General features: G+C 71.7%; 107 protein-coding genes and 4 pseudogenes (2 of these 111 running past the window's edge). 39 read left to right on the top strand and 72 right to left on the bottom strand.

Going from position 1 to position 111,411, the window contains the following annotated elements:
- From Q3Y56_RS20455 to Q3Y56_RS20430, 6 genes are all read left to right on the top strand, one after another.
- On the top strand, positions 1 to 85 hold the 3' end of the coding sequence (locus tag Q3Y56_RS20455; RefSeq protein WP_304463324.1) for a response regulator transcription factor. It extends 617 nt beyond the left edge of the window; only the last 85 of its 702 coding nucleotides appear in the window; its start codon lies off the left edge, out of view; its stop codon occupies positions 83 to 85.
- Positions 86 to 246: 161 nt separating this feature from the next.
- A complete protein-coding gene (locus Q3Y56_RS20450; RefSeq protein WP_304465704.1) occupies positions 247 to 906 on the top strand; it encodes a response regulator transcription factor in 660 nt (219 codons plus the stop codon).
- A gap of 270 nt (positions 907 to 1,176) precedes the next feature.
- Complete coding sequence (locus tag Q3Y56_RS20445; protein WP_304463323.1) at positions 1,177 to 3,129, top strand: 2-oxoacid:acceptor oxidoreductase subunit alpha; 1,953 nt, start codon at positions 1,177 to 1,179, stop codon at positions 3,127 to 3,129.
- Positions 3,122 to 4,171 (top strand): 2-oxoacid:ferredoxin oxidoreductase subunit beta, encoded by a 1,050-nt coding sequence (locus Q3Y56_RS20440; protein WP_304463322.1) that lies wholly within the window; start codon positions 3,122 to 3,124, stop codon positions 4,169 to 4,171. The genes Q3Y56_RS20445 and Q3Y56_RS20440 overlap by 8 nt, the downstream gene beginning before the upstream one ends.
- Before the next feature lie 119 nt (positions 4,172 to 4,290).
- Entirely contained in the window at positions 4,291 to 5,274 is a 984-nt protein-coding gene (rarD, locus tag Q3Y56_RS20435; RefSeq protein ID WP_304463321.1) for an EamA family transporter RarD, read from the top strand.
- A 184-nt stretch (positions 5,275 to 5,458) separates the two neighbouring features.
- Complete coding sequence (locus Q3Y56_RS20430) at positions 5,459 to 6,802, top strand: M28 family metallopeptidase (RefSeq protein ID WP_304463320.1); 1,344 nt, start codon at positions 5,459 to 5,461, stop codon at positions 6,800 to 6,802.
- 78 nt (positions 6,803 to 6,880) lie between these two features.
- Here the strand turns inward: Q3Y56_RS20430 and Q3Y56_RS20425 are convergent, their stop codons facing one another.
- From Q3Y56_RS20425 to Q3Y56_RS20410, 4 genes are all read right to left on the bottom strand, one after another.
- A complete protein-coding gene (locus Q3Y56_RS20425; RefSeq protein WP_304465703.1) occupies positions 6,881 to 7,762 on the bottom strand; it encodes an ABC transporter permease in 882 nt (293 codons plus the stop codon).
- 46 nt (positions 7,763 to 7,808) lie between these two features.
- The gene (locus tag Q3Y56_RS20420) at positions 7,809 to 8,774 is read right to left on the bottom strand and encodes an ABC transporter ATP-binding protein (RefSeq protein WP_304465702.1); all 966 of its coding nucleotides are present in this window, start codon (positions 8,772 to 8,774) and stop codon (positions 7,809 to 7,811) included.
- A gap of 242 nt (positions 8,775 to 9,016) precedes the next feature.
- Complete coding sequence (locus tag Q3Y56_RS20415; protein WP_304463319.1) at positions 9,017 to 10,282, bottom strand: DUF2092 domain-containing protein; 1,266 nt, start codon at positions 10,280 to 10,282, stop codon at positions 9,017 to 9,019.
- 248 nt (positions 10,283 to 10,530) lie between these two features.
- A complete protein-coding gene (locus Q3Y56_RS20410) occupies positions 10,531 to 11,541 on the bottom strand; it encodes a polyprenyl synthetase family protein (RefSeq protein ID WP_304463318.1) in 1,011 nt (336 codons plus the stop codon).
- A 389-nt stretch (positions 11,542 to 11,930) separates the two neighbouring features.
- Between Q3Y56_RS20410 and fahA the strand changes: the two genes are divergently transcribed.
- Together fahA and Q3Y56_RS20400 are read left to right on the top strand one after the other, a co-directional pair.
- Entirely contained in the window at positions 11,931 to 13,154 is a 1,224-nt protein-coding gene (fahA, locus tag Q3Y56_RS20405) for a fumarylacetoacetase (protein WP_304463317.1), read from the top strand.
- An 80-nt stretch (positions 13,155 to 13,234) separates the two neighbouring features.
- On the top strand, positions 13,235 to 13,717 hold the full coding sequence (locus Q3Y56_RS20400) for a hypothetical protein (RefSeq protein WP_304463316.1): 483 nt from the start codon (positions 13,235 to 13,237) through the stop codon (positions 13,715 to 13,717).
- Between the two features lie 65 nt (positions 13,718 to 13,782).
- Here the strand turns inward: Q3Y56_RS20400 and nuoN are convergent, their stop codons facing one another.
- From nuoN to Q3Y56_RS20330, 14 genes are all read right to left on the bottom strand, one after another.
- A complete protein-coding gene (gene nuoN / locus Q3Y56_RS20395) occupies positions 13,783 to 15,435 on the bottom strand; it encodes an NADH-quinone oxidoreductase subunit NuoN (protein ID WP_304463315.1) in 1,653 nt (550 codons plus the stop codon).
- Positions 15,432 to 17,093, bottom strand: coding sequence for an NADH-quinone oxidoreductase subunit M (locus Q3Y56_RS20390; protein ID WP_304463314.1), 1,662 nt, complete (start codon positions 17,091 to 17,093; stop codon positions 15,432 to 15,434). Before Q3Y56_RS20390 ends, nuoN begins: the two co-directional genes overlap by 4 nt.
- A gap of 3 nt (positions 17,094 to 17,096) precedes the next feature.
- Complete coding sequence (nuoL, locus tag Q3Y56_RS20385) at positions 17,097 to 19,037, bottom strand: NADH-quinone oxidoreductase subunit L (protein ID WP_304463313.1); 1,941 nt, start codon at positions 19,035 to 19,037, stop codon at positions 17,097 to 17,099.
- A gap of 16 nt (positions 19,038 to 19,053) precedes the next feature.
- Positions 19,054 to 19,353, bottom strand: a complete 300-nt coding sequence (nuoK, locus tag Q3Y56_RS20380; RefSeq protein ID WP_304463312.1) for an NADH-quinone oxidoreductase subunit NuoK — start codon at positions 19,351 to 19,353, stop codon at positions 19,054 to 19,056.
- Entirely contained in the window at positions 19,350 to 20,273 is a 924-nt protein-coding gene (locus tag Q3Y56_RS20375) for an NADH-quinone oxidoreductase subunit J (protein WP_304463311.1), read from the bottom strand. Before Q3Y56_RS20375 ends, nuoK begins: the two co-directional genes overlap by 4 nt.
- The gene (nuoI, locus tag Q3Y56_RS20370; RefSeq protein ID WP_304463310.1) at positions 20,270 to 20,911 is read right to left on the bottom strand and encodes an NADH-quinone oxidoreductase subunit NuoI; all 642 of its coding nucleotides are present in this window, start codon (positions 20,909 to 20,911) and stop codon (positions 20,270 to 20,272) included. The genes Q3Y56_RS20375 and nuoI overlap by 4 nt, the downstream gene beginning before the upstream one ends.
- On the bottom strand, positions 20,904 to 22,280 hold the full coding sequence (gene nuoH / locus Q3Y56_RS20365) for an NADH-quinone oxidoreductase subunit NuoH (RefSeq protein ID WP_304465701.1): 1,377 nt from the start codon (positions 22,278 to 22,280) through the stop codon (positions 20,904 to 20,906). Before nuoH ends, nuoI begins: the two co-directional genes overlap by 8 nt.
- Positions 22,281 to 22,318: 38 nt before the next feature.
- Positions 22,319 to 24,871, bottom strand: a complete 2,553-nt coding sequence (locus Q3Y56_RS20360; protein ID WP_304463309.1) for an NADH-quinone oxidoreductase subunit G — start codon at positions 24,869 to 24,871, stop codon at positions 22,319 to 22,321.
- Complete coding sequence (gene nuoF / locus Q3Y56_RS20355) at positions 24,868 to 26,277, bottom strand: NADH-quinone oxidoreductase subunit NuoF (protein ID WP_304463308.1); 1,410 nt, start codon at positions 26,275 to 26,277, stop codon at positions 24,868 to 24,870. Before nuoF ends, Q3Y56_RS20360 begins: the two co-directional genes overlap by 4 nt.
- A complete protein-coding gene (gene nuoE / locus Q3Y56_RS20350) occupies positions 26,277 to 27,086 on the bottom strand; it encodes an NADH-quinone oxidoreductase subunit NuoE (protein WP_304463307.1) in 810 nt (269 codons plus the stop codon). Before nuoE ends, nuoF begins: the two co-directional genes overlap by 1 nt.
- Before the next feature lie 17 nt (positions 27,087 to 27,103).
- Complete coding sequence (locus tag Q3Y56_RS20345; protein WP_304463306.1) at positions 27,104 to 28,441, bottom strand: NADH-quinone oxidoreductase subunit D; 1,338 nt, start codon at positions 28,439 to 28,441, stop codon at positions 27,104 to 27,106.
- Complete coding sequence (locus Q3Y56_RS20340; RefSeq protein ID WP_304463305.1) at positions 28,441 to 29,196, bottom strand: NADH-quinone oxidoreductase subunit C; 756 nt, start codon at positions 29,194 to 29,196, stop codon at positions 28,441 to 28,443. The genes Q3Y56_RS20345 and Q3Y56_RS20340 overlap by 1 nt, the downstream gene beginning before the upstream one ends.
- Positions 29,193 to 29,747, bottom strand: a complete 555-nt coding sequence (locus Q3Y56_RS20335; protein WP_304463304.1) for an NADH-quinone oxidoreductase subunit B family protein — start codon at positions 29,745 to 29,747, stop codon at positions 29,193 to 29,195. The genes Q3Y56_RS20340 and Q3Y56_RS20335 overlap by 4 nt, the downstream gene beginning before the upstream one ends.
- A 66-nt stretch (positions 29,748 to 29,813) precedes the next feature.
- The gene (locus tag Q3Y56_RS20330) at positions 29,814 to 30,173 is read right to left on the bottom strand and encodes an NADH-quinone oxidoreductase subunit A (RefSeq protein ID WP_304463303.1); all 360 of its coding nucleotides are present in this window, start codon (positions 30,171 to 30,173) and stop codon (positions 29,814 to 29,816) included.
- Between the two features lie 771 nt (positions 30,174 to 30,944).
- Between Q3Y56_RS20330 and Q3Y56_RS20325 the strand changes: the two genes are divergently transcribed.
- Positions 30,945 to 31,769: a C40 family peptidase gene (locus tag Q3Y56_RS20325; RefSeq protein ID WP_304463302.1), complete on the top strand. Its 825-nt coding sequence runs from the start codon at positions 30,945 to 30,947 to the stop codon at positions 31,767 to 31,769.
- Between the two features lie 100 nt (positions 31,770 to 31,869).
- Here Q3Y56_RS20325 and Q3Y56_RS20320 read toward each other — a convergent pair whose 3' ends face one another.
- Positions 31,870 to 32,289: a CBS domain-containing protein gene (locus Q3Y56_RS20320; RefSeq protein WP_304463301.1), complete on the bottom strand. Its 420-nt coding sequence runs from the start codon at positions 32,287 to 32,289 to the stop codon at positions 31,870 to 31,872.
- Between the two features lie 344 nt (positions 32,290 to 32,633).
- Here Q3Y56_RS20320 and Q3Y56_RS20315 point away from each other — a divergent pair, with 344 nt between their 5' ends.
- A complete protein-coding gene (locus Q3Y56_RS20315; protein WP_369696769.1) occupies positions 32,634 to 32,948 on the top strand; it encodes a hypothetical protein in 315 nt (104 codons plus the stop codon).
- Here Q3Y56_RS20315 and Q3Y56_RS20310 read toward each other — a convergent pair.
- The 6 genes and pseudogenes from Q3Y56_RS20310 to Q3Y56_RS20285 form a co-directional block, all read right to left on the bottom strand.
- Positions 32,914 to 34,245: a geranylgeranyl reductase family protein gene (locus Q3Y56_RS20310; protein ID WP_304463300.1), complete on the bottom strand. Its 1,332-nt coding sequence runs from the start codon at positions 34,243 to 34,245 to the stop codon at positions 32,914 to 32,916. The genes Q3Y56_RS20315 and Q3Y56_RS20310 overlap by 35 nt on opposite strands.
- 180 nt (positions 34,246 to 34,425) lie before the next feature.
- Positions 34,426 to 35,121 carry a demethylmenaquinone methyltransferase gene (locus Q3Y56_RS20305; protein WP_304463299.1) on the bottom strand — a complete coding sequence of 232 codons (696 nt, stop codon included), beginning with the start codon at positions 35,119 to 35,121 and terminating at the stop codon, positions 34,426 to 34,428.
- 141 nt (positions 35,122 to 35,262) lie between these two features.
- Positions 35,263 to 35,901 (bottom strand): hypothetical protein, encoded by a 639-nt coding sequence (locus tag Q3Y56_RS20300; protein ID WP_304463298.1) that lies wholly within the window; start codon positions 35,899 to 35,901, stop codon positions 35,263 to 35,265.
- Positions 35,902 to 35,931: 30 nt separating this feature from the next.
- On the bottom strand, positions 35,932 to 37,131 hold the full coding sequence (gene mqnC, locus Q3Y56_RS20295) for a cyclic dehypoxanthinyl futalosine synthase (RefSeq protein ID WP_304463297.1): 1,200 nt from the start codon (positions 37,129 to 37,131) through the stop codon (positions 35,932 to 35,934).
- A gap of 1,581 nt (positions 37,132 to 38,712) precedes the next feature.
- Positions 38,713 to 39,642 (bottom strand): annotated as a pseudogene (locus tag Q3Y56_RS20290) (serine/threonine-protein kinase); the annotation flags it as partial.
- A 160-nt stretch (positions 39,643 to 39,802) separates the two neighbouring features.
- A complete protein-coding gene (locus Q3Y56_RS20285) occupies positions 39,803 to 40,714 on the bottom strand; it encodes a menaquinone biosynthetic enzyme MqnA/MqnD family protein (protein WP_304463296.1) in 912 nt (303 codons plus the stop codon).
- 293 nt (positions 40,715 to 41,007) lie between these two features.
- On the opposite strand from Q3Y56_RS20285, the gene Q3Y56_RS20280 reads away from it, so the two are divergent.
- A complete protein-coding gene (locus tag Q3Y56_RS20280) occupies positions 41,008 to 41,211 on the top strand; it encodes a cold-shock protein (protein WP_003984261.1) in 204 nt (67 codons plus the stop codon).
- 132 nt (positions 41,212 to 41,343) lie between these two features.
- Here Q3Y56_RS20280 and Q3Y56_RS20275 read toward each other — a convergent pair whose 3' ends face one another.
- From Q3Y56_RS20275 to Q3Y56_RS20265, 3 genes are all read right to left on the bottom strand, one after another.
- Positions 41,344 to 41,643 carry a hypothetical protein gene (locus Q3Y56_RS20275; RefSeq protein ID WP_304463295.1) on the bottom strand — a complete coding sequence of 100 codons (300 nt, stop codon included), beginning with the start codon at positions 41,641 to 41,643 and terminating at the stop codon, positions 41,344 to 41,346.
- A gap of 108 nt (positions 41,644 to 41,751) precedes the next feature.
- Positions 41,752 to 43,743, bottom strand: a complete 1,992-nt coding sequence (locus Q3Y56_RS20270; RefSeq protein WP_304463294.1) for a long-chain fatty acid--CoA ligase — start codon at positions 43,741 to 43,743, stop codon at positions 41,752 to 41,754.
- A 190-nt stretch (positions 43,744 to 43,933) separates the two neighbouring features.
- Positions 43,934 to 44,545: a TetR/AcrR family transcriptional regulator gene (locus Q3Y56_RS20265; protein WP_304465700.1), complete on the bottom strand. Its 612-nt coding sequence runs from the start codon at positions 44,543 to 44,545 to the stop codon at positions 43,934 to 43,936.
- 262 nt (positions 44,546 to 44,807) lie between these two features.
- On the opposite strand from Q3Y56_RS20265, the gene asnB reads away from it, so the two are divergent.
- Positions 44,808 to 46,829 (top strand): asparagine synthase (glutamine-hydrolyzing), encoded by a 2,022-nt coding sequence (asnB, locus tag Q3Y56_RS20260; RefSeq protein ID WP_304463293.1) that lies wholly within the window; start codon positions 44,808 to 44,810, stop codon positions 46,827 to 46,829.
- Positions 46,830 to 46,863: 34 nt separating this feature from the next.
- Here the strand turns inward: asnB and Q3Y56_RS20255 are convergent, their stop codons facing one another.
- Positions 46,864 to 47,913: an aldo/keto reductase gene (locus Q3Y56_RS20255; RefSeq protein WP_304463292.1), complete on the bottom strand. Its 1,050-nt coding sequence runs from the start codon at positions 47,911 to 47,913 to the stop codon at positions 46,864 to 46,866.
- A gap of 100 nt (positions 47,914 to 48,013) precedes the next feature.
- Here Q3Y56_RS20255 and Q3Y56_RS20250 point away from each other — a divergent pair, with 100 nt between their 5' ends.
- Complete coding sequence (locus Q3Y56_RS20250; RefSeq protein WP_304463291.1) at positions 48,014 to 48,700, top strand: TetR/AcrR family transcriptional regulator; 687 nt, start codon at positions 48,014 to 48,016, stop codon at positions 48,698 to 48,700.
- Here Q3Y56_RS20250 and Q3Y56_RS20245 read toward each other — a convergent pair.
- Positions 48,688 to 49,779, bottom strand: a pseudogene (locus tag Q3Y56_RS20245) (alkene reductase); the annotation flags it as partial. The gene Q3Y56_RS20250 and the pseudogene Q3Y56_RS20245 sit on opposite strands and share 13 nt — an antisense overlap.
- Before the next feature lie 66 nt (positions 49,780 to 49,845).
- Here Q3Y56_RS20245 and Q3Y56_RS20240 point away from each other — a divergent pair.
- Positions 49,846 to 50,202, top strand: a complete 357-nt coding sequence (locus Q3Y56_RS20240; RefSeq protein ID WP_304463290.1) for a MerR family transcriptional regulator — start codon at positions 49,846 to 49,848, stop codon at positions 50,200 to 50,202.
- Positions 50,203 to 50,337: 135 nt separating this feature from the next.
- Here the strand turns inward: Q3Y56_RS20240 and Q3Y56_RS20235 are convergent, their stop codons facing one another.
- Genes Q3Y56_RS20235 through Q3Y56_RS20215 form a run of 5 tightly spaced genes read right to left on the bottom strand, consistent with a single transcriptional unit; the run spans position 50,338 to position 52,583 of the window.
- Positions 50,338 to 51,462, bottom strand: coding sequence for a methyltransferase domain-containing protein (locus tag Q3Y56_RS20235; RefSeq protein WP_304463289.1), 1,125 nt, complete (start codon positions 51,460 to 51,462; stop codon positions 50,338 to 50,340).
- A gap of 3 nt (positions 51,463 to 51,465) precedes the next feature.
- A complete protein-coding gene (locus tag Q3Y56_RS20230) occupies positions 51,466 to 51,603 on the bottom strand; it encodes a hypothetical protein (protein ID WP_304463288.1) in 138 nt (45 codons plus the stop codon).
- A gap of 49 nt (positions 51,604 to 51,652) precedes the next feature.
- Entirely contained in the window at positions 51,653 to 52,180 is a 528-nt protein-coding gene (locus Q3Y56_RS20225) for a hypothetical protein (protein WP_304463287.1), read from the bottom strand.
- The gene (locus Q3Y56_RS20220) at positions 52,177 to 52,416 is read right to left on the bottom strand and encodes a hypothetical protein (protein ID WP_304463286.1); all 240 of its coding nucleotides are present in this window, start codon (positions 52,414 to 52,416) and stop codon (positions 52,177 to 52,179) included. The genes Q3Y56_RS20225 and Q3Y56_RS20220 overlap by 4 nt, the downstream gene beginning before the upstream one ends.
- Complete coding sequence (locus Q3Y56_RS20215) at positions 52,413 to 52,583, bottom strand: hypothetical protein (protein WP_304463285.1); 171 nt, start codon at positions 52,581 to 52,583, stop codon at positions 52,413 to 52,415. Before Q3Y56_RS20215 ends, Q3Y56_RS20220 begins: the two co-directional genes overlap by 4 nt.
- Before the next feature lie 233 nt (positions 52,584 to 52,816).
- On the opposite strand from Q3Y56_RS20215, the gene Q3Y56_RS20210 reads away from it, so the two are divergent.
- The 5 genes from Q3Y56_RS20210 to Q3Y56_RS20190 all read left to right on the top strand — a co-directional run bounded on the left by Q3Y56_RS20210 (position 52,817) and on the right by Q3Y56_RS20190 (position 55,465).
- A complete protein-coding gene (locus Q3Y56_RS20210; RefSeq protein WP_304463284.1) occupies positions 52,817 to 53,620 on the top strand; it encodes a helix-turn-helix transcriptional regulator in 804 nt (267 codons plus the stop codon).
- A complete protein-coding gene (locus tag Q3Y56_RS20205; RefSeq protein ID WP_304463283.1) occupies positions 53,602 to 53,814 on the top strand; it encodes a DUF397 domain-containing protein in 213 nt (70 codons plus the stop codon). The genes Q3Y56_RS20210 and Q3Y56_RS20205 overlap by 19 nt, the downstream gene beginning before the upstream one ends.
- Positions 53,811 to 54,014 (top strand): DUF397 domain-containing protein, encoded by a 204-nt coding sequence (locus Q3Y56_RS20200; RefSeq protein WP_304463282.1) that lies wholly within the window; start codon positions 53,811 to 53,813, stop codon positions 54,012 to 54,014. The genes Q3Y56_RS20205 and Q3Y56_RS20200 overlap by 4 nt, the downstream gene beginning before the upstream one ends.
- A gap of 165 nt (positions 54,015 to 54,179) precedes the next feature.
- Positions 54,180 to 54,737: a hypothetical protein gene (locus tag Q3Y56_RS20195; RefSeq protein ID WP_304463281.1), complete on the top strand. Its 558-nt coding sequence runs from the start codon at positions 54,180 to 54,182 to the stop codon at positions 54,735 to 54,737.
- A gap of 185 nt (positions 54,738 to 54,922) precedes the next feature.
- Positions 54,923 to 55,465, top strand: a complete 543-nt coding sequence (locus Q3Y56_RS20190; protein WP_304463280.1) for a hypothetical protein — start codon at positions 54,923 to 54,925, stop codon at positions 55,463 to 55,465.
- Positions 55,466 to 55,564: 99 nt separating this feature from the next.
- On the opposite strand, the gene Q3Y56_RS20185 is transcribed toward Q3Y56_RS20190, so the two are convergent.
- The gene (locus Q3Y56_RS20185; RefSeq protein WP_304463279.1) at positions 55,565 to 56,494 is read right to left on the bottom strand and encodes a LysR family transcriptional regulator; all 930 of its coding nucleotides are present in this window, start codon (positions 56,492 to 56,494) and stop codon (positions 55,565 to 55,567) included.
- An 89-nt stretch (positions 56,495 to 56,583) separates the two neighbouring features.
- Here Q3Y56_RS20185 and Q3Y56_RS20180 point away from each other — a divergent pair, with 89 nt between their 5' ends.
- Positions 56,584 to 56,934: a DoxX family protein gene (locus Q3Y56_RS20180; RefSeq protein WP_304463278.1), complete on the top strand. Its 351-nt coding sequence runs from the start codon at positions 56,584 to 56,586 to the stop codon at positions 56,932 to 56,934.
- 61 nt (positions 56,935 to 56,995) lie between these two features.
- Here the strand turns inward: Q3Y56_RS20180 and Q3Y56_RS20175 are convergent, their stop codons facing one another.
- The 3 genes from Q3Y56_RS20175 to Q3Y56_RS20165 form a co-directional block, all read right to left on the bottom strand.
- Positions 56,996 to 58,783: a caspase family protein gene (locus Q3Y56_RS20175; RefSeq protein WP_304463277.1), complete on the bottom strand. Its 1,788-nt coding sequence runs from the start codon at positions 58,781 to 58,783 to the stop codon at positions 56,996 to 56,998.
- 2 nt (positions 58,784 to 58,785) lie between these two features.
- Positions 58,786 to 59,196: a hypothetical protein gene (locus Q3Y56_RS20170; protein ID WP_304463276.1), complete on the bottom strand. Its 411-nt coding sequence runs from the start codon at positions 59,194 to 59,196 to the stop codon at positions 58,786 to 58,788.
- An 83-nt stretch (positions 59,197 to 59,279) separates the two neighbouring features.
- A complete protein-coding gene (locus Q3Y56_RS20165; protein WP_304465699.1) occupies positions 59,280 to 59,672 on the bottom strand; it encodes a helix-turn-helix domain-containing protein in 393 nt (130 codons plus the stop codon).
- Positions 59,673 to 59,838: 166 nt separating this feature from the next.
- Here Q3Y56_RS20165 and Q3Y56_RS20160 point away from each other — a divergent pair, with 166 nt between their 5' ends.
- Positions 59,839 to 60,555 carry an NAD(P)-binding domain-containing protein gene (locus Q3Y56_RS20160; protein ID WP_304463275.1) on the top strand — a complete coding sequence of 239 codons (717 nt, stop codon included), beginning with the start codon at positions 59,839 to 59,841 and terminating at the stop codon, positions 60,553 to 60,555.
- A gap of 113 nt (positions 60,556 to 60,668) precedes the next feature.
- Positions 60,669 to 60,902, top strand: a complete 234-nt coding sequence (locus tag Q3Y56_RS20155) for a hypothetical protein (protein ID WP_304463274.1) — start codon at positions 60,669 to 60,671, stop codon at positions 60,900 to 60,902.
- A gap of 98 nt (positions 60,903 to 61,000) precedes the next feature.
- Here the strand turns inward: Q3Y56_RS20155 and Q3Y56_RS20150 are convergent, their stop codons facing one another.
- The 5 genes and pseudogenes from Q3Y56_RS20150 to Q3Y56_RS20130 form a co-directional block, all read right to left on the bottom strand.
- On the bottom strand, positions 61,001 to 62,353 hold the full coding sequence (locus tag Q3Y56_RS20150) for a dicarboxylate/amino acid:cation symporter (RefSeq protein WP_304463273.1): 1,353 nt from the start codon (positions 62,351 to 62,353) through the stop codon (positions 61,001 to 61,003).
- A 337-nt stretch (positions 62,354 to 62,690) separates the two neighbouring features.
- Entirely contained in the window at positions 62,691 to 62,990 is a 300-nt protein-coding gene (locus tag Q3Y56_RS20145; protein WP_304463272.1) for a DUF4229 domain-containing protein, read from the bottom strand.
- 68 nt (positions 62,991 to 63,058) lie between these two features.
- A pseudogene (locus Q3Y56_RS20140) lies at positions 63,059 to 63,312 on the bottom strand (hypothetical protein); the annotation flags it as partial.
- A gap of 75 nt (positions 63,313 to 63,387) precedes the next feature.
- Positions 63,388 to 64,551, bottom strand: a complete 1,164-nt coding sequence (gene mqnE / locus Q3Y56_RS20135) for an aminofutalosine synthase MqnE (RefSeq protein WP_304465698.1) — start codon at positions 64,549 to 64,551, stop codon at positions 63,388 to 63,390.
- Positions 64,552 to 64,620: 69 nt separating this feature from the next.
- Positions 64,621 to 65,076, bottom strand: a complete 456-nt coding sequence (locus Q3Y56_RS20130; RefSeq protein WP_304463271.1) for an Lrp/AsnC family transcriptional regulator — start codon at positions 65,074 to 65,076, stop codon at positions 64,621 to 64,623.
- 113 nt (positions 65,077 to 65,189) lie between these two features.
- On the opposite strand from Q3Y56_RS20130, the gene Q3Y56_RS20125 reads away from it, so the two are divergent.
- The gene (locus Q3Y56_RS20125) at positions 65,190 to 65,339 is read left to right on the top strand and encodes a hypothetical protein (RefSeq protein ID WP_304463270.1); all 150 of its coding nucleotides are present in this window, start codon (positions 65,190 to 65,192) and stop codon (positions 65,337 to 65,339) included.
- Here Q3Y56_RS20125 and Q3Y56_RS20120 read toward each other — a convergent pair.
- The 3 genes from Q3Y56_RS20120 to Q3Y56_RS20110 are packed head-to-tail and all read right to left on the bottom strand — an operon-like array spanning position 65,336 to position 68,426.
- The gene (locus Q3Y56_RS20120) at positions 65,336 to 66,052 is read right to left on the bottom strand and encodes a UbiX family flavin prenyltransferase (protein ID WP_304463269.1); all 717 of its coding nucleotides are present in this window, start codon (positions 66,050 to 66,052) and stop codon (positions 65,336 to 65,338) included. The genes Q3Y56_RS20125 and Q3Y56_RS20120 overlap by 4 nt on opposite strands.
- Positions 66,053 to 66,075: 23 nt before the next feature.
- Positions 66,076 to 66,978: a menaquinone biosynthesis prenyltransferase MqnP gene (gene mqnP / locus Q3Y56_RS20115; protein ID WP_304463268.1), complete on the bottom strand. Its 903-nt coding sequence runs from the start codon at positions 66,976 to 66,978 to the stop codon at positions 66,076 to 66,078.
- Positions 66,975 to 68,426: a menaquinone biosynthesis decarboxylase gene (locus Q3Y56_RS20110; protein ID WP_304463267.1), complete on the bottom strand. Its 1,452-nt coding sequence runs from the start codon at positions 68,424 to 68,426 to the stop codon at positions 66,975 to 66,977. The genes mqnP and Q3Y56_RS20110 overlap by 4 nt, the downstream gene beginning before the upstream one ends.
- Before the next feature lie 115 nt (positions 68,427 to 68,541).
- On the opposite strand from Q3Y56_RS20110, the gene Q3Y56_RS20105 reads away from it, so the two are divergent.
- Positions 68,542 to 68,910, top strand: a complete 369-nt coding sequence (locus Q3Y56_RS20105; protein ID WP_304463266.1) for a PLD nuclease N-terminal domain-containing protein — start codon at positions 68,542 to 68,544, stop codon at positions 68,908 to 68,910.
- A gap of 50 nt (positions 68,911 to 68,960) precedes the next feature.
- Here Q3Y56_RS20105 and Q3Y56_RS20100 read toward each other — a convergent pair whose 3' ends face one another.
- The 9 genes from Q3Y56_RS20100 to hemL all read right to left on the bottom strand — a co-directional run bounded on the left by Q3Y56_RS20100 (position 68,961) and on the right by hemL (position 78,619).
- Positions 68,961 to 69,998: a CU044_5270 family protein gene (locus Q3Y56_RS20100; protein ID WP_304463265.1), complete on the bottom strand. Its 1,038-nt coding sequence runs from the start codon at positions 69,996 to 69,998 to the stop codon at positions 68,961 to 68,963.
- Positions 69,995 to 70,669 carry an RNA polymerase sigma factor gene (locus Q3Y56_RS20095; RefSeq protein WP_304463264.1) on the bottom strand — a complete coding sequence of 225 codons (675 nt, stop codon included), beginning with the start codon at positions 70,667 to 70,669 and terminating at the stop codon, positions 69,995 to 69,997. The genes Q3Y56_RS20100 and Q3Y56_RS20095 overlap by 4 nt, the downstream gene beginning before the upstream one ends.
- A gap of 55 nt (positions 70,670 to 70,724) precedes the next feature.
- Complete coding sequence (gene ccsB / locus Q3Y56_RS20090; protein ID WP_304463263.1) at positions 70,725 to 71,819, bottom strand: c-type cytochrome biogenesis protein CcsB; 1,095 nt, start codon at positions 71,817 to 71,819, stop codon at positions 70,725 to 70,727.
- A complete protein-coding gene (locus tag Q3Y56_RS20085; protein ID WP_304463262.1) occupies positions 71,816 to 73,711 on the bottom strand; it encodes a cytochrome c biogenesis protein ResB in 1,896 nt (631 codons plus the stop codon). Before Q3Y56_RS20085 ends, ccsB begins: the two co-directional genes overlap by 4 nt.
- A gap of 3 nt (positions 73,712 to 73,714) precedes the next feature.
- Complete coding sequence (locus Q3Y56_RS20080; protein WP_304463261.1) at positions 73,715 to 74,473, bottom strand: cytochrome c biogenesis CcdA family protein; 759 nt, start codon at positions 74,471 to 74,473, stop codon at positions 73,715 to 73,717.
- A 5-nt stretch (positions 74,474 to 74,478) separates the two neighbouring features.
- Positions 74,479 to 75,090: a TlpA disulfide reductase family protein gene (locus Q3Y56_RS20075; RefSeq protein WP_304463260.1), complete on the bottom strand. Its 612-nt coding sequence runs from the start codon at positions 75,088 to 75,090 to the stop codon at positions 74,479 to 74,481.
- A 55-nt stretch (positions 75,091 to 75,145) separates the two neighbouring features.
- The gene (locus Q3Y56_RS20070) at positions 75,146 to 76,348 is read right to left on the bottom strand and encodes a hypothetical protein (protein WP_304463259.1); all 1,203 of its coding nucleotides are present in this window, start codon (positions 76,346 to 76,348) and stop codon (positions 75,146 to 75,148) included.
- Positions 76,349 to 76,562: 214 nt separating this feature from the next.
- A complete protein-coding gene (locus Q3Y56_RS20065; RefSeq protein WP_304463258.1) occupies positions 76,563 to 77,288 on the bottom strand; it encodes a histidine phosphatase family protein in 726 nt (241 codons plus the stop codon).
- An 8-nt stretch (positions 77,289 to 77,296) separates the two neighbouring features.
- Positions 77,297 to 78,619: a glutamate-1-semialdehyde 2,1-aminomutase gene (gene hemL / locus Q3Y56_RS20060; protein WP_304463257.1), complete on the bottom strand. Its 1,323-nt coding sequence runs from the start codon at positions 78,617 to 78,619 to the stop codon at positions 77,297 to 77,299.
- A gap of 266 nt (positions 78,620 to 78,885) precedes the next feature.
- Between hemL and Q3Y56_RS20055 the strand changes: the two genes are divergently transcribed.
- On the top strand, positions 78,886 to 79,323 hold the full coding sequence (locus tag Q3Y56_RS20055) for a hypothetical protein (protein ID WP_304463256.1): 438 nt from the start codon (positions 78,886 to 78,888) through the stop codon (positions 79,321 to 79,323).
- 177 nt (positions 79,324 to 79,500) lie between these two features.
- On the opposite strand, the gene Q3Y56_RS20050 is transcribed toward Q3Y56_RS20055, so the two are convergent.
- From Q3Y56_RS20050 to Q3Y56_RS20040, 3 genes are all read right to left on the bottom strand, one after another.
- Positions 79,501 to 80,724, bottom strand: coding sequence for an NAD(P)/FAD-dependent oxidoreductase (locus tag Q3Y56_RS20050; protein ID WP_304463255.1), 1,224 nt, complete (start codon positions 80,722 to 80,724; stop codon positions 79,501 to 79,503).
- A 168-nt stretch (positions 80,725 to 80,892) separates the two neighbouring features.
- Positions 80,893 to 81,945 (bottom strand): RNA polymerase sigma factor SigJ, encoded by a 1,053-nt coding sequence (sigJ, locus tag Q3Y56_RS20045; RefSeq protein ID WP_304463254.1) that lies wholly within the window; start codon positions 81,943 to 81,945, stop codon positions 80,893 to 80,895.
- Between the two features lie 88 nt (positions 81,946 to 82,033).
- Positions 82,034 to 82,561 carry a cupin domain-containing protein gene (locus Q3Y56_RS20040; RefSeq protein ID WP_304465697.1) on the bottom strand — a complete coding sequence of 176 codons (528 nt, stop codon included), beginning with the start codon at positions 82,559 to 82,561 and terminating at the stop codon, positions 82,034 to 82,036.
- Positions 82,562 to 82,662: 101 nt separating this feature from the next.
- Between Q3Y56_RS20040 and Q3Y56_RS20035 the strand changes: the two genes are divergently transcribed.
- Positions 82,663 to 82,995, top strand: a complete 333-nt coding sequence (locus tag Q3Y56_RS20035; protein WP_304463253.1) for a YnfA family protein — start codon at positions 82,663 to 82,665, stop codon at positions 82,993 to 82,995.
- 85 nt (positions 82,996 to 83,080) lie between these two features.
- Here the strand turns inward: Q3Y56_RS20035 and Q3Y56_RS20030 are convergent, their stop codons facing one another.
- Positions 83,081 to 83,689, bottom strand: a complete 609-nt coding sequence (locus Q3Y56_RS20030; RefSeq protein WP_304463252.1) for a PepSY domain-containing protein — start codon at positions 83,687 to 83,689, stop codon at positions 83,081 to 83,083.
- Positions 83,690 to 83,969: 280 nt separating this feature from the next.
- Here Q3Y56_RS20030 and Q3Y56_RS20025 point away from each other — a divergent pair, with 280 nt between their 5' ends.
- Positions 83,970 to 84,734 carry an SDR family oxidoreductase gene (locus tag Q3Y56_RS20025; protein ID WP_304463251.1) on the top strand — a complete coding sequence of 255 codons (765 nt, stop codon included), beginning with the start codon at positions 83,970 to 83,972 and terminating at the stop codon, positions 84,732 to 84,734.
- Between the two features lie 126 nt (positions 84,735 to 84,860).
- On the opposite strand, the pseudogene Q3Y56_RS20020 reads toward Q3Y56_RS20025, so the two are convergent.
- A pseudogene (locus Q3Y56_RS20020) lies at positions 84,861 to 86,053 on the bottom strand (RtcB family protein).
- Between the two features lie 162 nt (positions 86,054 to 86,215).
- On the opposite strand from Q3Y56_RS20020, the gene Q3Y56_RS20015 reads away from it, so the two are divergent.
- The 3 genes from Q3Y56_RS20015 to Q3Y56_RS20005 all read left to right on the top strand — a co-directional run bounded on the left by Q3Y56_RS20015 (position 86,216) and on the right by Q3Y56_RS20005 (position 89,505).
- Positions 86,216 to 87,271, top strand: coding sequence for a DUF3558 domain-containing protein (locus tag Q3Y56_RS20015; RefSeq protein ID WP_304463250.1), 1,056 nt, complete (start codon positions 86,216 to 86,218; stop codon positions 87,269 to 87,271).
- 112 nt (positions 87,272 to 87,383) lie between these two features.
- On the top strand, positions 87,384 to 88,067 hold the full coding sequence (locus Q3Y56_RS20010; protein ID WP_304463249.1) for a hypothetical protein: 684 nt from the start codon (positions 87,384 to 87,386) through the stop codon (positions 88,065 to 88,067).
- 136 nt (positions 88,068 to 88,203) lie between these two features.
- Positions 88,204 to 89,505 (top strand): DUF2637 domain-containing protein, encoded by a 1,302-nt coding sequence (locus Q3Y56_RS20005; protein ID WP_304465696.1) that lies wholly within the window; start codon positions 88,204 to 88,206, stop codon positions 89,503 to 89,505.
- Positions 89,506 to 89,600: 95 nt separating this feature from the next.
- On the opposite strand, the gene lysS is transcribed toward Q3Y56_RS20005, so the two are convergent.
- The gene (lysS, locus tag Q3Y56_RS20000) at positions 89,601 to 91,370 is read right to left on the bottom strand and encodes a lysine--tRNA ligase (protein ID WP_304463248.1); all 1,770 of its coding nucleotides are present in this window, start codon (positions 91,368 to 91,370) and stop codon (positions 89,601 to 89,603) included.
- A 126-nt stretch (positions 91,371 to 91,496) separates the two neighbouring features.
- Between lysS and argS the strand changes: the two genes are divergently transcribed.
- Positions 91,497 to 93,263, top strand: coding sequence for an arginine--tRNA ligase (gene argS, locus Q3Y56_RS19995; protein WP_304463247.1), 1,767 nt, complete (start codon positions 91,497 to 91,499; stop codon positions 93,261 to 93,263).
- Positions 93,264 to 93,401: 138 nt separating this feature from the next.
- Here argS and Q3Y56_RS19990 read toward each other — a convergent pair whose 3' ends face one another.
- Entirely contained in the window at positions 93,402 to 95,030 is a 1,629-nt protein-coding gene (locus Q3Y56_RS19990; protein WP_304463246.1) for an alpha/beta hydrolase, read from the bottom strand.
- Positions 95,031 to 95,282: 252 nt separating this feature from the next.
- Here Q3Y56_RS19990 and Q3Y56_RS19985 point away from each other — a divergent pair, with 252 nt between their 5' ends.
- Positions 95,283 to 96,431 (top strand): alanine--glyoxylate aminotransferase family protein, encoded by a 1,149-nt coding sequence (locus Q3Y56_RS19985; RefSeq protein ID WP_304463245.1) that lies wholly within the window; start codon positions 95,283 to 95,285, stop codon positions 96,429 to 96,431.
- Positions 96,432 to 96,515: 84 nt separating this feature from the next.
- On the opposite strand, the gene Q3Y56_RS19980 is transcribed toward Q3Y56_RS19985, so the two are convergent.
- On the bottom strand, positions 96,516 to 96,935 hold the full coding sequence (locus tag Q3Y56_RS19980; RefSeq protein WP_304463244.1) for an ATP-binding protein: 420 nt from the start codon (positions 96,933 to 96,935) through the stop codon (positions 96,516 to 96,518).
- A 185-nt stretch (positions 96,936 to 97,120) separates the two neighbouring features.
- On the opposite strand from Q3Y56_RS19980, the gene Q3Y56_RS19975 reads away from it, so the two are divergent.
- From Q3Y56_RS19975 to Q3Y56_RS19960, 4 genes are read left to right on the top strand one after another with little or no spacing between them, the layout of a single operon-like run.
- Positions 97,121 to 97,966: a helix-turn-helix transcriptional regulator gene (locus tag Q3Y56_RS19975; RefSeq protein ID WP_304463243.1), complete on the top strand. Its 846-nt coding sequence runs from the start codon at positions 97,121 to 97,123 to the stop codon at positions 97,964 to 97,966.
- An 11-nt stretch (positions 97,967 to 97,977) separates the two neighbouring features.
- Positions 97,978 to 98,181 (top strand): DUF397 domain-containing protein, encoded by a 204-nt coding sequence (locus Q3Y56_RS19970; RefSeq protein ID WP_304463242.1) that lies wholly within the window; start codon positions 97,978 to 97,980, stop codon positions 98,179 to 98,181.
- A complete protein-coding gene (locus Q3Y56_RS19965) occupies positions 98,178 to 98,402 on the top strand; it encodes a hypothetical protein (RefSeq protein WP_304463241.1) in 225 nt (74 codons plus the stop codon). Before Q3Y56_RS19970 ends, Q3Y56_RS19965 begins: the two co-directional genes overlap by 4 nt.
- 50 nt (positions 98,403 to 98,452) lie before the next feature.
- Positions 98,453 to 99,004: a S41 family peptidase gene (locus Q3Y56_RS19960; RefSeq protein WP_304463240.1), complete on the top strand. Its 552-nt coding sequence runs from the start codon at positions 98,453 to 98,455 to the stop codon at positions 99,002 to 99,004.
- Positions 99,005 to 99,067: 63 nt separating this feature from the next.
- Here Q3Y56_RS19960 and Q3Y56_RS19955 read toward each other — a convergent pair whose 3' ends face one another.
- Positions 99,068 to 101,758 carry an NACHT domain-containing NTPase gene (locus Q3Y56_RS19955; RefSeq protein ID WP_304463239.1) on the bottom strand — a complete coding sequence of 897 codons (2,691 nt, stop codon included), beginning with the start codon at positions 101,756 to 101,758 and terminating at the stop codon, positions 99,068 to 99,070.
- 233 nt (positions 101,759 to 101,991) lie between these two features.
- Between Q3Y56_RS19955 and Q3Y56_RS19950 the strand changes: the two genes are divergently transcribed.
- Entirely contained in the window at positions 101,992 to 102,564 is a 573-nt protein-coding gene (locus Q3Y56_RS19950; protein WP_304463238.1) for a hypothetical protein, read from the top strand.
- Between the two features lie 72 nt (positions 102,565 to 102,636).
- On the opposite strand, the gene Q3Y56_RS19945 is transcribed toward Q3Y56_RS19950, so the two are convergent.
- On the bottom strand, positions 102,637 to 103,182 hold the full coding sequence (locus Q3Y56_RS19945; RefSeq protein ID WP_304463237.1) for a hypothetical protein: 546 nt from the start codon (positions 103,180 to 103,182) through the stop codon (positions 102,637 to 102,639).
- A 96-nt stretch (positions 103,183 to 103,278) separates the two neighbouring features.
- On the opposite strand from Q3Y56_RS19945, the gene Q3Y56_RS19940 reads away from it, so the two are divergent.
- The gene (locus tag Q3Y56_RS19940) at positions 103,279 to 103,620 is read left to right on the top strand and encodes a PadR family transcriptional regulator (RefSeq protein ID WP_304463236.1); all 342 of its coding nucleotides are present in this window, start codon (positions 103,279 to 103,281) and stop codon (positions 103,618 to 103,620) included.
- Complete coding sequence (locus tag Q3Y56_RS19935) at positions 103,617 to 104,408, top strand: permease prefix domain 1-containing protein (protein ID WP_304463235.1); 792 nt, start codon at positions 103,617 to 103,619, stop codon at positions 104,406 to 104,408. The genes Q3Y56_RS19940 and Q3Y56_RS19935 overlap by 4 nt, the downstream gene beginning before the upstream one ends.
- 65 nt (positions 104,409 to 104,473) lie before the next feature.
- On the opposite strand, the gene Q3Y56_RS19930 is transcribed toward Q3Y56_RS19935, so the two are convergent.
- The 6 genes from Q3Y56_RS19930 to Q3Y56_RS19905 form a co-directional block, all read right to left on the bottom strand.
- Positions 104,474 to 105,457 (bottom strand): hypothetical protein, encoded by a 984-nt coding sequence (locus Q3Y56_RS19930; RefSeq protein ID WP_304463234.1) that lies wholly within the window; start codon positions 105,455 to 105,457, stop codon positions 104,474 to 104,476.
- 134 nt (positions 105,458 to 105,591) lie between these two features.
- Positions 105,592 to 106,602 (bottom strand): porphobilinogen synthase, encoded by a 1,011-nt coding sequence (hemB, locus tag Q3Y56_RS19925; RefSeq protein WP_304465695.1) that lies wholly within the window; start codon positions 106,600 to 106,602, stop codon positions 105,592 to 105,594.
- A 23-nt stretch (positions 106,603 to 106,625) separates the two neighbouring features.
- Positions 106,626 to 108,290, bottom strand: a complete 1,665-nt coding sequence (locus Q3Y56_RS19920; protein ID WP_304463233.1) for a bifunctional uroporphyrinogen-III C-methyltransferase/uroporphyrinogen-III synthase — start codon at positions 108,288 to 108,290, stop codon at positions 106,626 to 106,628.
- Positions 108,287 to 109,348 (bottom strand): hydroxymethylbilane synthase, encoded by a 1,062-nt coding sequence (gene hemC / locus Q3Y56_RS19915; RefSeq protein WP_304463232.1) that lies wholly within the window; start codon positions 109,346 to 109,348, stop codon positions 108,287 to 108,289. Before hemC ends, Q3Y56_RS19920 begins: the two co-directional genes overlap by 4 nt.
- Positions 109,345 to 110,949 (bottom strand): glutamyl-tRNA reductase, encoded by a 1,605-nt coding sequence (gene hemA / locus Q3Y56_RS19910; RefSeq protein ID WP_304463231.1) that lies wholly within the window; start codon positions 110,947 to 110,949, stop codon positions 109,345 to 109,347. The genes hemC and hemA overlap by 4 nt, the downstream gene beginning before the upstream one ends.
- Positions 110,946 to 111,411, bottom strand: the 3' portion of a protein-coding gene (locus Q3Y56_RS19905) for a redox-sensing transcriptional repressor Rex (RefSeq protein WP_304463230.1). It continues 326 nt past the right edge of the window; the window shows 466 of its 792 coding nt (coding positions 327-792); its start codon lies off the right edge, out of view; its stop codon occupies positions 110,946 to 110,948. The genes hemA and Q3Y56_RS19905 overlap by 4 nt, the downstream gene beginning before the upstream one ends.

Here is a 111,411-nt window from a genome sequence, read left to right as displayed (position 1 = left end):
CAAGCTCGGCACCGGCAACCGGGTGCGTGCCGCCATGATCGCTTGGCGGGCCGGTCTCGCCCGGGAGCCGCTGGCGGCGGCGTAGCGGGACACCGCGAAGCAGGGGGCGGCGCGACTGGAGGGCCGGGGGCTGAGCCGGTTGTCCACAAGCCTGCCGTTGTCCACAGGCGCGCCGCCCGCGTCCGAATCCTGGAATGCTGGTCCTCACGAACCGGAAAATGGGGGCCAGAAATCGTGGAGGACAGGGTGCGGGTGGTCATCGCCGAGGACTCGGTGCTGCTTCGGGAGGGCCTGACCCGGCTGCTGACCGACCGGGGTCATGACGTCGTGGCGGGTGTGGGGGACGCGGAAGCGCTGCTGAAGTCGGTGCGGGAGCTGGCGGACGAGGGCGCGCTGCCGGATGTGGTGGTGGCCGACGTGCGGATGCCGCCGACCCATACGGACGAGGGGGTGCGGGCGGCGGTGCGGCTGCGGCAGGACCACCCGGGGCTGGGGGTGCTCGTGCTGTCTCAGTACGTGGAGGAGCAGTACGCCACGGAGCTGCTGGCCGGCAGCAGCACGGGGGTCGGCTATCTGCTCAAGGACCGGGTGGCCGAGGTGCGGGAGTTCGTGGACGCGGTGGTGCGCGTCGCCGAGGGCGGTACGGCGCTGGACCCGGAGGTCGTCGCCCAGTTGCTGGGGCGCAGCCGGAAGCAGGACGTCCTGGCGGCGCTCACCCCGCGGGAGCGGGAGGTCCTGGGCCTGATGGCCGAGGGCCGCACGAACTCCGCGATCGCCAAGCAGTTGGTGATCAGCCCCGGGGCCGTCGAGAAGCACGTCAGCAACATCTTCCTCAAGCTCGGGCTGTCGCCGAGCGACGGTGATCACCGGCGGGTGCTGGCGGTGCTGACGTACCTCAGGTCCTGACCGGCGCTCGCGGAGCCATACGGGTGGTCGGGGCGCGGAAGCGCGCGGTGGAGGCCGGGTCGTAAGTCCAAAGACTGAGACGCGAGCTCCGCTCGACTGGCCGCGCCACAGGGGCGCAGATCACCCCGAAACAGGACGTAAGGGTGCCCAATGGGGGCGTCCGCGATGCGATCTTGCCAGGGAAGGACACCCTTACCGACGTACGATGGCCATGGGACAACCGGTAGGTGCCGATATCAGGAACCGCCGCCTCTAGGGAGGTCCGAAGCAGTGACCAGCCAGGTCAGTACATCGGCCGAACAGGCCGAGCCCACCGAGCCGACGGACGGGGCCGCGCTCGTCGGCGGACAGCGGCAACCGGACGGCACCAAGGAGGTCCGCCGCCTGGACCGGGTGATCATCCGGTTCGCGGGCGACTCGGGTGACGGTATGCAGCTCACCGGCGACCGGTTCACCTCGGAGACGGCGTCCTTCGGAAACGATCTGTCGACGCTCCCGAACTTCCCGGCGGAGATCCGCGCCCCTGCCGGGACCCTGCCGGGTGTCTCATCGTTCCAGCTGCACTTCGCCGACCACGACATCCTCACCCCGGGTGACGCCCCCAACGTGCTGGTGGCGATGAATCCGGCGGCGCTCAAGGCGAACATCGGCGATGTGCCGCGGGGCGCGGAGATCATCGTGAACACCGACGAGTTCACCAAGCGCCCGATGGCGAAGGTCGGGTACGACACCAGTCCGCTGGAGGACGGGTCGCTGGACGGCTACAACGTCCACCCGGTGCCGCTGACCACGCTGACCGTCGAGGCGCTCAAGGACTTCGGGCTCTCCCGGAAGGAGGCGGAGCGCAGCAAGAACATGTTCGCGCTCGGCCTGCTGTCGTGGATGTACCACCGGCCCACCGAGGGCACCGAGAGCTTCCTGCGCAAGAAGTTCGCCAGGAAGCCGGAGATCGCCGAGGCGAACGTCGCGGCGTTCCGCGCGGGCTGGAACTTCGGCGAGACCACCGAGGACTTCGCCGTCTCCTTCGAGGTGGCCCCGGCGACCAAGGCGTTCCCGCCCGGCACGTACCGCAACATCTCCGGGAACCTGGCCCTGTCCTACGGGCTGGTCGCCGCCTCCCGGCAGGCGGATCTGCCGCTCTACCTGGGCTCGTACCCGATCACCCCGGCCTCGGACATCCTGCACGAGCTGTCCAAGCACAAGAACTTCGGTGTGCGCACCTTCCAGGCGGAGGACGAGATCGCCGGGATCGGCGCGGCGCTGGGCGCGGCGTTCGGCGGGTCGCTGGCGGTCACCACGACCTCCGGCCCGGGTGTGGCGCTGAAGTCGGAGACCATCGGCCTGGCGGTCTCGCTGGAGCTGCCGCTGCTGGTGGTGGACATCCAGCGCGGCGGCCCGTCGACGGGGCTGCCGACCAAGACCGAGCAGGCGGACCTCCTCCAGGCGATGTACGGGCGCAACGGCGAGGCTCCGGTGCCCGTGGTGGCGCCGCGCACTCCGGCGGACTGCTTCGACGCGGCGCTGGAGGCCGCCCGGATCGCGCTGACGTACCGCACCCCGGTGTTCCTGCTGTCGGACGGATACCTGGCCAACGGTTCGGAGCCATGGCGGGTCCCGGACATCGACGAACTGCCCGACCTGCGGGTGCGGTTCGCCACCGGACCGAACCATGTGCTGGACGACGGCACCGAGGTGTTCTGGCCGTACAAGCGCGACCCGCAGACCCTGGCCCGGCCCTGGGCGGTGCCGGGCACTCCCGGTCTCGAGCACCGCATCGGCGGGATCGAGAAGCAGGACGGCACGGGCAACATCTCCTACGACCCGGCCAACCACGACCACATGGTCCGGACCCGCCAGGCCAAGATCGACGGTATCGACGTCCCCGACGTCGCGGTGGACGACCCGGAGGGCCAGGCCAAGGTGCTGGTGCTGGGCTGGGGCTCGACGTACGGGCCCATCACCGCGGCCGTCCGCCGCATCCGGGCCGCGGGGGGCGCCATCGCGCAGGCGCACCTGCGCCACCTCAACCCGTTCCCGCGGAATCTCGGTGAGGTGCTGGGACGTTACGAGAAGGTGGTCGTCCCCGAGATGAACCTCGGCCAGCTCGCGACCCTGCTCCGGGCGACGTACCTGGTCGACACCCGCTCCATCACCCAGGTCCGGGGTCTGCCGTTCAAGGCCGAGCAGCTCGCACAGGCCCTTAAGGAGGCCATCGATGACTGAGGCGCTCTCACTGGTGCCGAAGGCCGAAGCCAAGCAGTCCATGAAGGACTTCAAGTCCGATCAGGAAGTGCGCTGGTGCCCCGGCTGCGGCGACTACGCCATCCTGGCCGCGGTCCAGGGCTTCATGCCCGAACTCGGCCTGGCGAAGGAGAACATCGTCTTCGTCTCCGGCATCGGCTGCTCCTCCCGCTTCCCGTACTACATGAACACCTACGGGATGCACTCCATCCACGGCCGCGCCCCCGCGATCGCCACCGGGCTGGCCTCCTCCCGCCGCGACCTGTCCGTCTGGGTCGTCACGGGCGACGGTGACGCCCTGTCCATCGGCGGCAACCACCTCATCCACGCCCTGCGCCGCAACGTCAACCTCAAGATCCTGCTGTTCAACAACCGGATCTACGGTCTGACCAAGGGCCAGTACAGCCCCACCTCCGAGGTCGGCAAGGTCACCAAGTCCACGCCGATGGGCTCGCTCGACGCGCCCTTCAACCCGGTGTCGCTGGCGCTCGGCGCCGAGGCGTCCTTCGTCGCCCGTACGGTCGACTCCGACCGCAAGCACCTGACCGAGGTGCTGCGGCAGGCCGCCGACCACCCCGGCACCGCCCTGGTGGAGATCTACCAGAACTGCAACATCTTCAACGACGGCGCCTTCGAGGCCTTGAAGGACAAGGACCAGGCGCAGGACGCGGTCATCCGACTCGAACACGGCCGGCCGATCCGCTTCGGGGCGGACGGCGGCAAGGGCGTGGTGCGCGACCAGGCCACCGGCGACCTCAAGGTGGTGCCGGTGACCGCCGAGAACGAACAGCAGATCCTGGTCCACGACGCCCACGCGGCCTCGCCGACCACCGCGTTCGCGCTGTCCCGCCTGGCGGACCCCGACACGCTGCACCGCACGCCCATCGGGGTCTTCCGCAGCGTCGACCGCCCCGTCTACGACACCCAGATGTCCGACCAGTTGGAGGCCGCGATAGAGCAGAAGGGCAAGGGCGACCTGGCCGCGCTGCTCGCGGGCGGCGACACCTGGACGGTCGTCGGCTGAAACCACCCTCAAACGGACCCCAGCGGGACTGCCATGACCATATGGCGGTACGGGCATGACACCCGCGCCCCCTCGGCGCTACCTTCAGCAGGTTGCCGTCGTCCGAGGGGGAGGTCCGTATGAAGCAGCGGAACGAGCAGCGTTCAGGCCTCGTCTACGCCTTCGGCGCCTATGGCCTGTGGGGGCTCTTCCCCTTGTACTGGCCGCTCCTGGAGCCCGCCGGAGCCGGCGAGATCCTCGCCTTTCGCATGGTCTGGTCCCTGGTCGCGGCCCTTGTCATCCTGCTGGTCCTGCGCCGCTGGTCCTGGATCCGCACGCTGCTGCGGCAGCCGCGGCGGCTGGCGGCCATCGGCCTCGCCTCCGCCGTCATCTCGGTCAACTGGGGCCTGTACATCTGGGCGGTCAACTCGGGGTACGTGGTCGAGGCGGCCCTGGGCTACTTCATCAATCCGCTGGTCAGCATCGCCTTCGGCGTCGTCCTGCTGCGTGAGCGGCTGCGGCGCGTGCAGTGGGCGGCGGTGGGCGTCGGCACGGCCGCCGTGGTCGTCCTGGCCATCGGCTACGGCCGGCTGCCCTGGATCGCCCTCTCCCTCGCGTTCACGTTCGGCACCTACAGCCTGGTCAAGAAGCGGGTCGGGCTCGACGGCCCGGAGTCCTTCGCCGCCGAGACCGCCGTCCAGTTCCTGCCCGCCCTGGGCTATCTGCTCTTCGCGGGCGCGGACGGCGACCTCACCTTCGCCTCCGAGGGCCTCGGCCACGCGCTGCTGCTCACCACCACCGGAGTCGTCACGGCGCTGCCGCTGGTCTGCTTCGGGGCCTCGGCCGTGCGGCTGCCGCTGTCCACGCTCGGGCTGATGCAGTACCTGGCACCGACCTTCCAGTTCCTGCTCGGGGTGCTGGTCTTCCACGAGTCCATGCCGTCCGAAAGGTGGGCGGGATTCTCCCTCGTGTGGCTCGCCCTGGCCATGCTGACCTGGGACGCGCTGCACACCGCCCACCGCGGGCGGCTGGCCGCTCAGGCAGCCGCCGGGGCGGCGGCGACGGCCGCGCGCACGGCGGACACGGCCGATATCCGGCAACCGTCGTCCGACAGTCGCTCTTGACACGAGGTCAGCACCAGCCCGACTATCACCCTCATATCGCACAGTTGTCGGGTACAACGCGTGTGACACCTCGTCGCGACGCCACCCTTCGTTCGGTACAGCTCCACCGCCCCACGGGTACGTGCACCACCCCCACGTTTCACGTTCGTTCCGTCCTGTCCTCGTTCGGAATCCGGAGCCCCCCATGCCTTCTGCCAGATCCTGGAGACGCCGGGCCGCCGGCGCGACTGTCGCGGCCGGAGCGGTCGCCGCGCTGATAGCCGGCGCCGCGGCCCCCGCGGGCGCGCAGCCCATGCCGGCCTCCACCGCCCAGGCCGCGACCGCCCTGGCCGCCCCGGACATCTCCGTGGCCAACGTCAAGGCGCACCTGTCCCAGCTCCAGTCCATAGCCACCGCCAACGGCGGCAACCGGGCGCACGGACGCCCGGGCTACAAGGCGTCGATCGACTACATCAAGGCCAAGCTGGACGCCGCCGGATTCACCACCACGGTGCAGCAGTTCACCACCAGCGGCAGCACCGGCTACAACCTCATAGCCGACTGGCCCGGCGGCGACACCGGCAACGTGCTGTTCGCGGGCGCCCACCTCGACTCCGTCGGCAGCGGCCCCGGCATCAACGACAACGGTTCGGGCTCCGCGGCGGTCCTGGAGACCGCGCTCACGGTCGCCCGCGAAGGCCACCACCCCGCGAAGCACCTGCGGTTCGGCTGGTGGGGCGCGGAGGAGCTCGGCCTCGTCGGCTCCAAGTACTACGTCAACAACCTGCCCAGCACAGAGCGCGCCAAGATCGACGGCTACCTGAACTTCGACATGATCGGCTCGCCCAACCCCGGCTACTTCGTCTACGACGACGACCCGCGGCTGGAAGGGGTGTTCAAGGACTGGTTCGCGGCCAAGGGCGTTCCGACCGAGATCGAGACCGAGGGCGACGGCCGCTCGGACCACGCGTCGTTCAAGAACGTCGGCATCCCGGTCGGCGGGCTGTTCACCGGCGCGAGCAACACCAAGACCAGCGCGCAGGCGCAGAAGTGGGGCGGCACGGCGGGCCAGCCGTTCGACCGCTGCTACCACTCCTCCTGCGACACCACCAGCAACATCAACGACACCGCTCTGGACCGCAACAGCGACGCCATCGCCCACGCGGTCTGGACGCTGAGCGCGGACGACTCGACGAACCCGGGCACGGTCTTCGAGAGCACCGCGGACGTCGCCATCCCGGACAACGGCGCGGCGGTGACGTCCTCGGTCGCGGTCACCGGCCGGACCGGCAACGCCCCCGCGACGCTCAAGGTGGGCGTGGACATCAAGCACACCTGGCGCGGCGACCTGGTCATCGACCTGCTGGCGCCCGACGGCACGGCGTACCGGCTCAAGAACTCCAGCAGCTCCGACTCGGCGGACAACGTGGTCACCACCTACACGGTGGACGCGAGCAGCGAGGCCGCGAACGGCACGTGGCGGCTGCGGGTGCAGGACGTGGCCGCGCAGGACACCGGCTACATCGACAGCTGGAAGCTGACCTTCTGAGCCCGACCTGACCTGACCGCGGCCTTGCCCGCGCCCCTCACCGTGCCCCTGACCGCGGCCGCCGCTGTGCGGCCGCGGTCAGGCCGTGATGTCGCGGGCCGTGAACCGCGCCCAGGCCGCTGAGCCGAAGACCGCCACGTACAGGCCCTGCAGGCCGAGGTTCTTGACCAGGTCGTCCCAGTACACGGGGTCGCGCAGGAGGTCCGCGAAGCTCAGCCAGTAGTGGGGGAAGAGGTAGGGGTGGACGGCGTGCAGCTGGGGGATGGTGTCGATGATCTGCACGGTGATCAGCAGCCCCACCGTCGCCGCCATGGCCGCGATGCCGCTGCCGCTGAGGGTGGAGACGAACAGTCCGATCGCGGCGACGCTCGCGAGCGAGACGGTGACCACGGCGACGATGGCCAGGGCCCGTATCAGCGCGTCGGTGAACGACACGGTGGTGCCGGAGATCAGGGTGACGTCGCCGAGCGGGAAGAGTATGGTCCCCACCGCCAGCGCGGTGGCGGCCACGACCATGGTGGCGGCCAGGCAGAAGGCCAGGACGGCGACGAACTTGGCGAGCAGCAGCCGGGTCCGGCCCGCCGGGGCGACCAGCAGATAGCGCAGTGTCCCGGAGCCCGCCTCACCGGCGATGGAGTCGCCCGCGACGACGCCTATCGCCATGGGAAGGAAGACGGGAAGGGTCGCGGCGAGCGCGGCGAAGACCAGGAAGACGCCGTTGTTGGTCACCTGGTTGATGAAGGCGGGGCCATCTCCCTCGGCTCCTCCCCCGCCGCCGAACGAACCGCCGTCGCTGGTCTCGATCTTCACGGCGATGCCGATGAGGATCGGGATCACCGCGAGCACCGCGAACAGGGCGACGGTCCGCCCGCGCCGGAAGGTGATGCCCAGCTCGTTGCGGAACAGGGCCAGCGACCACAGCAGGCGGGCCCCCGGCCCAGCTGCCGACGCCGTGGCCATGGCCGTGCCCGTGCCAGTGCCCCTGGCCGTGGCCGCACGGTCCAGCTCAGCCTGCGACATCGAAGCCCTCCCCGGTCAGTGCCACGAAGGCGTCCTCCAGCGAACCCCGTTCGGTGCCGAAGGCCCGCACCCGCACCCCTTCGCGCACCAGCGCCGCGTTGAGGTCGGCCAGGTCGAGGGCGGGCTCCTCGCCTGCGGTGGAAGCGGTCTGCGGGGTCTGCGTCACGGGCAGTTCGCCGGTGACCTGGTCGTCCCGTATGACGAGGTCCGTCACACCGTGCTCCTTGAGTACGCGGGCCGCGTCGGCCGGGTCCGGGGTGGTGACGGACAACCGCCCGCGGGTGGCCGCGACCAGCTCGGCGACCGTGCCCTGGGTGACCAGCCTGCCCTGCGTCATCACCGCCGCGTGGGTGCAGACCTGCTCGATCTCGTCCAGAAGATGGGAGGAGAGGAAGACGGTGGTGCCCTCGTCGGCCAACTCGCCCACCAGCGTGCGGATCTCGCGCATGCCCTGCGGGTCGAGGCCGTTGGTCGGCTCGTCGAGGACCAGCAGCTCCCGTGGCTGGAGGAGGGCGGCGGCGAGTCCGAGGCGCTGCTTCATCCCCAGCGAGTAGGCGCGGGCCTTCTTGCCCGCAGCGGCCTCCAGGCCCACCCGGTGCAGCGCCGCCGCGACACGGGCGGCGCGGGTGCGAGGGTCGGCGGTGGGGTCGGCCGAGTCGTACCGGATCAGGTTGTCCCGGCCGCTCAGGAAGCCGTAGAGCGCGGGGCCCTCGATGAGCGCCCCGACCCGGGGCAGCACGCTCCGGGCCGCGCGGGGCATCGGCTCGCCGAGCAGCCGGGCCCTGCCGGAGCTCGGCTCGATGAGGCCCATCAGCATGCGGATGGTCGTCGTCTTGCCCGAGCCATTGGGGCCGAGGAACCCGAAGACGCTGCCACGCGGCACGGTCAGATCGAGCGAGTCGACCGCGACCTGACCGCCCCGGTAGCGCTTGGTGAGCCCGCGGGTCTCAATGGCCGCGGCCTCGCGGGGCGCTGTGGGCTCGCGCGTCCCCGCGGCCGCGGCCTCGCGGGAGGCGGCAGCCGCCGGTGCCACGGGCACCTCGTCGGCGGACGGCTTGTCCACGGGCTCCCTTTCCTGTCGGGCGTTCGGGCCATGCGTCAGAGACACAGCGCAGGCGCGAGGCACGGCAGGCGCGAGAGGGCGGCGGTCCGCACGGCCGCCGCCCACTGCGCGCTACCTCATCGCGCTTCGCGCTACTTCGCCGCGTTCGCGGCGTCGACCAGGGCGTCCTTGTCGACGGCGCCGACGAACACCTTGCCGTCGTCCGTCAGCAGGGCGTTGACCACGCGGGTGCTGAACACCGTGCCGGAGCCGAAGTCGCCCTTGACCCTGTCGCCCAGGCCCTCGATCAGGCCGGCGGCGGCGTCCTCGGCCTTGGACGACGCGTTCCCGTCGGACAGGTCCAGGCCGGACGCGGCTTCCTTGGGCAGGTCGAGCCGGGCGATCGAGCCCCAGCCCTCACCGATCAGGTTCAGCCCGGAGAGGTCCGCGGGCCGGTCCGTCTCCGCGCGCTTCGTGAGACCCTGCCCGTCCGCGAACTCCTCGGCCTCGCGCTCCACGTCGCGCTGCTCGGTGACCTTGGCACCCTTCGGCGGGGTGAAGGCGAAGCGGTCCGCGGCCGGCTTGCCGAAGTCCACCTTGGTGAAGCCGATCTCGACGGCGGCCTTGCCGCCGCCCTTGGGGCTGAGGGTGAACTTCAGCGGCACACCGGTGTCCGCATCCACCGCGATCCGGACGGAGCCGATCGTCGAGCCGCCCTGCTTGGGCTTGATCAGCAGCTGGTACGCGTCCTGCCCCGCGACCTTCGCGGTGCCGTCGACCGTCACCTCCGTGGAGTCGTCCACCGCGGCGAGGGCCTGCTTGGCGAGCTCCTGCGGAGTGGCGTCCCGCAGGTCCTTGGGCAGCTCCGGCGCCGGCTTGCCCTTGGCCCCCTTGTCCGCGCCCTTCGGGGCCTGCGCGTGGTACACGGCGTTGGCCGCGCTGTCGTACGCCCAGACCTCGTCGCCGTTGTGGATCAGGCTGTACTCGGCGGCGTCCTCGATGATGGACACCCGCTGCCGGTCCGGGCCGTCCACCGCGAAGCGCAGGGTGTGCGTGCCGGAGGCGAGTTCGGTGAGCTTGGACTCGGGAGAGGCGCTCGCGCCGTCCCCGCCGTCCTCGCCGCCGAGGGACAGGCCCGACGGCAGCGACGGCAGCCCCAGGTCGGTGCTGATCTTCACCGTGCCGGACAACTGCTCGGTGTCCGATGCGGCGATCTTGCCGATGAGCTCCTCGGCGGAGATCTTCGGGAGATCGGGGTCGCCGGAGTCGGCGAGTGCCGGGACGAGCCCGATCGTCGCCGCCGCCACCCCCGCCACCGCGACGGGAACGGCGTACCGGACGGCCTTGCGGCGCCGGGCCGGCGGTTCGTCGTCCCAGTGGTCGTCTTCGGCGACCTGTGTCGGTCGGATTCGTGCCATGTGTGCTCTACCTCCGTCTTCGGCGGCGGTCGTCAGCCTCGCACTCGTCCACCTCTCGGGTCATTGTCGCCCGATCCGCCGTGTGGTGGTGTGTCAATCACACCAAACCGGCACGTCCGCCGCGTCACCCCGCGGGATCAACTTCCCGTACATCTGCGGTATGACATCAGTGCGACCAGAGGCGGAACGGCCCCCGCCCCACGGCGAGTTCCCGGTGACCAGCGGCGACGACTTCCCCTAGGGGAGCGTCAGCCGGCGCGGTGCACCACGGCGTCGCAGAGACCTTCCAGCGCGGACTTCGCGGCACCTTCGGGCAGCGGCGCCAGCATCGCCCGCGCGTCCGCCGCGTACCGGAGGGTGTCCCGGCGGGCCTGCTCCAGGGCCGGGTGGGCACGCAGCCTGCGCAGCACCTCCGCGTGCCGCCCGTCGTCGGTGAGGTCGCCGTCCAGCAGCCGGCACAGCTCGAGGTCCTCCGGCGAACCGCTCGCCTCGGCCTGGGCGCGCAGCCGCAGCACGGGCATCGTGGGGACGCCCTCGCGCAGGTCGGTGCCGGGCGTCTTGCCCGACTCGTGGCTGTCGCTGGCGATGTCGAGGACGTCGTCGGCGAGCTGGAAGGCGATGCCGAGCCGCTCGCCGTACTGGGTAAGGATGTTGACGACCGCCTCGTCGGCGCCGGACATCAGCGCCCCGAACCGGCCGGAGACCGCGACCAGCGAGCCCGTCTTGCCCGAGAGGACGTCGAGGTAGTGCTCGACCGGGTCGCGCCCCTCCCGCGGCCCCGCGGTCTCCAGGATCTGCCCGGTCACCAGGCGTTCGAACGCCTCGGCCTGGATACGGACCGCCTCCGGGCCCAGGTCCGCCAGGATGTGCGAGGCCCGCGCGAAGAGGAAGTCGCCGGTCAGGACGGCCACCGAGTTGCCCCAGCGGGCGTTCGCGCTGGGCACCCCGCGGCGCACGTCGGCCTCGTCCATGACGTCGTCGTGGTACAGCGTCGCCAGGTGCGTCAGCTCGACGACGACCGCCGAGGGGACGACGCCCGGCGCGTGCGGGTCACCGAACTGCGCGGCCAGCATCACCAGGAGCGGCCGGAACCGCTTGCCGCCCGCCCGCAACAGGTGCTGCGCGGCTCCCGTTATGAATGGCACGTCACTCTTCGTGGCCTCGATGAGGCCCTCTTCCACAGCTGCCAAACCGGCCTGGATGTCGGCTTCCAGAGTCAGGTCCCGCACGCTCAGCCCAATAGGCCCGACGACGGTCACGAGGGATACTCCTGTCTGCCTACGATCACGCGGAATGTCGATGTGTCGCTGTCTCCACTGAAAGGCAGAGTATCCGGTCGGGTATCGATCACCGTGGGCGCCTTCCCGGCTTGCGCGGCCCGTCGCGCACGGCGCCGCGCCCGCGGCTTCCTGCGGCGACGCCCCGGGCCACACGAAGCAGGGATCCCGTACGCGCAACCTTACGCAGCGCGTACGTCGCACTACGCACCGCACCGTCAGCCGCGTGCGCTGCGACCGTACGGCGCTACGCAGCGTGGTCACGAGCCCCTACGCGCGACGGCGGCGCACGCTCGGCCCCGCGTCGTAGTCTGTGCCCCGGCCACCGAGTTCGGCCACCACGGTGACGAGGAGAAGGCGAGGCAGCATCCATGCCGCAGCAGAGCCCGCTCGACCTGTCCGAAGGCGACCCCTTCGGCGCGCACAACCTCCCCTACGGCGTCTTCAGCACGGCGGACGCCCCGCATCACCGGCGCATCGGCGTCCGCTACGGAGACCACGTCCTGGACCTGGCCGCCGCCGCGGCCGCGCACGGCTCTCCGCACGCGGAGCTGCTCGCCCACCCCACCCTCAACCCGCTGCTGGCCGCGGGCCGCCCCGTCTGGCAGGCGGTCCGTGCCGCGCTGCGCGGCTGGCTGACCGACCCGGCCCACCGCGCCGCGACCGAGCCGCTGCTGCTCCCGCTGTCCGACGTCGCCCTCCACCTCCCCTTCGAGGTGGCCGACTACGTGGACTTCTACGCCAGCGAGCACCACGCCGCCAACGTCGGCCAGATGTTCCGCCCGGACGGCGACCCGCTCACCCCGAACTGGAAGCACATGCCGATCGGTTACCACGGCCGGGCGGGTACGGTCGTCGTCTCCGGCACGCCCGTGATCCGCCCGCTCGGCCAGCGGATGCCTCCCGGCGAGTCCGCACCCGCCTTCGGGCCCACCCAGCGCCTGGACATCGAGGCCGAGGTGGGCTTCGTCGTCGGCACGCCGACCGCGCTCGGCGAGCGCGTGCCGCTGGAGTCCTTCCGCGACCACGTCTTCGGCGTCACCCTGCTCAACGACTGGTCCGCACGGGACATCCAGGCCTGGGAGTACCGCCCGCTCGGCCCGTTCCTGGGCAAGTCCTTCGCCACCTCCGTGTCGGCGTGGATCACCCCGCTGGAGGCGTTCGACGCGGCCCGGACCAGCCCCCCGGCCCGCGACGTCCCGCCGCTGCCCTACCTCGACGACTCGGCCGCCGAGCCCGGCGGGCTCGACCTGCGGATCGAGGTCGCGATCAACGGGCACCCGGTCGCCCACCCGCCCTTCTCGGCCATGTACTGGACCGCCGCCCAGCAGTTGGCGCACATGACCGTCAACGGCGCCTCGCTGCGCACCGGCGACCTCTTCGCCTCGGGTACGGTCAGCGGCCCGCTGCCCGAGGAGCGCGGCTGCCTGCTCGAACTCACCTGGGCGGGCCGCGATCCGATCGAGCTGCCGGACGGCAAGCGGACGTTCCTGGAGGACGGCGACGAGGTGACGCTGACGGCCTGGGCACCCGGCCCGGATGGCGTCCGCGTAAACCTGGGCGAGGTGAGGGGACAGATCGTCCCAGCTGTGTGACAAGCGGACCGGCGCCGCGCTGGATTCAGCCAGCGCTGCTAACTTGGCGTGCTCCTGCTCAGCGAAGGACGGAGAGACACGTGCGCAAGGCAGCACAGATCACGGGGGCGGCGCTTTTCGCCGCTGTGCTGGTCACCGGTTGTTCCAGCAGCGACGACGACGGCAAGGGCGACAAGAACTCCCCCACCACGGGCGGGCAGTCCAACGCCCCGGCGGGCGGCGGCGACACCGGCGGCACGGCGTCCGGCCTCTACACCGCGAAGTCGGGCGGCCAGCCGGTCAACCTGATGATCAACGACGGCAAGGCCGTGCTCAGCAGCCCGCACGCGTGCACCGGCACCTACGCCAACAACATGCTGACGCTCAAGTGCGTCGGCGGCAACACGGACCGCACCGTGGGCAAGGTGACGGTGAGCGACGGCGGCAAGACGCTCAAGGTCCACTGGAACGGGCTGAGCGAGGACGACACCTTCACCCAGGTCGGCCCCGTGCCCAGCGACATGCCGACCATCCCGACGGGCATGCCGACCGGCATCCCGGACTCCGCGGGCGGCATCGGCTGAACCCGGCCCCACCACGTACGAGCCCCCCGGCGACCGCGCCGGGGGCTCGTCGCGTCGTACGACCCTCAGCGTACGAACACCCCGGCGTCACCGGCCAGGTCCAGGAAGGGCTGCGGGGCCACGCCCAGCACCAGGGTCACCACGACGCCGACCGCGATGGCCACGGAGGTCAGCGGACTCGGCACCGCCACGGACGGGCCCTCCGGGCGCGGCTCGCTGAAGAACATGAGCACGATGACGCGGACGTAGAAGAAGGCCGCGATGGCGGAGGCGATCACGCCGACCACCACCAGGCCGCCCGCGCCGCCGTCCGCCGCCGCCTTGAACACCGCGAACTTCCCCGCGAAGCCCGAGGTGAGCGGGATGCCCGCGAACGCCAGCAGGAAGACCGCGAAGACCGCCGCCACCAGCGGCGAGCGGCGGCCCAGGCCCGCCCACTTGGACAGGTGCGTGGCCTCGCCGCCCGCGTCGCGGACCAGCGTGACCACGGCGAACGCGCCGAGCGTCACGAAGGAGTAGGCCGCCAGATAGAACAGCACGGACGAGATGCCGTCCTCCGTCGTGGCGATGACACCGGCCAGCATGAAGCCCGCGTGAGCGATCGAGGAGTAGGCCAGCAGCCGCTTCACGTCGGTCTGGGTCACCGCCACGATCGCGCCGCCCAGCATGGTGACGATCGCGACGCCCCACATCACCGGACGCCAGTCCCAGCGCAGGCCGGGCAGCACCACGTACAGCAGCCGCAGCAGCGCGCCGAACCCCGCGACCTTGGTGGCCGCCGCCATGAAGCCGGTGACCGGGGTCGGCGCGCCCTGGTAGACGTCCGGGGTCCACATGTGGAACGGCACCGCGCCCACCTTGAACAGCAGCCCCACCAGTACCATCGCCCCGCCGATGAGCAGCAGTGCGTCGTTCCCCATGGTCTGGGCGAGCGCCGGGGTGATCCGCGCGACCTCGCCGTCGACGACATCGGCGATCCCGGCGTACGTGAGCGTCCCCGCGTAGCCGTACAGCAGCGCGATGCCGAACAGCAGGAAGGCGGAGGAGAAGGCGCCCAGCAGGAAGTACTTGACCGCGGCCTCCTGGGACAGCAGCCGCTGGCGGCGGGCGAGCCCGCACAGGATGTACAGCGGGAGGGAGAAGACCTCCAGCGCCACGAAGAGGGTCAGCAGGTCGTTCGCCGCGGGGAAGATCAGCATGCCGCCGACGGCGAAGAGCAGCAGCGGGAAGACCTCGGTGGTGGTGAACCCGGCCTTGACCGCGGCCTGTTCGGCCTTGCCACCAGGGACGGCGGAGCCCTGCGCCGCGAAGGAGTCGACGTGCTTGCCGTGCACCGCCGGGTCGAGGTGCCGCTCCCCGAAGGTGAACACGGCCACCAGGGAGACCAGCAGGATCGTGCCCTGGAGGAAGAGCGCCGGGCCGTCGACGGCGATGGCGCCCATGGCGGCGATCCGCGCCTTGGTGGTGCCGTAGTCGCCGGCTGCCAGCGCGACCACGGCGGCGAACGCCGCGGCCAGGGAGACGACGGCGACGAAGAGCTGCGCGGTGTAGCGGTTGCGGCGCGGCACGGCCGCCTCGATGAGGATGCCGACGATCGCGGCGCCGAGGACGATCAGCGTCGGGGAGAGCTGGCCGTACTCGATGTGCGGCGTCGGGATCTTGTCGGGCTCCTGGGCCGACGTCGTCCACAGGCTGTGGACAGCCGAAGCGCTGGTCACTTGGCACCTCCGGGAGCATGGTCGCTCTGCGGGCTGTAGCGGAACCAGCCCGCGTCCGTGACGGGGTGATCCGGTTCGGGGTCCTTCTTGTCGACCACCGACAGCGTGTGGTCGACCGCCGGATCGAGGATCTCGGTGACCGGCTTCGGATAGACACCGAGGAAGAGCAGCAGCGCGATCAGCGGCGTCACCACGACGAGTTCACGGACCCGCAGGTCCGGCATGCCGCGCACCTCGTCCTTGACCGGCCCGGTCATGGTCCGCTGGTACAGCACCAGCACGTACAGCGCGGCCAGGACGATGCCCGCGGTGGCGATGATCCCGAGCACCGGATAGCGGCTGAACGTGCCGACCAGCACCAGGAACTCGCTGATGAACGGGGCCAGTCCGGGCAGGGACAGCGTGGCGAGACCGCCGATGAGGAAGGTGCCGGCGAGCACCGGCGCCACCTTCTGCACCCCGCCGTAGTCGGCGATGAGCCGCGAGCCGCGCCGGGTGATCAGGAATCCGGCCACCAGCATCAGCGCCGCCGTCGAGATCCCGTGGTTGACCATGTACAGCGTGGCGCCGCTCTGGCCCTGGGAGGTCATCGCGAAGATGCCGAGGATGATGAAGCCGAAGTGGGAGATCGAGGCGTAGGCGATCAGCCGCTTGATGTCGCGCTGGCCCACCGCCAGCAGCGCGCCGTAGACGATGCTGACCACGGCCAGCACCAGGATCACCGGCGTGGCCCACCGGCTGGCCTCCGGGAAGAGCTGGAGGCAGAAGCGGAGCATCGCGAAGGTGCCGACCTTGTCGACCACGGCGGTGATCAGGACGGCGACGGGGGCGGTGGACTCCCCCATGGCGTTCGGCAGCCAGGTGTGCAGCGGCCACAGCGGCGCCTTGACGGCGAAGGCGAAGAAGAAGCCGAGGAACAGCAGCCGCTCCATCCCCGTACCGAAGTCCAGTTGCCCGGCGGCGCGGGCCTCGGTGATCTGCTGGAGCGAGAAGGTGCCGGTGCCCAGGTCGTCGGCGGTCGCCACGAACAGCCCGACCACCGCGGCCAGCATGATCAGGCCGCCGGCCAGGTTGTAGAGCAGGAACTTCACGGCCGCGTACGAACGCTGGGTGGCGGTCTCCTCCTCGGTCCGGCCGCCGGCCCGGTCCCCGAAGCCGCCGATGAGGAAGTACATCGGGATCAGCATGGCTTCGAAGAAGATGTAGAAGAGGAAGACGTCGGTGGCCTCGAAGGAGAGCACCACCATCGCCTCGACCATGAGGATCAGCGCGAAGAAGCCCTGGGTGGGCCGCCAGCGCCGGTCGGGCCGCCCCTCGGCGCCGTCGGTTTCGAGGGGGTCGGCGTCATGCCAGCCGGCCAGGATGACGAAGGGGATCAGGACGGCGGTGAGCGCGACGAGCACCACCGCGATGCCGTCCACGCCCAGTTCGTAGCGGACCCCGAAGTCCCTGATCCAGGTGTGTGATTCGGTGAGCTGGTAGTGCGCGCCGTCCGGGTCGAAGCGGACCAGCGCGACCGCCGCCAGGACGAGCGTGGCGAGCGAGAAGCCCAGCGCCGTCCACTTCGCCGCGGTACGCCGCCCGGCGGGCGTGGCGGCGGTGGCGATCGCGCCGACCGCCGGCACCACGGCCGTGGCCGTCAGCAGAGGAAATGACATGACTCAGACCGCCCTCATCAGCAGGGTCGCGGCGATGAGCACCGCCGCACCGCCGAACATCGAGACCGCGTACGTACGGGCGTAGCCGTTCTGCAGCTTCCGCAGCCGCGCGGACAGCCCGCCGACGGAGGCCGCGGTGCCGTTGACCACCCCGTCGACGAGCGTGTGGTCGACGTAGACCAGCCCCCGGGTCAGGTACTCGCCGGGCTTGACGAACACGGCGTGGTTGAAGTCGTCCTGGAGCAGGTCGCGGCGGGCGGCCCGGGTGAGCAGGCTGCCGCGTGGCGCGGTGCGGGGCACCGGCCTTCGGCCGTACTGCGCCCAGGCGAGCGCGACGCCGACCAGCAGCACGGCGACGGTGCCGCCGGTCACGGCCGCGGCGCTGAGCGGCGAGTCGCCGTGGCTGTGCCCGGTGACCGGCTCCAGCCAGTGCAGGAACGCGTCGTTGAGGCTGAACAGGCCGCCCGCGAAGACCGATCCGAAGGCGAGGACGATCATCGGGATCGTCATGGACTTCGGCGCCTCGTGCGGATGCGGCATCTCGCCCGGATGGACCTCGATGCCCGGTTCGACGCTGGGCACCGTGTCCGGGTCGGGGGCCGGCTCCCAGCGCTTCTCGCCGAAGAACGTCAGCAGCATCACGCGGGTCATGTAGTACGCGGTGATGGCCGCGCCCAGCAGCGCCGCGCCGCCGAGGATCCAGCCCTCCGTGCCGCCCTTGGCGAAGGCCGCCTCGATGATCTTGTCCTTGGACCAGAACCCGGACAGGCCGGGGAAGCCGATGATCGCGAGATAGCCGAGGCCGAAGGTGACGAAGGTGACCGGCATGTACCTCCGCAGCCCGCCGTACTTGCGCATGTCGACCTCGTCGTTCATGGCGTGCATGACCGATCCGGCGCCGAGGAACAGCCCGGCCTTGAAGAAGCCGTGGGTGACCAGGTGCATGATCGCGAAGACATAGCCGATCGGGCCCAGGCCGGCGGCCAGGATCATGTACCCGATCTGCGACATCGTGGAGCCGGCCAGCGCCTTCTTGATGTCGTCCTTCGCGCAACCGACGATGGCACCGAAGAGGAGCGTGACCGCGCCGACCGTCACCACCGCCGTCTGCGCGTCCGGCGCCGCGTTGAAGATCGCGCCGGAGCGGGTGATGAGGTAGACGCCGGCGGTCACCATGGTCGCCGCGTGGATGAGGGCGGAGACCGGGGTCGGGCCCTCCATCGCGTCGCCGAGCCAGGACTGGAGCGGCACCTGGGCCGACTTGCCGCACGCGGCGAGCAGCAGCATCAGCCCGATGGCGGTGAGCTTGCCCTCCCCCGCCTGCTCCGCCTCCGACAGCACCGGCGCGAAGGCGAACGTGCCGAAGGTGGTGAACATCAGCATGATCGCGATGGACAGGCCGACGTCGCCGACGCGGTTGACCAGGAACGCCTTCTTCGCGGCCGTGGCCGCGCTGGGCTTGTGCTGCCAGAAGCCGATGAGCAGGTACGAGGCGAGGCCCACGCCCTCCCAGCCGACGTACAGCAGCAGGTAGTTGTCGGCGAGGACGAGCAGCAGCATCGCGGCCAGGAACAGGTTGAGATAGCCGAAGAAGCGGCGGCGGCGCTCGTCGTGCTCCATATAGCCGATCGAGTAGATGTGGATCAGGGTTCCCACACCGGTGATCAGCAGCACGAAGGTCATCGACAACTGGTCGAGCTGGAAGGCGACGTCCGCCCGGAAGCCGCCGACCGGGACCCAGCTGAACAGGTGCTGGTGCAGGGCCCGTTCGTGCTCGTCCGCGCCCAGCATGTCGGCGAAGAGCACCGCGCCGACGGCGAACGAGGCCGCGGCCAGCGCGGTGCCGATCCAGTGCCCCGTACGGTCCAGACGGCGCCCGCCGCACAGCAGCACGGCCGCGCCGAGCAGCGGGGCCGCGACAAGCAATCCGATGAGGTTCTCCACTTGAACGCGACCCCTTCTAGAGCTTCATCAGGCTGGCGTCGTCGACCGAGGCCGAGTGGCGGGCGCGGAAAATCGTCACGATGATGGCCAGGCCGACCACGACCTCGGCCGCGGCGACCACCATCGTGAAGAAGGCCGCGATCTGGCCGTCGAGGTTGCCGTGCATCCGGGAGAACGCGACGAACGCCAGGTTGCAGGCGTTCAGCATCAGCTCGACGCACATGAACACGACGATGGCGTTCCGCCGGATCAGCACCCCGGCCGCGCCGATGGTGAACAGCAGCGAGGCCAGGTAGAGGTAGTTGACCGGATTCACTTGGCGGCTCCCCCTGAGTGCTGAGCGTCCCGCGCGTTGCCGTTCTCATCGGGCCGGTTGCCGCCCGACGCGCCGTTGGTTCCCTCGCCTTCCTGACCTTCGCCGGTCTCGGCCGCGCCGCCGCCCTCCCCGCTCTGCTGCCGCCACTGGCCGGCGCGCTGCTCCAGCGCCTTGAGGTCGGCCAGCGCCTCGCCCGAGACGTCGCGGACCTGGCCGCGACTGCGCAGGGTGGGGCTGACGGTGAGGTCGGAGACCGTGCCGTCGGGCAGCAGGCCGGGGATGTCCACCGCGTTGTGCCGGGCGTAGACGCCGGGCGCGGGCAACGGGGTGACCTGCTTGCCCTCGCGGATCCGCTGCTCGGCCAGTTCGCGCTGGCTCTTGCGGCCCTCGGTGCGCTCCCGGTGGGTGAGCACCATCGCGCCGACGGCCGCGGTGATCAGCAGTGCGCCGGTGATCTCGAAGGCGAAGACGTACTTGGTGAAGACGAGTTCGGCCAGACCCTCGACGTTGCCGCCGGAGTTGGCGTCGGCCAGGCCGTTCCAGGAGTTCAGCGAGGCGTTGCCGATGCCGGCGCAGAGCAGGATGCCGAAGCCGAGACCGCACAGGGCGGCCAGCCAGCGCTGACCCTTGATCGTCTCTTTCAGCGAGTCGGCGGCGGTGACGCCGACCAGCATGACGACGAAGAGGAACAGCATCATGATCGCGCCGGTGTAGACGACGATCTGCACGACGCCGAGGAAGTACGCCCCGTTGGCGAGGTAGAACACCGCCAGGATGATCATGGTCCCGGCCAGCGAGAGGGCGCTGTGCACGGCCTTCTTCATCAGGACCGTGCCCAGCGCGCCGACCACGGCGACCGTCCCCAGGATCCAGAACTGCACGGCCTCCCCGGTGGAGGCCGTGGCCGCGAGCGCGCTCATGCCTCCTCCCCCGTCCCCGCCGGCCGGGTACCTCCGGGGGCCGTGACCGCCTTCTCCGCCGGGGCCGAGGGCTCCTCGGACGGGGGCCGCTCGCCCTTGGAGACCGCGACCTGGCGCTCGGTGCCGGGCGCGGCCTCGGCCACCAGGCCCCGGTAGTAGTCCTGTTCGTCCATGCCGGGGTAGATCGCGTGCGGGGTGTCGACCATGCCCTCCCGCAGACCGGCGAGCAGCTCGTCCTTGGTGTAGATGAGCGACGCGCGGGTGCTGTCGGCGAGTTCGTACTCGTTGGTCATGGTCAGCGCGCGTGTGGGGCACGCCTCGACGCACAGGCCGCACAGGATGCAGCGCAGATAGTTGATCTGGTAGACGCGGCCGTACCGCTCACCCGGGGAGTAGCGCTCCTCGTCGGTGTTGTCCGCGCCCTCCACATAGATCGCGTCCGCCGGGCAGGCCCAGGCGCACAGCTCGCAGCCGATGCACTTCTCCAGCCCGTCCGGGTGCCGGTTGAGCTGGTGGCGGCCGTGGAAGCGAGGGGCCGTCGGCTTCTTCTCCTCCGGGTACTGCTCGGTGATCCGCTTCTTGAAGATGTTCCGGAAGGTCACACCGAAGCCCGCGACCGGGTTTTCGAACTCAGGCACCGTCGGCCTCCTTTCCGTCACTGTCAGTATTGAGGCCACCACTGACAATCAGGTCGCCGTCACGGCGCGGGCGGCGGCGCGGTACGGACGGCGGGGTCTGTCCGGGCAGCGGGGGAACCGGGTAGCCGCCGGCCATCGGGTCGAAGGCGGACGGTGGCGGTGGCGGCGCCTTCGCCGCGGTCCGCTCCTCCGCGCGCTCCCGGAAGACGTCGGCGACGAAGGAGAGCAGCAGCAGCGCCACGATGCCGCCGCCGACGTAGAGCACGATCTGGTGGAAGTCGTAGTCCTCGTTGCGCAGCGCCCGCACGGTGGCGACGAGCATCACCCAGACCGCGGAGATGGGGATGAGGACCTTCCAGCCCAGCTTCATGAACTGGTCGTAGCGCACCCGGGGGACCGAGGCGCGGATCCAGATGAAGACGAACAGCAGCGTGCTGACCTTGACCAGGAACCACAGCAGCGGCCACCAGCCGTGGTTGGCGCCCGTCCAGAAGGCGCTGATCGGCCACGGCGCCCGCCAGCCGCCCAGGAACAGGGTGACGGCGACCATCGAGAGGGTGACCATGTTGATGTACTCGGCGAGCATGAACATCGCGAACTTGATCGACGAGTACTCGGTGTTGAAGCCGCCGACCAGGTCGCCCTCGGACTCCGGCATGTCGAACGGGGTGCGGTTGGCCTCGCCGATCATGGCGACGATGTAGACCAGGAACGACACCGGCAGCAGCACCGCGTACCAGCGGCCCTGCTGCGCCTCCACGATGGCGGAGGTCGACATCGACCCGGAGTAGATGAACACCGCCGCGAAGGACAGGCCCATCGCGATCTCGTAGCTGATCATCTGCGCGCAGGAGCGCAAGCCCCCCAGCAGCGGGTACGTCGACCCGGAGGACCAGCCCGCGAGCACGACGCCGTAGATGCCGACCGAGGCGGTCGCCAGGATGTACAGGACCGCGATCGGCAGGTCCGTGAGCTGCATCGCGGTACGGGTCCCGAAGACCGAGACCTCGTTGCCCGCCGGGCCGAAGGGGATGACCGCGACCGCCATGAACGCGGGCACCGCGGCGACGATCGGCGCGAGGACGTAGACCACCTTGTCCGCGCGCTTGACGACCACGTCCTCCTTGAGCATCAGCTTCACGCCGTCCGCGAGGGACTGGAGCATGCCCCACGGGCCGTGCCGGTTGGGGCCGATCCGCTGCTGCATCCAGCCGAGGACCTTGCGCTCCATGACGATCGAGATCAGGACCGTCACCATCAGCATCGCGAAGCAGAAGACGGCCTTGACCAGGATCAGCCACCAGGGGTCGCCCCCGAACATGGACAGGTCCTCGGCCGCGAGCACACCGCCGCGGGTCTGGGACGCCATGGGCGCCGCGTGGGCGAAGGTCGCGTGGGCGAAGGCGGTCACGCTTCCACCTCCGGTTCGGTGGTCTCCGGCGCGGCCGCGGACGCGGCCGCCGGGCCGATGCGGACGAGGTCACCGGGCCGGGCCCCGGTGTCGTGGCTCACCGAGCCCGACGCGCCGCCGCGCGGCGAGTTGAGCGGGAGCCAGACGACCCGGTCCGGCATCGGCGTGATCCGCAGCGGCAGTTCGACCGCGCCCACCGGGCCGGTGACCGCGAGCAGGTCGCCGTCCTTCACGCCCGTCTCGGCGGCGGTGGCCGCCGACAGCCGGGCCACGGCGGCGTGCCGGGTCCCGGCCAGAGCCTCGTCGCCCTGCTGGAGCAGCCCCTGGTCGAGCAGCAGCCGGTGGCCGGCCAGCACCGCCTCGCCCTCCTCGGGGCGCGGCAGTGCCTGCCCGATCGCGACGGGATCGGCCGGGTACGGCCCGTCCCACGTGCCCAGCCGGGCCATCTCGCGGCGTACGGCCGCCAGGTCCGGCAGCGCCAGGCCGCCCGGCCCTGCCGCACCGGCGGCGCCGGCCATCGCGTCGGCGAGCATGTGCAGCACCCGGGCGTCCGGCGGGAAGTGCTGCCGGGTGGCCTGGGCGGGCTTGATGGCGGTCTCGAACGGCCGGGCCCGGCCCTCCCAGTTGAGGAAGGTCCCCGGTTTCTCGGCGACCGCCGCCACGGGCAGCACCACATCGGCCCGCGCGGTCACCTCGGTCGGCCGCTGCTCCAGGCTCACCAGGAACCCGATCTCCGCCAGCGCCTCGACGGCCCGCGCCGGATCCGGCAGGTCGGCGACCTCCACGCCCGCGATGAGCAGCGCCCCGAGCTCGCCACTCGCCGCGGCCTCGACGATCTGGCCGGTGTCCCGGCCGTAGGTGTGCGGCAGCCCGTCGACGCCCCACGCGTCGGCGACCTGCTGCCGCGCGCGCGGGTCGGTCGTGGGACGGCCGCCGGGCAGCAGTCCGGGCAGCGCCCCGGCCTCGACGGCGCCGCGCTCCCCGGCCCGCCGCGGGATCCAGGCCAGCGCGGCGCCGGTGGCGGCCGCCAGCCGTACCGCCGCGGTGAGCGCGCCGGGGACGGCCGCGAGCCGCTCGCCGACCACGATCACCGCGCCCTCGGCGCGCAGCGCCTCGGCCACCGCCCGGCCGTCGTCGTCCAGGCCGGTCGCGGCGGCGAGCGCGTCGAGCCACTCGGTCTCGGTGCCGGGCGCGGCGGGGAGCAGCGTGCCGCCCGCCTTCGTCAGCCCGCGGGTGGCGTGGGTGGCCAGGGCGAAGGTGCGCTGCCCGTGCTTGCGGTGCGCCTTGCGCAGCCGCAGGAAGACCCCGGGTGCCTCCTCCTCCGCCTCGAACCCGGCGAGAAGGACGGCCGGTGCCTGCTCGAGCGACCTGTACGTGACACCCGTGCGGTCCAGGTCCCGGCCGCGGCCGGCCACCCGCGCGGCCAGGAAGTCGGCCTCCTCGCTGCTGTGCACGCGGGCCCGGAAGTCGATGTCGTTGGTGTTCAGGACGGTCCGGGCGAACTTGGCGTACGCGTACGCGTCCTCGACGGTGAGGCGGCCGCCGGTCAGCACGCCGGTGCGGCCCCGCGCCGCCGTCAGCCCCTCGGCGGCGGCCGCCAGCGCCTCGGGCCAGCTCGCGGTCCGCAGCTCGCCGGTCTCCCGGTCGCGCACCAGCGGGGTGGTCAGCCGGTCCGGAAGCTGGGCGTAGCGGAAGGCGAACCGCCCCTTGTCGCAGATCCACTCCTCGTTGACCTCGGGGTCGTTGCCCGCGAGCCGCCGCAGCACCTTGCCGCGCCGGTGGTCGGTACGGGTGGCGCAGCCGCCCGCGCAGTGCTCGCACACCGACGGCGAGGAGACCAGGTCGAAGGGGCGGGAACGGAACCGGTAGGCCGCCGAGGTCAGCGCGCCGACCGGGCAGATCTGGATGGTGTTCCCGGAGAAGTACGACTCGAAGGGCTCGTCGCCGATGCCGACCTGCTCCAGCGCGCCACGGTCCAGCAGCTCGATCATCGGGTCGCCGGCGATCTGCTGCTGGAAGCGGGTGCAGCGGGCGCAGAGCACGCAGCGCTCGCGGTCCAGCAGCACCTGGGTGGAGAGCGGGATGGGCTTTTCGTACGTGCGCTTGCGGCCCTCGAAGCGGGTGTCGGCCTGGCCCGCGCTCATCGCCTGGTTCTGCAGCGGGCATTCGCCGCCCTTGTCGCAGACGGGGCAGTCCAGCGGGTGGTTGATCAGCAGCAGCTCCATCACGCCGCGCTGCGCCTTCTCGGCGACGGGCGAGGAGAGCTGCGTCTTGACGACCATCCCGTCGGTGCAGGTGATGGTGCACGAGGCCATCGGCTTGCGCTGGCCCTCGATCTCGACGATGCACTGGCGGCAGGCGCCCACCGGGTCCAGCAGCGGGTGGTCGCAGAACCGCGGGATCTCGATGCCGAGCAGCTCGGCGGCGCGGATGACCAGCGTCCCCTTGGGGACGGAGATCTCGATGCCGTCGATGGTCAGCGACACCAGGTCCTCGGGTGGCACCGCGGCCTCGCCTCCTGAGGAGGGAGCATTGGTGGTCACTGTCATGCGTTCACCTCCAGGTGAGAGGTCTTCGGGCCGTCGGCCCAGGCGGTGGACGCCGCCGGGTCGAAGGGGCAGCCGCGGCCGGTGATGTGCTGCTCGTACTCCTCGCGGAAGTACTTCAGCGAGGAGAAGATCGGGGAGGCGGCGCCGTCGCCGAGGGCGCAGAACGACTTGCCGTTGATGTTGTCGGCGATGTCGTTCAGCTTGTCGAGGTCCTCCATGCGGCCCTTGCCGGCCTCGATGTCGCGCAGCAACTGGACCAGCCAGTAGGTGCCTTCGCGGCAGGGGGTGCACTTGCCGCAGGACTCGTGGGCGTAGAACTCGGTCCAGCGGGTGACGGCCCGCACCACGCAGGTGGTCTCGTCGAAGCACTGCAGGGCCTTGGTGCCGAGCATCGAGCCGACCGCGCCGACGCCCTCGTAGTCCAGGGGGACGTCCAGGTGCTCGTCGGTGAGCAGCGGGGTGGAGGAGCCGCCGGGCGTCCAGAACTTGAGCCGATGCCCGTGGCGGATGCCGCCGGACATGTCGAGCAGCTGGCGCAGGGTGATGCCGAGCGGGGCCTCGTACTGGCCCGGGTTGGTGACGTGTCCGGACAGCGAGTAGAGCGTGAAGCCGGGGGACTTCTCGCTGCCCATCGAACGGAACCATTCCTTGCCCTTGTTGAGGATCGCGGGAACGGACGCGATGGACTCGACGTTGTTCACCACAGTGGGGCAGGCGTACAGGCCGGCGACGGCCGGGAAGGGGGGACGCAGCCGGGGCTGGCCGCGGCGGCCTTCGAGGGAGTCCAGCAGCGCGGTCTCCTCGCCGCAGATGTAGGCGCCCGCGCCCGCGTGCACGGTGATGTCGAGACCGGGGAGGCCGTCCAGGCCGAGGGCCTCGCGGCGCCGTTCGGCCGGGCCGAGGTAGCCCGCTTCGTACGCCTCGCGTACGGCCTCGTGCAGCCGCCGCAGTACGGGGACGACCTCGCCCCGCAGATAGACGAAGGCGTGCGCGGAGCGAATGGCGTGGCAGGCGATGACCATGCCTTCGATGAGCGCGTGCGGGTTGGCGAAGAGAAGGGGGATGTCCTTGCAGGTGCCGGGTTCGGATTCGTCGGCGTTGACGACGAGGTAGTGCGGCTTGCCGTCGCCCTGGGGGATGAACTGCCACTTCATCCCGGTGGGGAAGCCCGCGCCGCCGCGGCCGCGCAGCCCCGCGTCCTTCACCAGCGCGATGACGTCGTCGGGCGCCATGGCGAGGGCCTTGCGCATGCCCTCGTAGCCCTCGTATCGGCGGTAGGTCTCCAGGGTCCAGGAGTGCGGCTGGTCCCAGAAGGCGGTCAGGACGGGGGCGAGCAGCTTCTCGGCACTGGTCTCTCCTCCGGCCTCCGGCCGGGTGGCGCCGCCATCCGCGGTTGCCACGGTCATCACTTCCCCTCCTCGGTGACCGGACCGGACGGGTGGTGCGGGTCGGAGTCGGAGGTCTGCTGCGGCGCGTCGTGCGAACCGGGGTGCGTCGGCGGCTCCTCCCCCGCCGGACGGGCGGCGGCGCGCGGCGCGACGACCTTCCCCGGCGGTGCCTCGCCCCTGGCCAGCCGCAGGCCGACCAGGGAGGCGGGGCCCGCGCCGCCGGTGGCCTCGACCGCGCCGGGGCGGGTGTCGGGGAATCCGGCGAGGATCCGCGCCGTCTCCTTGAAGGTGCACAAGGGGGCGCCGCGGGTGGGCTCCACGGTCCGCCCCGCGCGCAGGTCGTCCACGAGCCGCTTGGCGGACTCGGGCGTCTGGTTGTCGAAGAACTCCCAGTTCACCATCACCACGGGGGCGAAGTCGCAGGCCGCGTTGCACTCGATGTGTTCGAGAGTGACCTTGCCGTCCTCGGTGGTCTCTCCGTTGCCCACGCGCAGGTGCTCCTGGAGAGCGGCGAAGATGGCGTCGCCGCCCATGACCGCGCACAGGGTGTTGGTGCAGACCCCGACCTGGTAGTCGCCCGACGGCCGCCGCCGGTACATGGTGTAGAAGGTGGCGACCGCGGTGACCTCGGCGGTGGTCAGGTCCAGCATCTCGGCGCAGAACCGCATGCCGGTGCGGGTGACGTACCCCTCCTCGGCCTGCACCAGGTGCAGCAGCGGCAGCAGCGCGCTGCGGCTGCCGGGGTAGCGGGCGATCACCTCCCTGGCGTCCGCCTCCAGCCGCTCCCGGACGTCGGCCGGGTAGTCCGGGGCGGGAAGTTGGGGCATGCCCAAACTGACATCGGTCACCGGTCGACGCCTCCCATCACGGGGTCGATGGACGCCACCGCGACGATGACGTCGGCGACCTGGCCGCCCTCGCACATCGCCGCCATGGACTGCAGGTTGGTGAAGGACGGGTCGCGGAAGTGCACCCGGTACGGGCGGGTGCCGCCGTCGCTGACCACGTGCACGCCCAGTTCGCCCCTGGGCGACTCGATCGCCGTGTACACCTGGCCCGGCGGGACCCGGAAGCCCTCGGTCACCAGCTTGAAGTGGTGGATCAGGGCCTCCATCGAGGTGCCCATGATCTTCTTGATGTGGTCGAGGGAGTTGCCGAGCCCGTCGGGCCCCAGCGCGAGCTGCGCGGGCCAGGCGATCTTCTTGTCCGCGACCATCACCGGGCCGGGCCGCAACCGGTCCAGGCACTGCTCGACGATCCGCAGCGACTGGCGCATCTCCTCCACGCGGATCACGAAGCGCCCGTAGGAGTCGCAGGTGTCGGCGGTGGGGACGTCGAAGTCGTAGGTCTCGTAACCGCAGTACGGCTGCGACTTGCGCAGGTCGTGCGGGAGACCGGTGGAGCGCAGTATCGGGCCGGTGATGCCGAGCGCCATGCAGCCGGCGAGGTCCAGATAGCCGGTGCCCTGCAGGCGGGCCTTGAAGATCGGGTTGCCGGTGGCGAGCTTGTCGTACTCGGGGAGGTTCTTGCGCATCTGCTTCACGAAGGCGCGCACCTGATCGACCGCGCCCGGCGGCAGGTCCTGGGCGAGGCCGCCCGGCCGGACGTACGCGTGGTTCATCCGCAGGCCGGTGATCAGCTCGAACAGGTCGAGGATCGCCTCGCGGTCGCGGAAACCGGTGAACATCACGGTGATCGCGCCGAGCTCCATGCCGCCGGTGGCCGCGTAGACCAGGTGGGAGGAGATCCGGTTGAGCTCCATGAGCATCACCCGGATGATCGTGGCGCGCTCGGGGATCTGGTCCTCGATGCCGAGCAGCCGCTCCACGCCCAGGCAGTACCCCACCTCGTTGTGGAAGGGCGTCAGATAGTCCATGCGCGTGACGAAGGTGCTGCCCTGGGTCCAGGTCCGGTACTCGAGGTTCTTCTCGATGCCGGTGTGCAGATAGCCGATGCCGCAGCGGGCCTCGGTGACGGTCTCGCCGTCGATCTCCAGGACGAGCCGGAGCACCCCGTGGGTGGACGGGTGCTGCGGCCCCATGTTGACGATGATCCGCTCGTCGTCGGCCTTGGCCGCGGCGTCGGCGACCTCGTCCCAGTCCCCGCCGGTGACGGTGTAGACGGTGCCCTCGGTGGTCTCGCGCGAGCCGGCCGGTGGCGTTGCGTGGGTGGCGTTGGACATCAGCTGTACGACCTCCGCTGGTCGGGAGCCGGGATCTCGGCGCCCTTGTACTCGACGGGGATGCCGCCGAGTGGGTAGTCCTTGCGCTGCGGGTGGCCCTGCCAGTCGTCGGGCATCATGATCCGGGTGAGCGCCGGGTGGCCGTCGAAGATCAGGCCGAAGAAGTCGTAGGTCTCGCGCTCGTGCCAGTCGTTGGTCGGATAGACGTCGACGATCGACGGGATGTGCGGGTCGCTGTCGGGCGCGGTCACCTCCAGTCGGATCAGCCGGTTGTGGGTGATCGAGCGCAGGTGGTAGACGGCGTGCAGCTCGCGGCCCTTGTCGTCGGGGTAGTGGACGCCGCTCACGCCGGTGCAGAGCTCGAAGCGCAGGGCGGGGTCGTCGCGGAGGGTGCGGGCGACGTGCGGAAGGTGCTCGCGGGCGATGTGGAAGGTGAGTTCGCCGCGGTCCACGACGGTCTTCTCGATCGCGTTCGACGGCACCAGGCCCTGTTCGTCGAGGGCGCCTTCGAGCTCGTCGGCGACCTCGTCGAACCACCCTCCGTACGGGCGGGTGGCGGCCCCCGGCAGCCGGACGGACCGCACCAGGCCGCCGTAGCCGGAGGTGTCGCCGCCGTTCTTCGCGCCGAACATGCCCCGCTGGACGCGGATCGCCTCGCCGTGGTCACCGCGCTGACCGGGCAGGTTCTGGGCGTTGAGGTCCTTCTCGGGGTTCACGCCGTTGCCCTGGGGGTTGGCGCCGTTGGAGTCGCTCACCGCAGCAGCCCCTTCATCTCGATCGTCGGGAGCGCCTTGAGCGCCGCTTCCTCCGCCTCGCGGGCCGCCTGCTCGCGGTTGACGCCGAGCTTCTCGGTGCGGATCTTCTCGTGCAGCTTGAGGATCGCGTCGAGGAGCATCTCGGGCCGCGGTGGGCAGCCGGGCAGATAGATGTCGACGGGGACGATGTGGTCGACGCCCTGCACGATCGCGTAGTTGTTGAACATGCCGCCGGACGAGGCGCACACGCCCATCGAGATCACCCACTTGGGGTTCGGCATCTGGTCGTAGACCTGGCGCAGCACCGGGGCCATCTTCTGGCTGACCCGGCCGGCCACGATCATCAGGTCGGCCTGGCGCGGCGAGGCGCGGAACACCTCCATGCCCCAGCGCGCGAGGTCGTACCGCCCGGCGCCGGTGGCCATCATCTCGATAGCGCAGCACGCGAGGCCGAAGGTCGCGCCGAAGACGGAGGACTTCCGCGCCAGCCCCGCCGTGCGCTCGACCGTCGTGAGCAGGAACCCGCTCGGCAGCTTCTCTTCGATTCCCATGCGATGTGCCCTCTCACTCCCTTGAGATCCGTGTGGGCCGAGATCCGTGTGAGCCGCCGGCGCCCTCTAGTCCCACTCCAGGCCGCCGCGGCGCCAGACGTAGGCGTAGGCGACGAAGACGGTGAGCACGAAGAGGAGCATCTCGACGAGTCCGAACAGCCCCAGCGCGTCGAAGGTGACGGCCCAGGGGTAGAGGAAGACGATCTCGATGTCGAAGACGATGAAGAGCATCGCCGTCAGGTAGTACTTGATCGGGAAGCGACCGCCGCCGGTCGGCTGCGGGGTCGGCTCGATACCGCATTCGTATGCGTCGAGCCTGGCCCGGTTGTACCGCCTGGGGCCGATGATCGACCCCATGAAGACGGAGAAGATCGCAAAGCCTGCCCCGAGGGCTCCCAGTACGAGGATGGGCGCGTATGCGTTCACCGTCCTCGCTCCCTTCGTCGACGCTGACTGTGGGGTCCCCGCCGCGGCGGGGGCGGACCGCCGGGCGAGCGCGCCGCCACACGAAGATCGTGTTTATGTGAGGCAGTTCACAAGCCCGATTCGCCTGCATCCTATGCCTGTCGGTCTGTGATCTGCGACACGGGGTACGGGAACGTCTTTGTGATCTCCACCACCTGACGAAGGATCATGAAGTCGGATGAGCGACCCGCTTTCCACGTGAAGTGTCCGAGCGATCGCTAGACGTGACATTTCGCATCGGAATGCCTGGTCAGAGGGGTCTGGCCCTATCAAGGAATGACTGGTACGCGCAAATTCGCGATGGACGCCGTCAACTGATATTGAGGCGCCACTCGGGCAGGGGATGGCGGGTACCGACCCCTTCGAGGCGCCCGGATCACCCACTCGTGAACCGGGGCGCGAGCGCGCCCGAGGCTCGAGGGGCGTCCGGAGAGCGCCTCGGCGAGCGTCCAGAACGGGCCCCGGCCGGCGTGAGGTATCCCACGCTCCCACTACTTGTCGATCTCGATTTCAGGCGAAACCTTGGCGCGGCACCCCGGATGGTGATAGGCGATGACGCAGCGCGTTCGGGGCGCCAAAAGCCATGCGTATACACATGATCGAGAATTTCGGACACGGCGGACGACGGCTCGATCGAGGCCGAAGAGGGCGAATTCCGGCCGCGTACATGCCAAATGTGGCGCACGCCACGTTTGTTGATCTCAACCTTCGCGCCCTGATAGCCGTGTACTCATGTCCCCGATCGCACACATACCCAGCCACCGGAAGCCCCGCCGTGCCGCGTCCTCCACGCGCGCACTCCGCGCCGGGGTGACCGGTGGCATCCTCACCCTCGCGGTGGCCGGCACCTCGGTGCAGGCCAACGCCACCGAGACGGCCGCCGAGTCGACGCTGGAGATGCCGACCGTCAGCGACGCGCTGGCGACCACCGCCGCGCAGACCGCCGCCGCCACCGAGGAAGCAGCGTTCGGCTACGAGCTGCAGGCGCAGCAGGACGACGCCGCCGACAAGGCCCGCAGCGCTGCCAAGAAGGCCCACGCCGAGGCCGTACGGAAGGCCAAGGCCGCGGAAGCCAAGCGCAAGGCCGCCGAGCGGCGCGCCGAGAAGGCCGCGCAGGAGCGCGCCTCCCGCTCCGCCGAGCGCACCTCGCTCTCCGCCCCCTCCACCGGCTCCCCCTCGGTGCCGTCCTCCTCGTCCGCGACCGGGAGCGTCGCGACGCTGCTGAGCTTCCTGCAGGGGCAGGTGGGCAAGGCGTACGTGTCCGGCGCGACCGGCCCGTCCGCGTACGACTGCTCCGGTCTGACCATGACCGCGTTCAAGCAGATCGGCATCACCCTGCCGCGCGTGTCGCAGGACCAGTCGACCGTGGGCACCCAGGTCTCGCTGAACGCCCTGCAGCCCGGCGACATCCTCTACTGGGGCAGCTCCGGCAGCGCCTGGCACGTCGCCGTCTACATCGGCGACGGCAAGTTCATCGGCGCGCAGAACCCGAGCAGCGGCGTCGTCGTGCGCGACATGAGCTACGACATGCCGACCGGCGCGGTGCGCGTTCTGTAAGCGCTTCTGTGCTTCTGTGGCGAAGGGCCGCCGTCCCCTCTCGGGGCGGCGGCCCTTCGCCGCTCCTCGGCCGGTCCCTCGTCGCTCCCCGACCCGGTCCCTAACCCGCGGCGTAGATCTCGTGGGCGAACTCCGCGATCTGCGCGTCGGACAGATGCCGTACCAGGTCCGCCTCGCTGATCATCCCGACCAGCTCCTTGTTCTTGATCACCGGCAGCCGGCGGATGCGGTGGGTCTCCATCTCCCGCAGTACTTCGCTGATGTCGGCGTCGGCGTTGATCCAGCGCGGGGTGCCCTTGGCCATCTGGCCCGCCGTCACCGTGGCCGGGTCATGGCCGGCCGCGACGCATCCCACGACGATGTCGCGGTCGGTGAGGATGCCGCACATGCGCTGGTTGACGTCGCTGATCGGCAGCGCCCCGACGTTCAGCTCCCGCATCACCTGGGCCGCGCGGTCCAGCGTCTCCGTCGCCGGGATCCACTGCGCGCCCGGGTGCATGATGTCCGCGGCGGTGGTCATGGTCGTCCTCTCCTCCGGGCCCGTGGCGGCGCAGTCGGCCCGAGGGCCCTGGTCCCGGTGTCGCCGCGGCTGACGCGCACGACGCCCCTCTCCCACTATCACCGTCCCGGCCACGCCCCGCGACCGCTGCCGGACAGGTGACACGGGGCCGCCGGGCGGGTACCCGGAAGCGCCGCCGACCCGCGGAAGGAGCAAGCCCTCATGCTCACCACCGACTACACGCCCGGAGCACCCAACTGGCTCGACCTCGGCGCGCCGGACGTCGACGCGGCCGCCGCCTTCTACACCGGGCTCTTCGACTGGACACCACGGACCGGGAGGCCGCCCGCGCCTTCTAACGCGCCGTGTTCGGCTGGGACAGCACGGACCTGCCGATGGGCGACCTCCCGTACACCGTGCTGTTCCGGGGCGGTGGCGGGCGGGACACGTCCTTCGGCGGCATCGTGCCGCTGACGGCCGGCGGCAGCCCGCGCTGGATCCCCTACTTCGAAGTGGCCGACTGCGACGCGGTCGTCGCCGACGCCCAGCGGCGCGGCGGCACGGTCGTGGCACCCGCCGCGACCGCGGAGGGCATCGGGCGGATGGCGCACCTCGCCGATCCGCACGGAGCGCCCTTCGCGGTCATCACGAGCGAGGCGCCACCTTCGTCAGGCCGTTGATGACGCGGTCCATCGCGTCTCCGCCCTGCGGATCGGTGAGGTTCGCCAGCAGCTTGAGGGTGAAGCGCATCAGCATCGGATGGCTGAGGCCGCGCTCGGTGGCCAGCTTCATGATCTTCGGGTTGCCGATCAGCTTCACGAACGCGCGGCCGAGGGTGTAGTAGCCGCCGTACGTGTCCTTGATGACCTTCGGGTAGCGCTGGAGGGCGAGTTCGCGCTGTGCCGGTGTGGCGCGGGCGTGCGCCTGGACGATCACGTCCGCCGCGATCTGGCCCGACTCCATGGCGTACGCGATGCCCTCGCCGTTGAACGGGTTGACCATGCCGCCCGCGTCGCCGACCAGCAGCAGCCCGCGCGTGTAGTGCGGCTGCCGGTTGAAGGCCATCGGCAAGGCGGCGCCGCGGATCGGGCCGGTCATGTTCTCCGGGGTGTAGCCCCACTCCTCGGGCATGGAGGCGCACCACGCCTTGAGGATCTCGCGCCAGTCCAGCTCCTTGAACGCCGCGGAGGTGTTGAGCACGCCCAGGCCCACGTTGGAGGTGCCGTCGCCCATCCCGAAGACCCAGCCGTAGCCGGGCAGCAGCCGCGGCTGCGCGCCGCGCCGGTCCCACAACTCCAGCCAGGACTCCAGGTAGTCGTCGTCGTGCCGGGGCGAGGTGAAGTAGGTCCGTACGGCCACGCCCATCGGGCGGTCCTCGCGGCGGTGCAGCCCCATGGCCAGCGACAGCCGCGTGGAGTTGCCGTCGGCCGCCACGACGAGCGGGGCGTGGAAGGTGACCGGGGTCTTGTCCTCGCCCAGCTTCGCCCGCACACCGGTGATCCGGCCCGTACGGTCGTCGACGATCGGCTCGCCCACGTTGCAGCGCTCGTACAGCCGGGCCCCGGCCTTCTGCGCCTGCCGGGCCAGCTGCTCGTCGAAGTCGTCGCGCTTGCGGACCAGGCCGTAGTCGGGGAAGGAGGCCAGCTCCGGCCAGTCGAGCTGGAGCCGGACGCCGCCCGCGATGATGCGGAGCCCCCTGTTCCGCAGCCAGCCCGCCTCTTCGGAGATGTCGATGCCCATGGCGACGAGCTGCTTGGTGGCCCGCGGGGTGAGACCGTCGCCGCACACCTTCTCGCGCGGGAAGGCGGTCTTCTCCAAAAGAAGGACGTCGAGCCCGGCCTTGGCGAGGTAGTACGCCGTCGTGGAACCGGCGGGCCCGGCGCCGACGACGATGACGTCGGCGGTGCGCTCGGAGGCGAGCGTCTCGGAGCCGAGCGTCTCGGCGGAAGCGCTCTCGGCGGATGCGGACTCGCTCACGAAAGGTCTCCCGGAGGCTCGGTAACGGAGTGACGAGGACGTGCCGGGCACCCCGGACACGGGACAAGTGCAGTCTATGGGGGGTCTACGGCCCACCGGCGTCAGCCGGTCGGCGTTCCGGAGCCCGCCTGGGCGGGCATCCGGCGTCAGCGGCGGGCGTCAGGCGTCAGTGGGCCGGCGTCAGCCGGTCTTCGTCGCGCGGTGCAGCGCCACGATGCCGCCGGTGAGGTTGCGCCAGGCCACCCGCGACCACCCGGCCTGCTGGAGCCGACCGGCCAGACCCGCCTGGTCGGGCCAGGCCCGGATCGACTCGGCGAGGTAGACGTAGGCGTCCGGGTTGCTGCTCACGGCCTTCGCGACGGGCGGCAGGGCGCGCATCAGGTACTCGGTGTACACGGTCCGGAACGGCGCCCACGTCGGACGGCTGAACTCGCAGATGAGCAGCCGCCCGCCCGGCTTGGTCACGCGCAGCATCTCGCGCAGCGCGCGGTCCGTGTCCTGGACGTTCCGCAGTCCGAAGGAGATCGTGACGGCGTCGAAGACCCCGTCCGCGAAGGGCAGCCGGGTCGCGTCGCCCGCGGTCAGCGGCAGCGAGGGGTGGCGCCGCTTGCCCTCGCGCAGCATGCCGAAGGAGAAGTCGCAGGGGACGACTTCGGCGCCGGCCGCCGTGAAGGGCAGCGAGGAGGTGCCCGTGCCGGCGGCGAGGTCGAGGACGCGCTCGCCCGCGCGGACGGCGAGGGAGCGCGCCACCGCCTTGCGCCACAGGCGGGCCTGTCCCAGCGAGAGCACGTCGTTGACCAGGTCGTATTTGGCCGCGACGTCGTCGAACATCGCGGCTACTTCATGGGGCTGCTTGTCCAGGGTCGCTCGGGTCACGCCCCTATTGTTCACCCTTGGCTACGCGCGGGAGCGCGCGGGTCGCCGGGCCGGGTCCTCCTCCCGGGCCCCGCCCTTCCCGACTGCGTTCGTATGCGGCCGGGAAGGCGCGGGACTGGGAAAACGCCTTCGGAGCACGCCTCAGCGGCGGCGGTGCAGCAGGCGGCCTCCCAGGACGGTCGCCACGCAGCTCCGCGCCCCTGCCTCCGCCCCCGCCTCCGTCAGGGACACCGGCACGGCGTCCTCCGCCGGGACCGCGAAGACCGCGAAATCCGCCCGCGCGCCGACGGCCAGCGTCCCCGCGAAACCCGCACCCGGCGCGGCGCCCTCGGCGGGCGCCCCGGGCAGCAGTGCCAGGCCGGACCGCGCCACCGCCGTGCGCACCTCCGGCCGGGTGAACGGGCCGACCACCGCCGTGACGCCGCTCCGCAGCAGCCGTTGCACCCCGCGCCGCGCGCTCTCGCCCCACCGGGCATCGGTCATCCCGAGCGCCGTCAGCGCCTCGCCGGTGACCGGCTCGGTGCCCAGTACGTCGGCCTCCCGCGGGTCCGGGTGGTACGCGGCCTCCAGGAACCCCGCCGCGTCGCCGCGGACCAGCCCGGGGGTGAGGACGCCGGGCCAGCGCCGTACCCGGGCGTGCGGGTACGCGGCGGCCACCTCCTCGTACGGGCCGAGCGCCGCGATCCGGTCGCCGTCGACCGCGACCGCCCCACCGGGCACGGGCACCTGCTCGTGCCCGGCGCCGGGCACGAGCAGGTCGGCGGCGTGGATCGTCAACATGGTGCCGGGTGCGTCAGCTCGTCGGGGACGTCAGTTCGTGCCGATCAGCTTGAGTTCCGGGTGGGCCGTACCGCCCTCGATGGCCGTCGAGGACAGGTGCGAGACGACCCTGTCGTCGACCGGGTCGTTCGCCGGGTCGTCGTGCACCACCAGGTGCTCGTACGTCGTGGCACGTTGCGCCGGGACCCGGTCCGCCTTGCGGATGAGGTCGAGCAGTTCCAGTCGGTTGGACCGGTGCCGGGCCCCCGCCGAGGAGACGACGTTCTCCTCCAGCATCACCGAGCCGAGGTCGTCCGCCCCGTAGTGCAGGGTCAGTTGGCCCGCTTCCTTGCCGACGGTCAGCCAGGAGCCCTGGATGTGCGCGACGTTGTCGAGGAACAGGCGCGCGACCGCGATCATGCGCAGGTACTCGAAGACCGTGGCCTGGGTGCGGCCCTTCAGGTGGTTGTTCTCCGGCTGGTACGTGTACGGGATGAAGGCCCGGAAGCCACCCGTGCGGTCCTGCACGTCGCGGATCATCCGGATGTGCTCGATCCGCTCGGCGTTGGTCTCGCCGGTGCCCATCAGCATGGTGGAGGTCGACTCGACGCCGAGGTTGTGCGCCGCCTCCATGATCTCCAGCCAGCGCTCGCCGGACTCCTTGAGCGGCGCGATGGCCTTGCGGGGGCGTGCCGGGAGCAGTTCGGCGCCGGCGCCCGCGAACGAGTCCAGGCCCGCGGCGTGGATACGGGTGATGGCCTCCTCGACGGAGACTCCGGAGATCCGGGCCATGTGCTCGACCTCGGAGGCGCCGAGGGAGTGGATGACCAGCTGCGGGAACTCCTTCTTGATGGCCGAGAAGTGCTTCTCGTAGTACTCCACGCCGTAGTCCGGGTGGTGGCCGCCCTGGAACATGATCTGGGTGCCGCCCAGTTCCACGGTCTCGGCGCAGCGCCGCAGGATGTCGTCGAGGTCGCGGGTCCAGCCCTTGGCGGTGTCCTTGGGCGCGGCGTAGAAGGCGCAGAACTTGCACGCCGTCACGCAGACGTTCGTGTAGTTGATGTTGCGCTCGATGATGTACGTCGCGATGTGCTCGGTGCCCGCGTACCGGCGGCGGCGGGCCGCGTCGGCGGCGGCGCCCAGGGCGTGCAGCGGCGCGCCGCGGTACAGGTCGAGCGCCTCCTCGGGGGTGATCCGGCCACCGGCGGCAGCGCGGTCGAGCACGGACTGGAGGTCAGTGGTCTCGGTCACCGGGTCGTCCCTTTCGGAGGGGTTGCGGACGGACTTGACCAGCGTACGCCAGCGTTTCCGGCCGTCCGTGGCGGGACCCTGGGGCACGGCGGAGGGCACGGCGGAGCCAGGCGCCGTCCTCGGTCAGGCACCGTCCTTGGTCAGGCGGGACGACGGCTTGCCGCCGTCCGGGTCCTGCGACGTGAACAGCAGCGTGCCGTCGCTCTGGAGCGCGAAGGTCGTGGTGGTGGTGTTGTGCGTGCACAGGGCGCTGGTCGGCTGGGACTCGTCGGCGCGCTCCACGAGTTCGATGCGCTTGCCGTCGGCGGACGTCAGCTTGGACTTGGCGTGGCAGGTCAGGCCGACGGACTGGATCTTCACCTCGTAGCGGGTACGGACGACGACGTCGCCGGGCTTCCCGGTGGTGATGGTCGCGGTCATCGTGCCGTTGGGCGTGCCGTCCTGCTGCTTGACGTCGCCCGTCCACGTACCGATGAACGACTTCGGCACCGAGCCGGTCGCACCGTCCGGGGCCGTGGAGCCCGGATCCGGGGTCGAGTCGCCGGGGTCCAGGGTCGGCGGTTCCGCGTCGTCGTGGCCCGCGCTGTCGGGATCGCGGGGGGACGGCCCCGCGCTGATCCCGGGCCGCTTGGCACTGCTGTCCTTCTTCTCCTCGCTCCCGCCGTGCAGGAGACCGAAGACGAACGCCCCGGTCGTCGCCACGGCGAGCGCGCCCGCGACGGACAGCACCAGGCTGCAGCTCACCGTCCTCGGCTGGCTCTTGCCGCCGAGGACGGCGGACACGGCGATACGGCGGCTTCCGCCACTGCCCGAAGCCGCCTCCCCGGCATCCGCCGGGCCCGACGGCGCGGCGGGGCGCGGCACCGCGGGCTGAGTGGGGAAATGGGCCGAAGCCGGGGGCCGCGGGTGGTCGTCCGGGGCCTGGCCGGGCGCGCCGGTGGCCTGAGCGGGTACGCCGGGGGCACGGTCGCCGTACGACGGGTCGGGCGGCCCGAACGCCCCTGGCGGCGCCACCTCCGCCCCGACGGTCCGCTCGGTGAACGGGATGAGCCCCGAGGGCAGCCCGGCAGCGGGCACGGCTCCGGAGCCATGCCCCGTACCTGGGGCGGGGGCCGGTCCCGAGGTGGAAGCCGGTCCCGAAGCGGGCGCCGTCCCTTGGGCGGGCGCCGGCCCCGAGGCCGACGAGCCTGTAGGCGGGGCCTGTCCCTGATCCGAGGACGAGTCCGACGGGGCGGCCTGGAGCGGGTCTGCCGAAGGCGGGGTCCCGCCCGGGACCCCGGGCGACGGAGTCCGCCGCGGGCCCGAGTCCTCGCCTGACGGAATGCGGCCCGTGCCCGAGACCTCGACCGACGGACTGTGGCTCAGGCCCGCGGTTCCGGCCGATGAGGTCCGGCCCACGCCCGGGACCCCGGTCGATGGCGCCGGGCCCAGCCCCGGACTCCCGGCCGTCGGACTCTGATCCACCCCCGAGCCCCCGGCCGATGACGGCTGTCCTACGCCCCGGCCCTCGGCCGACGAGGGCTCGCCCACGCCCAGGCCCCCGGGCGACGCGATCCGGTCCACGCCCAACCCCTCAGCCGACGACGGCGGAGCGGAGGGCGCCGGGGCAGCCGCCTCCAGGTCGAGCAGGGCCACTGCCTGTCTGCTGACCCGCTCCACCAGCGGGCCCGGCAGCCAGCCCGGTCCGGCGAGTTCCGCGGCGCGGCCCGTGGGCGCGAGTCGGCGGACGATCTCCTCCGGGCTCGGCCGGTCGGCCGGGTCCTTGGCCAGGCAGGCGGCGACCAGGTCGCGCAGGTCTCCGGTGAGCCGCGGGCCGAGCCGGGCCTCCTCGTGGACCACCTTGTACAGCAGCGCGGCCGAGCTGTCCCCGGGGAACGGCCCGGCACCCGTCGCCGCGTACGCCAGCACCGCGCCCAGCGAGAAGACGTCGGAGCCGCCCCGCACGGTCTCTCCGAGGATCTGCTCGGGAGACATGTAGCCGGGCGAGCCGATCGAGGCGCCGGTGGAGGTGAGGGACACCGTCCCGTCGACGGCGCGGGCGATGCCGAAGTCGATCAGCCGCGGGCCGTCCAGCGTGAGCAGCACGTTGGACGGCTTGACGTCGCGGTGGACCAGGCCGAGGGCGTGCACGGTGGCGAGCGCCTCCGCGAGCCCGGCGGCCAGCGCCCGTACGCACGGCTCGGGCAGCGGGCCGGACTCGCCGACGGCCTGGCTCAGCGGCGGGCCCGCCACGTAGCCGGTGGCGACCCACGGGACGGCGGCCTCCGGGTCGGCGTCCAGGACCGGCGCGGTCCAGGCGCCGCCGACCCGCCGGGCGGCATCGACCTCCCGCCGGAACCGGGCGCGGAACTCCTCGTCCGCTGTGAGATGCGGGTGCACGACCTTCACGGCGACCGTACGGCCGCCCGCGGTGCGCCCCACGTACACGCGGCCCATACCGCCCGCGCCGAGCCGGCCCAGGAGCCGGTACGCCCCGACGACCTGCGGATCGTCCGCTTGCAGCGGATGCATCGCGTTGCCTCCCCCTCGACTGGCGCCGATCCAGCTTAGGGCGCGACCGGCGCCTGAGGGGGCGGCTCCGCCTGTCGCCCGACAGCCTCGGGCAGCCGTTCAGACGGGCTCCGCCGTCGGCAGACCTACTCCGCGGTCGGCAGACGGTCTCCGCCCGCCGTCAGGCAGGCTCCACCGTCGTCAGGCGGTCCCCCTGCGGCAGCAGGTCCACGCGGACGTCGGCCGGGTAGCCCAGCGCGGGGGCCGTGCGGCGGACGAACTCCGCGATGCCCGCCAGCTGCTTCTCGCCGAGGCTGAAGTCGAGGGTGGTGAAGTACCGCTCCAGGACCGGCGCCGTCAGCGCCTCCCAGCGCGCCGCCTGCTCGGCGACCTTCGTGACTTCCTCCAACGACAGGTCGCGGGAGGCCAGGAACGCCTCGTGGATCTTGTGTACGATCCGCGGCTCCCGTGCCACGTACTCGCGGCGGGCGGCCCAGACCGCGAAGACGAACGGCAGCCCGGTCCACTCCTTCCACATGTGCCCCAGATCGTGGACCTGGAGGCCCAGCTTGGGGGCGTAGTGCAGATTGGCGCGCAGCGCGGCGTCGCCGATGAGCACGGCCGCGTCCGCCTCCTGCATCATCAGGCTGAGGTCGGGCGGGCAGGAGTAGTAGCGGGGCTGGACGCCGTAGCGCTCCGCGAGCAGCAGCCGCGCCAGCTCCACGGAGGTACGGGACGCGGAGCCGAGCGCGACCCGGGCCCGGTCCAGCTGCTCCAGCGGCAGCTGGGAGACGATCACGCAGGACATGACGGGGCCGTCGCAGCCGACGGCGATGTCCGGCAGCGCGACCAGGTCGTCGGCGTGCCGCAGGTACTCGACCAGGCTGATCGGTGCGATGTCGAGGTCTCCGCGGACCAGCTGATCGTTGAGCGCGTCAGGGGTTGCCTTGGTGAGCTCCAGATCGAGCAGGGTGCCCGTGCGGGCGAGGCCCCAGTACAGGGGCAGACAGTTGAGGAACTGAATGTGACCGACCCGCGGCCGGCTCCGGTGGTGACCGGTGGCGGTGGCGGCGGCAGGGGCTGAATTGTCCACATACGGAGGCTAGCCCTGGGGGCGCGCGGTACCGCGCCGGGGGTACGCGCCGGGCGCGCCCGAACCGGCGCGACCTGCGGGTCTTCCCGTCCACCGGCCGCTGGAAACACCCCGTTGTCGTGATCTTCGGCTCTTTCCTCACGCGCGCGCACCGTGCTAGGCTCGCCGCAAGTTGCAGTTTGGTTTCCCTTGCAGTACAGAGCCTGCGGAGCATGTGACCCGCAGGCTTTTGTAATTTTCAGACTTCTTGCAGGTTCTGGAGCAGGGCGACCCTTTGGCCCAAGGAGGGCTTTATGGCTACCGGAACCGTCAAGTGGTTCAACGCCGAGAAGGGCTTCGGCTTCATCGCCCAGGACGGCGGCGGTCCCGACGTCTTCGTGCACTACTCCGCGATCAACGCCTCTGGCTTCCGCTCCCTGGAGGAGAACCAGCAGGTGAACTTCGACGTCACCCAGGGTCCGAAGGGCCCGCAGGCGGAGAACGTCACCCCGGTCTAAGTTGCCCGGGCCGACCGATCGCGGTCGACGCGTAGTACCCGATGTGCAGTACCCAAGGAGCCCTGCCCCCGCCACGGCGGAGGAGCGGGGCTCCTGCCTTTTGAGCGGCCATTCAGTGGCCGTCCCACCTCTTCAGTGATCGTCCCAGTGGCCCTCGTGCGTGGCATGCCGGTGGCCGTTGTGGACGTAGTCGACATGATCGCCGTGCTGGAGCTGCTGGTGGCCGCAGGCGGGGCCGTGCTGGTGAGCGTGATCCGGGTGCACGATGTGCTCGGTGGGCTCGCATTCATCCCAGTGGCCGTCATGGGCACGGTGCAGATGGCCGTCGTGCGCGTAGTCCACGTGGTCGTTGTGCGGGATCTGCGGATGCCCGCAGTCGGGGCCGTGGACATGGCCGTGGCCTGAATGCTGCTGGTGGGCGGCGGTCGTCATCCTCTCACTCCCAGTGATTGGCTCCACTTTGCCCCTTTCGCACTATACGCCGCCCCGCGATCTTTATCGCACGCCTCAGCCCGCTCGCGCGCGCCCCGCCCCGCCCCGCTATCGCTCGTAAAGCCCTTCGATCTCCTTGGCGAAGTCGCGTGCCACCGCCGCCCGCTTCAGCTTCAGTGACGGCGTCAGATGCCCCGACTCGTCCGTCCACTCCCCCGGCAGCACCGCGAACCGGCGGATCGACTCGGCCCGCGAGACAAGGGCGTTGGCGTCGTCGACAGCGCGCTGAAGGTCCGCCAGCAGTTCCTCGTCCTTCACCAGCAGCCGCACCGGCACGTCCTGCTTCTTGTGCATCTGCCGCCAGTGCGCCAGCCCCTCCGGCTCCAGGGTGAGCAGCGCCGTGACGTACGGGCGGTCATCGCCGACCACCATGCACTGGCCGACCAGCGGATGCGCGCGCAGCCGGTCCTCCAGCGGGGCGGGCGCCACGTTCTTGCCGCCCGAGGTGATGATCAGCTCCTTCTTGCGGCCGGTGATGGTGAGATAGCCGTCGGCGTCCAGCGCGCCGATGTCGCCGGTGGCGAACCACCGCTCCCCCGCCGCGCCGTCACCCCCGACCGGCGCGCCGCGCTCCGCGTCCCAGTACCCGGCGAAGACCTGGCCGCCCCGGAGCAGCACCTCGCCGTCGTCCGCGATCCGCACCGCGGTGCCCGGCAGCGGCCAGCCCACCGTCCCCAGCCGGGGTTTGAGCGGTGGCATGAGGGTGGCGGCCGCGGTGGTCTCCGTCAGCCCGTACCCCTCGAAGACCTCGATGCCCGCGCCGGTGTAGAAGGCCCCGAGCCGGCGGCCGAGCGGCGAGCCGCCGCAGATGACGTAGCGCACCCTGCCGCCGAGCGCGGCCCGGATCCGGCGGTAGACCAGCGGGTCGTACAGCGCGCGGGCCGCCCGCAGCCCCCATCCGGGGCCCGGCCCGGTGCCGTGCTGCGCGGCCTCCTCCGCCTCGCCGTAGCGCGTGGCGACCCGGGCGGCCCGGTCGAAGGAGGCGGCGCGGCCCATCCTCTCGGCCGTGGCCCGCCCGGTGTTGAACACCTTCTCCAGCACGTACGGGATGGCGAGCAGGAACGTCGGCCGGAATCCGGCCAGGTCGGCGAGCAGGTCCTCGGTGCGGATGCTGGGCGCGTGGCCGAGCCGGACGCGCGCCCGCAGGCATCCGACGGCGACCATGCGCCCGAAGACATGGGACAGCGGGAGGAACAGCAGGGTCGAGGCGGGGTCCTTGCTGACGGACCGGAAGACCGGGTGGAGCAGTTCCGTGGAGTTGTCCACCTCCGCGAAGAAGTTGCCGTGGGTGAGCACACAGCCCTTGGGGCGGCCCGTGGTGCCCGACGTGTAGATGAGCGTGGCGATGTCCTGCGGGCCGCGCTCCGCCCGCCGCCGCTCCACCGCCTCGTCGGGGACGTCCCGCCCCGCCGCCGTGATCTGGCCGATCGCCCCGGCGTCGAACTGCCACAGGTGGGCCAGGGCCGGCAGCTCTCCCCGCACGCCGCTGATCAGCCGGGCCTGTTCGACGTTCTCCACCGCGCAGGCCGCGGCTCCCGAGTCCCGCAGGATCCAGCGCGCCTGGAGGGCCGAGGAGGTGGGGTACAGCGGGACGGTGACCAGCCCCGCGGTCCAGGCGGCGAAGTCGAGCAGGGTCCATTCGTACGTCGTACGGGCCATGATGGCGAGCCGGTCGCCGGGCCGCAGCCCGTGCGCGATCAGGCCCTTGGCGGCGGTGTGCACCTCGGTGGCGAACTCCGCCGCCGTGACGTCCCGCCAGCTCCCGTCCGGCCGCCTGCGGCTGAGGACCGGTTCGGTGGGGGCCTCGGCGGCGTTGCCGAAGGGGATCTCGGCGAGGCTGCCGCGCGTCACGGGCGGTACCAGCGGCGGGACCTCCGCCTGCCGGGGCACGCCGGCGACGACGTCCACCGCGGGCGCGGTGAGAGCGGGGCCGGGGCTCGGGCTGATGCTGGGGCTGGTGTGGGGGCTGGTGTGGGGGCTGGTGTGGGGGTTGGTGTGAGGGTTCGTGTGGGGGTTGGTCGGTGCTGACTGCTCTGTCATGGCGACTCCTGACCCGTCAGTAACCTTACGAAAAAGTAAGGCTGGGCCGAAGGCCATGGGAAGCCCCGTGACAGCGCGAGCCGTGTTGAGCGCGGGCGCGCGGTATCAGGGCCGGGCGCGTGCGCGCGGCATCAAGGCCGGGGCGCGTGCCGCCCGCGCTCACCCCGTCAGGGCGACCACCCCTCGCCCCTCAGGGCGACCACCCCTCGCCCTTCGTCAGGTTCCCCAGCCCCGCCCAGGCGAAGTTCATCAGCGTGGCCGCCGTCTCCTTCGCCGACGGGCGGCCCTGCGCGCCCGCCCACTCCGCGAGCGACTCCGCCGCGCCCACCAGCGCCTGCGCCAGCCCCGACACCTCCTGCTCGGCCATCCCCGGGTCGCACCCCGCCTCCTGGGCCGCCGCCGCGATCCGCCGGGTCACGAGCTCCACCATCTCGGCCCGCATCGCCGCCACTTCGCGGGCGAACGGCTCTCCCTGCGTACGCGCCTGGACATGCAGCAGCGCCCACCCGTCCGGGTGCGCCGCGGTGTGCGCGAAGAAGCCGTGCAGCCCGCTCCACAGCTGCCGGTCCGCCGCCGCGCCCGGCTCCACCGCCGCCCGCACGGCCGCCACCAGCGCCGCCGCCTCCCGCCGGATGCAGGCGGTGAACAGCTCCTCTTTGGAGTTCAGATACAGATAGACCAGCGGCTTGGAGACCCCCGCCAGCTCCGCGATCTCGTCCATCGAGGCGGACCGGTACCCGCGCCGGGCGAAGGTCCGCACCGCCGCGTCCAGCATCTGCTGCTCCCGGACCGCCCGCGGCATCCGCTTGCCCTTGACCGCGCCCGCGCGCCCCGCGGCCCCGCCCACGGCCCCCTCGACCCCACCCACGCGCTCTTCGACCCCACCCACGTGTCCCTCCCGCGCCCGTTCCGGCGTCCCCCGTCACCCTCCGCCAAGCGTACGTCCACCGAATGCGACATCGGACGGGGTGCCCCCGACCGATGATCAAGGAATCGGCCAGACGCGTGCCCTAGATTCCTCGTACCAGTGCCCGGAAGACCGGGACGAAGGAGGCATACGCGACGTGTGCGGCGTGACGGGCTGGGTGGACTTCGAACGGGATCTGACGGGCCAGCACGATGTGCTCCTCGCCATGACCGGCACCATGGCCTGCCGCGGCCCCGACGCCGAGGGGCTGTGGACCGGCCGCCACGCGCTGCTCGGCCACCGCAGGCTGGCCGTCATCGACCCGGCGCGCGGACAGCAGCCGATGTACGGACACCTGCCGACGCGCACCGGCGCGGAGACCGGCGCCGACACGGGCACCGGCGTGGGCACCGGCACCGGCACCGGCACCGGCACACCGGCCGAACCTCCCCCCGCCGTCCTCAGCTACGGCGGCGAGCTGTACAACCACCGCGAGCTGCGCGCCACCCTGGCCGCCCGCGGCCACCGCTTCCGCACCGACAGCGACACCGAGGTGGTGCTGGCGGCCTACCTTCACTGGGGCGCGGACTTCACCGAGCGCCTCGACGGCATGTACGGCTTCGCGCTGTGGGACGCACGCGCGGAGCGGCTCCTCCTCGTCCGCGACCGGCTCGGCGTCAAACCCCTCTACTACCACCCCACGCCCACCGGGGTGCTCTTCGGCTCCGAACCCAAGGCGATCCTCGCCCACCCCTGGGCCGAGGCCGTCGTCGACCTCGACGGCATGCGCGAGCTGTTCGCGCTGGCCAAGACGCCCGGCCACGCCGTCTACCGGGGGATGTACGAGGTCAGGCCGGGGCATGTGCTGCACGTGAGCCGCGCGGGCCTGCGGACCCGGCCGTACTGGACGCTGCGCACCGCCGAGCACACCGACGGGCTCGCCGCCACCGTCGGCACCGTACGCGACCTCCTGGACGACGCCGTCGCCCGCCAGCTCGTCGCCGACGTGCCGCGCTGCGCCCTGCTCTCCGGCGGCCTGGACTCCAGCGCCGTCACCGCGCTGGCCGCCCGCCGCCTGGCCGCACGGGGCGAGGGGCCGCTCGCCTCCTTCGCCGTGGACTTCGCGGGCCCTGCCGCGGGCGCCGACCCCGACCCCGGCACCGGCACCGGCACCGATACGGAACCCGAACGGGCCAGCCCCGACCGCCCGTACGCCCACGCGGTCGCCGCGCACACCGGCACCGACCACACCGACATCGTGCTGCCCGCCGCCGCCCTCGCCGACCCGCTGCACCGCACCGCGGCCCTCACCGCCCGCGACCTCCCCATCGGCCGCGGCGAGCGCGATACCTCCCTCTACCTGCTGTTCAAGGCAGTACGGCGGCATGCGACCGTCGCCCTGTCCGGCGAGGCCGCGGACGAACTCTTCGGCGGATACGGGTGGTTCCACGACCCGCGCGCGCTCGCCCGCGACACCTTCCCGTGGCTCGCCGAGGGCGAGCCGGGCTTCGCGGGCACACTGGACCAGCTGCTGGCGCCCGCCCTGCGCGAGCGCCTCGGCCTCGCCGCGTACCGGCGCGACCGCTACCGCGAGGCGCTGGCGGAGGTCGAGCACCTCCCGTACGGACCGTGCGGGCCCCGCCCCGCCGACGCGCGCGAGCGGCGCATGCGCGAGGTCACCCACCTCGCCCTGACCCGCTTCGTACCGCGCCTGCTGGACCGCAAGGACCGCATGTCGATGGCCACCGGCCTGGAGGCGCGCGTGCCGTTCTGCGACCACCGCCTGGTGGGTTACGTGTACAACGCGCCCTGGTCGATGAAGACGCACGACGGCCGCGAGAAGAGCCTGCTGCGCGCCGCCACCCGCGATCTGCTGCCCGCCGCCGTCGCCGACCGCCGCAAGAGCCCGTATCCGTCCACCCCGCACCGCGCGTACACCCGGGCCGTACGGGAGCAGTTCGCGGCGCTGGCGGCCGACCGGGACGCACCCGTGCACCCGCTTCTCGACGCGGGCTGGGTCGCGCGCACGGCGGCCGCGCGCCCCTCCGGCGCCCGAAGCACCCCAAGCGCCCGAACCCCCGACGCCGCCCTGGAGGACTACCTGGCCCGCTTCGGGATGGAGTCCGCCCTGCTGCTGGACACATGGCTACGGCGGTACGCGGTGCGCCTGGAGCTGTGACCGCCGCGCTACCGGGAGGCCATCGAGCACTCCGCTACCCCACGTGACGTGCGAGGGGATGCGGGTTGAGGCGGGCGAAGCCCTCCTGGCGCTCGTAGGGGTAGTACGGATACGGGGCGGTCCTGGCGCTCGCGGCGTCGAGCCTCGCCACCTGGTCGGCGGTCAGGCTCCATCCGACGGCGCCGAGGTTCTGCCGGAGCTGCGCCTCGTCGCGGGCACCGATGATGACGGAGGAGACGGTCGGGCGCCGCAGCAGCCAGTTGATGGCTATCTGGGGCACGGTCTTCCCGGTCTCCCCCGCTATCTCGTCGAGGGCGTCGACCACCCGGAAGAGGAGCTCCTCCGCCACCGGAGGGCCGTAGTCCGCCGTCGTGTGCAGCCGGCTGCCGGCCGGGAGCGGTCGGCCGCGGCGGACCTTGCCGGTCAGCCGTCCCCAGCCCAGCGGGCTCCAGACGACGGCGCCGACGCCCTGGTCCTGTGCGAGCGGCATCAGCTCCCACTCGTAGTCGCGGCCCACGAGCGAGTAGTAGACCTGGTGCGCCGCGTAGCGCGGGTAGCCGTGCCGGTCCGCGACGGCGAGCGACTTCATCAGCTGCCAGCCGGCGAAGTTCGAGACCCCGGTGTAGCGGAGCTTCCCGGCCCGTACGAGGTCGTCGAGGGTGGAGAGCACCTCCTGGACCGGCGTTCCCGCGTCGAAGGCGTGGAGCTGGAAGAGGTCGATGTAGTCCGTGCCGAGGCGGCGCAGCGCGTCCTCGACGGCCCTGACCAGCCGCGAACGGGAGGTGCCCGCGTCCCAGGGGCCGTCGCCCATCGGCAGCCCGGCCTTGGTGGACAGGATCACCTGGTCGCGGCGGCCCTTGATCGCGGCGCCGAGCACCTCCTCCGAGGCGCCGCCGGAGTAGACGTCGGCGGTGTCGAACATCGTGGCCCCCGCCTCCAGGCAGATGTCCACGAGGCGGCGGGCCTCCGCCGCGTCGGTGGTGCCCCAGGCGCCGAAGAGCTCCCCTCGCCCGCCGAAGGTCCCCGCGCCGAAGCTCAGCGCGGGCACCATGAGCCCCGATGCGCCCAGCCTTCTGAATTCCATGGCCGTTCCCCTTCCCCAAACCCCTAACGGGACCCGCGTCCCGTTTAAGATGGGTCTAACGTAGCAGAGGCCAACCCATTAATGGAATTGGAGTCCCGTTATGACCTCCGGAAGTGTGGAGCCGGGAAGCGTGGAGCCAGGCACCGTGCGCCCCGGCGGGCGGACCGCCCGCGTACGGGCCGCCGTGTTGCGCGCCGCCGGAGACGCGCTCGCCGAAGGCGGCCTCGCCCGCCTCGACCTCGCCGACGTGGCCCGCCGCGCCGAGGTGGGGAAGACGACGGTGTACCGGCGCTGGGGGACGCCGACCACTCTGGTCGCCGACCTGCTCGCCGACATGGCCGAGCAGTCGCTGCCGCGTACGGAGACGGGGACGCTGCTGGGCGACCTGCGCGCCAACGCCCGGCTCGTCCAGCGCACCCTGGCCGACCCCCGCCAGGGCGCCCTCTTCAAGGCCGTGATCGCCGCCGCCACCTGCGACGAGCAGACGGCCGCCGCCCTCCACCGCTTCTACGAGACCCGCGTCGCGGAGTGGGAGCCGTGCGTCCGACAGGCCGTCGAGCGGGGCGAGCTGCCGGAGGGAACCGACACCCGCGAGGTCATCCGCGCCGTCTCCGCCCCCCTCTACTACCGCCTGCTGACCACCGATGCCCCACTGGACGAGCCGACCGCCGACCGCGCCGCGGAGGCCGCGGCCGCGGCGGCCCGCTCCGGGGTCTTCGCCACGGACGGGTCGTCCACCAAGGCTGGGTCGTCCGTCAAGGCCGGGCCGTCCGCCAAGGCGGGGTAGTCGGTGTAGCCGGTCTCGCCGCCCACGTACATGAAGTACTGGTCGCGCACCGGGTTGAGCGGCGCGCCGACGCGCAGCCGTTCGACCAGGTCCGGATTGGCGAGGAACGCACGGCCCAGCGCCACGAGGTCGGCCCCCGCGGCCAGCAGCCGCTCACCCTCGCGCCGCCCCCCGTCGGCGGGGATCGGCCCCGGCCACGGCAGCCGCGGATTGGCCATCAGCACGCCCGGCCAGTTCTTCCGTATGTCCTGGAAGAGAGTGTCATCGGGGTCGGCGAAGACGATGTGCAGATAGGCGAGCCCGGCGTCCGCCAGGGCGCCGATGAGCGCCGGGTAGAGGGTCTCGGCGTCGCCCTCCTCGATGCCGTTGAAGGTGGCTCCGGGCGCGATGCGCACGCCCACCCGCTCGGGGCCGATCGCGTCGGCGACGGCCCGGACTACCTCGACGGGGAAGCGGATGCGGGCGGCCACCGAGCCGCCGTAGGCGTCGGTGCGGCGGTTGGTACCCCGCGTCATGAACTGGTGCAGAAGCATGCCGTTGGCGGCGTGCACCTCCACCCCCTCGAAGCCCGCGTCCATGGCGTTGCGCGCGGCGGCGGCGAAGTCGGCCACGGTGGAGCGGATGTCCTCGATCGTCATCTCGCGCGGTACGACGGCGGGTTGGCGCCCGCTCGGCGTGTGGATCGTGTCCGGAAGCGGAACGGGCGAGGGCGCGACCGGCGTCAGCCCGCTGGTCTCGGGGTGGCCGACCCGGCCACCGTGCTGGAGCTGGAGGAACATCCGGCCGCCGGCGGCGCGCACCGCGTCGGTCACCCGGCGCCATCCGGCCACATGCGCCTCGTTGTGGATCGCGGTGATGTTCGGGTACGTCTGCCCCACAGCGTTCGGCGTGGACCCCTCCGCGATGATCAGACCCGCGGAGGCGCGCTGGGCGTAGTGGGTGGCCATGATCGGTAGCGGAACCCCGTCGGCCGCGGCGCGGTTGCGGGTCAGCGGCGCCATCACCAGGCGGTTGGGCAGGCGCAGCTCGCCGAGGCGGGCGGGCTCGAAGAGGCGGGAGGCAGTGGCTGTGTCCGTCATGCCGGTACGGTAGAAGTTGACATCAGTGTCAGATTCAAGTCGCTCAGCCGGTATGCGAGGTGGGGAATGCGGATCGGTGAACTGGCGCGACGCACCGGCGTCAGCGAGCGGTCGCTGCGCTACTACGAGACGCAGGGGCTGCTGAGGGCCGAGCGCACCCCCGGCGGCCACCGCGACTACGGCGAGTGGGCGGTGGACCGGGTCATCCGCATCCAGGCGCTCTACGCCGCGGGCCTGTGCAGCAAGAAGATCGCGCAGCTGCTGCCCTGCATGCGGGACGCGGACGGCGGCCCGTCCGCGATCGCCACGCCGCGGCTGATCGCCGACCTCACGGCGGAACGGGACCGCATCGATCGGACGATCGCGGATCTGGTGCGTTCGCGTGACGTCCTGGACGAGGTGATCGACACGGCGAGGCCGTGACCGGTCGTGCCCCTCGCCGCGACCCAGGTCCACGACCCCCGGCCCTGGCCCCCGGCTCCAGGCCCACGGCCCCGGCCCTGGCCCCCGGCTCCAGGCCCACGGCCCCGGCCCTGGCTCCCGGCTCCCGGCGCGATCTCAGCCGTCCGCCCGCGGCTGCCGGGACCGCCGCCGCACGTGGTGGCCGTCGGCCGTGACCGCGACCTCGAACGCGTCGGCGTCCGGGCTGCCGTCCCGTACGTAGTCGGCGTGTACGGCGGCGACCTCGTCCCACAGGTCCCGGGGCCCGTACTGCCACACCTCCTCCGCCGTCGCCGTGGCCGCCGACCCCGCGCGGTCGTGGAGCCACACCTGAGAGCGGCCGTCGTGCTCCCCGTCGGCCATGACGACACCGGGCAGCCGCAGTCCCGCGTACAGCGCGAAGCCGAGACCGGCGAGACCGGCCAGGCCGTCCGGGGAGACGGTGCCGGTGCCGTTGCCGGTGGCGGTCGCGCGGCGGGCGGTGCCATCGTCGACGGCGAGCCCCTCGTGCGGCCGCTCGGACCGCATCGGCATGAACCGCGCGCCCCCGAGCACCCCGCCGGACGCCACCCGGTCAGCGCCCTCGTCCGCCACGACGAGCCGTACCAGGAGGCCCGACCAGAAGTCCCATGCCAGCGGCGCGACGATGACCCCGCCCGGCGCCGTCTGCCGCACCCACGCGTACGGGATACGGCGCACGGAGCACGTGGCGACGACCCGGTCGTACGGCGCGCCGGGCGCCCACCCGCGCTCGCCGTCGCCGTAGACGACGTGGGGGCCGTACCCCGCCTCCTTGACGGCGCGCGCCGCCCGCTCCGCCAGCAGCGGATCGACCTCGACGGTGGTGACGTTCCCGGATCCGAGGCGGGCGGCGAGCAGCGCGGCGTTCCAGCCGGACCCGGTCCCGATCTCCAACACCCGCTGCCCGTCGGCGACGTCGAGTGCCGCGAGCATCCGGGCGACCATCGTGGGCATGGAGTTCGACGAGGTCGCCACCCCGGGGCCGCCGCTTCGGCCGTCGTCGACCTGCGTCACGATCGGCACGTCGCGGTACACCAGGTCCCACCACGCCGCCTCGGTCGTGACGGGTACGCAGGTGGCCTCCTGCGTCCAGACCTGACCGGGGATGAACAGGTGGCGCGGCACCCGGTCGAACGCGGGGCGCCAGTCGGGGCGCAGCGCCCCGGACGCCTCCAGGGCATCCAGGAGCGCTGCGTGGCGCGGGCGCCAGTCGTGTGCCACTGGCTATGACCTCTCCTTCTGCGACTCCTTCTGCGACCTCTGCGTCTTCTGCGGCCGGTCGCCGTCCGGCGGGGGCGGTGGCGGAGGCGTCCAGGGCTTGATGGGGGCGGGATCTCCCTTGTGCTTGCCGTCGGCGACCACAGCTCATCTCCTTCTTTCGGGTCTTGTGCGGGTCTTGTGGTTCGTCGGTTCAACTCGTGGCGAGCAGGGCGCCCAAGGCGGTGGACCCGGCCACGAGGAGTACGAGGAGCAGGGGACCCGCGTAACGCCGGGCGCGGGCCAGGGTGCGGGCGAGCGCGCGGCGTAGGGCCCTCGCGGGCCCGCTCCGGGAGGTACGCGGGAGCGCGTGGGCGCGGGCGCGGGGCGGGCGGTGGCCGTGGCCTGGGGTCGAGACCGGGGCCGCGGCCGGGGCCGGAGCCGGAGCCGCCGCGGCCGTCAGCGTGGGGCCGGGTGCCGGGGCGGCGGGCGCGGGGTCGACACGGCAGAAGCGCTCGGTCGTGAACCGGAACTGCGCGTGCGCCGCGTCGCTGCGCGTGTGGTCGATGATCCACGCCTCGACCGGCCGCCGGTCGTCGTCCATCCAGCACTCGTCCCCGCACCGGAGGCACTGCGCGCCGAAGATCCCCCGCGGCGCCCCTTCGGCGGTCTCGGCGCTGAGCACCCACTCGGCACCCTTGACGATCGTGCCGCCCGCCGGGTCCGCCGTGCGCGCGTTCACAGCCACGTCCCGGGGACGGCGCGGTACGGGCGGGTGATGTGCTCGCGGTACGTGAGGTGTTCGGGGTTGGCCTTTAGGTGCCGGACCACCCACTCGTGCGCGTCGTCCATGTCCTCGCTGCGGTGCCCGCGCTCGTGGCACACCGCGCAGGTCATGGCGTACGTGTGCGGCTCGGCGTCGGGCTCGGTGTCCGGCGTGATCGCGTACTCGCGGAAGCGGTAGGACGCGCGGGTCATTTCCGCCCCTCCCGCGCGAGGTGGTCCCGGATCTGCGCGGCGAGGTCGTCGGCGCGCTGGCCGAGTTCTGTGAGGGTGGGGGCTGGGTGCGGCGGGTTGTCTTGATCTCCGCCCTGCTGAGGGGGATTCGGCTGCGGTTCGAAGGTCCTGCCGATAGTCTTCGGCATGTCGTCAACCTCCCGGGGTTGATGGCCACGCCCCCGGACGCCACGAACGTCGCGGGGGTCTTCGCTTGAATGCCCCTCAGCCTGGCGGAAGTTCACCTATCGTGACCAGAGGGTCACGTTGCAGCACTCGGCATGGTGTTGCAGGACGTGGCCTACCTGCTTGTGCAACGGAGGGGTGTTCGATGCCGCCACGGAAACCCATCTCAAAGGACGGTGTGCGAACACCTCGCGAGATGCTGGCCGAGGAACTCACACGGCTGCGCAAGAAGTCCGGGATATCCGTGCGGGAGCTGGCGGACAAGGTCGGTTGGGACTACTCATATCTGCACCGGTTGGAAACCGGAAGAAGCCTTGGCGGCCCGGAGGCCATCGAAACACTGGACACGTTTTACGGGACGACGCCGCACCTGATGATTCTGTGGGAGCTGGCGAAGGACCGAGCCACGTTCCGCGACAAGTACGTGCGGTACTTGGAGCTTGAGGCGGAAGCCACAGCCATCGAGCACTACGCGGGCAGCGCCATTCCGGGCATCCTCCAGACCGAGGCATACGCTCGGGCATGGTTGTGGACCGTTCCGCATGGGCCGGAAAACACCGCCGAGTTGGAGGGGCAGCTTGAGGCGCGGATGGGCAGGCAGGAACTCCTGCGGCGTCAGCCTTCTGTGCAGCTGAGGGCGATCATCGATGAGGCCGGGCTCAGGCGCCCCCTACTTGACACGGAGGAGTGGCACAAACAGCTCAGCCACGTAGTGGAGGCGGCCTCACAGCCGAACGTGACTGTGCGGGTGCTGCCCTTCTCGGTGGGACTGCACAATGTCCAGGGCCAGTCGCTGATCCTCCTCATGCGCCCCGGCGGCAATACCGTGGCCTGGCTGGAAAGCTTCATGGGTGGCGAACTGTACGAGGAGCCGGAGAGCGTCGAGCGGCTGAGGCTGACCTACGATGCACTGCGAGACTTGGCCCTGCCGCCCCGGGATTCCGTGGCGTTCATCGAGCAGTTGATGGAGGACAGCTCACCATGCGATCCCCCGGCATAGACCTGAGCACCGCCTCGTGGCGCAAGTCCAGCTACAGCGACACGGGCCCGAACACCTGCGTCGAGGTCGCCGACGGCTTCCCTGGTGTCATGCCTGTTCGCGACAGCAAGGACCCCAACGGCCCAGCCTTGCTCTTCTTGTCCGACGCCTGGTCCTCGTTCGTATCCGCCGTGAAGCGGGGCGAGTTCTCATGACGACCCCGACCGCGTGGCGCAAGTCCAGCTACAGCGACGGCGGGGCGAACAACTGCGTCGAGGTCGCCGACGGCCACCCCGGTGTCATGCCCGTCCGCGACAGCAAGGACCCCGACGGCCCCGCGCTCGTCTTCACCTCAGCCGCCTGGTCGTCCTTCGTCACAGCCATCAAGCGCGGCGAGTTCGCCGAACTGCCTTAACGCGACATGGGGGCGGCGCCCCGCCCCCGCGCACGCCCCTTCGTACACACCCGCGCGCCCGTCTCCCCGCTCACGCGCCGTGCAGACGTGGTTTCTCCTGCCGCCTCCGGCGCACGCATATGAGCGCAGTCGTATGACTGCGCTCTCACGACAGGAGACACCGGCATGATCTCGCGCACCCCCCAGCACCGTGGTCTGATGCGGACGGCAGGCCGTCTCGCGGCCTCCGGCACCCTGGCGGCCGCCTCGCTCGTCCTCCCCGCCGCCTCGGCCCACGCGGCCGCGGGTGACCTGACCTGTACGGCCTCCGCCGAGCTGAACTTCGACCCGCCGCTCTCCGGCCCCAACGCCAGCGCAGAGGTGGACGCCTCGGCAGAGTTCAGCAACTGCACCTCGGCCAACGGCCATTACACGATGGCCTCTGCCACGGTCAGCGCCACGGGCTCCGCGACGGCCGACTCCGGTACACCGTGCTCGCTGCTGTTCACCGCCACGGGCACCGGAACGATCGCCTGGAACACCGGCGAGAGGAGTGGCTACACCTGGACCGTGAACACCGACCCGGAACGGGGCACGATCACCGTCAGCGCCGAGATCACCCGCGGTCCGCTCAGGGGCGACACGGTCACCGCCGTGCCCGTGGCGGCCCACCCCAACACCGACTGCGCCGCCAGCGGGCTCTCGCGACTGACGCTGGCGGCCGCCGAAGTGGTCTTCGCCTGAGCCCGAGCGCCCTGGCACCTGTTTCACACACCATACAGTTCAATGATCAATTGGGCATGAGCATGGCTGTACGATTCGGCCAGATGACTGCCCGTCACACCGACAGCGGCGGCCATCTTTTTCCATTTCGAACTCGCCCCGGACGCCCCCTGGCTCCGGGGCTCTTCACGGGGGAGACACCGAACATGCAGATTCGTCGTGCCCTGGCAGCCGCGGTGCTGGTTTCCGCGGCGTTCACGCTGACCGCCTGCCAGGACGACGGCGGTACGGAGACGGACGCCTCCGCCACCGCATCCAGCAAGCCCAAGCCGCACGGCGACCCGGCCACGCCGGATGGCGGGGGCGACTGCCACAAGGTGGCGCCGGGCAACAAGGTCATCTGGGTCAACAACGTCGAGGGCGCGATGAACAACGTCATCGCCAAAGAGGCCAAGGACGCCTGCACCGCCACCTCGCCGGGCGGCTCCGCCTACCACCCCGTCGGGGAGCTGAAGACCTTCGCCCTCTCCCCCGACGCCAAGGTGACGGTGAACGAGCCGAACTACACCGACAAGAAGGGTCCGCACAGCGGCCTCGCGCACGTGAAGCTCTGTGCGGACCCGAACGGCGAGAACTACGACGGCGGGCAGGCCAAGACGCCCGAGGGGCTGTCCTGCACCGGCAACTTCTACGAAGTCGCGCTGGACGGCAACACCATCACCAAGATGACCGAGCTCTACAGCTCCTGAGACCGGCGGGCCCGGCGCGGCGGCGCCGGGCCCCGCGCCGACCTGTCCCGCGTCCGCCTGGCGCCGTCGTCGCCGGCCCGCTCCGACGGGCCCAGGTGCTCACTCATGGTCCCCCCGACTCGTGAACTGGTCATGGTGCTCGGGACGGCAGTCCAGGCAGCAGCGAACGAAGTCCTGGATAACGGAGTCATGGGTGGAGGCGGCTGGCCAGGCGACGCCGACCCGGCTGGGGCCGATGCCGGTGACGGGCCGGTAGGCGACGCCGGGGCGGGGGTAGAAGCGGGCGGAGGCGGCCGGGGTGAAGCTGACTCCGTAGCCGTTGGCAATGGCGGTCAGCCATTCGTCGGTGTTGCGGGCGATGGCGCCGACACGGGCGGTGTGGCCCTCGCGTTGGTCATCGCCCACCCAGAAGTCCCGCCAGGAGCCCGTCTCGGGTGGGGCCGCCACGAACGGTTCGTCGCGCAGCGCGTGGAACGGGATCTGTTCGAGCTGGGCGAGGGGATGTGCCGCGCGGAGCGCGAGCCAGCGGGGCTCGGTGAACAGCACCTCCACGCGGAAGGCCACCTGGCCCGGGAACGGCAGGCGCACGAAGGCGGCGTCCACCCGTCCGTCGGCGAGACCGGCCGTGGGATCGGTCCAATCGGTGTGCCGCATGGCGATCCGCCACCCCGGGCGACGCCGTTCGAACGCGGCGATGATGCGTTGCGTGGACTCGTTGGCGGCACTGGCGACGAACCCGACCCGCAGCGCGCGGGCCTCCCGGCTCGCCGCGCCTCGGGTGTCCCGCACGGCCTGGTCCCAGTCGGACAGCAGCGCGCCCGCCTGGCCCGCGAGGACGCGGCCCGCTTCGGTGAGGGCCATTCCGGCCCGGGACCGCACGAACAGCTCCACACCCAGCTGGCTCTCCAACTGCTTGATCTGCTTGGTGAGGGACGGCTGCGCCACGAAGAGCCGCTGCGCGGCCCGGGTCAGGTTCCCCTCCTCCGCCACGGCGGCGAAGGAGCGCAGCAACCGCGTGTCGACATCCATGCCGCCAGGCTATGGAAACGGCTATTGGACGGGTGAGCGGGGCCGTCGCGAGAGTGGGCCCAACAGCCCTCACCCACGGAAGTGTCCCCATGTTCACGGCCTACGTCGTCGTCACCGTCCTGGCCGCCGCGGCCAACGGGTACTCAGCCAGCAACCACTTCACGCGTCCCCAGTGGATCCTCGACACCATGACCAGCTACAACGTGCCGCTTACGTGGCTTCCCCCGCTGGGCGTCCTCAAGGCCGCCGGCGTGCTGGGTCTGCTCGTGGGCCTCCGCGTGACCGCGATCGCGGTCGCGGCCTCGGTCGGCCTCATCCTGTACTACGTCGGCGCGATGGCCGCCATCCTGCGTTCCCGCCGTTACGCGCATCTCCCCGCCCCGGTGCCGTTCCTGCTGCTGGTCGCGGGCTCCCTGACGTTGCGGCTGGCCTCGTCCTGAACGGAGATCTTCCGAACGGGGCCTGTTCCGAACGGGAACTCGGCGAAGCCGGGGCGCGTCGCTACTCCGCCGCATCGAGCGCCTTCAGCGCCTTCGCCTCCTCGTCGAGCTTCTGCGCCTCCGCCTCCCGGTGCAGTCCTCTGAGGTCGATGACCTGGTACTTCAGCGCGTCGGCGAGCTTCGGACGGTAGGCCGCCGGGTTGGTCTCCGCCAAGGGCCGGAGCAGCTCCACGGCCTCCGTGTCCGCCGCCAGCGCCTCGGCATGCCGATTAAGTTCTGTCAGGTCCTTGCCGAGGGCCATCAGGGCATCGGCAAGCGGTCCGCCGTACCGCTTCTCGTCCTCCTCGGCCAGGACCCGGTAGATGTCCACCGCCTCGTCCTTCGCCTGCAACGCCTCATCGAGCCGTGCGGCCTTGGCGAGGAGATATCCCTGGTTCCTCAGCTCGAAGGCGAGCTGGGTGTTGTAACCCGCGGGGTCCTCCGCCACCAGCTCGCGGTACAGCCGCACCGCCTCGTCACTGGCTTCCAGCGCCTCCTCGTACTTCGCCACCTCACGGAGATTCACAGCCAGTTCACTGAGCACCCGTGCCAGGACCGGTCGCTCCGTGAGGTCTCCCTCCTCAAGCGCGCCGCGGCGGAGTCCGGCCAACTCGCCGTGGACGAGCGCCGCCTTCACATGCCGCCCCCGCTCGGTCAGGATGCTGCCCAGAAGATCCAGGGTATGGGCGAGGTGAACGCGGTAGAGGGCAGGCTCCTGTTCTGCCAGTTCCCGGTACAGCCGCACCGCCTCTTCGAGGGCAGCCCTCGCCCCCTCCAACCGGCCCAGCGCATCCAGACCGGTGCTCAGCTCGCGCAGGGCCCCGGCCAGGCGAGGGCGGTACCGAGCGGAGTCCTCCTTGGCCAGCGCCCGGAAGACACGTACTGCCTCATCGTCCGCCGCCCGCCCCTCCTCGCAGCGATCCTCGCCGAAGAGCCATTCCGCCCACTTCTGCAGCGCATCGGCGAATGCCTCACCATGCGTCACAAGGTCCGCCTTGGCCAGCGGCCGGAGCGCGGCCACCGCCGTCTCGGGGTCTTCCGTCGCTGATGGCGGACCGTCCGCGGTACCGGCAGGCGCCGGAGCGGACTGCGCCGGTCCCTCCGCAAGCACCAGTTCCTGCGCCGTCTCCGTCCCGCACCGCTGCGGCGCGGGCAGCCCGCGCCCCGTCAGCGACCGGTGCAGCTCCCGGTAGAGCCCGTCCAGCGTCAGACCGCCCTCCCGCAGCCGCGCGATGAGCTCCTCGGTGAACGCCGTATGCCGCGCCCCCGGCTCCACCATCGCGGGCTCGTTCGCCGCCGCCGACGTCAGGATGTACGTACCGGAGATGTCGAGCTGGCCCATCACCACCGACGCGTCGTCCGAGAGGTGCTCGCCGATCGCGCGCCCGGAGAAGCAGCAGTCCAGCAGCAGGATCCGGTTCTTGGCGGGGCTGGCCAGAAACGCCTCGCGTACCCCCTCGAACGGCATCGCCGTATAGAACAGGGCCTCCGGATCGGTCTCGCCCAGGGCCAGATACAGCTCGCGTCTCCGTGCGCCCACCAGCCCGTGGCCCGCGTAGTAGACGAGGAAGACGTCCTCCGCCTGCTTGGCCGCGTGCAGGAGCTGACGACCCACGCTGCCGCCCTCCACCGGGTCGGTGATCTCCACGCAGTGCTCGGGGTGGAACGCCCCGCCGCGCGTCCTCGTGAGTTCGCGGCGCAGGTCGCGCACGTTGTTGTGGACCGCCGGCACGTCGGGCAGCTCGGAGTTGGCGTACGCGCCGACGCCGATCAGGACGGCGCGGGAACGGTCCCGGTCAGGCAGCCGCACGGTCACCGGCTCCCCGTCGGCTCACCGTCTTGGCCCCCGTCGTCGGCCCGACCCTCGTCCTGCGCGCGCAGCGCCGCCCGCAGCAGGGCCTCCACCTCGGCGACGTTCTTCGCGTGCTCGACGGAGACCTCCGTACTGCGCCCGTCGGGAGCGACGACCTTCACCTGCGCGTTGCGGCGGCGCGGCTGCTTGAGGTAGACGGCCAGGGTCCGCGCCAGGACCGTCAGCGCCCCGCCGCTGGTGAGGGTGACGGCGAGCGTGTCGGCCCATCCTCCGCCCAGCTCGCCCGGGCCCGGCGCGGCCGGTCCCGACCGTACCCGGGCACGCAACTCAGGCTCGTTCGCCAGCCAATCGCTGAGATCCGCCTTCGCGTCGAACCGGTCCGGGCCCTCCAAGGCCAGCCAGCACTCCACAACGCCCCCTCTTCGCTTCCACTTGGTGGACCAAGTCTGCCGTAGGAAAAGAGGTATAACGCTGCATCAGGCTCGCCCAGGCGTCAGTCGCGATCCGCCCCGTCCGGGGCCTTCGACACGCGGGACCTCTCGAAGCGGTCCTGGGCCGCCAGGACGGCGTCCCCGTGGACCGCGGCCCAGGCGCCCAGTGCGCGGATCGGGGCGAGGAGGGCGGTGCCCGCCTCGGTGAGGGTGTAGTCGACGCGGGGCGGGGCCTCGGCGTAACGGCGGCGCTCCACCAGGCCGTTGTACTCCAGCCGCCGCAGCGCCTCGTTGAGCACCTTGGGGCTGAGGCCGCCGATGCGGGACAGCAGCGCGCGGGGGCGCATCGGGCCGTTCTCGCCGAGGACGAAGACGACGACGCTGTCCCAGCGGTTGGCCAGCACCTCGAAGGCGATCCGGGCCCGGCAGTCCGCCGCGAACGGGTCGCCGCCCATGTCCTGCCGCGGCGCTCCCGTGTCCTCGCCCGGCGTTCCCGTGGCCTCCCCCGGGGCTCCCATGCCGTCCCGCGGTCCCGTGTCGTCCGGTGCTGCTCCCATGCGGACATCCTGCCCTGCCGATGCGTACCGAATGGTGTGCATCGGCCCGCCTAGCGTCCAGGTCATGACACACGGCACAACATCCCACGACACGAACCACGACACGAACGGGAGCGGGACGATGCGCATCGGCATTCTCGGTACGGGCGCCATGGCGGCGGCGCTGGGCGGGGCCTGGGTGCGGGCCGGGCACTCGGTCATGGTGGGCGGGCGGGACGCCGCGGCCGCCGCCGGAATGGCGGACCGTATCGGTGCCGCCGGGCACGGCGGCCTGGTCGAGGCGGCGCGGTACGGCGAGGCCGTGCTGGTCGCCGTACCCGCCGACGTCGCACCCAAGCTGGTCGAAGACCTGGGCCCGGACCTCGCCGGGCGGACCCTGCTCGACTGCACGGTGCCGATGGCGCCCGGCGCCGACGGCCCGGGGCTGACCACGGCCGGCGGCACGGACTCGGTCGCCGAACGTCTCGCGGCCGCCGCGCCGGAGGCGCATGTCGCCAAGGTCTTCGGCATCTGCCACGAGAGCATCTGGACCCTGCCGCGGCCGGCCTTCGAGGGCGCGCCGCTGGCCGTGCCCTTCTGCGCGGACGCGCCGTCCACCGCCGCGCTGGTGGCGGAGCTCGTCACGTCGATGGGCTGCGACCCGATGGCCTGCGGCGGGCTGGAGCGCGCGGCGCTGCTGGAGGCGGCCGCGGTCTTCGCCATCGGCGTGTGGTGGTCCGGCGGCGAGGCCCGACACGCCTTCCCCGCCCCGGCCCTGGCCCCCGGCGCCGTCGACGACTAGGGGCCCCACCCCTCCCCCGTCACTCATTCGGGGGATTCGCGCCACGTATCCGGGTGACACGCCGTAACCCCGGCAAGCCTCGGCTCAATGTCACGCAACCCGAGGGGGAACCTGTGCGCAAACGACTCGCTGCCGGCACCGTAGCGGCCGCATCCCTGCTCATCCTGTTCGGTGCCCCCGCCGCCATGGCCGCCGGCGGCACCCAGGTCTCGGCCGGCAACTCGGCCGGCGTCAATGGCGACGTCAACGCGGCAACAGCCGTGGACGCAGACCTCGTCGTAGCCCTCGGCCTCGACGCCGACATCGACCTCAACCTCGACCTCGACCTCGGCATCCACCTCCTCTGACCGTCATCCATACAGCAGCGTGCCCCGGCCTCATCTCCCATGAGGCCGGGGCACGGTGCATGTCACCGCCGCCGCCACGCGGCGCGGCGGTCGCGCGGTCAGGCAGGCGCCGGAACGGTCGCCTTCTGCTCGGCCTCGCGGACGTCGATCGCGTCGGGCGCGTCGATCGGGGAGGCCGTCGCGGAGTCGTACGCCTCGCGGTCCAGGATCTTCTCCTTCGCCGCGACGACGACCGGGACCAGCGCCTGGCCGGCGACGTTCGTGGCCGTCCTCATCATGTCCAGGACCGGGTCGATCGCCATCAGCAGGCCGACGCCCTCCAGCGGGAGGCCGAGCGTGGACAGGGTCAGGGTCAGCATGACGGTCGCGCCGGTCAGGCCCGCCGTGGCGGCGGAGCCGACGACCGAGACGAAGGCGATGAGCAGGTAGTCGCCGAGGTCGAGGTGCACGTCGAAGATCTGGGCGATGAAGATCGCGGAGATGGCCGGGTAGATCGAGGCGCAGCCGTCCATCTTGGTCGTGGCGCCGAACGGCACCGCGAAGGACGCGTACTCCTTCGGGACGCCCAGGCGCTCGGTGACCTTCTGGGTCAGCGGCATGGTGCCGACGGAGGAGCGGGAGACGAAGGCGAGCTGGATGGCGGGCCAGGCGCCGCGGAAGAACTGGAGCGGGTTGACCTTGGCGACGGTCGCCAGCAGCAGCGGGTAGACGCCGAACATCACCAGGGCGCAGCCGATGTAGATGTCGGCGGTGAAGGTGGCGTACTTGCCGATCAGGTTCCAGCCGTACTTGGCGATGGCGAAGCCGATGAGGCCGAGGGTGCCCAGCGGGGCGAGCCGGATGACCCACCACAGGGCCTTCTGGAGCAGTTCCAGGACGGCCTGGCTGAGGTCGAGGATCGGCTTGGCCTTCTCGCCGAGCTGGAGGGCGGCGATGCCGGCGACGGCGGCCATGAAGACGATCTGAAGGACGTTCAGCTCGGTGAACGGGGTGACGACGTTCTCCGGGACGATGCCGGTGAGGAAGTCCAGCCAGGAGCCCGCGTGCTCGGGCTTGGCGCCGTCCTTGGGGGTGAGGCCGGTCCCGGAGCCGGGGTTGGTCAGCAGGCCGATCGTGAGGCCGATGGCGACCGCGATCAGCGAGGTGGCCATGAACCACAGGAGGGTGCGGGTGGCCAGCCGGGCGGCGTTGTTGACGTTCCGCAGGTTGGTGATCGAGACGAGGATCGCGAAGAAGACCAGCGGGGCGACGGCCAGCTTGAGCAGCTGGACGAAGATCGAGCCGATCTTGTCGAGGGTGGTCACCAGCCAGCCGATGTCGCCGCTGCGGGCGGCCCAGCCGAGCAGCACGCCCAGGACGAGACCCAGCAGGATCTGCGCCCAGAACGGGACCTTGGGGAGACGGAACGCCTTCGATATGGACTCGGGCGGCGTGGACGACGTGGAGGACAACGGACACACTCCGGGGACAGGAATGGGGGGACATGAGAAAGCCGGAGGGTCCGTTGTCGGATCTCCGGCCGCTGCGTGCGAGAAGCGTCAGCGGCGGCGACAGACCGCGCATGACATGCAGCGGCAAAGATCGATGTGCAGGCGCGCCACGAGCGGAACGCTCGCGGGGATCGGGGGCGCGGCTGCTGTCTTCATGTCGAACACGTTAACACCCTGGCTTTGGGCTTCCCAAAGGGATTCTTTGGGGGGCAGGGGCCCCGGAATGCCCCGGGAACGCCAAAGCCCCGCCTGCCAGCGGGTGCTGGGGGCGGGGCGCGCTATCGGTATGTGACGAGGCTTACACGCCGTCCTGCACACCGTCCTCCTGGCCGCGGTTGGCGGCCAGCTTCTCCTTGAAGCGGTCGACCTTCGGGACGATCTGCTCGGACATGGCGTCGCGCTGCTTGCGCAGCAGGACCAGGCTCAGCGGCGCGGAGACCACGAGCGCGAGCAGGAGCACCCAGAAGAAGTTGGAGTCGTTGGCTCCGGCGGGGACCACCTTGAAGTAGACCAGGGCCCACATGACCAGGAAGCAGGCGGCGAAGACACCCAGACGCATGACGGTGTAGCGGAACGTCGCGTTCGGCTTGAGAGGCACGGCCGGACTTCTTTCTGCGGGGAGATCCTGTACTGCCAGGCAACCAGTGAATCACGTCCCCTTATGGATCATTTCAGCGCGTCCGCCGCCACGCGCAGGTCGTCGACGAGGCCCTGGTAGACCGACTCGCGGTCGTCCGCACGCAGGGCAGCAGCATGCCGCGCTGCTTGGCGACCCGGAACGACGGGTGCTTGACCGCGTTGGTGACGTAGGTCTCGTCGGGGTCGATGCCCGCGCCAACAAGCCGCGCGGCGCCAGCCGCTCCAGTGGAGCCGACGAGCACCACCCGGGCGTCCGGGTCACCCGAGCTGAACACCGTCTGGGCGCCCGCGGGTACCCCGCCGAGCCGGTGGTCACACCCGTACGGCGCGGCGCGGGTCCCGGGCGGAGGCCGGGGTCACACCCGCATCGGCTGCGGGGACTCGCGGCGGGCCGGGTCCGGGCCCTCGTACTCGCGGATGACCTCGTACCGCGTGTTCCGCTCCACCGGGCGGAAGCCCGCGTCGCGGATCAGTTCCAGCAGGTCGTCGCGGGTGAGCTTGTTCGGCGTGCCGTAGTTGTCCGCGTCGTGGGTGATCTTGTACTCGACGACCGAGCCGTCCATGTCGTCCGCGCCGTGGTTCAGCGCGAGCTGGGCCGTCTGCACGCCGTGCATCACCCAGAAGACCTTCACGTGCGGAACGTTGTCGAACAGCAGCCTGGAGACCGCGAAGGTCTTCAGCGCCTCCGCACCCGTCGCCATCTGCGTCCGCGCCTGGAGGCGGTTGCGGATCTTGCCGTCCTTCATGTCCACGAAGTCGTGCTGGTAGCGCAGCGGGATGAAGACCTGGAAGCCGCCGGTCTCGTCCTGGAGCTCCCGGAGGCGCAGGACGTGGTCGACCCGGTGGCGGGGCTCCTCGATGTGGCCGTACAGCATGGTGCACGGGGTCTTCAGACCCTTCTCGTGCGCCAGCCGGTGGATGCGCGACCAGTCCTCCCAGTGGGTGTCGTGGTCGACGATGTGCTGCCGCACCTCCCAGTCGAAGATCTCCGCGCCGCCGCCGGTGAGGGACTCCAGGCCCGCGTCGATCAGCTCGTCCAGGATCTCGCTCGCGCTCAGGCCCGAGATCTTCTCGAAGTGGTGGATCTCCGTCGCGGTGAACGCCTTGAGCGAGACGTTCGGCAGCGCCGCCTTCAGCTCGCGCAGCGAGCGCGGGTAGTAGCGCCAGGGCAGGTTCGGGTGCAGGCCGTTGACGATGTGCAGCTCGGTGAGGTTCTCCCCCTCCATCGTCTTGGCGAGGCGCACGGCCTCCTCGATGCGCATCGTGTACGCGTCCTTCTCCCCCGGCTTGCGCTGGAAGGAGCAGTACGCGCAGGACGCGGTGCACACGTTCGTCATGTTGAGGTGGCGGTTGACGTTGAAGTGGACGACGTCACCGTTCTTACGTGTCCGCACCTCGTGGGCCAGCCCGCCCAGCCACGCCAGGTCGTCGGACGCGTACAGGGCGAGGCCGTCCTCACGGGACAGCCGCTCTCCGGCGCGAACCTTCTGCTCGAGCTCGCGCTTGAGTCCCACATCCATCGATGCAGATGCAGTCATGCGGCCGCCGCCTCCCATATGTCTGCGTTTCGGGTCTTGACGAGCCTAGCCCTAGACGTTTTCGGGAAGTTCGCCGACCCGGTTCTCCCACTTCGTGGAGAGCACGATCGTGGTCCGCGTGCGCGAGACGCCCTTGGTGGCGGACAGCCGCCGGATGATGCGCTCCAGGCCGTCCACGTCGGACGCCCGCACCTTGAGCATGTAGGAGTCGTCGCCCGCGATGAACCAGCAGTCCTCGATCTCGGCCAGCTCGCGCAGCCGCTGCGCCACGTCCTCGTGGTCGGTGGCGTCGGAGAGCTGGATGCCGATCAGGGCCGTCACGCCCAGGCCGAGGGAGGGCGCGTCCACGGTGGCGCGGTAGCCGGTGATCACGCCGGCCGCCTCCAGGCGGTTGATCCGGTCCGTGACGCTCGGGCCGGAGAGGCCGACCAGCCGGCCGAGCTCCGCGTATGAGGCCCTGCCGTTCTCCCGGAGGGCCTGGATGAGCTGCCTGTCCACCGCGTCCATATGCCTGGAGCCTTCCATTGTTCTGCGATCTCACCGATTTACATGTAGAATCTAAGGCATCAGGGCCCGATGCCCTGTAAATCTTTCAAGCGATCAACGTCGATCCTCAGGAGATGAGTCCTACCGTGTACACGATCGAGATGGCCTACGCCCGCATGCGCGAGCTGCAGGAGCTGGCCAACCGCTCGCGTGCCCATCAGCCCGCTTCGGCTTCCCGCCGTACCCGCGCCGAGAAGCGCGCCGCGGCCAAGAAGAAGCGCTAGCCCTCCCCCCGGGAGCCGCCGCCACCGCGCAGCTCCCCTTCCCATCGGCGGTACAACTTGTGCGGCACGTCGGCCGCGTCGAGCACCCGCCCGGCGACGAAGTCCACCAGATCCTGGATGCGCGTCGCCCCCGCGTAGAACGCCGGCGAGGCGGGCAGCACCACGGCGCCCGCCTCGTCCAGCGCCACCAGATGCCGCAGCGTCTGACCGTTCAGCGGGGTCTCCCGCACCGCGACCACCAGCGGCCGCCGCTCCTTGAGCGTCACGCTCGCCACCCGCTGGAGCAGGTCCTTCGACAGGCCGAGGGCCACCCCGGCCACACACGCCGTGCTCGCCGGGACGATCAGCATCCCTTTGACGGGATACGAACCCGACGACGGGCCCGCCGCCAGGTCCCCGGCCGCCCAGTGCCGCACACCCGACACATCCACCTCGTACGCGTCGGGGGTGCCGTCCGCGCCGCGCGCCAGCCACGCCCGCAGGTCCTGCTGCCAGTGCGCGTCCCGGAACGCGATCCCCGTCTCGTCCAGCAGCGTCAGCCGCGACGCCCGGCTGACCACCAGGTCCACGGCCTCGCCCGCCCACAGCAGCCCGCGCAGCACCGAGGCGGCGTACGGCGTCCCTGACGCTCCGGAGACACCCACCACCCAGGGGCGGCGCGGCGGCGCCCCCGCACGGTCCGGACTCTGGCTGTGCTGTTCACGCGGCTCCACAGGCCGAGCCTATCCGGCGGCGGTCATGCGTTGAGTCCGCGCACGAGCAGGTCCAGCAGCGCGCACACGAACAGCGCGATGCCGACGAAACCGTTGACCGTGAAGAAGGCACGGTTCAGCCGCGACAGGTCGTGCGGACGGACCACGGTGTGCTCGTAGACGAAGGCCGCGGCGACGACCAGCAGGCCGAACCAGAAGAACGCTCCCGCACCCGTGGCCAGCCCGTACCAGGCCAGCAGCGCGGTGGTCACGGCATGGCAGCCGCGCGCCCCCCACAGGGCGGCCGGGATGCCGAAACGCGCCGGAACCGACCCGACGCCCTGCTCCCGGTCCGTCTCCACGTCCTGGCAGGCGTAGATCAGGTCGAAGCCGCCGATCCAGACGCCGACGGCCAGCCCGAGGATCACCGCGTCCCAGGACCAGGCCCCGGTGACCGCGAGCCAGGCGCCGACCGGCCCCATGGCCTGGGCGAGGCCCAGGATGGCCTGCGGGAAGTTCGTGAACCGCTTGCCGTACGGATAGACCACCATCGGGACCACGGCGACGGGCGCGAGCGCCAGGCACAGCGGGTTGAGCAGGGCGGCCGCGCCCAGGAAGACGGCCAGCGCGATCAGCGCACCGGTCCACGCGGACCGCACGGAGACCGCGCCCGTGACCAGTTCGCGGCCGGCGGTGCGCGGATTGCGCGCGTCGATCTCGCGGTCGATGATCCGGTTGGCGGCCATCGCGAACGTCCGCAGGCCCACCATCGCGACGGTCACCAGGAGCAACTCGCCCCAATGGACGCGCTCGTCGTCCGCGAACATCGCGGTCAGGGCGGCGATGTAGGCGAAGGGCAGCGCGAAGACCGAGTGCTCGATCATCACCAGGCGCAGGAAGGCCCTGGTGCGCCCCGGCTGGGGCACGGCGGCGGCCGAGGCGCTCACAGTCCGTACTCCTTCCAGCGGCGCGACACGCGATCGGCCGTATCCGGGTCCGACTCGACCATCTCCGGCCAGCCGCCGTCGCGGGTGTAGCCCTCCTCGGGCAGCTTCCTCGTCGCGTCGATGCCCGCCTTGCCGCCCCAGAACTGCTGGTACGAGGCGTGGTCCAGATGGTCCACCGGGCCCTCGACGACGGTCAGGTCGCGCGCGTAGTCGGTGTTGCCCAGCGCCCGCCAGGCCACCTCGTGCAGATCGTGCACGTCGCAGTCGGCGTCGACCACCACGATCAGCTTGGTCAGCGACATCATGTGCGCGCCCCAGATCGCGTGCATCACCTTCTGCGCGTGCTTGGGGTACTTCTTGTCGATCGAGACGATCGCGCAGTTGTGGAAGCCGCCCGCCTCCGGCAGGTGGTAGTCCACGATGTCCGGCACGATGATCTTGAGCAGGGGCAGGAAGAACCGCTCCGTGGCCCGCCCCAGCGGCCCGTCCTCGGTCGGCGGGCGACCGACCACGATGGACTGGAGCAGCGGCCGTTCACGCATCGTCACGCAGTCGATGGTCAGCGCCGGGAAAGCCTCCTGCGGGGTGTAGAAGCCCGTGTGGTCCCCGAACGGGCCCTCCGGCAGCGTCTTCCCCGGCTCCAGCCAGCCCTCCAGCACCACCTCGGCGTGCGCCGGGACCTGGAGCGGCACGGTCTTGCAGTCGACCATCTCCACCCGCTTGCCCTGGAGGAATCCCGCGAAGAGGTACTCGTCGATGTCGCCGGGGAGCGGCGCGGTGGAGGCGTACGTCACGGCCGGCGGGCAGCCGAAGGCGATGGCCACGGGCAGCCGTTCGCCGCGCCGCGCCGCCACCTGGTAGTGGTTGCGGCTGTCCTTGTGGATCTGCCAGTGCATGCCGATGGTGCGCCGGTCGTGGCGCTGGAGGCGGTACAGGCCCAGGTTCCGCACCCCGGTCTCGGGGTGCTTGGTGTGGGTGAGCCCCAGGTTGAAGAACGACCCGCCGTCCTTCGGCCAAGTGAACAGCGCCGGGAGCGCCTCCAGGTCCACCGCGTCCCCCCGGAGGACGACCTCCTGGACGGGCGCGTCCTTGACCTTCTTCGGCGGCACGTGCGCCATGCTGCCGAGCTTGCCGAACGCCTCCCGCATCCCGCCGAAGCCCTGCGGCAGCTCCGGCCTGACCAGCCCGCCGATCTTCTCGGTGATCTCGTCGTACGAGCGCAGGCCCAGGGCCTTGAGCAGCCGGCGGTCGGTGCCGAAGACGTTCATGGCCAGCGGCATCGACGAGCCCTTGACGTTCTCGAAGAGCAGCGCCGGGCCGCCCGCCTTGTTCACCCGGTCGGTGATCTCGCCGACCTCCAGGTACGGATCGACTTCGACCTTCACACGCTTGAGGTCGCCTTCCCGGTCAAGAGCCCGCAGAAAGGAACGAAGATCGCCATAAGCCATGCGGTCCAGTATCCGCCATCGCCCGTGACCGGCCGACGTCGGGCGCGGTCTACCCTGGTGCGGAACCCCGGGCCGTAGTTCCGGGCCCGCTCACCACACGCAGGGGGACGGCTCCATGCTCCGAGTGCTGCTGATTCTGGTACCGCTGGCGCTCAGCATCTACGCGTTCATCGACTGCATCACCACCGACGAGCAGGACGTCCGCCACCTGCCCAAGCCCATCTGGGCGATCCTGGTGCTGCTCTTCCCGGTCGTCGGCTCGATCTCGTGGCTGATCGCCGGGCGGCAGCGGACGCTCGCCGCGGGCGGCGGCGGGGGCATCGGCCGGGGCGGGCGGCGCGGCGGCTGGGTCGCGCCGGACGACAACCCGGAGTTCCTCAAGTCCCTGAACGACCGGCAGGGCAAGGACACCAAGGGCGACGGGACCGACGAGGGGCCGCGCCGCAAGGACGACGGCCCCGAGGACGCCCCGCCGGCCGGCTGAACCCCCGTATCAGCCGACCGGGCAGGGATCGACGCGGCGCGTGCGCCGCGTCAGCTCTTCACGGTGCGCGGGAGCTGACCCGCCTTGTCCACCACGGCCCGCTCCAGCACGGCGGTGGTGCCCAGCACCTGGCCGGGCTCGGCGCCGAACTCGTCGTTGATCGCGACGCTGCGCTCGCCGAGGTACTCCATCGTCTTCTTGTCGAAGATCCATTCGTGGCGGGTGCTGTGGTCACGCGAGTCGATCCGAGCGACCCCCACCCCGTGTCGGCCGGTCGCGTCCACCGCGTCCGGCACCACGACGACGCCCGGGATCCGCGCGGCCGCCCGGTAGAGGGCGGCGCTCACCTTCGGCGGCATCAGCGACTCCTTGATGAGGTCGCCGACGAGGACGAACGCGGCCTGGTCCGGCTCGACGTCGCTGTCGTTCTTCTCCACCGTGGCGTAGAGCCACTTCACCATCTCGTCGGGATCGGTGGGGAGGGTCTGGAGGTGGCGGTAGGTGGTGGACATGTCGTATCCGGTCTCGCCCGGGCCGGCCTCGGGCTCCAGCCGTTCGTTCTCGTTGGTCTCCACACCGGGCTCGCGGAGGAGCCCCCAGCGGGAGCCGTCCACCGACTCCCAGATCTCGCGGCGGTGCAGCGGGTCGAGGCGGGGCGCCTTGTCCTTGAAGGTCTCCACGAAGGCGACCGTGCTGCGGATGTAGACGAACTGGTCGTCGCGGATGCCCCCGACGGCCTTCGACTTCTCGGCGACGGTCGCGATGCGGGACAGCACCTCGGGCGCGTTGTCCTTGGTGTCCGCGTTGACCCGCGGCGCGAAGGCGTAGGTGGCCTTGCCGTCCCGGCCGACCTGCACGCCCTCGCCGTCGTCCATGCCCGTCACCGCCATCCCCGCGACCACCGCGAACGCGAGGGCGCCCGCGAGGGCGGGGCCCACGACGGCCGGGCGCAGCCACGCCCTGCGGGTGCGGGGTTCTTCGGCGGTCTTCGCCTCGGACTGCCGGATCTCGCTCATCAGGTGCTCCTTGAGGAGTCGGTGACGGCCCGGCGGGAGGTCGCGCTCGGGGAGCGGCGGGATGTCGTTCATCGGTTTCCCTCCTGGATGGGCCTGGCCGCGGAGGTGCGGCCATCTCTCACCTGTGCGCGGCGGCGGCCGGGTTCCCGGTTCTTCTGCGCCGCGTTCTTCTCCACCGCCGCGGCGAGCTTCTTGCGGGCCCGGGACAGCCGGGACCGCACCGTGCCCACGGGAACGCCGAGCGCGTCGGCGGCGGCCGCGTAGTCCAGCCCGGACCACACGCACAGCGCGAGCACCTCGCGTTCGGGGCGGCGCAGCGCGTCTAACGCGCAGGTCACGGCGGCGAGCAGGTCGGCGTCGTCGATCCGGCCCGCGACCTCGTCGGCGAAGTCGCGGACGGCGGTGTCGCGGGGCAGCCGGGACAGCGCGGCGCTGTGCCGGCGGGCGGCGCGTCTGGTGTTGCGGACGGTGTTGGTCGCGATGCCCAGCAGCCAGGGCCGCAGGCTGCCGCCCTCGGCGTCGACCTTGGCACGCAGCCGCCAGGCCTCCAGGAAGGTCAGCGACACGACGTCCTCAGCCGTCGCCCAGTCACCCGTCAGCCGGAAGGCGTGGTTGTAGACGGAGCGGGCGTAGTCGTCGAAGAGCGTCGCGAAGGCGTCGGGATCGCCGTCCCGGATCCGAGTGCGCAGAGTCGTCGTCACGTCTGGAACTGTCCGTACGACGACGGCCGGTTCCCGTGACATGGGTCACAGGGGAACCGGCCGCAGGCGTACGGGACGTACGGGGCTCGAGGAGCGGTCAGACGTCGGCGTAGGAGTGCTTGCCGCTGACGAAGATGTTGATGCCGTAGTAGTTGAACAGGTAGCAGCCGAAGGCGATCAGCGCGAGGTACGCCGCCTTGCGGCCCTTCCACCCGGCGGTGGCGCGGGCGTGCAGGTAGCAGGCGTAGGCGACCCAGGTGATGAAGGACCAGACCTCCTTGGGGTCCCAGCCCCAGTAGCGGCCCCAGGCGGCCTCGGCCCAGATCGCGCCCGCGATGATGGTGAACGTCCACAGCGGAAAGACCGTGGCGTTGATGCGGTACGCGAACTTGTCCAGCGACGCCGCCGACGGGACCCGCGCCAGGACCGACTTCACGAACGGCCCGAACTGCTTGCCCTCGGGGTTCTCCAGCTGCGCCTCGTACCGGTCCCGGAAGAGGTACAGCAGGGTGGAGACGGCGGCGATGTACATCGCCGCGCCGCACAGGATCGCGCAGCTGACGTGGATCCACAGCCAGTAGGAGTGCAGGGCGGGAACGAGTTGGTCGGACTCGGTGTACAGCACGGAGACGGCCAGGCCCAGGTCCAGCAGGACGGTGGTGACCAGCGGCAGCCCGATCCAGCGCACGTTCTTCTTGAGCAGCAGCAGGACCAGGTACGTGCCGACCGCGACCATCGCGAAGGTCGTGGAGAACTCGTACATGTTGCCCCAGGGGGCCCGCTCCACGGACAGCGCGCGGGTGAGCACCCCGCCCGCGTGGAGGAGCCACGCCAGGGCGGTCAGGCCGACCGCGATCCGGCCGTACACGTCGCCCTGCTCGCTGGTGCCCGCGGCGCCCGGGCCGTCCGGGACGTCGCGGCTGCCCGCGGCGGAACGGGTGATCACCTTGGGGCGGTCCAGCACGGCGGTTCCGCCGCCCTGGCCGCCGACCGCGACCGTGACCTTCGCGGTCGCCGGCTTGGCGTCGGCGGCGGCCGCCGCCGCGGCGGTGCGGGCCACGGCGCTGCGGCTGCCGAACACCCACTCCGCGATGTGGGCGAGGAAGGCGAGGGTGTAGACCGCCATGGCCGAATAGACCAGCACATTGCTGTTCTCGGCCAAGCTTTCGTTGGCTGCGGCAGCGAGGTTCACGCGCGCGCTCCTTCGACGGGGTCAGCGGGGTCTGCGGGATCGTCGGAATCGGAACCGGGATCCTGATCGGCGGAATCGGGACCGGCATCCGGATCGGCGGGATCGGCCGGCTCGTCGGGGTCAGGGCCCGGATCCGGATCCGGTGCCGGGGGCGCGTCCGCCTGGAGGCTGACGGCCAGATCGGCGAGTTCCTCGGGGAGCTTGGCCGACTCGCTGCGGCCCAGCCCGGCCATCTCGACGACCGTCGTACCGTCGTCGGCCGCCACGGCCCGTACCCACACCCGGCGGCGCTGGATGAACAGCGAGGCGGCCAGGCCCACCACGGCCGCGACCGCGCCGAACAGGGCGCCGGAGTTGCCCGGCTTGTGGGAGATCTGGAAGGTGGCCCATTCCTTGACGCCCTCGAACTCCAGCGTTCCGGCGCCGTTCGGCAGCTTCATCGTCTGGCCCGGCTTGAGCGCGCTGGAGAAGGCCCTTCCCTTGCCGCCGGGCGCCTTGAACTGCTTCATCTTCGAGGTGTCGAGCCGGTAGACGTTCTGCGGCAGGCCGCTGTCGATGCCCAGGTTGCCGTGGTACGCGGTCAGGAACAGCATCGGGTTGTCGAGCGCGGGGAACTGGGACAGCATCGTGCCCGAGCTCAGGATCGCGGTCGGCGAGAAATACCCCTGGAAGGCCAGCTGGTCCTTCTTGCCGTCCTTGTCGCGGTAGTCCGGCACCTTGATGACCACGTTCTCGGTGAGGTTGGTGCCCTCCGCCGGCAGCGAGGCCACCGGCCCCCGGTACGCGATGTCGCCCGTGCCGTCCCGGACGGTGACCACCGGCGCGTAGCCGTGCCCGAGCAGGAAGACCTTGAAGCCCGCGACATCCAGCGGCTCGTTGACCTTGATGGAGGTCTTGTGCTTGGGGCCGTCGACGCCGTCCCGGTACGTCACGTCGGCGCGGAACGTCCGCGGGGTGCGCTTGTTCGGGCCGCTGCGCTCGTACGTGGCGGTGAACTCGTCCAGCCGGAAGCTGAAGGGGGCCAGGTCCTCGGCGTCGAACCACGGGCCGGACTTGATGTCGTCGTACTGGGTGAGGCTGTTGGTGAAGCCGTCGCCCTCCACGACCAGCTTGCCGCCCTCGGACTTCCACAGCTGGCCGACCGCGAAGGACACCAGCATCACGATCAGCGAGATGTGGAAGACGAGGTTCCCCGCCTCGCGCAGATAGCCCTTCTCCGAGGCGACCGCGTCACCGCTGGTCTGCGTACGGAAGCGGCGCCCCTTGAGCACCCGCTGGGCCGCCTGGAGCACCTGCTCCGGGTCGGCCTCGGTGCGCCAGGTGGTGTACGCGGGCAGCCGGGTCAGCCGGCGCGGCGCGGCCGGCGGGCGGCCCCGCAGCTGGCCGACGAACTGCCAGGTGCGCGGCACGATGCAGCCGATCAGCGAGACGAACAGCAGGATGTAGATCGCCGAGAACCACACCGAGCTGTAGACGTTGAAGAGCTGGAGCTTCTCGTAGATCGGCGTGAGCGTCTCGTGCCGCGCCTTGAAGTCGTCGGCCTTGAGCGGGTCGATGCCGGTCTGCGGGATCAGCGAGCCGGGGATCGAGGCGAGGGAGAGCAGGAACAGCAGCAGCAGCGCGACCCGCATGGAGGTCAGCTGGCGCCAGAACCACCGCCCCCAGCCGAAGACCTCCCGGCCGAACCACCGCGCGGCCCCGAGCGCGCCGGGCTGCCGGACCCCGCCGAAGGAGCCGGCGATGGCCCGGCCCGCATCCTCGGCCGGGGCCGTGGACAGCTGCGACCCGGCGGCGCCGAGGTCGCTGTCGTCGGACCCCTTGGCGGCGGGCTCCAGGTCTGCCCCCTCGGCGTCGGCCCCCTTGGCCGCGGCGTCCGTGTCGGTGGTGGTCATCGATCAGATCCCCGGGTCGAAGCCGTTGGTCCAAGTCTTCATGTCGGCGATCATGCTGTCCCACACACCGGTGAGGAGCAGCACGCCGACCGCCACGAGCATGCCGCCGCCGAGGCGCATCACCCACACGTAGTGCCGCTTGACCCAGCCGAAGGCGCCGAGCGCACGCCGGTAGGCGAGGGCGACAGCGATGAACGGCAACCCCAGCCCCAGACAGTACGCCGTGGTCAGCAGGGCACCGCGTCCGGCGCTCGCCTCTCTGAGCGCCAGCCCCTGCACGGCGGCCAGCGTCGGCCCGATGCACGGCGTCCAGCCGATGCCGAAGAGCGCGCCCAGCACCGGCGCGCCCACCAGGCCCATGGTGGGCTTCAGATGGAAGCGGAACTCACGCTGTCCGAACCGGCTGAACAGCCCCATGAACAGCAGGCCCATCACGATGGTGAGGACCCCGAGCACCTTGCCGGCCGTCTCCTGGTACCGGAGCAGATCCTGGCCGAACCATCCGAACAGCGCGCCCTGAGAGATGAAGACCGCGCTGAACCCGGCGACGAAGAGGGCGGCCCCGCCGAGCATCCGGCCGCGCTTGGCCTCGGCCAGGTCCGTACCGGCGACGCCGGTGACGTAACTCATGTAGCCGGGTACGAGCGGCAGCACGCACGGGGAGAAGAAGGAGATCAGTCCGCCGAAGGCGGCGACGGGGATGGCGAGCAGCAGGGCCCCGGACTCGACGGTCTCGGGGGCGGAGGCGGCGAGAGCGACCACGGCGGTCACTTCTCCGCGATCAGCGGATCGAGCATGTCGCGCAGGCTCTCCTCGCTCAGCGCCTTCAGCGCGCGGGCCGCGATGTTGCCGTCGCGGTCGAGGACGATGGTGGTCGGGATGGCCTGCGGGTTGAGGCTGCCCTTGGGGAAGCGCAGGGTCAGCTCGCCCATCCGGTCGTAGAAGCTCGGATAGCCGACCGAGAATTCCTTCTCGAACTTGATGGCGTTGGCCTGGTTGGGTTCACGGGTGTTGATCCCGACGAACTGCACATCCCGCTTGGTCTCCTTGGCGACCTTGGCGAGGTTGGGAGCCTCGGCCCGGCAGGGCGAGCAGGTGGAGTTCCAGACGTTCAGCACGACGATCTTGCCCTTGAAGGAGGAGACGTCGAGCTTCTCCCCGGCGAGCGTCTTGCCGTCCAGCTTGGGGCCGTGGCTCCGGTCGCTCTTGGCAACGGTCTCCACGCCCCCCTTGCCCTGGACGAACTTGGTCTCGGGAGATCCGCCCGACAGTCCCGAGCCGCAGGCGGACAGGGTCAGCGCGGCGGCCGCGGCCGCGATGGCCGGCACGGTGGCACGGCGGCGGTTCGCGAGGCGCCGGGGGGCGCGGCAGGCACTCATGTGAAAAGTTTCGCATGCGTGGTTTACGGATCTTCCGCACCCCCCTCCGGCGAGGTCAGCTGCGGCCGGTGAGCTTCTGGCCGACCCCGAATCCGCGCAGCTCGGCGAGGACCTGCGGGTCCTGCGCGTCGAGCCAGTCGCACAGCTGCCGGAAGGAGACCATCCGGACGTCCTTCTCGTCGGCGATGCGCTTGATCGTCTCCTCGACGGCGTCCATGTAGATGCCGCCGTTCCACTGCTCGAAGTGGTTCCCGATGAACAGGGGGGCGCGGTTGGTCTCGTACGCCCGCTTGAAGCCGTTGATGTACGCGTCGGTGGCCTGCTGCCGCCAGGCGGGGTAGTTGACCGGCGGAGCCTTGGTCGAGTTCTTCGACTGGTTGAACATCAGGTTGTAGTCCATCGAGAGCGTCTCGAAGGAGCGGAACGGGATCATCTGGAGCGGGAAGTCCCACAGACCCTGCTTCTTGGTCGGCCAGATCTGCAGGCCGCCCTTCGAGCTCGCGTCGTACCGCCAGCCGCGCTTCTTCGCCGTCGGCAGCAGGTTGTCCTGGCCGAGCAGGCACGGCGTACGGGCGCCGACCAGTTCCTTGCTGTAGTCGAAGGGCAGCGGTTCGAGGTCGGTGAAGCCGGTGTTCGTCTTCCAGTTGGTGACGAAGGACATGGCCTGCTCGATCTCGTCATCCCACTGGGCGGGCGTCCAGAACGCCACCGAGCCCTTGTTCAGGGCGCGGTCCTCGCCGCAGAAGTGGCCGTTGAAGTGGGTGCCTATCTCGTGGCCCTCCAGCCACGCCTCGCGCACGTTCTGCAGCGTCAGCTTGACGTTCTTGTCCTTGAGGAACTCGATGTCGGAGGCGCCGACGGCGTTGTTCGGCGGCCGGTACATCCGCCTCTTCGACTCGGGCAGCACGTACAGCCCGGAAAGGAAGAACGTCATCGCGGCGTCGTGGTCCTTGGCGAGCTTGCGGAACCGCGGGAAGAGGCCGTTGCCTATCTCGCCCGCCCCGTCCCAGGAGAAGACCACGAACTGGGGCGGCTTCTGGCCCGGCTCCAGCTTCTCCGGCGCGGGTGGCTGGTTCGGCTGCTTGCCGGTGTACTCGGTCGAGCCGTCGCCGATCGGCTTCGCCTGGGTCGTCTGACCCGGCTTGGCCCCGTCCTTGCCGGAGCCGGACGACCCGGAGGAGGAGCAGCCGGCGACGGACAGCGCCGCCGCCGCTCCTACCCCGAGTCCGAGCATTCCCCGTCGGCTGACATCGCGCATAACGGTCCCCATCGCATTCGTTGCACCTAAAGCCCCCCACTGGACGCCCAGTGAGAGGGGGTGACGAATGCCGGGGTTCCGCTCGCGGCCCCGAAAAATCGGAACAGTTCCGAACCGTCGACGCAGGGTCGCGGGTCCGTCGACGCAGCGTCGCGCGACGTCTTACGCGAGGTCGCGCGACGCCCACGCGAGGTCGCGCGACGTCGCCGGAGGGCTACGCGCCGAAGGCCTTCGACGAGCCCTGGGAGCCCTTGGCGGCCCCCTTGATCGCGCCCTTCCCCCAGCGCGGCTGCGCGCCCGCGAGCAGGTGCGCGGGCACCAGGTCACGGGCCGGCTCGGTGTAGCCGACCGAGACGATCTTGTCGCCGCGGAAGGTGAACGTGGTCAGGCTGGCCAGCGTGCACTGCCGCTTGCGCGGGTCGTGCCACAGCCGCCGCCGCTCGGCGAAGCTGCGCACCACCCAGATCGGCAGCTGGTGGCTGACGCAGACCGCCTCGTGCCCGCGCGCCGCGTCCCGTGCCGCGCCGAGCGCCGCCATCATCCGTACGACCTGCTCGATGTACGGCTCGCCCCAGGAGGGCCGGAACGGGTTGGTGAGGTACTTCCAGTTCGCCGGGCGCTTGAGCGCGCCGTCCCCGACACCGAAGGTCTTGCCCTCGAAGACGTTGCCGGCCTCGATCAGCCGCTCGTCGGCGGCGAGGTCCAGGCTGTGCGCCTTGGCGATCGGGGTCGCCGTCTCCTGCGCGCGCTCCAGCGGGGAGGCGACGACGTACCGGATGTCCCGGTCGGCCAGGTGCTCGGCGACCCGGTCGGCCATCCGCCGCCCCAGCTCGGAGAGGTGGTAGCCCGGGCGGCGGCCGTAGAGCACGCCGTCCGGGTTCTCGACCTCACCGTGGCGCATGAGATGGACGACGGTGATGTCGCTGTCGGTCTTTGTCATGTCACCCATCATTCACTGGCTTCGGCGGCGGCCCGCGCCGCGTCCGGCAGGGCGGCCGCGACGCGCTCCACGGCCCGCTCGTCGTGCGTCGTGGAGACGAACCACGACTCGAACGCGGACGGCGGGAGGTAGACCCCCTGGGAGAGCATCGAGTGGAAGAACGCGTTGAACCGGAAGCTCTCCTGCTTCTTCGCGTCGTCGTAGTTCCGGACCTCGTCGGCGGTGAAGAAGACGGAGAACATGTTCCCCGCCACCTGGAGCCGGTGCGCCACGCCCGCCTTGGACAGCGCCTCGGTCACCAGCCCGCGGATCTCGGTGGAGACCGCGTCGACCTTCGCGTACGCCGCGTCGTCGAGCAGCCGCAGCTGGGCCAGCCCGGCGGCGGTGGCGATCGGGTTCCCGGAGAGCGTGCCCGCCTGGTAGACGGGCCCGACGGGCGCCAGCTGCGCCATGACGTCGGCCCGGCCGCCGAAGGCCGCGGCGGGGAAGCCGCCGCCCATGACCTTGCCGAAGGTCATCAGGTCGGGGCGGACGCCGTCGATCCCGTACCACCCGGCCCGGGAGACCCGGAACCCGGTCATGACCTCGTCGGAGATGTAGAGGGCGCCGTTCTTCGCGCAGGCGTCCTTCAGCCCCTGGTTGAACCCGGGCAGCGGCGGGACGACACCCATGTTGCCCGGCGAGGCCTCGGTGATCACGCAGGCGATCTCGCCCGGGTGCGCGTGGAAGGCGGCATGGACGGCGTCGAGGTCGTTGTACGGAAGCACGATGGTGTCCCCGGCCTGGGCACCGGTGACCCCCGGGGTGTCCGGCAGCCCGAAGGTCGCCACCCCGGAGCCGGCCGCGGCCAGCAGGGCGTCCACGTGCCCGTGGTAGCAGCCCGCGAACTTGATCACCTTGGCGCGGCCGGTGAAGCCGCGCGCCAGCCGGATCGCCGACATCGTCGCCTCGGTGCCGGAGGACACCAGGCGCACCTGCTCCAGCGGCTCGATCCGGGCCACCATCTCCTCGGCGAGCGCGACCTCGCCCTCCCCCGGCGTACCGAAGGACGTGCCCCGGGAGACGGCGGCCTGCACCGCCGCGATCACCTCGGGATGCGCGTGCCCGAGGATCATCGGCCCCCACGAACACACGAGGTCGACGTACTCCCTGCCGTCGGCATCCGTGAGGTACGGACCCTCACCGGACACCATGAACCGGGGCGTACCGCCCACGGCGCGGAACGCGCGCACGGGGGAGTTCACACCGCCGGGCGTCACGATGGCCGCACGGTCGAAAAGCGTCTGCGAAACTGGTGCTGCGTACGGATAGGGATTGCTCACGCAAGCCATGGTGTCAGAGGCTGACGGGGACGTGCGTCCGGGCGTTTCACCGTCCGTACGCGGGGGAGGTCTCAGACACGATGATCGGGTCGCGCGGCAGGGGCCGCGCATCCGAGGACACGCAGTCGGGTGGAGATATGCATCGCGGTGGCGAACTGGGTGAGGGGACCGACGACCGGGGCCCCGAGGGTGCCCACTCCGGTCGCCCCAGACGCCATGGGCGGCACCGGCGAGAGGACGCGGGCAGCGCGACGAGGGGAAGCAGGGACGGCCGCATGGGGGTGACCTACAAGTACTTCGGCGCGCCCGACGGGGCCACCGCGGCACGGGTCCCCATCTCGATGCGCCCGGAAGAGCTCGGCGGCGACGAGCTCGGCATGGGCGGCATGTTCACCAAGATCAAGCCGGAGACGGTGGCCGCCATGGTCCTCACCGGCATAGAGGGCATACCCCTCCACAAGGTGCCGCCGCTCGAACTCGTCGTCCTGCACCCCGACTACGCGGTCGTCAAGCTGCCGATGACGGTCGTCGACCCGCTGCGCGGCGTCGGCGAGGAAGCGGTCGGCGCGGCGGCCTTCATCTGGTCCACGGTCCCCGACCGCGGCGGCCCCCGCGACGCGTTCACCGTCTACCAACTGCTGCACGAGTGGCAGGACTTCTCGCATCGGCTGCATGAGGCGGGGCATCAGGCGTACTGCCTGGTGTGGCCCTGACCTGGGGTTCTCGGGGTTCGGAGCCGAGACGCCGAGCTGGATCCCGCGCTTGCGGGATCCGGCCCTGTCAGCCAGCGGCCTACTCACTCCTACCTGCCCGACGTCCCCTACCGCACCACCTGTTGGACGCGCCCCGGCCGTGTCCGCCACCTGCTGCCCGGAACCGGGTGCCCCCGGTTACAGCCCGGCGCCCGCTGGTGTCCGCGCCTGGTTGGGGCGCGGGCCCCGGGGCGCGCTCGGCTTGGGGCGGCGGATCACCCTGACCGTGAACCGGCAGATGAACTCCTTGACGGCCGCCGCCTTGCGGCCGGCGAGGACCGCCCCCACCGGGCTGTCGTCGGCGCGGACGAACTGGACGAGCCCGTCGCGGCGCCCCAGGCTGATGCACTGCGATACGTAGCGCACCGCCAGCGGCCGGGGGTCGCGGCCGGACAACCGGGCCGCCACCGCGTCCGCGACCTGCACGCCCATCGGCAGCCCGGCCTGGCAGGACATGCGCGACGCGGGCCCGGGTGCGGGTGCGGTCGCCGCGTCCCCCACCGCGTAGACCTCCGGGTGGGACGTCGAACGCTGGGTGGCGTCCACGGCCATCCGCCCGTACCGGTCCACCGCGAAGCCCGCCTCGCGCGCCACGTGGGGCACCTGGAACCCGGCCGCCCACACCACCGTGTCCGCGGGCAGCCGCGCCCCGTCGGCCAGCACCAGACCGTGTTCGGTGACCGTCGAGACCGGGGCGTGCTCCCGTATCTCGACGCCCAGCCGGTCGAGGCCCCGGCGCAGATGCCGCCGCCCGCGCTCCGACACGCCGGGCGCGAGGTCGGCGTCGGTGACCAGCCGGACGCGCAGGCCCCGGTGGGTCTCGGCCAGTTCGGCGGCGGTCTCGACCCCGGTCAGGCCGCCGCCGACCACGGTCAGCGAACCCGCGGCCGCCCCCGGCGCCGCCAGCCGCTCGCGCAGCCGGACCGCGTCCTCGTACGTGGCCACGGACAGGGCGTGGGCGGCGAGGCCGGGCACCGCGGTGGTGGGGGCCGCGCTGCCCAGGGCGTAGATCAGCGTGTCGTACGGGAGGTCGTACGGCGGGGTGTCGTACGGCGGGGTGTCGGGGTGGTCGTACGGCGGCATGTCGCTCCGCTCGATCCGCACCGTACGAGCCACCGGGTCGACGGCGGTCACCGTGGCCACGACCAGGTCGACGCCGGTGCCCGCCAGCAGGTCGGCCAGCGGCAGATCCGGCAGCGGCTGCCCGGCGGCGAGCTGGTGGAGCCGGATCCGTTCGACGAACCGGTCCGTGGCATTGACGAGCGTGACGCGCACGTCGGCGGAGGCGAGCAGCCGCGCGGCCCGCTTGGCCGCGCCCAGTCCCGCGTACCCGGCGCCCAGAACCAGGATGTGGTGAGTCATCGATCCTCCCGTTCGAGTCGGTCCCTGCTTGAACCGGGCAGCGGGGTGATACGTGACAAGGGGCCGAGTGAAGCGGATCACACGGGGCGGGCGGCTCATGGCGCGCTGCCCATGACGTAGGGCCCATGGCGTACGGCCTATCGCGTACGGCCCATCGCGTACGGCGGCTCAGGCGAGCTGGGCCGCGGCGAACGCCAGCTTCCCGGGGGCGACGATCGTGTGGACGGCGACGACCTGCGCCTCCACGACCTCCGGCGCCATGACGGCGACGAGCGGGCCGCCCTCGCCCACCCTGAACGCCATCCCGAGGCCGCCGTTGACCTCGACGAACGAGGTCACCATGAGGGCCGCCTCCGGCCGCCGCCCCAGGCCGAGCAGGTAGCGCAGCACCTTGTCGCGGCCCGTGACCGGCCGCCGCGCCGCCGTCACCTCGCCGGCGCCGTCGGCCCAGACCACCACGTCCTCGGCCAGCAGCCGCTCCAGCCCTGCCACGTCGCCGTCGAGCGCCGCGGCGAAGAACCGCTGGACGATCCGGGTGCGCTGCGCCCCATCCACCGGAAAGCGCCGTCGCGGCTCCGGCTCGCCGAGGTGCTGCCGCGCCCGGCGGTGCAACTGCCGGGCATGCGCCTCCTGGACACCCAGGGTCTCGGCGACCTCCCGATGGCTGTACGCGAACGCCTCGCGCAGGACGAAGGCCGCCCGCTCGCTCGGCGTGAGCCGTTCCATGAGCGTGAGCAGCGCCATGGAGACGGATTCGCGCTGTTCGGCGGTCTCCAGCGGGCCGAGCGGCCCCGAACCGAGATCGGTGAGGACGGGCTCGGGCAGCCACGGGCCCACGTAGGACTCCCGCCGGACACGGGCGGAGGTGAGCTGGTTGAGGCAGAGGTTCGTGACGACCTTCGTCAGCCAGGCGGCGGGGATGCGGATGGCAGCCCGGTCGGCCGCGTCCCACCGCAGGTACGTGTCCTGTACGGCGTCCTCGGCCTCACTCGCGCTGCCGAGCAGCCGGTACGCGAGCCCGAACAGGCGCGGGCGATGGGCCTCGAACACGGCGACGTGCCCGTTCGGTGCGGGGTGCGCGTCCGGTGCCGGGTGCGCGTCCGGTGCGGGGTGCGCAGCCAGCGCCGGGTACGCGTCCGGTGCGGGGCGCGCGTCCGATGTCGGTTCGGCAGAGACTGCCGGGGCCTCATCGGACGGAACGTCAGCGGGGGTCCTCGCCATGGACGCAGCATCGCATGGGCGGACCGGCCGCATGCCGTGGGGCGCCCGGGAGGCCCCTACCAACCCCCGGGTGCGGAACGGTCCGGCATCAGCGGGTCAGCTCCTTGATACGGGCCGCTTCCCGCGGATAGCGCGCGACCAGTTCCGCCGCGTCGCCGTGCTCGTAGCCGTCGTAGGTGAAGCCCGGCGCCATGGTGCAGCCGAAGAACGACCACGTCCCGCCGTCGGCGACCCGCGCGCCCATCCACGTGCGGGCGGGGACGGTGAACTGCACATGCTGCCCGCCCAGTACGTCCCGGCCCAGCACGGCCGTACGGGAGGTGCCGTCCGGTGCCAGGAGCAGCAGTTCCAGCGGATCGCCGAGGTAGAAGTGCCAGACCTCGTCGCTAGGCAGCCGGTGCAGGGCGGAGAAGTCCCCCGGCTCGGTGGTCAGCAGCATGACGATCGCCGAACCCTCGGGCCGCCCGTCGAGCCGCTCGGGCCCCGCCCACATGCGTCGGAAGAGCCCGCCCTCCCGAGGCAGCGGCTCCAGCCCGAAGTACGCGGCGAGCGCGCCGGGCGTCGGCTCCAGCGTCGGCGTCGGCTCCAGCGTCGGCTCCGGCTCCGGTAACGGCATCGGCATCGGCTGAGGCGGCATGATCGTCCTTCCGCTCCGTCCCTTCCGCGCGGGGCGCCGGACGTGCGGCCACCCCAGCCCCGCCGCCGTACCCTCCTTCCATGCTCGTCGCCCGCTCCATCGCCCTGTTCGTCCTCGCCGCACTGTTGGAGATCGGTGGCGCCTGGCTCGTCTGGCAGGGCGTACGGGAGCACCGGGGGTGGGCGTGGATCGGCGCCGGGGCCGTCGCCCTGGGTGCGTACGGATTCGTCGCCACGCTCCAGCCGGACGCGAACTTCGGGCGGATCCTGGCCGCGTACGGCGGGGTGTTCGTCGCCGGTTCGCTGGCCTGGGGCATGGTCGCGGACGGCTACCGGCCCGACCGGTTCGATGTGGCCGGGGCGCTGATCTGCCTGGCGGGGGTCGCCGTCATCATGTACGCGCCGCGGGACTAGGGCGGCGGCCGGGACCAGGTCGTGGCCGGTGGGCCTACCCCCGCCCCGGCTCATCCCGGAGGGCAGAAGCCTGCGCGCTAGACGCCTACGTACCGGAAACCTGGGATACGGCGGCCCGGAGCACGGGCACCTGCGGCAGGGCCGGCCGGAGCACGGGCGCCTGGGGCAGGGAAGCCTGCGGCGCGGGGGCTTGGAGCCGGGTTCCTTGCGGGACCTGGCCCGCCGGGGCCTGGAGCCGACCGCCCTGCGCGACCTGACCCGCCGGGGCCTGCGGCCGAGCGCCTTGCGGGACCTGGGCCCCGGTGCCCAGCCGGTCGTCCTCCTCGTCCTCGTTCTCCTTCTCCACGCTCAGCACGACGCCGCTGTGGGCATCGATGATGGCCTCCCACACCCCGTCGCGCCGCTGGACCTCCACCTCCCAGACATAGCGCTTCCCTTCGGCCTCCCTGCCCCTGACCGCCTCGTACTCCAGCTCCGCCGCGATCGCCTTGCCGCCGACCTTGTGCTCGCCGATATGGGCGGCGGTGTAGACCGAGATGTATCCGGCGGCGTACGCGGTCGCCGGGGTGCCGGCCACCAGCGCCGCCGCGGCGGCGGCGACGCTCGCGCAGCCGGCACTCCAGCGGCGGAGCGCGCGGCGGGAAGAGGACGCGTGCGGAGGGTTCGACTGGGCCAAGGGGGCCATGGGGGCCATAGGGCTTCCTTTCTGCCGTGGGCGGAGCGATACGTAAATCGCCTCATATCAGACCCAGCAGAACCCTTCCCCGTCGGCATGCCGGCCCCGCGCGTTGTGCGACCGAGTGCCCCGATCGGCGGCAGCGGAAGCGTCCCGCCAGGCCGCGGCAAGCGTGCCGTCAAGCCGCGGAAGGGTCCCGCCAGGCCGCGGGAAGCCTCCCGGCCGGCCCCCGGGCGCGCCGTCATATCCTGCGTGTGGATCTCGAACGCCGCACCACCCGTCGCACGCTGGAGGGCCCATGACCACCCGTACCGCCGTCATCACCGGTGCGAGCAGCGGCATCGGCGCCGCCACCGCGCGGCAGCTCGCCGCGGCCGGCTTCCGGGTCGTCCTCACCGCGCGACGCAAGGACCGCATCCAGGCGCTTGCCGCGGAGCTGACCGACGCCGGGCACGAGGCGTCCGCGTACGCCCTGGACGTCACCGACCGCGCCGCCGTCGACGCCTTCGCGGCCGACGTCATCCGCTACGGCCCGGTGCACATCCTGATCAACAACGCGGGCGGGGCACTCGGCGCCGAGACGGTCGCGACCGCCGACCCCGCCGACTGGCGCACCATGTACGAGGTGAACGTCCTGGGCGTCCTCAACGTCACCCAGGCGCTGCTGCCCGCCCTCACCGCCTCCGGCGACGGCACGGTCCTCGTCCTGTCCTCCACCGCGGGTCTGGCCACCTACGAGGGCGGGGGCGGCTACGTCGCCGCCAAGCACGGCGCCCACGTCATCGCCGAGACGCTCCGGCTGGAGCTGTGCGGCTCCCCGGTCCGGGTGATCGAGATCGCGCCGGGCATGGTGAAGACCGAGGAGTTCGCGTCGACCCGCTTCCGGGGCGACGCGGCGAAGGCGGCCGCGGTCTACCAGGGCGTCGCGGAGCCGCTCGTGGCCGAGGACGTCGCCGACACCATCATCTGGGCGGTGACCCGCCCCTCCCACGTCAACGTCGACCTCCTGGTCGTACGCCCCCGAGCCCAGGCGTCCAACTACAAGGTCCACCGCGAGAGCTGACCTCACGACGGAAAGCGGCCTGAAAGCGGCGGAAAGACGGAAAGCCGACGGCCGGACGGTTCCCCGACCCCCGTACGGGGACACCGCCCGGCCCTGACCACCCACCGACCCGCCGACCCGGCGGGATCAGCCCTTCACGCAGACGACCTGCTTGAGCTTCGCGACGACCTCGACGAGGTCCCGCTGCTGGTCGATGACCTTCTCGATCGGCTTGTACGCGCCCGGGATCTCGTCGACCACACCCGCGTCCTTACGGCACTCCACACCGCGCGTCTGGGCCTCCAGGTCCCGCGTGGTGAAGCGCTTCTTCGCGGCGTTGCGGCTCATCTTCCGGCCCGCGCCGTGCGAGGCCGAGTTGAACGAGTCGGCGTTCCCCAGGCCGCGCACGATGTAGGAGCCGGTGCCCATCGAGCCCGGGATGATGCCGTAGTCGCCGCTGCCCGCGCGGATCGCGCCCTTGCGGGTCACCAGCAGGTCCAGACCGTCGTAGCGCTCCTCTGCCACGTAGTTGTGGTGGCAGGAGATGACGTTGTCGAACGTCGGCTTGGCCTTGGCGAACTCCCGCCGCACGACGTCCTGGAAGAGGCCCATCATGATCGCGCGGTTGTACTTCGCGTACTCCTGCGCCCAGAACAGGTCGTTGCGGTACGCCGCCATCTGCGGGGTGTCCGAGACGAAGACGGCGAGGTCGCGGTCGACCAGGCCCTGGTTGTGCGGCAGCTTCTGCGCCTGGCCGATGTGGTACTCGGCCAGCTCCTTGCCGATGTTGCGGGAGCCGGAGTGCAGCATCAGCCAGACGGAGCCCGTCTCGTCGAGGCAGACCTCGATGAAGTGGTTGCCCGAGCCGAGCGAGCCCATCTGCTTCGTGGCGCGCTCCTGCCGGAACCTGACGGCCTCCGCGACCCCGCCGAACCGCCCCAGAAGTCGTCCCACCCCGCCGTCGGGAACCCGTGCAGCCGGCCCGGGTCCACCGGGTCGTCGTGCATGCCGCGCCCGACCGGGATGGCCTGCTCGATCTTCGAGCGCAGCCGCGACAGGTCGCCGGGCAGGTCGTTCGCGGTCAGGGACGTCTTGACGGCCGACATCCCGCAGCCGATGTCGACGCCGACCGCCGCCGGGCAGACCGCGCCGTGCATGGCGATCACCGAGCCGACCGTGGCGCCCTTCCCGTAGTGGACGTCGGGCATCACGGCCAGGCCCTTGATCCACGGCAGCGTGGCGACGTTGTGGAGCTGCTGCATGGCCACGCCCTCGACCGTGGCCGGGTCGGCCCACATGCGGATCGGGACCCGTGCGCCGGGCACCTCGGTGTACGACATGGCTGGTTCATTCCCCCGTAGAAGACACAAAAGGCAAAAGTCGGGCTTACTGCCCGATGCGTGACACTGGACCGGCAGATGCGGCAGTACGTGCGATAGACATTGTCTTCACCCCCCGCCGTGCGGCGGCAAACAGTTTTCGCCCGAAGGGAGCCGCGGACCGTGGAGCCAGCGCAGCGGAAGGCGTGCGTACCGGGCCGTGCACCGGCCGTCGCCGTACTGGCCGTACTGGCCGCGTTCACCGCCGTGACCAGCGGCTGCACCACCTCCGACTCCGCGGCGCCCAGCATCCAGGACGGCAAGCCGGGGCTCGCGGGGCGGACGGCCACGGCCGAGCCGGGGAAGTACCGGAACCTCCCCGAGGCATGCGGCTCCGTCAGCCCCAAGACGCTCAAGACGCTGCTCCCCGGCGCCGACGAGGAGTCGGAGGAGGAGGCCGAGAAGGTCTACGCGGGCGAGGCCGCGGTGACCTTCGACACCGACCGCAACGTCGGCTGCCGCTGGAAGCTGGAGACGCCCGCCGGCAGTCGCCATCTCACGCTGGACTTCGAGCGCGTGGTCTCGTACGACCCCCAGGTCAGCGACGACGACCGGGCGCTCGCGGTGTACGCGAAGAAGGCGGCCGCGGCGCATGTCCCGGCCGCCGCGCAGCCCCCGTCGTCCGGCCCGGACGGCGAGCGGGACGAGGACGAGGACGACAAGACCGGCAAGACCGACGCGCCCGGGAAGGGCGAGGACCCGGCCAAGAGGAAGAGATCGCCCTCCGCGCCGTCCGCCGGTTCCGGCGGGGACTCCGGCTCCGGCGGGGACTCCGGCTCCGGCGGGGGCTCCGGCTCCGACTCCGCTTCCGGCGAGGACAAGGACCCCGGCGCGGACGACCCGGACTCCGGAAAGCCCGACGACGCAGGCGGCGACGCGGGCGCCGAGGGCGACGACAGCGACAGCAGCGGCGACAGCGGCAGCAGCGACGACGCCGAGACCGCCGCCCCCCGCCTCCTCGACGACCTCGCCGACGACGCCTTCCTCGACGACAAGCTCGCCACCGCCGACTCCGGCGTGCACCGCGACATCACCATCGTCTTCCGCTCCTCCAACGTGATCGTCACCATCGAATACGACCAGTGGTCGAGTGACAAAGCCCACATCCCCGACAGCGCCGAACTCCAGGAAAACGCCGAGGACCTGGCCCAGGAGCTGACCGGACGCTTCGGCGGGTGAGGCCCCGTCTCCCCGCGGAACCCGAACGGGCGACCACGCCGCCCGCGTACCGTGCTCTGTAGCCACGAGGGCGGGACAGCCCCGCCCCGCGACCGAGAATGAGCTTGAGACCATGCGCCGAACAGCCCCGCGACTCGCCCGTGTCCTCGCCTGCGCCGCCGTACCGGTGATGCTCGTCGCCGGATGCAACGACTCCGGCTCCGGCTCCGACGACAAGAAGAAGGACGCCTCCCCGTCCGCCACTCCGTCGCCGACGGTCGCGCCCGCGAAGTTCCGCAAGCTTCCCGAGCCGTGCGAGAGCCTGTCCGGCAAGACGATCGAGAAGCTCGTTCCCAAGGCGAAGAACGAGAAGGGCAAGGCCCTCCCCAGCTCCGACAAGAACGACGCGGGCGCCTGCCTGTGGACCGGTCTGGACGGGTACCAGTACCGCTCGCTCACCCTCTCCTTCAAGCGCTTCGACTCCGAGCTCTCGCAGGGCACCGGCGACAAGCAGGCCGAGGCCTACGCCTCCGACCAGGCCGACAAGGCGGGCAAGGCCGACGGCGCGAAGGACGCCAAGCGCGGCGAGGCAGCGATCGGCGACGCCGCCACGACCGTCCGCACGAAGGCCAAGAAGGGCCGCGACGAGTTCCTGAACCAGACCGTCGTGGCGCGCACCGCCAACGTCGTCGTCACCGTCGAGTACGACGGCACCGGCTACGAGGACGCCAAGGCGCCGGACGCCGAGAAGCTGCTCAAGGGCGCCGAGGACATCGCCAAGGAGGCCGTGGAGTCGGTCGCCTCCGCGAACAAGTAGCGCGAGCAAGGAGCTCCGAGCGGGGACCATGGGGCGGACACGCCGTGCCGCCCCTCCCCGCCGCCCCGCCTTGACGTGTATGCGACGCTGAGCGCTGCCGATTGCCGAGGGCGGGGAGGGATCGCGGGTGGCCGCGATGCAGCTGACACGTACGCACCGAATACTCATCGGCGTGGTCGTCACCGGTGCCATAGTGATCGCCGGTATCGGCTTCGCCGGCTCCTACGCCGCCGTCCGCGACCTCGCGCACGACAAGGGGTTCGGCGGCTTCTCGGACGTCTTCCCCATCGGCGTGGACGCGGGCATCGTCGTCCTGCTGGCCCTGGACCTGCTGCTCACCTGGCTCCGCATCCCGTTCCCCCTGCTGCGCCAGACGGCCTGGCTGCTGACCGCCGCCACCATCGCGTTCAACGGCGCGGCCAGCTGGCCCGACCCGCTCGGGGTCGGGATGCACGCCGTGATCCCGGTGCTGTTCGTGGTCTCCGTGGAGGCGGCGCGGCACGCGATCGGCCGGATCGCCGACATCACCGCGGACCGGCACATGGAGTCGGTCCGCGTCGCCCGCTGGCTGCTGGCACCGGTGCCCACCTTCCGGCTCTGGCGCCGGATGAAGCTGTGGGAGCTGCGGTCGTACGACGAGGTCATCAAGATCGAGCAGGACCGGCTGATCTACCGCGCGCGGTTGCGGGCCCGGTACGGGCGCGCGTGGCGGCGCAAGGCGCCGGTGGAGTCGCTGATGCCGCTGCGGCTGGCGCGGTACGGGGTGCCGCTGGCCGAGACCGCCGAGGCGGGACTGGCCGCCGCGGGCATCGAACCCGCCCCCACCCGACCCGCGCTCCCGGCAGCGGAAGCGCCGGTGGCGGACGTACCGGCGGCGTACGCGCCGGTAGTGGACGCACCGGTGGTGGACGCACCGATGGTGGACGCACCTGTGGCGCACGCGCCAACGGCGGTCGGGCCGACGGCGGGCCCCCACGCCCCGGCCGCCGCCGAGACGCCAGGGCCCGCCGCCGCGCAGCCGCAGGCGCTACCGCAGTCGGTGCCGCTGCCCGTCTACCAGCCGGACGAGGCGTACGCGCCGGACGAGGCCTACCGACCTGACGAGACGTACGGGAACGAGCAGCCGCATCCACATCCGCAGCAGAACACCCCGTACGCCGCCGAACCGCCGTACCCCGGCGGGCAGGTGACGGTGCCGGTGTCGCCGGGCCGGGTGCGCAACCTCGGCGTCCCCGACGACGTGCCGCGCGAGGAGCTGTACTACGCCGCCTTCCGCCGGCATTACGAAGAGCACGGCAAGTTCCCCTCGCATTACCAGTTCGGCCGGAGGCTGCAGGAGATGTACGGGATCAGCGAGCTGAGCGCCGACGAGCTGCGGGCGCTGGTGGACGAGTGCCGGGAGCGGCACCGCGAGATGAACGTCGAGCACATCCCGTAGACGCACCAGAGACGCACCAGGAGACGCCGTCCCCTAACGAGTCGGGGCCCGTGGCATGCAGCCACGGGCCCCGACTCAGTGCGCGCGCGTCGCGATTACGCGCCGAGCAGGTGCCGCACCCGGTCGGCACCCACCGCCAGGAGCAGGGTGGGCAGCCGCGGGCCGGTGTCACGTCCGACGAGCAGCTGGTAGAGCAGCGCGAAGAAGGTCCGCTGGGCGACCTTCAACTCCGGGGTGGGCTTGGCGTCTGCCGCGAGTCCCGCCTGGAGCTTCGGCACGCCGTAGACCAGTGTGGTGAGGCCGTCCAGCGACCAGTGCTCGTCCAGCCCGTCGAGCAGCAGCCGCAGCGACTCCCGCTCGGTGTCGCCGAGGGAGCCGAGCAGTTCGGTGTCCGGCTCCTCGCGCACGCGGGTGCGCTGGTCGGCCGGGACCTGGGTGGTGATCCAGCGCTCGGCCTTGTCCAGCCGGGGCCGGGTGTCGTCGAGGGACTTCACCGGGTTGGCCGGGTCGAGGTCGCTGAGGATGCGCAGCGTCTGCTCGTCGTGGCCGGTGGTGATGTCCACGACCGAGGCGAGCGTGCGGTACGGCAGCGGGTGCGGGGTGCGCGGCAGATCACCGGCGGCGGTGCGGGTGGCCCGGCTGTAGGCGGCGGCGTCGGCGGGCTGGACGGCCCCGTCGGCGATCTTCCGCTCCAGCGCGTCCCACTCGTCGTACAGCCGCTGGATCTCCTGGTCGAAGGCGATCTTGAAGGACTGGTTGGGCTTGCGGCGCGCGTACAGCCAGCGCAGCAGCGGGGCCTCCATGATCTCCAGCGCGTCGGCCGGGGTCGGCACGCCGCCCTTGGAGCTGGACATCTTGGCCATGCCGCTGATGCCGACGAAGGCGTACATCGGCCCGATGGGCTGCTCGCCGCCGAAGACCTCCTTCACGATCTGGCCGCCGACGACGAAGGAGGAGCCGGGCGAGGAGTGGTCCACGCCGGACGGCTCGAAGACCACGCCCTCGTACGCCCAGCGCATCGGCCAGTCGACCTTCCACACCAGCTTGCCGCGGTCGAACTCGCTGAGGCGGACGGTCTCGGTGTGCCCGCACTGGCAGGTGTAGGTCAGCTCGGTGGTCTCGTCGTCGTAGGCGGTGACCGTGGTCAGGTCCCGCTCGCAGGCGCCGCAGTACGGCTTGTACGGGTAGTAGCCCGCGCCGCCCGCGCTGCCGTCGTCCTCGCTGGCCGCGCCGGATCCCTCGGCGGCGGCCTCGGCGGCCGCAGCGTCGGCCTCGTCCAGCTTGCCCTTCTGCTGCTGCTTCTTGGCCGCGGGCTTCGCGCCGGGCTTGTCCTTGGTGCGGTAGCGGTCCAGGACGGCGTCGATCTGCCCGCGGTGGCGCATCGCGTGCAGGATCTGCTCGCGGTAGACGCCGGAGGTGTACTGCTCGGTCTGGCTGATGCCGTGGAACTCCACGCCCAGCTCGCTCAGCGCCTCGATCATGGGCGCCTTGAAGTGCTCGGCCCAGTTCGCGTACGGGCTGCCGGGCGGGGCCGGGACCGAGGTCAGCGGCTTGCCGATGTGCTCGGCCCAGGACGGGTCGACGCCGGCCGGGACCTTGCGGTACCGGTCGTAGTCGTCCCACGAGATGATGTGGACGCACTCGTGGCCGCGGCGCCGGATCTCGTCGGCGACCAGGTGCGGGGTCATGACCTCGCGGAGGTTGCCCAGGTGGATCGGGCCGGACGGGCTGAGGCCCGAGGCGCAGACGATCGGTTTGCCCGGGGCGCGACGCTCCGCCTCGGCAATGACCTCGTCCGCGAAACGGGAGACCCAGTCGGTCTCGGTGCTCTGAGCCACGTTCGGCACTTCCTTCCTAGCGGTCATGGCGTCGACCATTCTCCCAGACGGAGGGGGCGCGCTCAGGGTTGCCGGTTTACCAGAGAAATGGCCGGACCCGCCGTGGGATACTTGGCTGACCCTTCGCACCTCTAAAGGAATGGCACCCATCCCATGGCCTCGGTCCCTTCCCTTGCCGCTTCGGTCCACCAGCGCGTCGCGGACGCCCTCTCGGCTGCCCTGCCGGAGGCCGGTTCCGCGGACCCGCTGCTGCGACGAAGCGACCGGGCGGACTTCCAGGCGAACGGGATGCTGGCGCTGGCCAAGAAGCTGGGCGGCAACCCGCGCGAGCTGGCGGCCAAGGTCGTCGAGGCGCTGCCCGCCGGCGGTCCCGGTGACGTGATCTCCGGGATCGAGGTCTCCGGCCCCGGGTTCCTCAACATCTCCATCGCCGACCGGGCGATCGTCGAGACCCTCGCCGCGCGGGCCGCGGACGAGCGGCTCGGCGTGGCGCCGGCCGAGCAGCCGGGCACCACCGTCATCGACTACGCCCAGCCGAACGTGGCCAAGGAGATGCACGTCGGCCACCTGCGGTCGGCGGTGATCGGCGACGCCATGGGGCGGATCCTGGAGTTCGCGGGCGAGAAGGTGATCCGCCGCCACCACATCGGCGACTGGGGCACCCAGTTCGGCATGCTGATCCAGTACCTGATCGAGCACCCGCACGAGCTCGACCACAAGGACGCGGCCGTCTCCGGCGAGGAGGCGATGTCGAACCTGAACCGCCTCTACAAGGCCGCGCGTGCCCTGTTCGACTCCGACATGGACTTCCGGGACCGGTCCCGCCGCCGCGTGGTGGAACTCCAGGCCGGCGACGAGGAGACCCTCGCCCTGTGGCGGAAGTTCGTGGACGAGTCGAAGATCTACTTCTACTCGGTCTTCGACAAGCTCGACATGGAGATCCGGGACCCGGACGTGGTCGGCGAGTCCGGCTACAACGACATGCTGGCCGAGACCTGCCGGCTGCTGGAGGAGTCCGGTGTGGCGGTGCGCTCGGAGGGCGCGCTGTGCGTGTTCTTCGACGACGTCAAGGGCCCGGACGGCAACCCGGTGCCGCTGATCGTGCAGAAGTCCGACGGCGGCTACGGCTACGCGGCCACCGACCTGTCCGCCATCCGCGACCGCGTGCAGGGCCTGAGCGCCGACACCCTGCTGTATGTGGTGGACGCCCGCCAGTCGCTGCACTTCAAGATGGTCTTCGAGACCGCCCGCCGGATCGGCTGGCTGAACGACGAGGTGCATGCCGTTCAGCTCGCCTTCGGCACGGTGCTGGGTAAGGACGGCAAGCCGTTCAAGACCCGTGAGGGCGAGACGGTCCGGCTGGTGGACCTGCTGGACGAGGCGATCGAGCGGGCCTCGGCGGTCGTCCGCGAGAAGGCGCAGGACCTGACCGACGAGGAGATCGCCGAGCGCGGCACGCAGGTCGGCATCGGAGCGGTGAAGTACGCGGATCTTTCCACGTCGGCCTCCCGTGACTACAAGTTCGATCTGGACCAGATGGTGTCGCTCAACGGCGACACGTCCGTCTACCTCCAGTACGCGTACGCCCGTATCCGCTCGATCCTGCGCAAGGCGGGCGACACGCGCGCCGTCGCGCACCCGGAGCTGGCGCTGGCCCCGGCCGAGCGGGCGCTCGGGCTGCACGCGGACCAGTTCGCGGAGACCCTGCGGGAGGTCGCAGCGGAGTACGCCCCGCACAAGCTGGCCGCGTACCTCTACCAGCTGGCGTCGCTGTACACGACCTTCTACGACCAGTGCCCGGTCCTGAAGGCCGAGACCCCCGAGATGGTCGAGAACCGCCTGTTCCTGTGCGACGTGACCGCCCGCACCCTGCACCAGGGCATGGCCCTGCTGGGCATCCGCACCCCCGAGCGCCTCTGAGCACTCCGACCGGCCGGTCCGGGGACGTCCGGGATGTACCACCCCCGGTCGGCCGGTCCCGGTCGGCCGGTCCCGGCTACGAAGGCCCCGCCGCTCCCCTGTGACGGCGGGGCCTTCGCCGTGTGCGCCCGGCCACCGTCACGCCGCGGGGCAGGAGACGTCCCGTGCCGGGCGGTCCCCGCGGACCAGGAAGTCGGTGACCGCGGCATCCCCGCACGCGTTGCCGTTGGCCCGGTACGCGCCGTGGCCCACCGCGTCCACGGTCACCATGCGGGCCCGGCCGCCGAGCGCCTCGCGCATCCTCAGCGCCCCGACCAGCGGCGTGGACGGGTCACGCCGGTTCTGGATCATCAACACGTTCGACGGGCCGCCGGGGGTGATGCGCACCGGCTTCTCCTTCGGCGCGTACGGCCAGAAGGCGCACGGCATCAGGTTCGCCGGCAGCCCGGCCGTCAGCGGGTGGGTCCTGCGGCTCTCGGCGACGTCCCGCTCGTAGTCCGGTATCGAGGCCGGCCAGCTCACGTCGTTGCATATCGTCGCCGCGGAGACGGCCACCGAGGACTGCAGGGCCTCGTCCGGCGGGGTGTTCGGCGCGGGCAGCGGCGAGCCGTCCCGGGCCGCGCGTATCAGTCGGGCCAGGGCAGGGAAGCGCGTCGTGGAGTACAGAGCGTCCAGCAGGCTCTGGCGCAGCACGTTGCCGTTGAGCTCGGCGGGGTTGGCACCGGGCCACGGGATCGGCGCCCGGTCCAGCCGGGCCGCGAGCTTCAGGAACAGCGGCCGGACCTCGTCCGCCGAGTCGGCCAGCCGGTGCGGGTTGCCCGGGTCGGCGGCCCATGCCGCGAAGTCGGGGAACGCGTCCTCCACCCCGGTGGCGTAGTTGGCCAGCCAGCCGCGTGCCACCCGCTTCGGGTCCGGGTCGTCGCTGCTGTCCAGCACCCAGCGGTCGGTGCGGCGCGGGAACATCTGCGCGTACACGGCGCCCGCGTACGTCCCGTACGACACGCCCCACGCCGACAGCTTCCGCTCCCCCAGCGCCTGTCGGATGCGGTCGATGTCCCGCGCCTCGTTGGCAGTGCTGATGCTGCGCAGCACCGGCCCGCCGTTGCGCGCGCAGGTCTGGGCGAGCCGGCGGCCTGTGGACACGTTCCGCTCGATACCGCCGTCCGCGTCGGGCCACGGCCGCAGGTGGACCAAGGCCAGGTCGTCATGGGCCAGTCCGCAGCTGATCGGTGTACTGCCGCCCAGGCCGCGCGGATCGAATCCCACGATGTCGTACGCGTCCCGCACGGAGCGCGGCAGCTTCTTCCCGAGCGTGGACGGCCTGTTGATGCCGGAGCTGCCCGGTCCGCCGGGGATCAGCAGCAGCGTGCCCCGCCGCGCCTGCGGCCGTTCGCTGCGCACGCGGGATATGGCGAGCGTGATCTGCGCGCCGCGCGGCTTGGCGTAGTCCAGCGGCACGGAGATCGTGGCGCACTCCTGCCGGGGGTCGAGGTCCGCCCCGGTGCAACGCTTCCAGCCGGGGGTGGCGGGGGCCGCGCCGGTACGGGCTGCGTGGGGCGTCCGTGTACGGGCGGCAGCGGCCGGGACTGTACGCGCTCCCTCGGCACTGGCTGCCGGAGCTGTACGCGCTCCCTCGGCACTGGTTGCCGGGGCTGTACGCGCGTCCTTGGCACTGGCGGCCGGGGCCGCCGCGACGAGGGTCGCGAGCAGGGACGCGGCCAGGACCGGCGTGGAGACGAGAGCTGCCGTGCGGCTGTCGATTCGCATGTGTTCAGCGTCCCGGACCGGCGGTCCGACTCCCATCCCGCCAACTCCCGTCTTCTCAGGGGGGTTAGCACTACCGCGCGCAGTACGGTCCGCGCTCCCCCGGCGTGCGCCGACAGCGCGCGACGGCCCTCGACGGCCCGTGCGGTGCTCTCGCGCGCCGTGCGCTTTCGCACGCTGTACGCTCGGCCGAGGCGCCCGGCGGCCGTCCCGGCCCGGTGGCGCCCGCCCGCCGACCGTACGAAGTGAGCCACCGTGTCCGACGTGTCCGACGCCCGCGCCCTCCTCCTCGACCAGCCGCCGCTGACCGCCGACCGCTTCGCCGCCATCGAACGGCGGGTCGCCGAGGTGATGCGCACCGACGCCGACGTGATCGTCATGCAGGGCGAGGCGCTGCTGCCGCTGGAAGGCTGCATCCGCAGCGCCGCGCGCCCCGGCGCGACCGCGCTCAACGTGATCACCGGCCCGTACGGGCAGACGTTCGGCGGCTGGCTGCGGGACTGCGGCGCCGCGGTCGTGGACATCGAGGTGCCGTACGACACGGCCGTCTCCGCCGAGCGCATCGCCGCCGCGCTCGCCGAGCACCCCGGCACCGAGTTGGTCTCCCTCGTCCACGCCGAGGCCGCGACCGGCAACACCAATCCGGTCGCGGAGATCGGCGAGGTGGTGCGCGAGCACGGCGCCCTCCTCATGCTCGATGCCGTCGCCTCGGTCGCGGCCGAGCCGCTGGAGACCGACGCGTGGGGCGTGGACCTGTGCGTGATCGGCGCGCAGAAGGGCATGGGCGGCCCGGCGGGCGTCTCGGCGGTGTCCGTCAGCGAGCGCGCCTGGGACCGTATCCGCGCCAACCCGCGCGCCCCGCGCCGCTCCTATCTCTCCCTGCTGGACTGGAAGGAGCGCTGGATCGACACCGGCCGGGCCGTACTGCCGCACGCCCCGGCCCAGTTGGAAATGCTGGCGCTGGAGGCGTCGATCGACCGTATCGAGGCCACGGGCGGCCTGGCCGCGGCCATCACCCGGCACCGCGCGGCGGCGGCCGCCACCCGCGCGGGGACGCTGGCGCTGGCCGACGGCGGCACGCGCGGTGTGGACCGGCTGCGCCCGTACGTCGCCGAGGCCCGCGACGCCGCCCCGGTGGCGACGACGCTGCGCGCCCCCGCCGCGCTGGACGCGCGCGACCTGGTGGCGGCGTCGGTGGCGGCCGACTCCCTGCCCCTGGTGGCGGGCGGCGGCGCCCTGGCCAAGGAGATGATCCGGGTCAACCACTACGGGCCGGACGCGAGCCTGGAGACGGTCGTACGGACCCTGTCGGCACTGGCGGGCGCGCTGCGGGCGGCGGGGTTGCGGGCGGACGGGGATGCGGCTGTGGCGGCAGCCGAGGCCGCCTGGTCGGCGGCGGTCTGAGGGACGCCGAACGGGCGGTCCGGGTTCGGCCCGCGACGCCGCCCCGAACGGCACGGGGCAGGGGCCGACCTGACGGGGACGGCCTCACGCCTCGGGCCACGTCCCGTCCAGTTCGAACCAGATCGTCTTCCCGCTCCCGAATAACCCGTCGTCCATCGCCAGCCCGCCCCACGCGTCGGCGCACAGCTCCACCAGGGCGATGCCCCGGCCCTGCTCGGCGTCCTCGTCCACATCCTTGTGGACGGGAAAGTTGGCGCTGGTGTCCCACACGCTGACGCGCACCCGCTCCCCTTCCCGCCGTACCCGCATGGACGCTGGGCCCTCCGTGTGGCGGAAGGAGTTGGTGACGAGCTCGGAGGTCAGAAGTTCGGCGGTGTCGGCGAGTTCGCGGGTTCCGCCGTGTTCTTCGAGGATCAGGCGGAGGGCCCGGCGGGCGATGCGCGGGGCGAGGGGGTCGTGCGGAAGTTGGAGCGTGTAGTCCCAGCCGGGCGATGGCAGCAGCACGGAAGCCTCCGATGGATAGGCGGAGTTGACTCACGCGGGGCCGACGCCGATGCGTGAGCGCTGTGCGACACACCGTAGAGCATCCGAGTACATCCATTCACTCGAACACAGAAGATGCATCTAAGAACAGACCGTTGTGGGTGAGTGGCAGACTGTGGTGGACGAGGAAGAGAGGGCTTGCACCGATGAGGACAGCGCCAACGGTCCGCCAACAGCGCCTGGGTGCGGAGCTGCGCAAGCTTCGCGAACGCGCGGGGATGACAGCCACTCAGGCAGGCGCTCGCCTTGGCGCTGACCAGGCCCGCGTCAGCAACATCGAGACCGGGCGAGCGGGGATCAGCGCGGCGCGGGTGCGCATCCTGGCGGAGATGTACGGGTGCACCGACCAGGGGTTAATCGAAGCTCTTGCCGTGATGCCGCCGGGGCGCAAACGCCGCTGGTGGGAGGAGTACCGGGAGATCCTGCCCGCCGCCATGCTCGACATCACCGAACTGGAGCACCATGCGGTGGCGTTGCGCACGGCTCAGACATCCAGCCTGCCTGGCCTGCTCCAGACCGCCGCGCACGCCCGCGTGGTCTTCGACCAGATGGTGCCGCCGCTGCCTCCCCACGAGGTGGAGCACCGCGTCTCGCATCGCATCAAGCGGCAAGCGGTCCTCTTCGGGGACTCCCCGATCGCGTATACGGCGGTCATTCACGAAGCGGCGCTGCGCATGCGGTTCGGCGGCAGAAGGACCACCCGCGCCCAGCTCGAGCACATCTTGGCAGCGAGCGAACGCGACAACATCACCGTGCTCGTCATCCCCTTCGAGGCCGGCGAATACCCTGGCTCGGGGCAGACGATCCTCTACGCCGCCGGGCCGGTACCCCAACTCGACACGGTTCAGCTGGACCAGTGGCACGGCCCGTGCTTCCTGGATGCCGAGGACCAGCTCGCCAACTACCGCAACATTCTTGAACGGCTGGAATCGTTGGCGCTGAAGCCCGAAGAGTCCCGTGACCTCGTCCGGACCATCGTCCAGTCCCTATGAAAGGCGTCAACGTGCCAACGCTGGAATGGCAGAAGTCCTCCTATTGCCAGACGGGCAACAACTGCCTGAACGTGGCCGCCGCCCCCGACGACACCATCCACCTCCGCGAAAGCGAGCACCCCGGCACCGTGCTCGCCATCACCCCCGGCACCCTGCGCGGCTTCATACGCGCCGCCAGAGCAGGCCGTTTCGACCGGCTCGCCGACGAGCGATGAAGGCCCGGTGGCGTGCCGCCGCCCTCGTGATGGCCGCCCTGCTCGCGGTAGGCACCGGGTGTTCCGGTCGCGGCGACGGCGGATCGCCGGGCCGGGACATGTCGCCGCAGGCGCGTGACTACCTCAGCCACGTGCTTGACCTCATGGAGCAGAAGTTCCTGCGCCGCTCCCAGGTCGACTGGGACGAGGTCCGTTCGCGTACCTCTCCCTGCCCGGCGTAGAGGGCGCGCGGGACACCCTCGACGCATACGTACGGCAAGGCCGGACCGCCGTGGCCACCGCCGATCGCGACGGGGCCTGCGGCTGGGCGGTGGACCTGCGCCCGAGCACCGGCGGCGACATGGGGCCGTTGTTCGCCGTCGTCGCGCGCGTCCTGGGGGACGGGGACGTCGGCGCCTTCGTCGCGGCGGACGGTGAACGGGGTGTGCTGACGGTCAAGGACGGGCGGCTGCGCCATGGCCCCGCCTTCCCGCCCGCTCCTTCCGTATCCCGGAAGAACCCTCCCGTCGCCGTGCTCATCGACGACAACACCGCCAGTGCGGGCGAGATCCTCGCCCTGGCGTTCCATGGACGCCCGCAGACCCGGTTCTTCGGCACCCCGAGCGCCGGTCGCACCACCGGCAACGTCAGCCACCGGCTCTCCGACGGCGCCGCCCTCGTCCTCACCGAGACCAGGGACGCCGACCGCACCGGGAAGGTCTACGACGGCCCCATCGCCCCCGACGAGGAGTTCCTGGCGGACCGCCGGGACGTCGGCACCGACCGGGGCCGGGCCCTCGGCGCCGCCACGGCCTGGCTCGGCGAGCAGCCCGGCTGCCGGTGACGGGGGCGCAACGCGCCTCGGCCCCCGGTGCACGGCGGTGAGTCGCCCGGCACACGCACGTCGTCAGCCGCGGATGACCTGGACGCCCTCCGGAACGCCCGTCACCCGCTGCGTCGCCGGGACCTGGAGGGTGGCGAGGTTCGGGAAGGCGCTGAGCCATGCCATGTGTTCGCCGACGTCGTGCATGAGCCACAGGTATGTGAGCGAGTCCGACGCGATGCCCTCGACCAGTTGGGCCGGGCCCAGTGCGCCGGTGACCTGCACACACGGCCGCCCGCCGAGGCGGCGCAGCGCGTGTAGCTCCTCCAGGCTGGAGACGGGGAACTCCAGCTCGTGCGGGTCGAGATGGGCGATGATCTCGTCGGCGTAGCGGTCGGTGTCGTACCGCCGCCAGGCGCCCGCCAGCGTGCTGCGGACCACCCAGGAGGGGTGGTCCCGCAGGCGGGTGAGGTAGTCGATCGCGCGGTCGTCCGCCACCGAGGTCGCGGTGACCGCGAGCCGGTGCGCGTCCGCCTCCGGGACGCCCACCGGGTCGGGCAGCATCTCCAGCACGATCGCCCCGATCCAGCCGAGCGCCCGCGCCCCCTCCAGCGAGGTGGGACGCACCAGGTCGCGGGTGTAGCGGTGGACGCGGGTCCGGACCTCCGGGTCCACCTCGGTGGCGTGCTCCAGGCAGGCGGCCGCCAGCAGCTTGCGGTGCCGCGACTCCACCGGCCGGACGCCCTTGCGGGCCGCCAGCAGCCCGTCCAGCAGATACGCGCACTCGTCGGGCCTGGCCAGCGCCACTGACATGCGGACGACCTCCTCCCAGTCGTCCTGGTGGGCATGGTTGATGAGGAAGTCGAAGTCGTGCCGCTCGACGGCCGCCCGCGCGCTGAGGTAGTCCTGGAACGTGCGGTGCACGAAGTCCACCGAGCCGGGGGTGGGCTCGCGCAGCAGCCCGGTGCGGTTGAGCAGATGGCGGTAGATGTCCTCGGGGCCGCCTTGTTCCGCGGCGTGCGGGATGGCGGGCAGGTGCTGGGCGAGGGTGTCGATCGCGACCGTACGGTCCATCTCGGAGCGGCCGTTGACCAGCATCCAGTACGCGAGCTTCTGCAGCAGCTGGACCTTGGGCTCCTGGGTGAGGTCGATGCCGTCGGTGTTGTGCATGTCGCGCTCGCGGTCGCGCCGCTCCAGCAGCATCGACAGCGCCGCGTCGTACAGGGCCTTGCGGCCGCGCGGCAGATAGCCGCGCCGGTCCCGGTGCAGGGCGCAGATCAGCCCGCACATCAGCGGATTGGTGGCGAGGCGGCCCAGGTCCCGGGTGATCCGCACCGTGCGGAGCAGGGTCTGCTCGTAGTGGTCGATACGGTCCAGGTCGGTGGCGTCCTCCTCGCGGGCCGCCGCGTGCCAGCGCTGGATGAACGCGGTGACCGCCTCGCGGCTGAGCGGGGCCAGCCGCAGCTCCACGAAGCCCTCCGAGGTCAGCCAGTTCTCCCGCACGGCGGAGGGCCGCGAGGTCACCAGCCACACATTGCCCGGGTAGTGCGCGAGCAGGCGGGCCAGTTCGCGCCGCAGCCGCTCGCGGTCGCCTTCGGGGGCCTCGTCGATCCCGTCGACGAGCAGCAGCGCGCGCCCCTGGGCCATCACCCGCTCGGCCCAGCCGCGCGGCTGGGCGCCGGCACGCGGATAGCGCACGGCGGACAGGAACTCCTCCGGTACGGGAAACACGGGGAAGCCGTCGCGGCTGCCGTGGCCCCGGCTGAAGCGGCGCACCGGCAGCACGAACGGGACCCGCCCGCGCAGCGTCTCCAGCGCCTTGGGCAGCTCGCCGCGGGCGACGGCGACCGCCAGCCACTGTACGAGGGTGGTCTTGCCGGAACCGGCGACGCCGCGGAGCAGCACCCGGTCCCGTCCGGAGAGCGCCTGTTCGGCGGGGAGCACCGGCTGCGGGCCTGTCCCGCCGGGCACGGACTGGGGGCCCGTTCCGCCGGACACGGACACGGACTGGGTCGGCGGCTGCCCCTGGGTCGGCAGTTGCCCCTCGGTCGGCGGTTGCCCGATCTCCGCCTCCAGGCCGAGGTACGCGGTCTCCAGCGACCAGCTGTCGGGCGAGTGCGCCAGGTCGATGCCGTAGATGGTGAGGTGATTGTGGCTGGTGACGATGTCGGCCGCGTACCGCTCCTCGAACGACGCATCCTCGGCCGACTGCCCCGGGTGCCGCCGGACCAGCTCGTCCACCCGGGCCCGGATCCGCGCCAGCTCGCGGGTCTGCGCGACCAGTGTCGCGGCGACGAAGGTGGACCGCTGGGTGAAGAAGTGCAGGATGTGCAGGCAGGCGGTCTCCACCAGGGCCGCGTGGAAACGCGCCCCGTCGGCGGAGAGTCCGCGTTCCGCCCCGGGCGCCGCGGCCCGCAGCCGCCGGGCGAACGCCTGGTGCCCGAGCCCTACGGCCTGCGCGTCCTCCAGATCGATCGTCCCGAGCGCACACAGCGTGCGGGCGAGCGCCTCCGCGACCGCCCGCACCTCGTCGGCCGCGACGGGCCGCTCCCCGGGCGCCGCGGAGTCCAGCGCCCGCTCGACGAGCGTGCCGGCGAGTGCGGTCAGGTCCCGTTCGCTCAAGGTCCGCTGCTCCCCGCGGAACGAGACCAGTGAGGAGATCCGCACCGCCCGCTCCACGATCCCGGCTCCGGGCCCCTCCTGTACGAACAGCTTCCGCACCAGCGGCATGACGGCGCTTGAGGCGATGCGGATGGCGATGGCGGCTGGTTCCACGCGTTCCCCCCGACGACGGCTGCGGTCTTCCGGCCTTCTCGACTTCCCTCTGCCGTCCGTACTAACCGTGTCCGCCAACCCGTGTCCGCCAACGGCCGCCCGCTGACCAACACCCTGCGCCTCGCGATGAATTCGCCACGCCGCTGGCCGAAAGCCGACGGGCGCACAACCTCGCCGCGCGAAGGACCGTCTCACCTCACGTACCTGCACACAATCCTTTCTGGGGGTAATTCATGCGACGGTTGGGCACTACGCTGGCGGCGATCACGCTGGCGGGCGCCGGAGTCGCGGGGGTGGCCGGGACGGCGGGGGCCGCCACGCTCGGCGACGGTGCGGCCAAGGGGACCGTGGCCTGCGCGACGAACTGGGGCAAGGGCGAGAAGTCGCGCACGGACGCCGCCGGCGACTCGCTGACCAGCATCCGCACCGGCAAGCACGACTGCTTCGACCGTTTGGTCTTCGACATCAAGGGCGGGGCCAGCGGCAAGATCGGCTACCACGTCGGCTACGTCAAGAAGTTCTACCAGGACGGCTCCGGCGAGGAGATCCCCGTCAAGGGCGGGGCCATCCTCCAGATCTACGTCAACGCGCCGAGTTACGACGACGGCAAGGAGACCTACCCGGGCCGGGCCGGGAAGCCGCTGCCGGGCGTGGACATCAAGGGCTACAAGACCTTCAAGGACACCAAGTTCGGGGCGAGCTTCGAGGGCCAGACCCAGGTCGGTGTCGGCGTCCGCGCCAAGCTGCCGTTCCGGGTGACCCAGTCCGGTGACCGCCTGATCGTGGACGTCGCCCACGCCGGGTGACCCGTACGTACGCGAAGGCCCGCCCCGGCCGCACAGCGATGTGCGGCCGGGGCGGTCTCGTTCCTGCCCGCCCTATCCGCCCGTGGTGGAACCGGGGCGGAAGATCATCAGGACGACGACGACCGTCCAGAGGATGTTAAAGACGCCGGTGGACATGGCCAGCCGGGCCGCCACGGCCGACAGCCCGGCCTCCGTGACCCTCTTCTCCTTCGCCACAGTCCCCTCCTCCGCGGTCCCCTCCCCCGCGGCCCCCTCCTCCGCGTCTCCCTCCCCCGTCAGCGCCAGCATGCGCCGCTGGCCGGGCAGGATCGTGAGCGCCAGGATCGCCGCGGCTATCACGGTCAGCACGAGCGACGTGATCAACCACGCGTCGGTGAGGACACCGAGCTCGGAGGCGGTCGCGATCCCGAAGACCGGGACGGTGACACCGGCGACGGCGTAGGCGCCGCAGATCCGGTGCAGGAACACGGCGACCCCGGCGGCCCGCCCGCCTCCCGCGGCCTCCCCGCCGAGCACCGCCTGCTTCGCATAGCGGGGGAAGAGCGACGCGGCCACGGTGATCGACCCGACCACCAGGATCGCCGCGACGATATGGACGGACAGCAGCACCTTGGTCACCGCGGGGCCTCCGAGACGGTCCGAGATCTGAATACTGGATGCGTTGGCTACCAATACATACACTGCCTACACCAACTTTAGGTAGGCTGCCTACTCATGAGGGCAGACGCGGTGCGAGGACACCTGGACGGGTTGCTGCTCGCCGTACTGGAACCGGGCCCGCTGCACGGCTACGCGATCATCGCCGCGGTCCAATACCGCAGCGGCGGCGCGCTGGAGCTGCGCACGGGCACGATCTATCCGGCCTTGAACCGGCTGGAGCGGCTGGGGCTGCTGTGCAGCAGCTGGCAGTCCGTCGGGGAACGGCGGCGGCGCGCTTACGAGCTCACCGACGCGGGGCGGCGCCACCTGGCCGCCGAGCGGACGGCATGGAGCGAGTTCACCGCGGCGATCGGCTCCGTCCTCAACCCCGCCGCACCGCCCCGGACCGCCACATGAGCGCCGACCGCGCGACCACCGCGCCTCGGCAGGCCGCCCTCATCGCGGACCACGTCACAAACGACGTCGCGGACCACGTCGCGGACCCCGTCGCGGAGCACGTCGACGACCCCGTCGACGGCTACGTCGCGGACCTGACCGCCGCCCTGCACGGACCGGCCCGGACCAAGGCCCGGATGATCACGGAGATACGCGACGGCCTCGCGGACACCGTGGCGGCCTACGCCGACGACGGAGTGCCCCGCGAACAGGCCGCCCACCTGGCGGTGCGCGAGTTCGGGACCGTAGAGGAGCTCGTGCCGAGCTGCCAGCAGGAACTGACCATCGCTCAGGCGCAGCACACCGCCCGGGCCGTCGCCCTCACCGTCCCCTTCCTGATCGCCTGCTGGTACCCGATCTGGGCCACCGGCCGCGGCGGGGCAGGGCAACTCGCGCACGGATCAGATCTGTTGACAGCCGCCCTCGTCGGAGTCTCGGCCGCCGCCGCGCTGCTCGCGGTGGCCACGCTGGCCGCCACCGGCGCCCTCGCCCGCCGACTGCCCACCCCGCGGCGGCTGCCGCTCGCGGTCGCATGGACCGGCACCACCGCCAGCGTGGCCATGGCGCTCTCCGCGCTCACGCTCGCCACCGCGTCACCGCTCGGCACGAACTGGCCGCTGGCCGTGCTCGCCGGGGTGCTCACGGCCGCCTCGCACGGCCTGGTGGCGGCCTCGGCCCGTGCCTGCCGCCGCTGCGCCCGGCTGCCCGCCCGCCCTCCGTACGCGCAAGAGTGCCCCGCCTCACGATGAGGCGGGGCACTCGGGTCAGGTCACGCGCGCATCAGCGGATGCGGATACGCATACGCTGATGCGCGTCAGGCGTAGTAGTGGACCGTGCCGCGCAGCGCCGGCTTCCCGCCCTCGCAGTGCTGGACGAACGTCAACGCCAGCGCCTTCACCTTCCCGGCCTTGTCCGTCACCAGCTTCTTCACCGTGAACTCGCCGTTGCTGCGGTTGCAGCCCCGGCTGTTGTGCGTCACGTCCAGCTCCGCCGCGCCGTCGTCGCCCATGCGGTTGGCCTGGTAGGTCCTGCCCGCCTTCAGCGCCTCGTCGCCCGGCGCGGACAGCCGTACCTGCCACTGCTCACGCTTCCCGGAGACGTCGAGCCTGACGAAGCCGTTGGCAAGTCCGCTCAGTGAGAAGGTGCTGGTGGAGTTGGCGTGCGAACCGCTGCGGCCGCCCCCGATGTAGTCGCCCGCGTCACTGTTGTACGCGTACGAGAGCGGATAGGCGCCCACCTTCACGGTCCCCGTGAGCGGCGGGGCGTCCGCCGACTCGCAGTGCTGGGTGAAGGTGGCGTCGAGTACGGTCACCTTGCCCGAGGCGTCCGCCTTGATCTGATCGATCGCGAACTCCCCGTACACCTCGTTGCAGCCGCGCCCGTTGCCGTAGACGTCCAGCCCCGGCGCGCGCCCGGTCGCGAGGGACGCGCGTTCCGCGTCGCGGAAGACGCCGGGCCGCAGCTTCTCACCCGCCGGCGCGGCCAGATCGATGTCCCACCCGTCGGTGTCGTCGCTGTTGCGGATGGAGACGGTCAGCCGCTTGACGGTGCCGCTGACGGTGATCTTGTCGGCGGGCGCGGTGTACGAGCCGGAGCCGCCGCCCCCGATGTAGTCACCCGAGGCGCTGGTGAAGGAGTACGACGTCGCCGCCCGCGGAGCGGTGCCCGCGAGCGGCTCGGCGTGAGCCGGAGCGGTGGCGAGGCCCCCCAGCAGCCCCGTCGCCGCAAGAAGACCGATGGCGGCGCTCCTCGATACGGAGCGCCGCCACCCGATGTGCCTTCCGATGTGTCTGCGCACGGTCGTGATACCTCTCTCTGCGGAGCTGAACGCCTGCCGTGGCGTTCAACGCCCTCCCCCCGAGGGATCTTGGGCAGCTCAACATAACGAGATCACGACGCCGCGAGCACGTGATTTCGCGCCGCGTTCCCGTGCTACGCGTCCGCGCGCCGCAGCCGCTGGGCGACCTCCGTCGCCCAGTAGGTGAGGATCATGCCCGCGCCCGCCCGGCGGATGGAGGTCAGCGTCTCCATGATCGCCCGGTCGCGCTCGATCCAGCCGTTGGCGGCCGCGGCCTCGACCATCGCGTACTCGCCGGAGATCTGGTACGCGGCGACCGGCACGTCCACCGCGTCCGCGATCCGCGCGAGGATGTCCAGGTACGGCAGGGCCGGCTTGACCATGACCATGTCGGCGCCCTCGGCGAGGTCCAGCGCCAGTTCGCGCAGCGACTCGCGGGCGTTGGCCGGGTCCTGCTGGTACGTCTTGCGGTCGCCCTGGAGCGACGAGCCGACCGCCTCACGGAACGGGCCGTAGAAGGCGGAGGCGTACTTCACCGTATAGGCCAGGATGGAGACGTCCTGGCGGCCGATGCCGTCCAGCGCCTCGCGGATGACCCCGACCTGACCGTCCATCATGCCGCTGGGGCCGACCACGTGGACGCCCGCCTCGGCCTGCGCCCGCGCCATCTCGGCGTAGCGCTCCAGCGTGGCGTCGTTGTCGACCCGGCCGTCGGCGTCCAGGACCCCGCAGTGGCCGTGATCGGTGTGCTCGTCCAGGCACAGGTCGGACATGATGACGATCTCGTCGCCGACCTCGGCCTTCACGTCCCGGATGGCCACCTGGAGGATGCCGTTCGGGTCGGTGCCCGGCGTGCCGACGGCGTCCTTCTTCGACTCCTCCGGCACACCGAACAGCATGATGCCGCCGACGCCCGCCTCCACCGCCTCCACCGCGGCCTTCCGCAGCGTGTCGCGGGTGTGCTGGACGACGCCCGGCATGGCGGCCAGCGGCACCGGCTCGCTGACGCCCTCCCGTACGAAGGCGGGCAGGATCAACTCGGCCGGGTGCAGCCGGGTCTCGGCGACCATGCGCCGCATCGCAGGTGTCGTACGCAGCCGGCGCGGTCTCGCGCCCGGGAACCGCCCGTACGTACCGCTCGACACCGACCCGCCTGCCGCTGTACCGCTCAACTCCGTGCCCTCCTCCGAGATCCGGGCCGCCGCTCGCTCGGGCGCGTGACCGGGTCACCGGCCTCGATCGCGGCAGCGCGCCGCGCGGCGCCGAACTCCGCGAGCGCCTCGGCCAGCTTGTGCACCGAGGGCTCGGGCGACAGCACATCCACCCGCAGGCCGTGCTCCTCCGCGGTCTTCGCGGTGGCCGGGCCGATGCAGGCGATGACGGTGACATTGTGCGGCTTACCGGCGATGCCGACCAAGTTCCGCACGGTGGAGGAAGAGGTGAACAGCACGGCGTCGAAGCCGCCGCCCTTGATCGCCTCGCGGGTCTCGGCCGGCGGCGGCGAGGCGCGCACGGTGCGGTACGCCGTGACGTCGTCGACCTCCCAGCCCAGCTCGATCAGGCCCGCCACCAGGGTCTCGGTGGCGATGTCGGCGCGCGGCAGGAAGACCCGGTCGATCGGGTCGAAGACCGGGTCGTACGGCGGCCAGTCCTCCAGCAGCCCGGCCGCGGACTGCTCGCCGGACGGCACCAGGTCCGGCTTGACGCCGAACTCGATCAGCGACTTGGCGGTCTGCTCGCCGACCGCCGCGACCTTGATCCCGGCGAACGCGCGAGCGTCCAGGCCGTACTCCTCGAACTTCTCCCGCACCGCCTTGACGGCGTTCACGGAGGTGAAGGCGATCCACTCGTACCGGCCGGTGACCAGCCCCTTGACCGCGCGCTCCATCTGCTGCGGGGTACGCGGCGGCTCCACGGCGATGGTCGGCACCTCGCTGGGCACGGCGCCGTACGACCGCAGTTGGTCGGAGAGCGAGGCGGCCTGCTCCTTGGTGCGCGGCACCAGGACGTTCCAGCCGAACAGCGGCTTGGACTCGAACCAGGAGAGCTGGTCGCGCCGCTCGGCCGCGCTGCGCTCGCCGACCACGGCTATCACCGGCTGCGCGCCGTCCGGCGACGGCAGCACCTTGGCGGCCTTGAGCACCTGGGCGATCGTCCCGAGGGTCGCGGTCCAGGTGCGCTGCCGCGTCGTGGTCCCGGCGACGGTCACGCTGAGCGGGGTGTCGGGCTTGCGGCCCGCGGCGACCAGCTCGCCCGCGGCGGCCGCGACCGTCTCCAGGGTCGCGGAGACCACGGCCGTCGCGTCCGAGGAACCGACCTCGCTCCAGCAGCGGTCGTCGGCGGTACGGGCGTCGACGAAGCGGACGTCCGCGCCGCGCGCGTCCCGCAGCGGCACACCGGCGTACGCGGGCACGCCGACGGCGGCCGCGACACCGGGCACCACCTCGAAGGCGATGCCCGCGGTGGCGCAGGCGAGCATCTCCTCGGCGGCGTCACCGTCCAGGCCGGGGTCGCCGGCGACCGCACGGACGACCCGCTTGCCGCCGCGCGCGGCCGTCATGACAAGATTGGCGGTGTCCCTGAGTACGGGCACTCCGGCCGCGCTTGACGTGTCGTCAGCGCTGGTCTGCCGCGGCGTGCCCTGGGCATCCGCGGCGACGGACGCACGGACATGCGCACGGACCACGTCGAGCACTTGCGGATCCGCGATCAGCACATCCGCGGCGGCGAGTGCCTCCACGGCGCGCAACGTCAGCAGTCCGGGGTCTCCGGGGCCGGCACCGAGGAAGGTGACGTGTCCGCAGCCGGGGTGGTTAGGGGCGGTGGGGTTCAATGTGCTCGCTCCCCCATAAGACCGGCCGCACCCTTCGCGAGCATCTCGGCGGCGAGTTCGCGGCCGAGAGCGGCGGCGTCGCGGGGCGACGCGGGTACGGGACCGGTGGTGGACAGCTGCACCAACGTCGTGCCGTCGGTGGTGCCGACGACGCCGCGCAGGCGCATTTCGGTGACAGCCTGACCGTCGGCCAGCAAGTCGGCCAGCGCCCCCACGGGTGCGCTGCAGCCGGCCTCCAGGGCGGCGAGCAGGGAACGCTCGGCGGTCACGGCGAGCCGCGTGTGCGGATCGTCGAGCTCGGCGAGCGTGGCGGCGAGGTCCGCGTTGGACGCGGCACACTCGACTGCCAGGGCCCCCTGGCCGGGGGCGGGCAGAACATGGGCGGAGTCCAGGACCTCGGTGGCCTCGTCGATCCGGCCGATGCGGGTGAGGCCCGCGGCGGCCAGGACGACGGCATCGAGTTCTCCGGACCGCACGTATCCGATACGGGTGTCGACATTGCCCCGGATCGGCACGGCCTCGATCCGGTGCCCGGCGCCGAGCGACCGGGCCCAGGCGTTGAGCTGCGCCATCCGCCGCGGCGAGCCGGTGCCTATCCGGGCGGGCCGGGCGGGGTCCGCGGCGAGCTGCTCGAAGGTCAGCCCGTCACGGGCGACGAGGGCGTCGCGCGGGTCCTCGCGGCGCGGGATCGCGGCCAGCGCCAGGTCGTCGGGCTGGCCGGTCGGCAGGTCCTTGAGCGAGTGCACGGCGAAGTCGATCTCGCCGCGCAGCAGCGCGTCGCGGAGCGCGGAGACGAAGACTCCGGTGCCGCCGATCTGGGCGAGCGCCTCCCGGGAGGTGTCGCCGTACGTGGTGATCTCGACCAGCTCGACCGGGCGGCCGGTCAGCGCGCGCACCTTCTCGGCGATCTGGCCGGACTGCGCCATGGCGAGTGTGCTGCGCCGGGTGCCCAGGCGCAGCGGGGTGCCGCCGGTGGGGGTGCCGCCGGTGGCCGCCGCGCCGGTCTCGGGCGCGGCCGCGGTGGTCGCGGTGTCCTCAGGGAAGGCTGCGGTGGTCATGCCCGCCCTCCATTCACATCGTTCAGATCGGCCCGGCTGACGGCGGCGACCGCCTGCGGGTCGAGGTCGAAGAGTTCCCGCAGCGCGTCCGCGTACCCGGCGCCGCCGGGGGTGGACGCGAGCTGCTTGACCCGCACGGTGGGCGCGTGCAGGAGCTTGTCGACGACGCGGCGCACGGTCTGGGTGATCTCCGCGCGCTGCTTGTCGTCCAGGTCGGGGAGGCGCCCGTCGAGCCGGGCGATCTCGCCGGCGACGACGTCGGCGGCCATGGTGCGCAAGGCGACCACGGTCGGGGTGATGTGCGCGGCGCGCTGCGCGGCCGCGAACGCGGCGACCTCCGCCGAGACGATTCCGCGCACCCGGTCGACGTCGGCGGCCATGGGAGCGTCGGCGGACGCCTCGGCGAGGGTCTCGATGTCGACCAGCCGGGCGCCGTCGAGCCGGTGCACGGCGGCGTCGATGTCGCGCGGCATGGCGAGGTCGAGCAGGGCGACCTGCGCGTCCTGCCCGCCGGGACAGGCCGCGCGCTGGACGAACGCGGTCCGCAGGTCCTCGACAGTCAGCACGAGCCCGGTCGCGCCGGTGCAGGACACGACGATCTCGGCGTGCGGCAGCTCGGCGGCCACGGCGTCGATGGAGACGGCACGCGCGACGAGCGGGGCCGCGGTGACGTCGGCCGGGTGCACGGGGCACGCGGCCCCGGCCGTTCCGACAGCGGTGGCATCGGCGGCAGGATCGGCAGCCGCGGGCCGGCCGGCATCGGTGTGGGCGCCGGGCACGATGCCGATGACGTCGGCCACGCGCAGCGCGTCGGAGCCGGCGGCAGTGACGGTCGGCGCGGCACCGAACGCGGGCGGGACGGTACCCGCGCCGCTCGGCATACCCGCCGTACCCGCTCCGGTCCCGCGCCCGGCAAGGGCGTCGGCCAGGCGCTCCGCCCGCTCCAACGTCCTGTTGGCGATCACCAGTTCTGCCACACCCGCACGCGCGAGTGTCGTCGCGGCGAGGGACGACATCGAGCCCGCGCCGATGACCAGCGCGCGCTTGCCCGCCACCCAGTCCGCGACCGGCGTACCGGCGGCGAGCTGCTCCAGGCCGAAGGTGACCAGCGACTGGCCGGCCTTGTCGATCCCGGTCTCGCTGTGCGCCCGCTTGCCCACCCGCAGGGCCTGCTGGAACAGGTCGTTCAGCAGCCGCCCGGCGGTGTGCAGCTCCTGGCCGAGGGCGAGCGCGTCCTTGATCTGGCCGAGGATCTGCCCCTCGCCGACGACCATCGAGTCCAGTCCGCAGGCCACCGAGAACAGGTGGTGGACGGCGCGGTCCTCGTAGTGCACGTACAGATACGGGGTGAGCTCGTCCAGGCCGACGCCCGAGTGCTGGGCGAGCAGCGTGGACAGCTCGGCGACACCGGCGTGGAACTTGTCCACGTCGGCGTACAGCTCGATGCGGTTGCAGGTGGCCAGCACCGCCGCCTCGGCCGCGGGCTCGGCGGCCAGCGTGTCCTGGAGCAGCTTGGCCTGCTGGTCAGCGCTGAGCGCGGCGCGCTCCAGCACGCTCACCGGCGCGCTGCGGTGGCTCAGTCCGACGACGAGGAGAGTCATGCCGGCATCACGGCGGGCACATCCCCGTCCGGCCCCTGCTGTCGGCCGCCCTCGGTACCCGCGCCCGTCGGGGGCACGGGGGCGCGGACGGGCGCCGCCGGCTGCTCCAGCTCGGCCTCGGTGCCCTCGCCCGCCTTGCGCTGCTCGTGGAAGGCGAGGATCTGCAGCTCGATGGAGAGGTCGACCTTCCGGACGTCCACGCCGTCGGGGACGGTGAGGACGGTCGGCGCGAAGTTCAGGATCGAGGTGACTCCGGCGGCCACGAGCCGGTCGCAGACCTGCTGCGCGGCACCGGCCGGGGTGGCGATGACGCCGATGGAGACCCCGTTCTCCGTGATGATCTTCTCCAGCTCGTCGGTGTGCTGCACCGCGATGCCCGCGACGGGCTTGCCCGCCATCGCCGGGTCGGCGTCGATCAGGGCCGCGACCCGGAAGCCGCGGGAGGCGAAGCCGCCGTAGTTG

This window comes from Streptomyces sp. XD-27 (genome assembly GCF_030553055.1).
GTDB lineage: Bacteria > Actinomycetota > Actinomycetes > Streptomycetales > Streptomycetaceae > Streptomyces.
Note: the sequence above shows the minus strand (reverse complement) of the source record. Positions and strands in the feature narration are given on the sequence as shown.

Bases quoted from the DNA above. Each gene is read 5' to 3' on its own strand.
- Q3Y56_RS20415 (WP_304463319.1), bottom strand. From the start codon at position 10,282: ATGGCACGAATCCGACCGACACAGGTCGCCGAAGACGACCACTGGGAC.
- Q3Y56_RS20190 (WP_304463280.1), top strand. From the start codon at position 54,923: ATGCAGATTCGTCGTGCCCTGGCAGCCGCGGTGCTGGTTTCCGCGGCG.
- hemL (WP_304463257.1), bottom strand. From the start codon at position 78,619: ATGGCTTGCGTGAGCAATCCCTATCCGTACGCAGCACCAGTTTCGCAG.
- Q3Y56_RS20325 (WP_304463302.1), top strand. From the start codon at position 30,945: ATGTCCCCGATCGCACACATACCCAGCCACCGGAAGCCCCGCCGTGCC.
- Q3Y56_RS20215 (WP_304463285.1), bottom strand. From the start codon at position 52,583: ATGCCGAAGACTATCGGCAGGACCTTCGAACCGCAGCCGAATCCCCCT.
- Q3Y56_RS20055 (WP_304463256.1), top strand. From the start codon at position 78,886: ATGGGGGTGACCTACAAGTACTTCGGCGCGCCCGACGGGGCCACCGCG.
- Q3Y56_RS20280 (WP_003984261.1), top strand. From the start codon at position 41,008: ATGGCTACCGGAACCGTCAAGTGGTTCAACGCCGAGAAGGGCTTCGGC.
- Q3Y56_RS20185 (WP_304463279.1), bottom strand. From the start codon at position 56,494: ATGGATGTCGACACGCGGTTGCTGCGCTCCTTCGCCGCCGTGGCGGAG.
- Q3Y56_RS20100 (WP_304463265.1), bottom strand. From the start codon at position 69,998: ATGAACGACATCCCGCCGCTCCCCGAGCGCGACCTCCCGCCGGGCCGT.
- Q3Y56_RS20025 (WP_304463251.1), top strand. From the start codon at position 83,970: ATGACCACCCGTACCGCCGTCATCACCGGTGCGAGCAGCGGCATCGGC.
- Q3Y56_RS20275 (WP_304463295.1), bottom strand. From the start codon at position 41,643: ATGACGACCGCCGCCCACCAGCAGCATTCAGGCCACGGCCATGTCCAC.
- Q3Y56_RS20210 (WP_304463284.1), top strand. From the start codon at position 52,817: ATGCTGGCCGAGGAACTCACACGGCTGCGCAAGAAGTCCGGGATATCC.
- Q3Y56_RS20270 (WP_304463294.1), bottom strand. From the start codon at position 43,743: ATGACAGAGCAGTCAGCACCGACCAACCCCCACACGAACCCTCACACC.
- Q3Y56_RS20390 (WP_304463314.1), bottom strand. From the start codon at position 17,093: ATGTCATTTCCTCTGCTGACGGCCACGGCCGTGGTGCCGGCGGTCGGC.
- Q3Y56_RS20300 (WP_304463298.1), bottom strand. From the start codon at position 35,901: ATGTTGACGATCCACGCCGCCGACCTGCTCGTGCCCGGCGCCGGGCAC.
- Q3Y56_RS20065 (WP_304463258.1), bottom strand. From the start codon at position 77,288: ATGACAAAGACCGACAGCGACATCACCGTCGTCCATCTCATGCGCCAC.
- Q3Y56_RS20250 (WP_304463291.1), top strand. From the start codon at position 48,014: ATGACCTCCGGAAGTGTGGAGCCGGGAAGCGTGGAGCCAGGCACCGTG.
- Q3Y56_RS20430 (WP_304463320.1), top strand. From the start codon at position 5,459: ATGCCTTCTGCCAGATCCTGGAGACGCCGGGCCGCCGGCGCGACTGTC.
- Q3Y56_RS20085 (WP_304463262.1), bottom strand. From the start codon at position 73,711: ATGACCACCACCGACACGGACGCCGCGGCCAAGGGGGCCGACGCCGAG.
- Q3Y56_RS19965 (WP_304463241.1), top strand. From the start codon at position 98,178: ATGAAGGCCCGGTGGCGTGCCGCCGCCCTCGTGATGGCCGCCCTGCTC.
- Q3Y56_RS20075 (WP_304463260.1), bottom strand. From the start codon at position 75,090: ATGAGTGCCTGCCGCGCCCCCCGGCGCCTCGCGAACCGCCGCCGTGCC.
- Q3Y56_RS20105 (WP_304463266.1), top strand. From the start codon at position 68,542: ATGCTCCGAGTGCTGCTGATTCTGGTACCGCTGGCGCTCAGCATCTAC.
- rarD (WP_304463321.1), top strand. From the start codon at position 4,291: ATGAAGCAGCGGAACGAGCAGCGTTCAGGCCTCGTCTACGCCTTCGGC.
- Q3Y56_RS20345 (WP_304463306.1), bottom strand. From the start codon at position 28,441: ATGTCCAACGCCACCCACGCAACGCCACCGGCCGGCTCGCGCGAGACC.
- Q3Y56_RS20165 (WP_304465699.1), bottom strand. From the start codon at position 59,672: ATGGGCGGCGACCCGTTCGCGGCGGACTGCCGGGCCCGGATCGCCTTC.
- Q3Y56_RS20320 (WP_304463301.1), bottom strand. From the start codon at position 32,289: ATGACCACCGCCGCGGACATCATGCACCCGGGCGCGCAGTGGATCCCG.
- Q3Y56_RS20035 (WP_304463253.1), top strand. From the start codon at position 82,663: ATGCTCGTCGCCCGCTCCATCGCCCTGTTCGTCCTCGCCGCACTGTTG.
- Q3Y56_RS20195 (WP_304463281.1), top strand. From the start codon at position 54,180: ATGATCTCGCGCACCCCCCAGCACCGTGGTCTGATGCGGACGGCAGGC.
- Q3Y56_RS20030 (WP_304463252.1), bottom strand. From the start codon at position 83,689: ATGGCCCCCATGGCCCCCTTGGCCCAGTCGAACCCTCCGCACGCGTCC.
- Q3Y56_RS20040 (WP_304465697.1), bottom strand. From the start codon at position 82,561: ATGCCGTTACCGGAGCCGGAGCCGACGCTGGAGCCGACGCCGACGCTG.
- Q3Y56_RS20010 (WP_304463249.1), top strand. From the start codon at position 87,384: ATGCGCCGAACAGCCCCGCGACTCGCCCGTGTCCTCGCCTGCGCCGCC.
- Q3Y56_RS20440 (WP_304463322.1), top strand. From the start codon at position 3,122: ATGACTGAGGCGCTCTCACTGGTGCCGAAGGCCGAAGCCAAGCAGTCC.
- nuoE (WP_304463307.1), bottom strand. From the start codon at position 27,086: ATGCCCCAACTTCCCGCCCCGGACTACCCGGCCGACGTCCGGGAGCGG.
- Q3Y56_RS20160 (WP_304463275.1), top strand. From the start codon at position 59,839: ATGACACACGGCACAACATCCCACGACACGAACCACGACACGAACGGG.
- Q3Y56_RS20070 (WP_304463259.1), bottom strand. From the start codon at position 76,348: ATGCGCGATGTCAGCCGACGGGGAATGCTCGGACTCGGGGTAGGAGCG.
- mqnE (WP_304465698.1), bottom strand. From the start codon at position 64,551: ATGGATGTGGGACTCAAGCGCGAGCTCGAGCAGAAGGTTCGCGCCGGA.
- Q3Y56_RS19935 (WP_304463235.1), top strand. From the start codon at position 103,617: ATGAGCGCCGACCGCGCGACCACCGCGCCTCGGCAGGCCGCCCTCATC.
- Q3Y56_RS20005 (WP_304465696.1), top strand. From the start codon at position 88,204: ATGCAGCTGACACGTACGCACCGAATACTCATCGGCGTGGTCGTCACC.
- hemC (WP_304463232.1), bottom strand. From the start codon at position 109,348: ATGACCACCGCAGCCTTCCCTGAGGACACCGCGACCACCGCGGCCGCG.
- argS (WP_304463247.1), top strand. From the start codon at position 91,497: ATGGCCTCGGTCCCTTCCCTTGCCGCTTCGGTCCACCAGCGCGTCGCG.
- nuoH (WP_304465701.1), bottom strand. From the start codon at position 22,280: ATGGCGTCCCAGACCCGCGGCGGTGTGCTCGCGGCCGAGGACCTGTCC.
- Q3Y56_RS20110 (WP_304463267.1), bottom strand. From the start codon at position 68,426: ATGGCTTATGGCGATCTTCGTTCCTTTCTGCGGGCTCTTGACCGGGAA.
- Q3Y56_RS20335 (WP_304463304.1), bottom strand. From the start codon at position 29,747: ATGGGAATCGAAGAGAAGCTGCCGAGCGGGTTCCTGCTCACGACGGTC.
- Q3Y56_RS20050 (WP_304463255.1), bottom strand. From the start codon at position 80,724: ATGACTCACCACATCCTGGTTCTGGGCGCCGGGTACGCGGGACTGGGC.
- Q3Y56_RS20265 (WP_304465700.1), bottom strand. From the start codon at position 44,545: ATGCCGCGGGCGGTCCGGGAGCAGCAGATGCTGGACGCGGCGGTGCGG.
- Q3Y56_RS20220 (WP_304463286.1), bottom strand. From the start codon at position 52,416: ATGACCCGCGCGTCCTACCGCTTCCGCGAGTACGCGATCACGCCGGAC.
- Q3Y56_RS20130 (WP_304463271.1), bottom strand. From the start codon at position 65,076: ATGGACGCGGTGGACAGGCAGCTCATCCAGGCCCTCCGGGAGAACGGC.
- Q3Y56_RS20375 (WP_304463311.1), bottom strand. From the start codon at position 20,273: ATGAGCGCGCTCGCGGCCACGGCCTCCACCGGGGAGGCCGTGCAGTTC.
- Q3Y56_RS19950 (WP_304463238.1), top strand. From the start codon at position 101,992: ATGCGACGGTTGGGCACTACGCTGGCGGCGATCACGCTGGCGGGCGCC.
- Q3Y56_RS20240 (WP_304463290.1), top strand. From the start codon at position 49,846: ATGCGGATCGGTGAACTGGCGCGACGCACCGGCGTCAGCGAGCGGTCG.
- fahA (WP_304463317.1), top strand. From the start codon at position 11,931: ATGCCGCAGCAGAGCCCGCTCGACCTGTCCGAAGGCGACCCCTTCGGC.
- nuoF (WP_304463308.1), bottom strand. From the start codon at position 26,277: ATGACCGTGGCAACCGCGGATGGCGGCGCCACCCGGCCGGAGGCCGGA.
- Q3Y56_RS20095 (WP_304463264.1), bottom strand. From the start codon at position 70,669: ATGTCACGGGAACCGGCCGTCGTCGTACGGACAGTTCCAGACGTGACG.
- Q3Y56_RS20425 (WP_304465703.1), bottom strand. From the start codon at position 7,762: ATGGCCACGGCGTCGGCAGCTGGGCCGGGGGCCCGCCTGCTGTGGTCG.
- Q3Y56_RS20180 (WP_304463278.1), top strand. From the start codon at position 56,584: ATGTTCACGGCCTACGTCGTCGTCACCGTCCTGGCCGCCGCGGCCAAC.
- Q3Y56_RS19975 (WP_304463243.1), top strand. From the start codon at position 97,121: ATGAGGACAGCGCCAACGGTCCGCCAACAGCGCCTGGGTGCGGAGCTG.
- hemA (WP_304463231.1), bottom strand. From the start codon at position 110,949: ATGACTCTCCTCGTCGTCGGACTGAGCCACCGCAGCGCGCCGGTGAGC.
- Q3Y56_RS20205 (WP_304463283.1), top strand. From the start codon at position 53,602: ATGCGATCCCCCGGCATAGACCTGAGCACCGCCTCGTGGCGCAAGTCC.
- Q3Y56_RS19940 (WP_304463236.1), top strand. From the start codon at position 103,279: ATGAGGGCAGACGCGGTGCGAGGACACCTGGACGGGTTGCTGCTCGCC.
- Q3Y56_RS20360 (WP_304463309.1), bottom strand. From the start codon at position 24,871: ATGACAGTGACCACCAATGCTCCCTCCTCAGGAGGCGAGGCCGCGGTG.
- sigJ (WP_304463254.1), bottom strand. From the start codon at position 81,945: ATGGCGAGGACCCCCGCTGACGTTCCGTCCGATGAGGCCCCGGCAGTC.
- Q3Y56_RS20255 (WP_304463292.1), bottom strand. From the start codon at position 47,913: ATGGAATTCAGAAGGCTGGGCGCATCGGGGCTCATGGTGCCCGCGCTG.
- lysS (WP_304463248.1), bottom strand. From the start codon at position 91,370: ATGACCGCTAGGAAGGAAGTGCCGAACGTGGCTCAGAGCACCGAGACC.
- Q3Y56_RS19990 (WP_304463246.1), bottom strand. From the start codon at position 95,030: ATGCGAATCGACAGCCGCACGGCAGCTCTCGTCTCCACGCCGGTCCTG.
- Q3Y56_RS20125 (WP_304463270.1), top strand. From the start codon at position 65,190: ATGAGTCCTACCGTGTACACGATCGAGATGGCCTACGCCCGCATGCGC.
- Q3Y56_RS20200 (WP_304463282.1), top strand. From the start codon at position 53,811: ATGACGACCCCGACCGCGTGGCGCAAGTCCAGCTACAGCGACGGCGGG.